General features: G+C 36.3%; 115 protein-coding genes (1 of these 115 running past the window's edge). 107 read left to right on the forward strand and 8 right to left on the reverse strand.

Annotation, left to right across the window (positions count from 1 at the left end; all coding sequences use genetic code 11):
- From HF990_RS00005 to HF990_RS00290, 58 genes are all read left to right on the forward strand, one after another.
- The coding region (locus HF990_RS00005) for a group II intron maturase-specific domain-containing protein (RefSeq protein ID WP_247595779.1) at nucleotides 1-670 on the forward strand (670 nt) is incomplete at its 5' end.
- A gap of 371 nt (nucleotides 671-1,041) precedes the next feature.
- Nucleotides 1,042-1,434: a flagellar basal body rod protein FlgB gene (flgB, locus tag HF990_RS00010; protein WP_026018944.1), complete on the forward strand. Its 393-nt coding sequence runs from the start codon at nucleotides 1,042-1,044 to the stop codon at nucleotides 1,432-1,434.
- A 2-nt stretch (nucleotides 1,435-1,436) separates the two neighbouring features.
- The gene (flgC, locus tag HF990_RS00015) at nucleotides 1,437-1,892 is read left to right on the forward strand and encodes a flagellar basal body rod protein FlgC (RefSeq protein ID WP_016836753.1); all 456 of its coding nucleotides are present in this window, start codon (nucleotides 1,437-1,439) and stop codon (nucleotides 1,890-1,892) included.
- A 70-nt stretch (nucleotides 1,893-1,962) separates the two neighbouring features.
- Nucleotides 1,963-2,232: a flagellar hook-basal body complex protein FliE gene (gene fliE / locus HF990_RS00020; protein WP_408056478.1), complete on the forward strand. Its 270-nt coding sequence runs from the start codon at nucleotides 1,963-1,965 to the stop codon at nucleotides 2,230-2,232.
- A gap of 60 nt (nucleotides 2,233-2,292) precedes the next feature.
- Nucleotides 2,293-3,891, forward strand: coding sequence for a flagellar basal-body MS-ring/collar protein FliF (gene fliF, locus HF990_RS00025; RefSeq protein WP_016836755.1), 1,599 nt, complete (start codon nucleotides 2,293-2,295; stop codon nucleotides 3,889-3,891).
- Between the two features lie 18 nt (nucleotides 3,892-3,909).
- On the forward strand, nucleotides 3,910-4,926 hold the full coding sequence (gene fliG / locus HF990_RS00030) for a flagellar motor switch protein FliG (RefSeq protein WP_096550657.1): 1,017 nt from the start codon (nucleotides 3,910-3,912) through the stop codon (nucleotides 4,924-4,926).
- Entirely contained in the window at nucleotides 4,910-5,707 is a 798-nt protein-coding gene (gene fliH, locus HF990_RS00035) for a flagellar assembly protein FliH (RefSeq protein ID WP_184656203.1), read from the forward strand. Before fliG ends, fliH begins: the two co-directional genes overlap by 17 nt.
- A 5-nt stretch (nucleotides 5,708-5,712) precedes the next feature.
- Nucleotides 5,713-7,035, forward strand: a complete 1,323-nt coding sequence (fliI, locus tag HF990_RS00040; protein ID WP_026018945.1) for a flagellar protein export ATPase FliI — start codon at nucleotides 5,713-5,715, stop codon at nucleotides 7,033-7,035.
- Nucleotides 7,035-7,484: a flagellar export protein FliJ gene (gene fliJ, locus HF990_RS00045; RefSeq protein WP_016836758.1), complete on the forward strand. Its 450-nt coding sequence runs from the start codon at nucleotides 7,035-7,037 to the stop codon at nucleotides 7,482-7,484. Before fliI ends, fliJ begins: the two co-directional genes overlap by 1 nt.
- Nucleotides 7,485-7,491: 7 nt before the next feature.
- Nucleotides 7,492-8,100 carry a MotE family protein gene (locus HF990_RS15270; RefSeq protein WP_016836759.1) on the forward strand — a complete coding sequence of 203 codons (609 nt, stop codon included), beginning with the start codon at nucleotides 7,492-7,494 and terminating at the stop codon, nucleotides 8,098-8,100.
- A 15-nt stretch (nucleotides 8,101-8,115) separates the two neighbouring features.
- Nucleotides 8,116-9,372 carry a flagellar hook-length control protein FliK gene (locus HF990_RS00055; RefSeq protein ID WP_016836760.1) on the forward strand — a complete coding sequence of 419 codons (1,257 nt, stop codon included), beginning with the start codon at nucleotides 8,116-8,118 and terminating at the stop codon, nucleotides 9,370-9,372.
- Nucleotides 9,373-9,375: 3 nt separating this feature from the next.
- The gene (flgD, locus tag HF990_RS00060; protein WP_016836761.1) at nucleotides 9,376-10,035 is read left to right on the forward strand and encodes a flagellar hook assembly protein FlgD; all 660 of its coding nucleotides are present in this window, start codon (nucleotides 9,376-9,378) and stop codon (nucleotides 10,033-10,035) included.
- Between the two features lie 13 nt (nucleotides 10,036-10,048).
- Nucleotides 10,049-10,420: a TIGR02530 family flagellar biosynthesis protein gene (locus HF990_RS00065; protein WP_026018946.1), complete on the forward strand. Its 372-nt coding sequence runs from the start codon at nucleotides 10,049-10,051 to the stop codon at nucleotides 10,418-10,420.
- Nucleotides 10,421-10,497: 77 nt separating this feature from the next.
- A complete protein-coding gene (locus tag HF990_RS00070; protein ID WP_016836763.1) occupies nucleotides 10,498-11,538 on the forward strand; it encodes a flagellar hook-basal body complex protein in 1,041 nt (346 codons plus the stop codon).
- Nucleotides 11,539-11,629: 91 nt separating this feature from the next.
- Entirely contained in the window at nucleotides 11,630-11,851 is a 222-nt protein-coding gene (locus tag HF990_RS00075) for a flagellar FlbD family protein (RefSeq protein ID WP_016836764.1), read from the forward strand.
- A complete protein-coding gene (gene fliL, locus HF990_RS00080; protein ID WP_016836765.1) occupies nucleotides 11,841-12,269 on the forward strand; it encodes a flagellar basal body-associated protein FliL in 429 nt (142 codons plus the stop codon). Before HF990_RS00075 ends, fliL begins: the two co-directional genes overlap by 11 nt.
- Before the next feature lie 28 nt (nucleotides 12,270-12,297).
- On the forward strand, nucleotides 12,298-13,293 hold the full coding sequence (fliM, locus tag HF990_RS00085) for a flagellar motor switch protein FliM (protein ID WP_016836766.1): 996 nt from the start codon (nucleotides 12,298-12,300) through the stop codon (nucleotides 13,291-13,293).
- Entirely contained in the window at nucleotides 13,286-14,518 is a 1,233-nt protein-coding gene (gene fliY, locus HF990_RS00090) for a flagellar motor switch phosphatase FliY (RefSeq protein WP_016836767.1), read from the forward strand. The genes fliM and fliY overlap by 8 nt, the downstream gene beginning before the upstream one ends.
- A gap of 24 nt (nucleotides 14,519-14,542) precedes the next feature.
- A complete protein-coding gene (locus tag HF990_RS00095; RefSeq protein WP_016836768.1) occupies nucleotides 14,543-14,905 on the forward strand; it encodes a response regulator in 363 nt (120 codons plus the stop codon).
- Nucleotides 14,906-14,913: 8 nt separating this feature from the next.
- Nucleotides 14,914-15,564, forward strand: a complete 651-nt coding sequence (locus tag HF990_RS00100) for a flagellar biosynthetic protein FliO (protein WP_168411708.1) — start codon at nucleotides 14,914-14,916, stop codon at nucleotides 15,562-15,564.
- Entirely contained in the window at nucleotides 15,564-16,229 is a 666-nt protein-coding gene (gene fliP, locus HF990_RS00105; protein WP_016836770.1) for a flagellar type III secretion system pore protein FliP, read from the forward strand. Before HF990_RS00100 ends, fliP begins: the two co-directional genes overlap by 1 nt.
- 13 nt (nucleotides 16,230-16,242) lie before the next feature.
- Nucleotides 16,243-16,512, forward strand: a complete 270-nt coding sequence (gene fliQ / locus HF990_RS00110; protein ID WP_016836771.1) for a flagellar biosynthesis protein FliQ — start codon at nucleotides 16,243-16,245, stop codon at nucleotides 16,510-16,512.
- Between the two features lie 5 nt (nucleotides 16,513-16,517).
- Nucleotides 16,518-17,291, forward strand: coding sequence for a flagellar biosynthetic protein FliR (fliR, locus tag HF990_RS00115; protein ID WP_016836772.1), 774 nt, complete (start codon nucleotides 16,518-16,520; stop codon nucleotides 17,289-17,291).
- Between the two features lies 1 nt (nucleotide 17,292).
- The gene (gene flhB / locus HF990_RS00120) at nucleotides 17,293-18,381 is read left to right on the forward strand and encodes a flagellar biosynthesis protein FlhB (protein WP_016836773.1); all 1,089 of its coding nucleotides are present in this window, start codon (nucleotides 17,293-17,295) and stop codon (nucleotides 18,379-18,381) included.
- Between the two features lie 18 nt (nucleotides 18,382-18,399).
- Nucleotides 18,400-20,433 carry a flagellar biosynthesis protein FlhA gene (gene flhA, locus HF990_RS00125; RefSeq protein ID WP_016836774.1) on the forward strand — a complete coding sequence of 678 codons (2,034 nt, stop codon included), beginning with the start codon at nucleotides 18,400-18,402 and terminating at the stop codon, nucleotides 20,431-20,433.
- Nucleotides 20,430-21,566 (forward strand): flagellar biosynthesis protein FlhF, encoded by a 1,137-nt coding sequence (flhF, locus tag HF990_RS00130; protein ID WP_016836775.1) that lies wholly within the window; start codon nucleotides 20,430-20,432, stop codon nucleotides 21,564-21,566. Before flhA ends, flhF begins: the two co-directional genes overlap by 4 nt.
- A complete protein-coding gene (locus HF990_RS00135; protein ID WP_016836776.1) occupies nucleotides 21,563-22,432 on the forward strand; it encodes a MinD/ParA family protein in 870 nt (289 codons plus the stop codon). Before flhF ends, HF990_RS00135 begins: the two co-directional genes overlap by 4 nt.
- A 51-nt stretch (nucleotides 22,433-22,483) precedes the next feature.
- Nucleotides 22,484-23,557, forward strand: coding sequence for a protein-glutamate methylesterase/protein-glutamine glutaminase (locus HF990_RS00140; RefSeq protein ID WP_050988821.1), 1,074 nt, complete (start codon nucleotides 22,484-22,486; stop codon nucleotides 23,555-23,557).
- A 15-nt stretch (nucleotides 23,558-23,572) separates the two neighbouring features.
- A complete protein-coding gene (locus HF990_RS00145) occupies nucleotides 23,573-25,645 on the forward strand; it encodes a chemotaxis protein CheA (RefSeq protein WP_016836778.1) in 2,073 nt (690 codons plus the stop codon).
- A 23-nt stretch (nucleotides 25,646-25,668) separates the two neighbouring features.
- Nucleotides 25,669-26,115 (forward strand): chemotaxis protein CheW, encoded by a 447-nt coding sequence (locus HF990_RS00150; protein ID WP_016836779.1) that lies wholly within the window; start codon nucleotides 25,669-25,671, stop codon nucleotides 26,113-26,115.
- A gap of 24 nt (nucleotides 26,116-26,139) precedes the next feature.
- On the forward strand, nucleotides 26,140-26,763 hold the full coding sequence (locus HF990_RS00155) for a chemotaxis protein CheC (RefSeq protein WP_016836780.1): 624 nt from the start codon (nucleotides 26,140-26,142) through the stop codon (nucleotides 26,761-26,763).
- A gap of 1 nt (nucleotide 26,764) precedes the next feature.
- Nucleotides 26,765-27,268 carry a chemotaxis protein CheD gene (locus HF990_RS00160; RefSeq protein WP_016836781.1) on the forward strand — a complete coding sequence of 168 codons (504 nt, stop codon included), beginning with the start codon at nucleotides 26,765-26,767 and terminating at the stop codon, nucleotides 27,266-27,268.
- Nucleotides 27,265-27,627 (forward strand): hypothetical protein, encoded by a 363-nt coding sequence (locus HF990_RS00165; RefSeq protein WP_016836782.1) that lies wholly within the window; start codon nucleotides 27,265-27,267, stop codon nucleotides 27,625-27,627. The genes HF990_RS00160 and HF990_RS00165 overlap by 4 nt, the downstream gene beginning before the upstream one ends.
- A gap of 172 nt (nucleotides 27,628-27,799) precedes the next feature.
- Nucleotides 27,800-28,564 carry a FliA/WhiG family RNA polymerase sigma factor gene (locus HF990_RS00170; protein ID WP_016836783.1) on the forward strand — a complete coding sequence of 255 codons (765 nt, stop codon included), beginning with the start codon at nucleotides 27,800-27,802 and terminating at the stop codon, nucleotides 28,562-28,564.
- A gap of 14 nt (nucleotides 28,565-28,578) precedes the next feature.
- Nucleotides 28,579-28,899: a hypothetical protein gene (locus HF990_RS00175; RefSeq protein WP_016836784.1), complete on the forward strand. Its 321-nt coding sequence runs from the start codon at nucleotides 28,579-28,581 to the stop codon at nucleotides 28,897-28,899.
- A gap of 8 nt (nucleotides 28,900-28,907) precedes the next feature.
- The gene (locus HF990_RS00180; RefSeq protein WP_168411707.1) at nucleotides 28,908-29,513 is read left to right on the forward strand and encodes a hypothetical protein; all 606 of its coding nucleotides are present in this window, start codon (nucleotides 28,908-28,910) and stop codon (nucleotides 29,511-29,513) included.
- 161 nt (nucleotides 29,514-29,674) lie between these two features.
- On the forward strand, nucleotides 29,675-30,394 hold the full coding sequence (gene rpsB / locus HF990_RS00185; protein WP_016836786.1) for a 30S ribosomal protein S2: 720 nt from the start codon (nucleotides 29,675-29,677) through the stop codon (nucleotides 30,392-30,394).
- A gap of 126 nt (nucleotides 30,395-30,520) precedes the next feature.
- The gene (gene tsf / locus HF990_RS00190; protein WP_016836787.1) at nucleotides 30,521-31,405 is read left to right on the forward strand and encodes a translation elongation factor Ts; all 885 of its coding nucleotides are present in this window, start codon (nucleotides 30,521-30,523) and stop codon (nucleotides 31,403-31,405) included.
- A gap of 95 nt (nucleotides 31,406-31,500) precedes the next feature.
- Entirely contained in the window at nucleotides 31,501-32,226 is a 726-nt protein-coding gene (gene pyrH, locus HF990_RS00195; protein WP_016836788.1) for a UMP kinase, read from the forward strand.
- On the forward strand, nucleotides 32,226-32,783 hold the full coding sequence (frr, locus tag HF990_RS00200) for a ribosome recycling factor (RefSeq protein ID WP_016836789.1): 558 nt from the start codon (nucleotides 32,226-32,228) through the stop codon (nucleotides 32,781-32,783). Before pyrH ends, frr begins: the two co-directional genes overlap by 1 nt.
- A 247-nt stretch (nucleotides 32,784-33,030) precedes the next feature.
- Nucleotides 33,031-33,816, forward strand: a complete 786-nt coding sequence (locus HF990_RS00205; RefSeq protein ID WP_016836790.1) for an isoprenyl transferase — start codon at nucleotides 33,031-33,033, stop codon at nucleotides 33,814-33,816.
- Nucleotides 33,813-34,607 carry a phosphatidate cytidylyltransferase gene (locus HF990_RS00210; RefSeq protein ID WP_168411709.1) on the forward strand — a complete coding sequence of 265 codons (795 nt, stop codon included), beginning with the start codon at nucleotides 33,813-33,815 and terminating at the stop codon, nucleotides 34,605-34,607. The genes HF990_RS00205 and HF990_RS00210 overlap by 4 nt, the downstream gene beginning before the upstream one ends.
- Before the next feature lie 18 nt (nucleotides 34,608-34,625).
- Nucleotides 34,626-35,771: a 1-deoxy-D-xylulose-5-phosphate reductoisomerase gene (locus HF990_RS00215; RefSeq protein WP_016836792.1), complete on the forward strand. Its 1,146-nt coding sequence runs from the start codon at nucleotides 34,626-34,628 to the stop codon at nucleotides 35,769-35,771.
- Nucleotides 35,772-35,801: 30 nt separating this feature from the next.
- Nucleotides 35,802-37,067 carry an RIP metalloprotease RseP gene (rseP, locus tag HF990_RS00220; RefSeq protein WP_016836793.1) on the forward strand — a complete coding sequence of 422 codons (1,266 nt, stop codon included), beginning with the start codon at nucleotides 35,802-35,804 and terminating at the stop codon, nucleotides 37,065-37,067.
- Between the two features lie 256 nt (nucleotides 37,068-37,323).
- Nucleotides 37,324-39,024 carry a proline--tRNA ligase gene (locus tag HF990_RS00225; protein ID WP_168411710.1) on the forward strand — a complete coding sequence of 567 codons (1,701 nt, stop codon included), beginning with the start codon at nucleotides 37,324-37,326 and terminating at the stop codon, nucleotides 39,022-39,024.
- Between the two features lie 170 nt (nucleotides 39,025-39,194).
- Nucleotides 39,195-43,511, forward strand: coding sequence for a PolC-type DNA polymerase III (locus HF990_RS00230; protein ID WP_168411711.1), 4,317 nt, complete (start codon nucleotides 39,195-39,197; stop codon nucleotides 43,509-43,511).
- Nucleotides 43,512-43,819: 308 nt separating this feature from the next.
- Entirely contained in the window at nucleotides 43,820-44,299 is a 480-nt protein-coding gene (rimP, locus tag HF990_RS00235; RefSeq protein ID WP_026018948.1) for a ribosome maturation factor RimP, read from the forward strand.
- A 19-nt stretch (nucleotides 44,300-44,318) separates the two neighbouring features.
- Complete coding sequence (gene nusA / locus HF990_RS00240) at nucleotides 44,319-45,524, forward strand: transcription termination factor NusA (protein ID WP_168411712.1); 1,206 nt, start codon at nucleotides 44,319-44,321, stop codon at nucleotides 45,522-45,524.
- Between the two features lie 53 nt (nucleotides 45,525-45,577).
- A complete protein-coding gene (gene rnpM / locus HF990_RS00245; RefSeq protein WP_016836798.1) occupies nucleotides 45,578-45,868 on the forward strand; it encodes an RNase P modulator RnpM in 291 nt (96 codons plus the stop codon).
- Nucleotides 45,858-46,166 (forward strand): YlxQ family RNA-binding protein, encoded by a 309-nt coding sequence (locus tag HF990_RS00250; RefSeq protein ID WP_016836799.1) that lies wholly within the window; start codon nucleotides 45,858-45,860, stop codon nucleotides 46,164-46,166. Before rnpM ends, HF990_RS00250 begins: the two co-directional genes overlap by 11 nt.
- Before the next feature lie 14 nt (nucleotides 46,167-46,180).
- The gene (gene infB, locus HF990_RS00255) at nucleotides 46,181-48,382 is read left to right on the forward strand and encodes a translation initiation factor IF-2 (RefSeq protein WP_168411713.1); all 2,202 of its coding nucleotides are present in this window, start codon (nucleotides 46,181-46,183) and stop codon (nucleotides 48,380-48,382) included.
- Nucleotides 48,379-48,657, forward strand: a complete 279-nt coding sequence (locus HF990_RS00260; RefSeq protein WP_016836801.1) for a DUF503 domain-containing protein — start codon at nucleotides 48,379-48,381, stop codon at nucleotides 48,655-48,657. Before infB ends, HF990_RS00260 begins: the two co-directional genes overlap by 4 nt.
- Before the next feature lie 113 nt (nucleotides 48,658-48,770).
- Nucleotides 48,771-49,121 carry a 30S ribosome-binding factor RbfA gene (gene rbfA / locus HF990_RS00265; protein WP_016836802.1) on the forward strand — a complete coding sequence of 117 codons (351 nt, stop codon included), beginning with the start codon at nucleotides 48,771-48,773 and terminating at the stop codon, nucleotides 49,119-49,121.
- A gap of 81 nt (nucleotides 49,122-49,202) precedes the next feature.
- Nucleotides 49,203-50,111 (forward strand): tRNA pseudouridine(55) synthase TruB, encoded by a 909-nt coding sequence (truB, locus tag HF990_RS00270; RefSeq protein ID WP_168411714.1) that lies wholly within the window; start codon nucleotides 49,203-49,205, stop codon nucleotides 50,109-50,111.
- Between the two features lie 12 nt (nucleotides 50,112-50,123).
- On the forward strand, nucleotides 50,124-51,071 hold the full coding sequence (locus tag HF990_RS00275; RefSeq protein WP_016836804.1) for a bifunctional riboflavin kinase/FAD synthetase: 948 nt from the start codon (nucleotides 50,124-50,126) through the stop codon (nucleotides 51,069-51,071).
- Nucleotides 51,072-51,199: 128 nt separating this feature from the next.
- A complete protein-coding gene (gene rpsO / locus HF990_RS00280; RefSeq protein WP_016836805.1) occupies nucleotides 51,200-51,469 on the forward strand; it encodes a 30S ribosomal protein S15 in 270 nt (89 codons plus the stop codon).
- 181 nt (nucleotides 51,470-51,650) lie between these two features.
- Nucleotides 51,651-53,771, forward strand: a complete 2,121-nt coding sequence (gene pnp, locus HF990_RS00285; protein ID WP_016836806.1) for a polyribonucleotide nucleotidyltransferase — start codon at nucleotides 51,651-51,653, stop codon at nucleotides 53,769-53,771.
- A gap of 170 nt (nucleotides 53,772-53,941) precedes the next feature.
- Complete coding sequence (locus HF990_RS00290; protein WP_168411715.1) at nucleotides 53,942-55,195, forward strand: M16 family metallopeptidase; 1,254 nt, start codon at nucleotides 53,942-53,944, stop codon at nucleotides 55,193-55,195.
- A gap of 217 nt (nucleotides 55,196-55,412) precedes the next feature.
- On the opposite strand, the gene HF990_RS00295 is transcribed toward HF990_RS00290, so the two are convergent.
- Genes HF990_RS00295 through HF990_RS00305 form a run of 3 tightly spaced genes read right to left on the reverse strand, consistent with a single transcriptional unit; the run spans nucleotide 55,413 to nucleotide 57,258 of the window.
- On the reverse strand, nucleotides 55,413-56,036 hold the full coding sequence (locus HF990_RS00295; RefSeq protein ID WP_016836808.1) for an ABC-2 transporter permease: 624 nt from the start codon (nucleotides 56,034-56,036) through the stop codon (nucleotides 55,413-55,415).
- The gene (locus HF990_RS00300; RefSeq protein ID WP_168411716.1) at nucleotides 56,033-56,881 is read right to left on the reverse strand and encodes an ABC transporter ATP-binding protein; all 849 of its coding nucleotides are present in this window, start codon (nucleotides 56,879-56,881) and stop codon (nucleotides 56,033-56,035) included. Before HF990_RS00300 ends, HF990_RS00295 begins: the two co-directional genes overlap by 4 nt.
- Nucleotides 56,878-57,258 (reverse strand): GntR family transcriptional regulator, encoded by a 381-nt coding sequence (locus HF990_RS00305; RefSeq protein ID WP_016836810.1) that lies wholly within the window; start codon nucleotides 57,256-57,258, stop codon nucleotides 56,878-56,880. The genes HF990_RS00300 and HF990_RS00305 overlap by 4 nt, the downstream gene beginning before the upstream one ends.
- Before the next feature lie 147 nt (nucleotides 57,259-57,405).
- On the opposite strand from HF990_RS00305, the gene HF990_RS00310 reads away from it, so the two are divergent.
- The 7 genes from HF990_RS00310 to HF990_RS00340 all read left to right on the forward strand — a co-directional run bounded on the left by HF990_RS00310 (nucleotide 57,406) and on the right by HF990_RS00340 (nucleotide 65,296).
- Entirely contained in the window at nucleotides 57,406-57,672 is a 267-nt protein-coding gene (locus HF990_RS00310; protein ID WP_016836811.1) for a YlmC/YmxH family sporulation protein, read from the forward strand.
- The gene (locus HF990_RS00315; RefSeq protein WP_016836812.1) at nucleotides 57,669-58,451 is read left to right on the forward strand and encodes a hypothetical protein; all 783 of its coding nucleotides are present in this window, start codon (nucleotides 57,669-57,671) and stop codon (nucleotides 58,449-58,451) included. Before HF990_RS00310 ends, HF990_RS00315 begins: the two co-directional genes overlap by 4 nt.
- Nucleotides 58,445-59,041, forward strand: coding sequence for a dipicolinate synthase subunit B (locus HF990_RS00320; RefSeq protein WP_016836813.1), 597 nt, complete (start codon nucleotides 58,445-58,447; stop codon nucleotides 59,039-59,041). The genes HF990_RS00315 and HF990_RS00320 overlap by 7 nt, the downstream gene beginning before the upstream one ends.
- Nucleotides 59,042-59,133: 92 nt before the next feature.
- Nucleotides 59,134-60,171 (forward strand): aspartate-semialdehyde dehydrogenase, encoded by a 1,038-nt coding sequence (locus HF990_RS00325; RefSeq protein ID WP_168411717.1) that lies wholly within the window; start codon nucleotides 59,134-59,136, stop codon nucleotides 60,169-60,171.
- A 12-nt stretch (nucleotides 60,172-60,183) separates the two neighbouring features.
- Entirely contained in the window at nucleotides 60,184-61,065 is an 882-nt protein-coding gene (dapA, locus tag HF990_RS00330) for a 4-hydroxy-tetrahydrodipicolinate synthase (protein WP_016836815.1), read from the forward strand.
- Nucleotides 61,066-61,232: 167 nt separating this feature from the next.
- Nucleotides 61,233-62,900, forward strand: a complete 1,668-nt coding sequence (locus HF990_RS00335; RefSeq protein WP_016836816.1) for a ribonuclease J — start codon at nucleotides 61,233-61,235, stop codon at nucleotides 62,898-62,900.
- Between the two features lie 98 nt (nucleotides 62,901-62,998).
- Nucleotides 62,999-65,296: an FtsK/SpoIIIE family DNA translocase gene (locus tag HF990_RS00340; protein WP_168411718.1), complete on the forward strand. Its 2,298-nt coding sequence runs from the start codon at nucleotides 62,999-63,001 to the stop codon at nucleotides 65,294-65,296.
- Nucleotides 65,297-65,400: 104 nt separating this feature from the next.
- Here HF990_RS00340 and HF990_RS00345 read toward each other — a convergent pair whose 3' ends face one another.
- Entirely contained in the window at nucleotides 65,401-65,979 is a 579-nt protein-coding gene (locus HF990_RS00345; protein WP_168411719.1) for a GNAT family N-acetyltransferase, read from the reverse strand.
- A 91-nt stretch (nucleotides 65,980-66,070) separates the two neighbouring features.
- Here HF990_RS00345 and pdxR point away from each other — a divergent pair, with 91 nt between their 5' ends.
- The 34 genes from pdxR (at nucleotide 66,071) to glnA (ending at nucleotide 102,719) form a co-directional block, all read left to right on the forward strand.
- Nucleotides 66,071-67,435 carry a MocR-like pyridoxine biosynthesis transcription factor PdxR gene (gene pdxR, locus HF990_RS00350; RefSeq protein ID WP_168411720.1) on the forward strand — a complete coding sequence of 455 codons (1,365 nt, stop codon included), beginning with the start codon at nucleotides 66,071-66,073 and terminating at the stop codon, nucleotides 67,433-67,435.
- 230 nt (nucleotides 67,436-67,665) lie between these two features.
- Nucleotides 67,666-68,928, forward strand: coding sequence for an EF-P 5-aminopentanol modification-associated protein YfmF (yfmF, locus tag HF990_RS00355; RefSeq protein ID WP_168411721.1), 1,263 nt, complete (start codon nucleotides 67,666-67,668; stop codon nucleotides 68,926-68,928).
- Nucleotides 68,928-70,220, forward strand: a complete 1,293-nt coding sequence (gene yfmH / locus HF990_RS00360) for an EF-P 5-aminopentanol modification-associated protein YfmH (RefSeq protein WP_168411722.1) — start codon at nucleotides 68,928-68,930, stop codon at nucleotides 70,218-70,220. The genes yfmF and yfmH overlap by 1 nt, the downstream gene beginning before the upstream one ends.
- Entirely contained in the window at nucleotides 70,217-70,945 is a 729-nt protein-coding gene (gene ymfI / locus HF990_RS00365; protein WP_016836822.1) for an elongation factor P 5-aminopentanone reductase, read from the forward strand. The genes yfmH and ymfI overlap by 4 nt, the downstream gene beginning before the upstream one ends.
- 44 nt (nucleotides 70,946-70,989) lie before the next feature.
- Complete coding sequence (locus tag HF990_RS00370) at nucleotides 70,990-71,247, forward strand: DUF3243 domain-containing protein (RefSeq protein WP_016836823.1); 258 nt, start codon at nucleotides 70,990-70,992, stop codon at nucleotides 71,245-71,247.
- Between the two features lie 285 nt (nucleotides 71,248-71,532).
- Nucleotides 71,533-72,312, forward strand: a complete 780-nt coding sequence (locus HF990_RS00375) for a DUF3388 domain-containing protein (protein ID WP_016836824.1) — start codon at nucleotides 71,533-71,535, stop codon at nucleotides 72,310-72,312.
- A gap of 18 nt (nucleotides 72,313-72,330) precedes the next feature.
- Nucleotides 72,331-73,227, forward strand: a complete 897-nt coding sequence (locus tag HF990_RS00380; protein ID WP_184656202.1) for a helix-turn-helix domain-containing protein — start codon at nucleotides 72,331-72,333, stop codon at nucleotides 73,225-73,227.
- 51 nt (nucleotides 73,228-73,278) lie between these two features.
- Nucleotides 73,279-73,857, forward strand: coding sequence for a CDP-diacylglycerol--glycerol-3-phosphate 3-phosphatidyltransferase (gene pgsA, locus HF990_RS00385; RefSeq protein ID WP_016836826.1), 579 nt, complete (start codon nucleotides 73,279-73,281; stop codon nucleotides 73,855-73,857).
- A 13-nt stretch (nucleotides 73,858-73,870) separates the two neighbouring features.
- The gene (locus HF990_RS00390; RefSeq protein WP_168411723.1) at nucleotides 73,871-75,124 is read left to right on the forward strand and encodes a competence/damage-inducible protein A; all 1,254 of its coding nucleotides are present in this window, start codon (nucleotides 73,871-73,873) and stop codon (nucleotides 75,122-75,124) included.
- 137 nt (nucleotides 75,125-75,261) lie between these two features.
- Nucleotides 75,262-76,323 (forward strand): recombinase RecA, encoded by a 1,062-nt coding sequence (gene recA / locus HF990_RS00395; RefSeq protein WP_016836828.1) that lies wholly within the window; start codon nucleotides 75,262-75,264, stop codon nucleotides 76,321-76,323.
- Between the two features lie 526 nt (nucleotides 76,324-76,849).
- Entirely contained in the window at nucleotides 76,850-78,403 is a 1,554-nt protein-coding gene (rny, locus tag HF990_RS00400) for a ribonuclease Y (RefSeq protein ID WP_016836829.1), read from the forward strand.
- Nucleotides 78,404-78,609: 206 nt separating this feature from the next.
- The gene (locus HF990_RS00405; protein WP_016836830.1) at nucleotides 78,610-79,407 is read left to right on the forward strand and encodes a TIGR00282 family metallophosphoesterase; all 798 of its coding nucleotides are present in this window, start codon (nucleotides 78,610-78,612) and stop codon (nucleotides 79,405-79,407) included.
- A gap of 158 nt (nucleotides 79,408-79,565) precedes the next feature.
- Nucleotides 79,566-79,832, forward strand: coding sequence for a stage V sporulation protein S (locus HF990_RS00410; RefSeq protein WP_016836831.1), 267 nt, complete (start codon nucleotides 79,566-79,568; stop codon nucleotides 79,830-79,832).
- Between the two features lie 328 nt (nucleotides 79,833-80,160).
- The gene (locus tag HF990_RS00415) at nucleotides 80,161-81,900 is read left to right on the forward strand and encodes a 2-oxoacid:acceptor oxidoreductase subunit alpha (protein ID WP_016836832.1); all 1,740 of its coding nucleotides are present in this window, start codon (nucleotides 80,161-80,163) and stop codon (nucleotides 81,898-81,900) included.
- On the forward strand, nucleotides 81,900-82,766 hold the full coding sequence (locus HF990_RS00420; protein WP_016836833.1) for a 2-oxoacid:ferredoxin oxidoreductase subunit beta: 867 nt from the start codon (nucleotides 81,900-81,902) through the stop codon (nucleotides 82,764-82,766). Before HF990_RS00415 ends, HF990_RS00420 begins: the two co-directional genes overlap by 1 nt.
- A 289-nt stretch (nucleotides 82,767-83,055) precedes the next feature.
- Complete coding sequence (locus tag HF990_RS00425) at nucleotides 83,056-83,412, forward strand: hypothetical protein (RefSeq protein WP_168411724.1); 357 nt, start codon at nucleotides 83,056-83,058, stop codon at nucleotides 83,410-83,412.
- 116 nt (nucleotides 83,413-83,528) lie between these two features.
- Nucleotides 83,529-85,070, forward strand: coding sequence for a tRNA (N6-isopentenyl adenosine(37)-C2)-methylthiotransferase MiaB (gene miaB / locus HF990_RS00430; RefSeq protein WP_016836835.1), 1,542 nt, complete (start codon nucleotides 83,529-83,531; stop codon nucleotides 85,068-85,070).
- On the forward strand, nucleotides 85,070-85,507 hold the full coding sequence (locus HF990_RS00435; RefSeq protein ID WP_016836836.1) for a RicAFT regulatory complex protein RicA family protein: 438 nt from the start codon (nucleotides 85,070-85,072) through the stop codon (nucleotides 85,505-85,507). The genes miaB and HF990_RS00435 overlap by 1 nt, the downstream gene beginning before the upstream one ends.
- 250 nt (nucleotides 85,508-85,757) lie before the next feature.
- A complete protein-coding gene (gene cotE, locus HF990_RS00440; RefSeq protein WP_016836837.1) occupies nucleotides 85,758-86,333 on the forward strand; it encodes an outer spore coat protein CotE in 576 nt (191 codons plus the stop codon).
- Between the two features lie 130 nt (nucleotides 86,334-86,463).
- Entirely contained in the window at nucleotides 86,464-89,043 is a 2,580-nt protein-coding gene (gene mutS, locus HF990_RS00445; RefSeq protein WP_168411725.1) for a DNA mismatch repair protein MutS, read from the forward strand.
- A 12-nt stretch (nucleotides 89,044-89,055) separates the two neighbouring features.
- Entirely contained in the window at nucleotides 89,056-90,930 is a 1,875-nt protein-coding gene (gene mutL / locus HF990_RS00450; RefSeq protein WP_016836839.1) for a DNA mismatch repair endonuclease MutL, read from the forward strand.
- A gap of 36 nt (nucleotides 90,931-90,966) precedes the next feature.
- Nucleotides 90,967-92,634 (forward strand): glycerol-3-phosphate dehydrogenase/oxidase, encoded by a 1,668-nt coding sequence (locus HF990_RS00455; protein WP_168411726.1) that lies wholly within the window; start codon nucleotides 90,967-90,969, stop codon nucleotides 92,632-92,634.
- Complete coding sequence (locus HF990_RS00460) at nucleotides 92,627-93,517, forward strand: alpha/beta fold hydrolase (protein ID WP_083839493.1); 891 nt, start codon at nucleotides 92,627-92,629, stop codon at nucleotides 93,515-93,517. The genes HF990_RS00455 and HF990_RS00460 overlap by 8 nt, the downstream gene beginning before the upstream one ends.
- Entirely contained in the window at nucleotides 93,501-94,427 is a 927-nt protein-coding gene (gene miaA / locus HF990_RS00465; RefSeq protein ID WP_016836842.1) for a tRNA (adenosine(37)-N6)-dimethylallyltransferase MiaA, read from the forward strand. Before HF990_RS00460 ends, miaA begins: the two co-directional genes overlap by 17 nt.
- 54 nt (nucleotides 94,428-94,481) lie before the next feature.
- The gene (gene hfq / locus HF990_RS00470) at nucleotides 94,482-94,706 is read left to right on the forward strand and encodes an RNA chaperone Hfq (RefSeq protein ID WP_016836843.1); all 225 of its coding nucleotides are present in this window, start codon (nucleotides 94,482-94,484) and stop codon (nucleotides 94,704-94,706) included.
- Between the two features lie 87 nt (nucleotides 94,707-94,793).
- Nucleotides 94,794-95,096, forward strand: a complete 303-nt coding sequence (locus HF990_RS00475; protein WP_016836844.1) for a rhodanese-like domain-containing protein — start codon at nucleotides 94,794-94,796, stop codon at nucleotides 95,094-95,096.
- A gap of 242 nt (nucleotides 95,097-95,338) precedes the next feature.
- Nucleotides 95,339-96,589, forward strand: coding sequence for a methionine gamma-lyase family protein (locus tag HF990_RS00480; RefSeq protein WP_016836845.1), 1,251 nt, complete (start codon nucleotides 95,339-95,341; stop codon nucleotides 96,587-96,589).
- Between the two features lie 188 nt (nucleotides 96,590-96,777).
- Nucleotides 96,778-97,458, forward strand: coding sequence for an adenosylcobinamide amidohydrolase (locus tag HF990_RS00485; protein ID WP_016836846.1), 681 nt, complete (start codon nucleotides 96,778-96,780; stop codon nucleotides 97,456-97,458).
- Nucleotides 97,455-98,408, forward strand: coding sequence for an adenosylcobinamide-phosphate synthase CbiB (cbiB, locus tag HF990_RS00490; protein ID WP_016836847.1), 954 nt, complete (start codon nucleotides 97,455-97,457; stop codon nucleotides 98,406-98,408). The genes HF990_RS00485 and cbiB overlap by 4 nt, the downstream gene beginning before the upstream one ends.
- On the forward strand, nucleotides 98,383-99,459 hold the full coding sequence (locus tag HF990_RS00495; RefSeq protein WP_016836848.1) for a pyridoxal phosphate-dependent aminotransferase: 1,077 nt from the start codon (nucleotides 98,383-98,385) through the stop codon (nucleotides 99,457-99,459). The genes cbiB and HF990_RS00495 overlap by 26 nt, the downstream gene beginning before the upstream one ends.
- Nucleotides 99,449-100,051, forward strand: a complete 603-nt coding sequence (locus HF990_RS00500; RefSeq protein WP_016836849.1) for a histidine phosphatase family protein — start codon at nucleotides 99,449-99,451, stop codon at nucleotides 100,049-100,051. Before HF990_RS00495 ends, HF990_RS00500 begins: the two co-directional genes overlap by 11 nt.
- 62 nt (nucleotides 100,052-100,113) lie before the next feature.
- Nucleotides 100,114-100,731 (forward strand): Bax inhibitor-1/YccA family protein, encoded by a 618-nt coding sequence (locus HF990_RS00505; RefSeq protein ID WP_016836850.1) that lies wholly within the window; start codon nucleotides 100,114-100,116, stop codon nucleotides 100,729-100,731.
- Nucleotides 100,732-100,936: 205 nt separating this feature from the next.
- On the forward strand, nucleotides 100,937-101,341 hold the full coding sequence (locus HF990_RS00510; protein ID WP_016836852.1) for a MerR family transcriptional regulator: 405 nt from the start codon (nucleotides 100,937-100,939) through the stop codon (nucleotides 101,339-101,341).
- A gap of 43 nt (nucleotides 101,342-101,384) precedes the next feature.
- A complete protein-coding gene (glnA, locus tag HF990_RS00515; protein WP_016836853.1) occupies nucleotides 101,385-102,719 on the forward strand; it encodes a type I glutamate--ammonia ligase in 1,335 nt (444 codons plus the stop codon).
- 60 nt (nucleotides 102,720-102,779) lie between these two features.
- Here glnA and HF990_RS00520 read toward each other — a convergent pair whose 3' ends face one another.
- The 4 genes from HF990_RS00520 to HF990_RS00535 form a co-directional block, all read right to left on the reverse strand.
- Nucleotides 102,780-104,684 carry a hypothetical protein gene (locus tag HF990_RS00520; protein WP_168411727.1) on the reverse strand — a complete coding sequence of 635 codons (1,905 nt, stop codon included), beginning with the start codon at nucleotides 104,682-104,684 and terminating at the stop codon, nucleotides 102,780-102,782.
- 1 nt (nucleotide 104,685) lies between these two features.
- Nucleotides 104,686-105,192, reverse strand: coding sequence for a PilW family protein (locus HF990_RS00525; RefSeq protein WP_168411728.1), 507 nt, complete (start codon nucleotides 105,190-105,192; stop codon nucleotides 104,686-104,688).
- Complete coding sequence (locus HF990_RS00530) at nucleotides 105,185-105,610, reverse strand: type IV pilus modification PilV family protein (RefSeq protein WP_168411729.1); 426 nt, start codon at nucleotides 105,608-105,610, stop codon at nucleotides 105,185-105,187. Before HF990_RS00530 ends, HF990_RS00525 begins: the two co-directional genes overlap by 8 nt.
- A gap of 828 nt (nucleotides 105,611-106,438) precedes the next feature.
- The gene (locus HF990_RS00535; protein WP_168411730.1) at nucleotides 106,439-106,897 is read right to left on the reverse strand and encodes a hypothetical protein; all 459 of its coding nucleotides are present in this window, start codon (nucleotides 106,895-106,897) and stop codon (nucleotides 106,439-106,441) included.
- 491 nt (nucleotides 106,898-107,388) lie between these two features.
- On the opposite strand from HF990_RS00535, the gene HF990_RS00540 reads away from it, so the two are divergent.
- The 8 genes from HF990_RS00540 to HF990_RS00575 all read left to right on the forward strand — a co-directional run.
- Entirely contained in the window at nucleotides 107,389-108,729 is a 1,341-nt protein-coding gene (locus HF990_RS00540) for a VanW family protein (protein ID WP_168411731.1), read from the forward strand.
- Nucleotides 108,730-108,744: 15 nt separating this feature from the next.
- Nucleotides 108,745-110,412 (forward strand): GspE/PulE family protein, encoded by a 1,668-nt coding sequence (locus tag HF990_RS00545; RefSeq protein WP_168411732.1) that lies wholly within the window; start codon nucleotides 108,745-108,747, stop codon nucleotides 110,410-110,412.
- 13 nt (nucleotides 110,413-110,425) lie between these two features.
- A complete protein-coding gene (locus tag HF990_RS00550) occupies nucleotides 110,426-111,469 on the forward strand; it encodes a type IV pilus twitching motility protein PilT (RefSeq protein WP_168411733.1) in 1,044 nt (347 codons plus the stop codon).
- Entirely contained in the window at nucleotides 111,466-112,674 is a 1,209-nt protein-coding gene (locus HF990_RS00555) for a type II secretion system F family protein (protein WP_168411734.1), read from the forward strand. Before HF990_RS00550 ends, HF990_RS00555 begins: the two co-directional genes overlap by 4 nt.
- Nucleotides 112,675-112,786: 112 nt before the next feature.
- The gene (locus tag HF990_RS00560) at nucleotides 112,787-113,242 is read left to right on the forward strand and encodes a type II secretion system protein (protein ID WP_184656201.1); all 456 of its coding nucleotides are present in this window, start codon (nucleotides 112,787-112,789) and stop codon (nucleotides 113,240-113,242) included.
- A 155-nt stretch (nucleotides 113,243-113,397) separates the two neighbouring features.
- Entirely contained in the window at nucleotides 113,398-114,375 is a 978-nt protein-coding gene (pilM, locus tag HF990_RS00565; protein ID WP_168411735.1) for a type IV pilus biogenesis protein PilM, read from the forward strand.
- Entirely contained in the window at nucleotides 114,372-114,956 is a 585-nt protein-coding gene (locus HF990_RS00570; protein ID WP_168411736.1) for a hypothetical protein, read from the forward strand. The genes pilM and HF990_RS00570 overlap by 4 nt, the downstream gene beginning before the upstream one ends.
- Nucleotides 114,953-115,343 carry the 5' portion of a potassium transporter gene (locus tag HF990_RS00575; protein WP_168411737.1) on the forward strand. The gene runs 302 nt beyond the window's last position, so only the first 391 of its 693 coding nucleotides appear in the window; the start codon lies at nucleotides 114,953-114,955; the stop codon falls past the right edge of the window. The genes HF990_RS00570 and HF990_RS00575 overlap by 4 nt, the downstream gene beginning before the upstream one ends.

A 115,343-nucleotide genomic window follows, 5' to 3' on the forward strand; every position in this document is an offset into this window, starting at 1 on the left:
ATCTAACATTGTACTAGATGAACTAGATAAAGAATTGGAAAGAAGAGGACACAAATTCGTTCGATATGCGGATGACTGTAACATTTACGTGAAAAGTAAACGAGCAGGACTTCGCACAATGGCAAGCATTCAACGATTCATTGAAGGAAAACTACGACTGAAAGTAAATGAAAAGAAATCAGCGGTCGACCGTCCATGGAAACGTAAGTTTCTAGGATTTAGCTATACCTATCATAAAGAGCCAAAGGTTCGTATCGCAAAAGAAAGCCTTAAACGAATGAAGAATAAAGTTCGTGAAATCACATCACGCAAGATGCCCTACCCGATGGAATACCGCATTCAGAAACTGAATCAATATCTAATGGGATGGTGTGGATATTTTGCGTTAGCAGACACCAAATCTATATTCCTTGAATTAGATAAATGGATTCGTAGAAGACTTCGAATGTGTCTATGGAAGAACTGGAAGAAACCGAAAACAAAGATACGCAACCTTATTCAACTTGGCGTACCACAATGGCAAGCGTATGAATGGGGAAATACTCGGAAGAGTTATTGGCGTATTTCAAATAGTCCAATATTACACAGAACCCTTGGTAACTCCTATTGGAGAAACCAAGGGCTGAAAAGTCTTGAAGCTCGTTATGAAAACTTGCGTCAATTATCTTAATTGAACCGCCGTATACGGAACCGTACGTACGGTGGTGTGAGAGGACGGGAGTTAATCGCTCCCTCCTACTCGATTCCTTTTAATAATTTCATTAAGGGAATAGTTTTATATAATTGTAGTACTTTTTTATCAATTAAGTGATAGCTGATAGTAACTTTTGGGAATTGCAAAGTCAAAAATTTTGTCGAATTGAAACTTTTGTTATCGAAATGTGAACTTTTTGAAAAACTTGGCATGAAAAATTGATTCAGATAGACTATGAAAAAGTGCCAAAAGACGATAGACACTGTGAATTATCTTATTTACAATAAATACTAGTGTTGAGTAAGAAATTTGTCATTTTTGTAATGAAATAGAACGAGGTGAACGGTTTGAACTTGTTTGGAGGAACAATAAGTAACTTAGAGCATGGTTTAAAATACGCATCGCTAAAAAATAAGACTATTGCACATAACATTGCAAATGTCGATACGCCTAATTACAAGGCAAAAGATGTCAAATTTAAAAAACTATTGAATGATGAAAATGAAAAACAACTTAGGGCGAACAAATCAGATAAGAGACATTATGATTTTAGTTTTGAACAATCTACCCATGTTGTTTATAGTTATGAAAACTTTCAATATCGCCATAACGGCAACGGTGTAGATATGGATAAAGAACAAGCAGAATTAGCGAAAAATACGATTTACTACAATGCTTTGATTGATCGCATTAACGGTAAATTCAATACATTAAATACAGTCATTAAAGGAGGGAAATAGTAATGTCAATCTTTTCTAGCATCAATACAACAACATCAGCTTTAACTGCTCAACGCTTACGAATGGATGTCATTTCCTCAAATATAGCGAATGTTGATACAACTCGTGCTAGACAAGTGAATGGTGAATGGGAGCCGTACCGTCGGAAAACGGTGACACTTACTGCAAATGAAGGTACATTTTCATCCTTTTTAAATAAAGCAGTAGGGAAGAGCAATGGCGTAGGCAATGGAGTAAAAGTAACAAAAATAAATGAGGATAATGAAACGCCGTTCAAACTCGTATATGATCCAAGCCATCCAGATGCAAACGAGGATGGATATGTACAAATGCCTAATGTCGATGTGTTAAAAGAAATGGTCGATTTGATCTCTGCTACTCGTTCATACGAAGCAAATATAACCGTTTTAAATGCAAGTAAAGCGATGTTAACAAAGGCTTTAGAAATAGGTAAATAAGGGTGAACAATGAGAGGGGTGAATTGATGTGGCAATAAACCAAGTAAACTTATCTATTCCACTTCAAAATGTGAATGGTAACAGAGTGATATCCAATCAACAAACGCCATTTGAAGCGCAAAAAAGTTTTGCTAATACATTAAAAGAAGCGATTGACAAAGTAAATGATTACCAAGTTCAATCAGATGAATTAACAAATAAGTTGATTCATGGAGAAAACGTTGAGTTGCATGATGTAATGATTGCAGCACAAAAGGCGAGCATTACATTAAATGCTACGGTTGAAATTCGCAATAAAGTAATTGAAGCTTATCAAGAAGTTATGCGAATGACTGTATAATCTACGGTTACGCACGGAATATAAAATGTTAGTGTATTCACTAGTACCGGAGGATTTGTAATGAATGATCGACTTAATAAATTAAAAACCGATTCCATTAATTTTTGGAAAAGTCGGACAAAGAAGCAGAAAGGTGCAATAATTGGAACCTTCGTAGGGGTTATAGCGATAGCGGCTATTATTACATATTTTACTACTCGAACAAACATGGTTCCCCTTTTCACAGAATTATCAGCAAAGGAAACTGGGGAGATTGCGGAAGTATTAAGCTCTCAAGGTGTTACATATGAAATTGCTCCAGGTGGAACGAACATTTTAGTTCCAGAAAAGCAAGTTGATTCCATAAAAGTTTCCTTAGCCGCACAAGGATACCCTGAAACTGGAGGAATTAGTACAACATTCTTCACAGAAAATGCTGGCTTTGGTATGACAGATAATGAATTTAACGTCATCAAGCATAAAGCCCTAGAAACAGAACTTGAAAACCTCATAAAGAAAATCGATGGGGTAAAAGATGCAAAAGTTATGATTTCTATGCCAGAAAAAGGTGTATTCATTAATCAGAATGCGGAGAATCAAAACGCTTCTGCTGCTGTCGTATTACATACTGAACCAGGTCATAAGTTCACTGATGACCAAATTAAAACATTATATAACCTTGTATCGAAAAGTGTTCCTAATTTAAGCACAGACAATATTACAATATCTAATCAGTATTCTGAATATTACGATTTAGAATCCGCTATAGCTGGAAGTGGTTCAATCGACTCTGTAGAAGGTCAAATGAATGTAAAGAAAACGATTGAACGTGACCTTGAACGTCAAGTTCAAAAAATGCTTGGAACATTAATGGGACAAAACAAAGTTGTTGTATCAGTCACTACAGATATCGATTTTAAGAAAGAAAATCGTGAGGAGAAATTAGTAAAACCTGTAGATGAGGAGAATATGGAAGGCATTGAAATCAGTGCCCAACGCATTACTGAAACATATACAGGTATGAATGGTGCAACAGGTCCAACGGAGATGGGCGATCCGACTGATAATGCAACCGGATATCAAGAAGTTTTAAACGGCAATGGTGATTACGAACGAATTGAAGAAACAATTAATAATGATGTAAATCGCATTAATCGTGTAATCCAAGAAAGCCCGTACAAAATTCGCGATATTGGTATTCAAGTCATGGTTGAGCCACCTGTTCCTGAAGATCCAACATCCCTTTCAGCTACAGTTGTGGAAGATATTGAACAAATTTTAGCAACTATTGTCCGAACTTCAATTGATAAAGAAGCTGCTGGAGAATTAACAGATGAAGAAATTGAAAACAAAATTGTTGTTTCTGTTCAACAATTCTATGGCAATGACGTAGAAAATATCGAAGAAACACCAGTGATTCCATGGTGGATTTGGGTTGTTGGTGGAATTTTAGTTGCTGCAATTCTTCTTCTTATTGTTTACATCTTGCGTTCGAAAAAGCGAAAAGCGGAAGAAGAAGCTATGGAAATTATTGAAGAACAAGAAGAGTTGCTTGTGGAAGATATTAATCAAGAAAAAGAAACAGAATCTACAGTTCGTCGCAAGCAATTAGAAAAAATGGCAAAAGAAAAACCGGAAGATTTTGCAAAATTATTGCGGAGCTGGATAGCTGAAGATTAATGGATAGGAGGTTCGACTGTGTCTAAAAAAGAAAAGAAATTTTTAACAGGAAAACAAAAAGCTGCACTGCTGTTAATTTCTTTAGGACCAGAAGTTTCCGCAAATGTTTATAAACATTTATCTGAAGAGGAAATTGAACGACTTACATTAGAAATTTCAGCAGTGAAAAAAGTTGAACCTGAAGTGAAAGAACAGATTATCGAAGAATTTCATAACATTGCTCTAGCTCAAGATTATATCTCGCAAGGTGGTATCGGCTACGCAAAAACAATATTAGAAAAGGCGTTAGGTCCTGAACAGGCACAAAATATTATCAATCGTTTAACATCTTCCTTGCAAGTTCGACCTTTCGACTTTGCTAGAAAAGCTGATCCATCACAAATCTTAAATTTTATACAAAATGAGCATCCGCAAACAATTGCGTTAATTTTGTCATATTTAGATCCGCAGCAAGCTGGTGTTATCTTATCTTCATTACCACAAGAAGTGCAAGCGGATATCGCAAGAAGAATTGCCACTATGGAATCGACTTCACCAGAAGTCATTAGTGAAATTGAATCGGTATTGGAAAGAAAATTGTCATCCACTTTTACGCAAGATTATACGGAAACTGGCGGCATCGATGCTGTAGTAGAAGTATTAAACGGTGTGGATCGCCAAACAGAAAAAACAATACTCGATGCGCTTGAAATTCAAGATCCAGAGTTGGCAGAAGAAATCAAAAAACGCATGTTTGTATTTGAAGATATTGTGACTCTCGATAATCGTTCAATTCAACGAGTTATTCGAGATTGTGAAAATGAAGACTTGTTGCTCGCAATGAAAGTATGTAGTGATGAGGTAAAAGAAATTATTTTCCGCAATATGTCACAACGAATGGCGGATACATTTAAAGAAGAGATGGAAATTATGGGACCTGTACGCCTACGTGATGTAGAAGAAGCACAAATGAGAATTGTTGCTATCATTCGTCGATTAGAAGAAGCTGGAGAAATTATTATAGCTCGAGGTGGAGGAGATGACGTCATTGTCTAAGCTAATCCGTTCGAGCGAGGCAATTAAAAAGCAAAATGGGCCGGTTCAAATTGAAATTCGAAATCTTTTTGCGAAACAGTTTGATTCTACCCAGGATATAGGCGAAGAGGAGCATTCAATCACATTAGACGAGGTGTACAAAGAGCGAGATCGCATTCTTGAAGAAGCGAATCTAGAAATCTCTTCAAAGCGGGAAGAATTTGAATTGTATTGCCAAGCGAAACTAGAAGAAATCGAGAAATTAAGACAGCAATGGCAAGAGGAAAAGCTCATTCTTCAAAAAGAAGCATATGATGAAGGCTTTCAACAAGGTTATGAAGAAGGAATTCAGAAAGCGACTGCAGATATGGAAAATGCGTTAAAACTAGCGAATGAAACTGTTGAGAATGCTCACATCAATGGAATGAAATATGTTGAGGAGCAGGAACATGTTATTTTAGATTTGGCGATTAAATCAGCGGAAAAGATTATTGGAGCATCGCTAGAAAAAGATGAAGCGTTATTTTTATCCATAGTTCGAAGAGGTTTAAAAGAAGCGCAAGAAAGCAAAGAAATTAAACTATATTTATCACCAGTATATTACAAGTTGGTAACTGAAAATCGAGATGAACTAGCAGCAATGTTCCCGCCGGATGTTCCGTTCTTAATCTTTGTAAATGAAGATTTGAACGATACAGATAGCTACATTGAAACAAATCATGGGCGCATCGTATTATCAATTGATGAACAATTGAAAGAATTGCGCTTAAAGCTTAGCGAAATTTTGGAGAGTAAGGATTGATTCCGATGAAAGCGGCTGACTTGGTCAACAATATACCTGCCATCGACACGTTCAAAAAATATGGAAAAGTTACGAGAGTTGTCGGACTATTGATAGAATCTCAAGGTCCAGAATGTTCCATCAATGACGTATGCAAAATTCATGTTCGTACGAAAAAAGGGCACGAAGTAATTTTAGCGGAAGTAGTAGGCTTTAAAGATGAGTATGTTATGTTAATGCCTTTTACTTCCGTACGAGAAATTTCCATTGGCTGTTTAGTGGAAGGAACAGGAAGTCCATTAGAAGTTAAAGTCGGTCCTGAATTAATTGGAAAAGTACTAGATTCGCTAGGCAACCCTTTTGATGGGACTTCTCTTCCGAGAGGATTAGTTTCGGTACCTACAGAAAACGAACCTCCAAATCCTTTGCATCGTCCGCCCATTGATCAGCAATTGGAAGTGGGAGTAAAAGCCATTGATGCGATGCTGACGGTAGGAAGCGGACAAAGGGTTGGTATTTTTGCAGGTTCTGGTGTGGGTAAAAGTACTCTTCTCGGCATGATTGCACGTAACACAAGAGCAGATTTAAATGTGATAGCTCTTATTGGTGAGCGCGGCAGAGAAGTGAGGGAGTTTATCGAACGTGATTTAGGTGAAGAAGGATTAAAACGATCCATCGTGATTGCAGCTACAGGTGATCAGCCTGCATTAATGAGGATAAAAGGTGCTTTTACTGCGACAGCCATTGCTGAGTATTTCCGAGAACGAGGTTTAAATGTCATGTTAATGATGGATTCTGTTACTCGTGTTGCAATGGCACAACGGGAGATTGGATTAGCAACAGGTGAACCGCCTGCTCAAAAAGGTTATACGCCATCAGTCTTTTCAATATTACCGAAATTGTTAGAAAGAACCGGGACAAGCATGAAAGGGAGTATAACGGCCTTTTATACGGTGCTTGTTGATGGGGATGATATGAATGAACCAATTGCAGATGCGGTTCGAGGTATTTTAGATGGACATATCGTATTAGACCGCACCTTAGCAAATAAGGGACAATATCCGGCTATTAACGTACTAAAAAGTGTCAGCCGTTTAATGAATCATATTTCTTCTGAAGAACATGTAAAAGCTGCTGAGAGAATTAGAGAATTGTATTATACATACGCAAAATCAGAAGATTTAATAAACATTGGGGCTTATAAAAAAGGAACGTCGAAAGAAATTGACGAAGCGATTTATTATGAACCCCTTATTACTCAATTTTTAAAACAAGGATTTAAAGAAAAAGTAACACTTGAAGAAAGTGTTAACGAACTAATTGCTTTAGCGAATGGCGGTGGCAAATAATGGTTCAATATACGTATCGATTTGAAAAACTATTAACAATTCGCGAACAAGAAAAACAGCAAACAGAAATGGCTTACAAAGAATCGGTTCGATCTTTTGAAAAAGTAGCGACACAATTATATGAATTGTTAAAGAAAAAAGAAAACTTAATTGAATATCAAAATGAGCGGTTAAAAAATGGACTAACGATTGATGAAATCCACCATTTTGCAAAGTTTATTGATAGTTTGGAACATACCATTGATGAAGTACAACAAAAAGTAAAACAAGCACGTGTAAAAATGCAATGGTATGAACAAAAATTAGTAGAAAAAAACTTGGAAGTACGTAAGTATGAAAAAATGCGAGAGAAGGATTATAGTGCATTTCAAGAGGAACAAAATCGCCTAGAGGCCCAACACTTGGACGAGATTTCCTCACTTATGTACAACAAGAAGATATTTAGGTGATTTTATGGTGAAAGTGAACAAAAAGCTGAAAAATGATTATACTGAAGATTTTATGGAAAAAAAATCACCAGGATTTTTTCAAAAATTCTTCGCTTGGGTGATTATTCCGCTACTATTCGTTATAGCCATTTTGCTCGTCGTTGCTCAATTTACAAATACGAACATCTTTGAAAAGGCTTCTGAAATGTTGCCTCGTACTGACGAAGAAACACCTGCCAGCGCTATTGATATGGACAATAAAATTGTTGAATTACAAGCGCAAATTCAAGAAAAAGATGCGCAAATTGAAAAATTACAAAGCGAATTGGATACTGCTTTAGCTGAGAACGAAAATCATATAGCAATACAGAAAGAATTGCGAAAAAGAATTGAAGAATTAGAATCTGGAAAACAAGAATCAAAAAAAGATTTGAAAGAAATTGTTAACACTTATGAAAAAATGTCGGCCAAAGCTGTTGCACCAATCATTGTAGAAATGAAAGATGAACAAGCGTTGGAAATATTATCGAATTTGAAGCCAGATACACTTTCTCAAGTTTTAGCGAAAATGGATCCGAAAGAGGCTGCAAGATATACAGAATTATTATCTAAAAACAAAGAATCAAATACCGACTAGAAAGGAGGTGAAAGAATGAGTATAGGAATGCCCTTTATTATATCTCAATCCCAATCGTTAGGATCCATAAAAGGACAGCAAAATGTTTTCAAAAACAAAGAAGGTTTTAGTAAGTTTGGTGATGTTTTTAATAAGGTTGTTCAAAGTGAAGAGAAAATGTCATCCGGAATTATGGAAACGGTAGAAAAAGAAATTCAACCACTATTAAAAGCTGATTCCGTAGAAGACATATTTGATTTACTCGAAATTCCTAACGATGAAGGATTGATTATACTCTCCCAAGGTGAAGAAGAGCAAGTAATTACAATAGAAGAATTAATGTCAAACATCGATGACATTTTAACACTATTAAATATGAATACTGAGCAACTAAATGAAATTGCTCAAGAGCTTTTGGGAGAAGAAGTTCGCATCGATAATATTTGGGATTTCATTCATCTCGTAAATCATGAACAGCAGTCTTTAAACGCCAACGTTGAGTCGCAATTGTTGGACAAAATGACTTCAATTTTATTTGGCGAAGAGAATGGATTACAAAGAGATGTAGTGAAATTTTTGCAAGTAATAAAATTAGCCCAATTAGTTGGCGAACAGTCTCAATTAAAATTAGAACAACAAGAACAGATTTCTAACTTAAAAACGTTCTTACTGAATATTGAAAAAACAATTATAAAGGAAATGACAACATCAACTGGCAAATTTTCATTAGAAAATTTCCAGCAAGTCGTAGTTAAACAGGTAAAAACAGAAGTTGATTCTAACGCTCATACAACTTCCAATATTTCTTTACATCAAAATTCGGAAACGAAAACAATTACGATTACTTTGCCAAATACAAATAATGGATCACAGGCTGAATCATTAGTAAAACAAATTGAATCGATATTACAACGTAGCCAAATATCCAATTCTCAAGGAACAACGAAATTATTATTAAAACTTTATCCTGAACATTTAGGATCTATTCGAATCGAATTAGTACAAAGAGACGGTGTGATTTCTGCTAGATTGCTTGCTTCAACTGCACTTGGAAAAGAATTACTGGATAGTCAAATTCATCAATTAAAGCAAGCGTTTGTTCAACAAAACATTCAACTTGATCGAATCGATATTCAACAAAGTTTACAAGAGACGGATTTACGCGACCAAAATTTATTTAACAATATGTTTAAAGGTCAGCAACAGTCTGAAGAAAATGATAAAGATTCAGAAGAGCAGCAAGATGATGAAAAACTGTCTTTTAAAGAATTTTTAGTAAATGAGGAAGTGTAGCATATGGCAGAAATGTCAAAAATCACAAATGATTACTATTTATCTAACAATAAAAAAGTAGAAAAACGTACAGGAAACTCTATCCTTGGTAAAGATGATTTTCTAAAAATTCTAATCACTCAGTTGCAGCATCAAGATCCAACTAATCCAGTAGAAGATAAAGAATTCATTGCTCAAATGGCTCAGTTTTCAACATTAGAACAAATGCAGAACATGACGAAAGCAATGGAGGATTTGCTCGAATCACAATTGCAAACGCAATTGATGGCATACACATCTTTCATAGGGCAAGAAGTAAAATGGCATGAAATTACCGATAAATTGGATGAAAAAGGAAAGCCGATTATTAACGAAGGCCAAGGGGTTATCGTTGAAATAAAATTTAAAAACGGCATGCCATTGTTTATATTAGATGATGGAAAAGAAATTACTGCAGGCAATATTTCTTCTATTTTAAAAAAGAATAGCGAAAAACCTGTAGTTGAAAATCCTCTAGTAGAGGCAAGTAAACTTATTGGAAAAACTGTCAAATACCAAAATGAAAACGGTGAGTTTGTTCAAGGAATCATCGAAGCTGTGACAACAAACAATCAAACAATTGAATATATTTTAGATAACCAAGTTCGGTTAAAGAAAGAGCAATTTGAAATTGTCAGTGAATAAGGTTGGTGAATCCATGCATCGAATACAATTTCAGCACGTACCATTACAACCGATTCATCTAAAACATAGCTCGAAACCAACAACAGAAAAAAAGACGACAAGCTTCATTGAGCATTTTGAACAAGCGAAAAATGAACTGAAAATAAGCAAACATGCTAATGAAAGAATTCGGGAACGAAATATTCAAATTTCAGAAGAAGAGTGGGAAAAAATTACGGACAAAGTAATTGAAGCTCGTTCGAAAGGGATTAAACAACCACTCGTATTAATGGATCAAGCTGCGTTAATCGTGAGCGCTAAAAATGGAACAGTCATTACAGCAATGGAGAGAGATGAAGCAAAAGAACAATTATTTACAAATATTGATGGCACTATTGTACTTTAAGGCAGGACCAATCTGGATGCCTTCGTTTGCGGACTGACAGAAGCAAACAATATACAATCGAAAGGAGAAGGAAAAACATGCTACGTTCAATGTACTCTGCTATTTCCGGAGTAAGAAACCATCAAACAAAATTAGATGTTATTGGGAACAACATTTCCAATGTTAACACATATGGATTCAAGAAAAGTAGAACAGTATTTAAAGAAATGATTTCTCAAAACATCGGTAGTGCTTCCGGTGCAACAGCAACACGTGGAGGTGTCAATCCAAAACAAGTAGGATTAGGTTCTACAATGGCAGCAATTGATGTCATTCATTCTACTGGAGCCCTTCAATCTACTTCTCGCACTCTTGACTTAGCGATTTCAGGTGACGGGTTCTTTATGGTGGCTGATACAGTAATTGATTTTAAACGATATAGCTCAGATGAACCAGATGTTGCTGAAGAGATTAGTGATGAGGGGGTAGGTGAAACTAACTTCACGAATATTTTATATACAAGAGCGGGGAATTTTTATTTGGATGATGAAGGATACCTTGTCAATGCTGAAGGGAAATATTTAGTTGGTGTAGCACCTGTAGTCGATGATGAAAATGGTGACGATGTTATTAACTCATTAGATTTCCCTACAATACCTGGGAAAAACACAGACATAGACGGTAATGAGGATTTATCACCATCTGACGATCCTGCATGGATTACACCAGTTGAAGATGAAATTGATGGTATGGATGTTATATATAAACCAATTCGAATTCCTACAGATGCAACAGAAATGAGTATCGGGCAAGATGGTACTGTGACATTTGTTGATGCAAATGGTGAATTAAAATGGGCAGGGCAAATTGTGTTGGCAAAATTCCCTAACGCAGGTGGTCTTCAAAAAGTTGGAAACAACTATTATCAAGAAACGAATAACTCAGGAGCTGCCTATACACAAGTTGCAACCGTAGCAGGTATAGGCTCTATCGAATCTGGGTTCCTTGAAATGTCAAATGTGGACCTATCAGAAGAGTTTACGGAAATGATTGTGGCACAACGCGGTTTCCAAGCAAATACTCGCGTAATTACAACTTCCGATCAAATTTTAGAAGAATTAGTGAACTTAAAACGATAATCAATCTAGTAATCTTTTAACTTACTAGTCTTTGGATTATTTTAAAGAAAAGGAGGGTCGGGCCGGCTCTATCCTTCCCGGCCCTATTTCAATGATTCAACTAACACGCCTTAATGGCAAAACATTTTCATTGAATGCTTTATACATAGAAACAGTCGAATCCTTTCCAGATACGACCATTACGCTAACGACTGGGCGGAAATATATTGTAAAGGAAACTGAAGAAGAAGTTAGAAAAAAAGTGACAAATTATTATCGCACGATTCAAGTGCTTTCTAACCCCCATCTACGAGGTGATGAAAATGAAGAATAATAAATTATTAACAGTAATGCTCATCATTTTAGTGTCGATTACGTTAATTGGGGTTGTACTTGTAGTTTTATTGACTCAATTCAATAAACAATCTACAACCCTCGAACCAACCATCGATAAAATTATCGAATCTAGCGTAGATGTACCTGAAATAACGACCAATTTAGCAGATGGAAATTATATTCGCATTGAATTGAAAATCCAAACAGATAGCCCTAAAGCAGCAAAGGAACTAGCTAAACGCGACTTCCAAACAAATAACATTATCATAGAGGAACTATCTGAATTAACGGAGGAAAACCTAAAAGGAAAAGAAGGAAAAATTCTATTAGAATCAACGATTAAAGCCCGATTAAATGAATTGATGCAAGAGGGTGAAGTGCAACAAGTATACATTACCTCCTACATCATTCAGTAAAGAAATCTGTTGAAATGGAGGTGGTCAAATGCCAGGTGATGTATTATCCCAATCGGAAATCGATGCGCTGCTTTCAGCAATCTCTACTGGGGAAATGTCAGCAGATGAAATGAAAAAAGAAGAAGAAAAGAAAAAAGTCAAAGTTTATGATTTCAAGCGTGCCCTTCGTTTTTCAAAGGATCAAATTCGAAGTCTGACGCGAATTCATGAAAACTTTGCAAGACTTTTAACTACATTCTTTTCTGCTCAACTTAGAACATATGTACAAATTTCTGTAGCATCTGTTGACCAAATTCCCTTTGAAGAATTTGTTCGCTCGATTCCAAATATGACATTAATAAATGTATTTGAAGTACCGCCTTTAGATGGTAATATTTTAATGGAGATCAATCCAAACATTGCTTACTCCATGTTAGATCGCCTCATGGGTGGTAGCGGTACAAGTTATTCAAATGTTGACAATTTAACTGAAATCGAACAAAAAATCATGACAAACTTATTTGAACGTTCCTTCGATAATTTGCGTGAAGCTTGGGAAAATATCGCTGAAATTGACCCAATGCTTGTTGAACTCGAAGTGAACCCACAATTTTTACAAATGATTTCACCAAATGAAACAGTAATCGTTATTTCAATGAATACCGTTATTGGTGAAACTTCTGGCATGATTAACATTTGTATTCCACATGTCGTATTGGAACCAATTATACATAATTTGTCTGTCCAATACTGGATGCAATCGAATACAAAAGAGCCAACAGAAGCACAAATCAAAGCGTTAGAAACAAAAGTAAAACAATCTGACTTACAGCTCGTAGCTGAACTCGGTACATCTACGATTTCAATCGAAGACTTTTTAACGATGAATATCGGTGATGTCATCCAGCTCGATCAGAAAATTTCTGATCCATTAATTCTTAGAATTGGAGATATTCCAAAATTTACTGTTCAGCCGGGTAAATTAAAGAAAAAAATGGCAGTTCAGATTATTGAGACTTTGAAAGGAGGAGAAGAAGATGAGTGATGATATGCTCTCCCAAGAAGAAATTGAAGCCCTACTTCGAGGTGAAACACTAGATGATAAAATCGAGGAAATGGCTTCAAATTCTAAAACAAATTCAAACGAAAAATTAGTTGTTGAAGATTATTTAACAGAAATGGAACGCGATGCGTTAGGTGAAATAGGAAATATTTCTTTCGGGAGCTCAGCAACTGCACTATCTTCATTGTTAGGGCAAAAAGTTGAAATAACAACTCCTGTAGTGTCACTAATTAATAGAAATAATTTGGAAGAAGAATTTCCACATCCATATGTTGCTGTATCAGTAGAATATACAACTGGTATAAGCGGTGTGAATTTATTAGTCATTAAACAATCAGACGCTGCAATCATTGCAGATTTAATGCTTGGAGGAGATGGACGCAATCCGAACCCAGATTTAGGAGAAATCCAATTAAGTGCTGTTCAAGAAGCGATGAATCAAATGATGGGTTCAGCTGCAACCTCCATGTCTACGATGTTTAACAAAAAAGTAGATATTTCACCACCTTCTCTAGCTTTACTAAATATTAAGGAAAATGAAGGTGAAGAGAATATTCCTGATGATGAAATATTGGTAAGAGTTTCCTTCCGTTTACTCATCGGGGATTTAGTAGATTCTACAATCATGGAATTACTACCATTAGATCTAAGTAAAAAGCTTGTAAAATCCTTATTCGGTGAAAATGCAGATGCGAATCAACCTGAGGCACAACCTCATGCACAAGCTGAGCCGAAACAATTAACTGCATCGCCAATGCAACAAAGCACAACATCGCAATTGGAACAACCAATACAACAGGCTAATCAACCAGTATATCAGCAGCAAGCTGCTACTACTCATGAAATACCAAGTTTTACAACTTATTCACAACCAAAACCTCAGCCGGTAAATGTTCAACAAGCACAATTTGCAACATTTGAACAACCGAAGATGACAGAGGCAGAAGCTCGAAATTTAAATATGTTACTTGATATTCCTTTACAAGTAACTGTTGAATTAGGACGGACGAAGCATTCAGTGAAAGAAATTTTACAATTAGCTTCAGGTTCCATTATAGAGCTAGATCGTCTTGCTGGTGAGCCAGTTGATATATTGGTAAATAATCGTCTAATTGCGAAGGGTGAAGTTGTAGTCATTGATGAAAACTTTGGTGTGAGAATTACAGATATTATCAGTCAGAAAGAACGCATCAATAATCTAAGATAGATGTAATAATGGAGGAATCTTACTATGTCTAAAAAAATCTTAATAGTTGACGATGCAGCATTTATGCGCATGATGATTAAAGATATTTTGACGAAGAATGGCTATGAAGTAGTTGGAGAGGCAGCAGATGGAATGCAGGCTGTAGAAAAATATAATGAATTGCGACCAGATTTAGTGACAATGGACATCACGATGCCAGAAATGGACGGCATAACAGCATTGAAACAAATTAAATCGATTGATCCAAACGCTGTTGTAATTATGTGTTCAGCTATGGGTCAACAAGCGATGGTCATTGATGCCATCCAAGCGGGTGCGAAAGACTTTATCGTAAAACCATTCCAAGCAGATCGTGTTATTGAAGCAATCCAAAAAGCAATAGGTTGATAGGAAAGATGAAAAACCTTTATAAAAAAATTAGCATTGTCCTTATGTTGTTCGCAGTTTTTATAATGACTGCTCCAGCACAGCTCACTTTTGCGAACCAAAAAAATAAAATGATTGACGAAGGCTATTTTGATAATCCTGAAACTTTCAATCAAGATTCTACAGCTGTCAAACAATCGGCAGCTGTAGGTCTTACAGCTTGGGATTATATCAAAATGCTACTCGCACTCATTTTTGTACTCTTATTATTAATTTGGGTGTTAAAGTTTATTAATAAAAAAAGCTATCATTTTCAACAAAATCAAATTGTTCGAAATATCGGTGGTATTTCAGTAGGTTCACAAAAGTCTGTTCAAATTTTGCAAATTGGAGATAAGCTGTACATCGTTGGTGTAGGTGAAAATGTAGAACTCATTAAGGAAATTTCAAATCGTGATGAAATTGACAAGTTGCTTAATCTTTACAATGAAAAACAAATGTTAACAACAAGTCCACCATTCATTGCAGAATTATTTAAAAAATTGAAAGGGCAGTCAAAAACGCGTGAAAATAGTAATCATTCAGATTTCGGGAATATGTTAAATCAGCGTTTATCTGAAATTCAAAAGATGCGTCGCGACGAGCTCGAAAAATGGAAGGAAAAGGAGCACGATAAATAATGGAACAATTTATCTCATTCTTTTCTGACTCTGATCCTACGAACGTCGCTACTTCTGTAAAATTACTATTATTATTGACAGTATTATCACTTGCACCAAGTATTTTAATTTTAATGACATCATTTACACGTATCGTCATAGTCCTTTCGTTTACTCGGACAGCTTTAGCGACGAATCAAACGCCTCCCAATCAAGTAATTATTGGGTTAGCATTATTTTTAACTTTCTTTATTATGGCTCCAACCTTCCAACAAGTAAATGATGAAGCATTGCAACCGCTCTTTAACGAAGAGATTGGCCTTGAAGAAGCATATTCTAGAGCAAGTCTTCCATTTAAGGAATTTATGGCAAAACATACAAGACAAGGAGATTTGGAACTGTTTTTACAATATAGTCAAGCAGAAAGACCACAATCCATTGAGGAGATTCCTTTAACCATATTGGTACCGGCTTATGCTTTGAGTGAATTGAAAACCGCTTTCCAAATGGGATTTATGATTTTCATTCCGTTTATTGTCATTGATATGGTTGTAGCAAGTGTACTCATGTCTATGGGGATGATGATGTTACCGCCTGTCATGATTTCGTTGCCATTTAAGATTTTATTATTTGTACTTGTCGATGGATGGTATTTAGTCATTAAATCTTTACTCCAAAGTTTCTAAGGGAGGAAACTCAATGTCACAATTAACAGTCATTCAAATAGCTGAACAAGCGGTATGGGTTGTCCTCTTAGTTGCAGGTCCACTAATGTTAGTCGCTTTAGTTACTGGTCTAATCATCAGCATTTTCCAAGCTACAACGTCTATTCAAGAACAAACATTGGCGTTTGCTCCGAAAATAATTGCGGTGTTAGTAGCCATCGTATTTTTTGGACCATGGATGGTGTCAAAAATGTCAGAATACTTTATTGACATCTTGAACAACTTAACGCGATACATAGGGTGACATAAATGTTAGAAATCATACCACAATTTTCTGTATTCCTATTAATGTTTGTAAGGATTTCTGCATTTTTTGTTACCGTCCCTTTTTTTTCATATCGTACGATACCACCCCAATTAAAAATTTTGTTAGCTTTAATGCTTGCTTGGATGATGTATTATACGATTCAAACAGAAGTGATTCCAATTGATGGGAATTACATATTGCTTATTATGAAAGAAGCGATGATTGGGCTTATTATTGGATTAGCTGCAACCATCATAATATCCATCGTACAAATAGCTGGTGGTTTTATCGATTTTGAAATGGGATTTGCCATGGCAAATATCGTTGATCCGCTTACCGGTGCACAAAGTCCAATGATGGGACAATTTTTTAACTTACTAATTTTATATTTATTAATTGCTACTAACGGTCACCACCTTATTTTAGATGGAATTTACTATAGTTATCAGTTTATTCCAATTAATCATTTTCCGAACTTTGGGGATGCTGGCATGGCGGAATTTACAGTAAAGTTGATTGCTGTAGTCTTTTCGGTTGCTTTTCAAATGTCAGCACCTTTAGTAGCAGCATTGTTTTTATTAACGCTTGCTATTGGTATTACCGGAAAAACGGTTCCTCAATTAAATATTTTTATTATCGGATTTCCATTAAAGATTATCGTAGGATTTCTTGTATTGTTCATTTCAATGGGGATTATGATTGAAGTGATGCAAAAGGTGATTGAATTAATGATTACCGTTATGCGTGAATTCATGCAGTTTTTAGGTGGTGCATAATTTGAAGTTACTGCTTCCTTTAGACTTACAATATTTTGCTGGTGAAAAAACAGAAAAAGCGACTCCAAAGAAACGGAAAGATGCTCGAAAAAAGGGACAAGTTGTAAAAAGCCAAGATTTTTCGTCAGCGATTTTGTTTTTAATCCTTTTTCTTTTTCTCACCTTTATGGCACCGTTTATGTTTAAAGGTCTCCTTTCTTTTTTTATACAAGCCTTTGAAAAATACATACTTTTTGAGACAGTGACAGTCGATACCATCATGAATATCTATGTTGATTCTATTTCAGAAATGGCTGTCATTTTATTACCGGTGATGGTAGTAGCAATGGTTGTGGCAATGTTCTCTAACTTTTTACAATTTGGTTTCTTGTTTACAACAGAAACAATGAAATTTGATTTGAAAAAGATTGATCCAATAAAAGGGATTAAGAAAATTATTTCATTAAGAGCTATTGTGAACTTAATTAAGTCTTTGTTAAAAGTAGCATTTATTGGGACAGTAACTGGATTTGTTATTTGGCTTAATTTTGACGATGTATTGTCTTTAGCATTTCATAGCCCTTGGGAAGCATTAATAATAGTTGCAAAACTAACGGCTATGATGGGCATCGCTAGTGCCATTGCCTTACTATTAGTCGCTATTCTTGATTACATATATGAAAAATTCGATTATGAAAAAAAATTAAGAATGTCGAAACAGGACATTAAAGATGAGTATAAAAATACGGAAGGGGACCCACTCATCAAATCGAAAATTAAGCAACGGCAGAGAGAAATGGCTATGCGACGCATGATGCAAGAAGTTCCGAAAGCGGATGTGGTTATTACAAACCCAACTCACTTTGCAGTTGCCTTAAGATATGATGATGAGTCCATGGAAGCTCCTAAAGTCGTTGCAAAAGGTGTCGACTTTGTAGCACAAAAAATCAAATTAATTGCAAAGGAAAATGATATCGTCATGGTAGAAAATCGACCATTAGCAAGGGCGCTATATGATCAAGTGGAAATTGGTGAAGAAGTGCCTGAAGAATTTTTCAAAGCAGTGGCAGAAATATTAGCTTATGTTTATCGAGTTAAACGTAAAATTTAGTTTGTAGGAGGGAAAAACATGAAATTTCGCGACTTAGGAGTATTAGCATTTATCATCGTAATAGTAGCGATGCTCGTAATCCCTCTACCAACATGGTTGCTAAGTTTTTTAATCATCATTAATATTACGCTTTCTTTACTTGTATTGCTCACTGCAATGAACATGAAAGAGGCGTTGCAATTTGCGATTTTCCCGTCAATTATATTGATTTTGACGTTGTTCCGACTTGGTGTGAGTATTTCAACTACTCGTGCCATTCTTTCCCAAGGAGATGCAGGTGACGTCGTTGAAACGTTCGGGGAATTCGTAACGGGCGGTAATATACTAGTTGGTTTAGTTATTTTCATGTTGCTTGTCATTGTGAACTTTATCGTTATTACGAAAGGTTCAGAACGGGTTGCGGAAGTAGCAGCACGCTTCACGTTAGATGCGATGCCTGGTAAGCAAATGAGTATTGATGCAGATTTGAATGCAGGATTAATTTCTGAAAAGGAAGCACGAGAACGTCGCGATAAAGTTGCGAAAGAAGCAGATTTCTATGGGGCGATGGATGGTGCTACGAAATTTGTAAAAGGTGACGCCATTGCTTCCATCATCATGGTATTTATAAACTTAATTTTTGGTTTGTTTATTGGGATGTTACAAATGGGATATTCTTTTTCTGAAGCGGCAGACCACTTCTCAAAATTAACAGTCGGTGATGGTCTCGTTGCTCAAATTCCAGCCTTACTTGTATCAACAGCAACAGGTCTCGTAGTAACTCGAGCAGCAAGCGATGGTAATCTCGGAGAAGATATAATAGGGCAATTATTCTCTCAAGCGAAATTGCTTTATGTAGCAGCGGGAACCATTTTCTTGCTTGGCCTCTTTACTCCGATTCCTGACTGGATTACAATTCCAATTGCTGCATTACTTGCCATTGGAGCCTTTTTAATGAGTCGCAAAAAAGAAGAGGACCCAGAAGAATTGTTGGAAATTGAGGAAGAACAAGTAACCGATACAATGAAGAGTCCAGAAAATGTTGTCAATTTATTAAATGTTGATCCAATTGAATTTGAATTTGGTTATGGTTTAATTCCTTTAGTTGATGCGCAGCAAGGCGGGGATTTGCTTGACCGAGTTGTGATGATTCGTCGTCAGCTTGCATTAGAACTAGGTCTTGTAATTCCTGTTGTACGCATTCGAGATAACATCCAATTACAGCCGAATGAGTATCGTATTAAAATTAAAGGAAATGAAATGGCAAGGGGAGAATTATTATTAGACCATTATTTAGCGATGAGCCCTGGTGATGACGATTCGATTGAAGGTATTGATACAATTGAACCATCTTTTGGTCTCCCTGCAAAATGGATTACTGAGGAAGTAAAAGAAGAGGCGGAGATGCGAGGATTTACTGTTGTTGACCCGCCAAGTGTTGTATCCACACATTTAACAGAAGTCATTCGTGCAAACGCTCATGAACTACTCGGTCGACAAGAAACAAAGCAACTGATCGATCATTTGAGAGAAACACATGCTATTTTAGTCGACGAACTAACACCAACCCCATTATCGATTGGTGAAATTCAAAAAGTACTCGCAAAATTATTAAAGGAACATGTTTCGATTCGCAACTTACCAGTTATTTTTGAAACTTTGGCAGATTATGCAAAATTGACAAGTGACACGGATGTACTAACAGAATACGTAAGACAAGCCCTTGCACGACAAATTACAAGGCAATATGTACAAGACGGATCGCAATTAAAAGTAATTACCGTTCCGGCAAAATTAGAAAAAATCATTGCAGATAGCGTTCAGCAAACAGAACATGGAAATTACTTGGCGATGGATCCGCAAGAATCTCAAAACGTTCTTGAGTCCATTGCAAAAGAAGTGGAAAGAGTTTCATACATGGAACAAACGCCAATTATTTTATGTTCACCAGGTATTCGAATGTATTTAAGACAATTAACGGAACGATATTTCCCACAAATTCCTATATTGTCTTATAACGAATTGGATGCCAACGTTGAAATCCAAAGTGTTGGGGTGGTGACCGTTGAATGAAAATGAAAAAATATATAGCACCTTCTATTGCTGAAGCGATGAAACAAGTGCGTTCAGAATTAGGTGAAGATGCTGTCATCATCAATTCTAAAGTAATTGTCAAAAAGAAATTTTTCGGTTTGATAAGACAGAAAAATTTTGAGGTTCTGGCTGGAATTGACGTAGTTGAACGTCCAAAATTTGATATGCCAGAACAAATGGATAGCCCTGTGAAAGTTCAGCCCATCGTTCCAAAAAAAGACGAACAACCTGTAGCAGGAAATGTTTCGGAGCTAAAAGAAGAGATTGCCAGCTTAAAAAAAATATTACAATCAATGAAACATGAATCAATTCAATCTTCATTGCCTGATGAACTTAAACCATTTGCTGAATATATGAAACGTCAAGAGCTTAATCAAGAGCTCATCACGGCCATTTGTGATGAGCTTTTTGTACATATGCAAACGACGAAGGAAATATCTAATCAAGAAATAAAAAACATTGCAAAAAAAGTTTTACAAGCGAAACTTTCTCCCCTCCCATTAGGAGGTTTATCCTATGAGAAAAAATACGTGTGTGTCTTAGGTCCGACAGGGGTAGGAAAAACAACGACGATTGCTAAAATGGCAGCTCGAAGTGTTTTGGAGAAGAAGAAAAAAATCGGATTTATAACAACCGATACATATCGAATTGCAGCAATCGAACAGTTAAAAACATACGCTAATCTTCTTCAAGCCCCCGTAGAGATTGTTTACAACTTCAATGATTATAAAGAAGCAATTAAAAAATTTGAACATTTAGATTTAGTGTTCATTGATACAGCTGGGCGCAACTATAAAGAAGCAAAATATGTGAATGAATTAAAGAAACTGATTTCTTTCGATGAAGAAGTTGAATCTTATCTTGTTCTATCTTTGACTGCTAAAGAGAAAGATATCGAAACGATTATCGAACAATTTAATGAATTACCTGTTGAGAAGTTTGTCTTCACTAAAATTGACGAAACAAATTCTATTGGCGCGATGTATAATTTAATGATTAAATATAATAAAGGACTTGCTTACTATACAACTGGGCAAGAAGTACCGGAAGATATTGAAGAAGCAACTGCAGACAAATTACTTGAATTGTTCTTTCAAGGAGAATTCAAATGAGAGATCAAGCAGAAAAATTGCGAATGAAAATGTTGGAGCGTCAAGGTGCATTAGGGAGATCCATCGCTGTTGTTAGCGGTAAAGGCGGAGTAGGAAAGAGTAATTTTACAACAAACTTTGCTATTAATCTAGCGAAACGTGGGAAAAAAGTTGTCATATTAGATATGGATCTCGGAATGGCAAATGTTCACATTTTAATAGGAAAACAGGCTCAATATAATTTGAAGGACTATTTAGAAGGACATGTTTCATTCGAAGAAATCATTTATGCAGGTCCACAAGACATTCATTACATTTCCGGAGGTTCCGGTTTTTCATCGGTCATTGAATGGTCAGAAGAGATGTTTGATGCCTTCATACATGCATTTGAAGAATTGCAGAAAAATTATGATTATATTTTATTCGATATGGGAGCAGGAGCAACAAATTGGGCGCTAGATGTGGTTACGTCCATTGAGGAAGTCATTGTAATCACAACTGCTGAGCCAACTTCGATTACAGATGCCTATTCAATGATGAAATTCATTTATTTAAAAGAACCGAGCAAAACATTTTATCTATTATGTAATCGAGCGTTTTCAAATGAAGAAGGAAGGGAAACGTTGCAGAGGCTAAAAAATGCAATGTTGAAATTTTTATCAAAAGAAGTTGTGATTCTTGGTTGGTTGCCAGAGGATAGTGCAGTCAGAAAAGCAGTGATTGAGCAAGTACCTTTTTCAATTTCATATCCAAATGCTCAAATTTCAAAATCATTACATGAAATTGTAAATCGTTTTATTCATAAAAAGTTAGGAGAAGAGATTCCTCTTCCATCCAATTCATTTATAACTAGACTAAAACGTATTTTCTCGAAAGGTCGTGATTAATTGGAACCTTCGAAAAAACATAAATTGCTAATAGTAGACGATTCCGCTTTCATGAGGAAAGTAATCAGTGATTTCTTTCATCAACATCCATCGATTGAAGTAATTGGTACAGCAAGGAATGGAAAGGATGCCATTCAAAAAATTCAACAACTAAACCCAGATGTTGTCACAATGGATGTTGAAATGCCGGAATTAAATGGTATTGAAACGTTAAAGCATATAATGGAAGTTTCCCCTGTTCCTGTCGTTATGATATCCAGTTTTACTGAAAAAGGTGCTCAGAAAACATTGCAGGCAATGGAATATGGGGCAGTTGATTTTGTGACAAAACCTGGGGGCACGATTTCTCTTGATTTACATAAAGTTAAGGACGAGCTTATTCGAAAAGTAGAGCTCGCTTCAAAAATTCCGATTGAAAAATTAAGAAAGCAAATTAATCCAAAAAAACATTATATAAACAATATTCAACAAGAAACAACCCTAAACACTAATGAAACGCATGTAGTAACAGAATTTTCATCTACTAGTAATAAAAATTGGACAAAAACTTCAGAGAAGATTGTATTAATAGGTACATCAACTGGTGGGCCACGAGCTTTGCAAGAAGTGATTACAAATTTGCCTGAATCCTTATCGGCACCCATATTAATTGTTCAACATATGCCACCAGGGTTTACAAAATCATTAGCAGACAGGTTAAACCATCTTAGTAAAATCCGAGTGAAGGAAGCTGAACAGGGTGAAATTGTTGAAAAAGGAACTGCTTATATTGCACCAGGTGGTTACCATTTAAAAATGAAAAAAAATGGCCAACATTATCAAATTGTTTTAGATAATCAGGAACCACCAAGAGCTGGCCACAGACCAAGCGTTGATGTTCTCTTTGAAAATATTAGCCAGTTTAATGAATTAGATAAAATTGCAATCATCATGACTGGGATGGGTAATGACGGTTCTAAAGGGTTAATGGCATTGAAGAAATCTGGAAATGTCATCGCGATTGCTGAATCAGCTGAAACTTGTATCGTTTATGGTATGCCAAAAGCTGCCGTTGAGACAAAGTTAGTTGATGAAGTAGTCAATTTAGATGAAATTTCAGAGACAATGATGAAATATTTGTCATAAAGGGAGTGTTTTCGAATGGAAATGAATCAGCAATATTTGGACATGTTTATAGAAGAAAGTAAAGAACATTTACAAGCTTGTAGTGATCAATTATTAGAACTTGAAAAGAATCCGAATGATTTATCCATCGTTAATGAGATTTTCCGCTCGGCTCATACATTAAAAGGAATGGCTGCTACGATGGGATTTGAAGACTTAGCGGATTTAACACATAAAATGGAAAACGTTCTAGATGCCATTCGAAATGAAAAAATCGTTGTTGATTCAAATCTATTAGATATTGTATTTGAATCGGTAGACCATTTAGAAGCGATGATAGTGGATATAGCAAATGGCGGTGATGGGAAACGGGATGTTTCCGATATAGTATCGAAATTAAAAGCGATTGAAGCAGGTCAACTGATTCCTACAAGCACTCCAACTGAACAAGAAATAGCAGCAGATGTATACACGGAAGAACCTACTACTGACCGATATTTAATTTATGATGAGTACGATGTTACGGTATTGCAACAATCGAAAGAACAAGGTTTTAATGTCTATGAAATTACTGTTTCCCTTCGACCTGACTGTCTATTAAAGGCAGCACGAGTATACATGGTTTTTGAGGTTTTAGAAAAAAATGGTGAAGTATTAAAATCTTTCCCAACGGTTGAAAAGCTTGAGGAAGAACAGTTCGATCAAACATTCCAAGTAACATTCATTACGAAAGATTCTGCGGAAGAAATTCAAAAGAAAATTAATAAAGTTTCTGAGATTGATAAAGTTGTAGTAATACCATTGACGAAAGAAATGATTAAAGAGGCCAGCAAAGAAGAATTGGTTTCAAAAGAACAACTTCAACAAGAATCAAAAAAATCTGAACAACAACCTTCAAAACAGCAGAAAAAGTCTGAACCGTTAAAGAAAGAATCGAATGCGACGAAACAAAGTGCACAGTCAAAAACGATTCGGGTAAGCATTGAGCGCCTTGATATTTTAATGAATCTATTTGAAGAATTAGTAATAGACCGTGGACGATTACAATCGATTGCGACAGATGTTAAACATTCAGAATTAACAGAAACAGTTGAGCGAATGAGCCGTACGATGGGAGATTTACAAAATATTGTCCTTACAATGCGGATGATTCCAATTGAAACTGTATTTAACCGCTTCCCTAAAATGGTTCGTTCTTTATCCAGAGATTTAAATAAAAAAATAAATCTGGAAATTATCGGTGCAGAAACGGAACTAGACCGTACAGTAATCGATGAAATTGGTGATCCGTTAGTTCACCTAATCCGTAATTCTGTAGACCATGGTATCGAAAGTCCGGAAGTGAGAAAAGCAAAAGGTAAACCAGAAGAAGGTACGGTCATCTTACGGGCATATCATAGCGGAAATTATGTATTTATTGAAATAGAAGATGACGGAGCTGGAATCAACAAAGATAAAGTATTAAAAAAGGCAATCGATCGAGGTATTGTGACGAAAGAATCGGCGTTAGTATTAACCGATAAGCAAATCAACGAACTCATATTTGAATCAGGTTTCTCAACAGCTGAAAAGATAACGGATGTTTCTGGGCGCGGTGTCGGCTTAGACGTAGTAAAAACAACGATTCAATCTCTTGGAGGCAGCATTTCTATTGAGTCAGAACAAGATGTTGGTTCGAAATTCTCCATTCAATTGCCATTAACTCTATCTATTATTTCTGTCATGCTCGTAGAAATTGAGAAAGAAATTTATGCGATTCCGTTATCATCAATTATCGAAACTTCAATTATTAAAAAATCTGAGATTTTAAATGCTCATAATCAAAAAGTAATTGATTTCCGAGGAAAAGTTGTTCCGTTAATTTTCTTAGATGAAGTATTTGAAGTACCGCGCAATGAAATTTATGATGATGAATATTTATCTGTTGTGATTGTTCGAAAAGGTGATAAATTAGCTGGTTTAGTCGTTGATTCATTCATTGGCCAACAAGAAATTGTTTTAAAATCATTAGGCAATTATTTAAAAAATATTTTTGCCATTTCAGGTGCAACAATTTTAGGTAATGGACAAGTAGCGTTAATTATTGATATTAATGCGTTAATGAAATAATTCCATGAAATGAGGTGTTGTAAATGGCAACTGTTGTGGAGCAAGAAAGTATAAAAGTAATAGTTTTCCAATTAATGGATAAGGAATATGCTATTCCTGTAAGCCAAGTTCAAGGTATTGAGAAAATGATGCATATTACTCGAGTACCAAGAACAGAAAAATTCGTAAAAGGTGTCATCAATTTGCGCGGAGTTGTAACACCTATTATCGATTTGCGTGAACGTTTTGGTCTTCCATCAGCTGAAAATACTGAATCTGTGAGAATTATTATTGTTCAGTTTGATGACATGGAAGTAGGATTTGTAGTAGATTCCGCGAACGATGTCATTGATCTTCCAGTGAATTCTATTGAACCTCAACCAGAAGTAGTAGGTGTGATAGAAGAAGCATTCATCTCAGGGGTTGCTAAAATTGATAATCGTTTATTAATATTGCTACATTTAGATAAAGTATTAAATATATCTGAATAGTATATTAAAAAAGTAGGGATTCATATGGGGCATCCTAAAATTAATTCTATGCATTTAGATATTCTGAAGGAGATTGGAAATATCGGTGCAGCTCATGCAGCGACTGCTTTATCGGATTTGCTAAAGAAAAAAATCGAAATGCGCGTCCCAAAAGTAGAAATGATTACATTTAATGAAATGATGGATTTAGCTGGCGGACCGGAAAAAGTCGTTGTTGGTATTTTCTTGCGAATCGAAGGCGATTTAGAAGGAAGCATGTTTTTCATATTACCGATTGAACAGGCCAATCGGTTCATTCAACATCTCATTCAAGATGACCAGTTCGATTTTCGATCCAATGGCTCTTTCATCGGAATGTCTGCAATGCAAGAAATGGGAAACATATTATCTGGATCTTATCTATCCGCCTTGTCTGATTTTTTGCAATTAAAAATGTATCCTACAGTACCTGGTTTAAGCATTGATATGTTTGGGGCAATCATTAGTATTGGCCTCATTGAAATTTCTCAAGTAAGCGACTATGTGATTGTCATCAATACATCCATTTCGGAAGAAGGGCTTGAAAATACAGAAATGAAAGGGCACTTTTTATTATTACCTGACCCTGAGTCTTTTAACGTAATATTTAAGGCGTTAGGGGTCGAATAGTATGTTTGCATCGAAGGAAGGAAAGGTAGTTAAAGTTGGAATTGCCCAAATGGATGTAGTCAAATCTCCGGATACGATTCGAACTTCGGGACTAGGCTCATGTGTGGGAGTCGTTTTATATGATGAAACGAAGAAGGTTGCAGGGCTTGTTCATATTATGTTACCGGATTCTTCATTAAGCCGTTCAGAAACAATCAATTGTGCAAAATTTGCCGATACTGGTATTCAAGGTCTACTAGAGATGTTATTAGTAGAAGGGGCTCAAAAGTATCGGTTAAAGGCCAAAATAGCTGGTGGAGCCCAAATGTTCCAATTTGCTTCAGATAAGAATATGATGAGAATAGGTCCTCGCAACGTTGAAGCTGTGAAAAAAGTATTAAAAGAATTGGGGATTCCTCTCATTGCGGAAGATACAGGTGGTAATAGCGGTAGGACGATTGAATTTGATCCTGATACTAGTAAATTAATGATTCGGACAGTCAATAAAGGAGTGAGTGAAATATGATGTATGGCTCTATATTTTATAATTGTTGGGGTAGTTTAATAGCATTTACCATTACCTTTGCGATTATGTATCAAATTTCTATATTTCCTTCGCAGATTTTGCTTGTTTCATTCATTGTTGCACTCGCTGCCTTTGTTGTAATGTTCGCTGTACGGTATTTAATAGGCTATATTTTGTATACACCTGATGACGCACTTTTTGCAGATTTTATTGAAGAAGTTGCATCTGAGAACAGTGAAAATATAATGGATGAGGAAATGGATAATAGCTTTAAAAGAGCTTCTAATGATTTTCAAGATGAAAATCCAGAAGAAATTGCAGATGTCGTGCGTAGATTGCTAGAAGAAAGAGATACCTAAGAACTATTTTATAAATTGTAGAGAGCCGAATTTAGGCTCTTTTTTCATATCTATTAAGAGGAATTTCCTAATGGTCAGTAAATGATTTAGTCCTATAGAATGCTGTGTTTTTTAGACCTATATTTGGTATAATAATGGAAAGAAAAGCGTTTGTTAAAGAAAGGTGGATTCGATGGTAAGTAAGCTAGATGAACAAAAATTATGGAATAGCTGGATAAAAGATCGAGATCCGCATGCAGGGAATTTACTAATAAAAAAATACATACCGCTTGTGTCCTATCATGTTCAACGTATAGGTACTGGATTGCCAAAAAATGTGTCTCGGGATGATTTGACTAGCTTAGGTATGATGGGACTATTTGATGCTTTAAATAAATTTGATATTAATAGAGATTTAAAATTTGATACATACGCATCTTTTCGTGTACGGGGAGCCATTATTGATGGCCTAAGAAAAGAGGATTGGCTACCGCGTACTGCAAGGGAAAAAGCGAAAAAAATGGAAGCTACAATTGAACAATTAGAACAAAAATTAATGCGCCATGCAACACCTGAAGAACTGGCAGAACATATGAATATGCCTGTCGAAGAAGTATATCAAACAGTACAAGAACATTTCTTTTCAAATATATTATCTCTAAACGAAACGCAGCAAGATTCTGAAGATGCTGATGGGAAAGCTTGTGTCATTCGAGATGAAAATACACGAACACCTGAACAAGAGGCGCTTCATAAAGAACTAGTGGACGAACTTGCTGAAAATATTAAAAAGTTAAGTGAGAAGGAACAACTCGTATTAAGTCTTTTTTATTCTGAAGAAATGACATTGACGGAAATTGGTGAAATGTTAGATTTATCCACTTCTCGTATTTCACAGATCCACTCAAAAGCGTTATTGAAATTAAGAAAACTGCTATCAAGCGAGGCTAATGCTTAAATTAGGAGGAGCTAATGAGTTTAAAAGGTGTTGAATTACAAATTGCTATTCCGAAAACTGTTGACGCTGGGAAAATGGTTGGGGAGCATCAACAGCACGTCGTTCAGCAACAATATAATGCTAACGAGGCGTTAAAAAGAGAGATTGAAAGAAAGCAGCTTACCGTGAATGACACCGAAAAAATCTCAGAAGTTTCTGAAGAAGAAAAGGAAAAAGAACGAAAAGGAAAACAATCATCCAACAATCACAATGGACAAAAGAAACAACAACAACAACAAGAACAGCAGAAAGCACAACATCCATATAAAGGAAAGTATATAGATTTTAGCGGATAGGAGATTTTATGACTACAATATTCATCATTCTATTGATTATTTCTCAATTGATTAGCTTTTTCCTCATTTTCATTCTAAATGCGAAAATCGCTAAATTTAAAGATTTGGAATTGCGGCAAGATAAATTAATGGAAGAAATGGAAAATGCAATTAGCGTCTATTTGTTGGAAATGAAGGAAGAAAATGAACGTTTTATTGATGAATTAACAAAGCTATCAAAACCTCAACCAAATGAAAGCTATAACATAGCAAATGAACAAATAAATAAACGAATTTCTGATCATATTAATAAAGACAGTGTTCAATTAAAAAATGAAGAAAACAATGGGAATCAAAAAATAGAAAAGTTGCAAGTGATTCCGAAAGCTGTTGCAAAAAATGCCTATATTCAACAACAAAAATCCCATACGTCAAATAGAGAGAAGTTGAATGAAGAGGCGGTAAATGAAGAAAAACAGCAAAAACTCACTGAAACTAATTTACAAATGACATTACCAACACTCAAAGAAAAAATCGTTGCTCTTCATCAAGAAGGTAAATCGATTGAGGAAATCGCAAAAATCACGCAAAAAGGAAAAACGGAAATTGAACTATTATTAAAGTTCAATGCATAAAATTTCTTGCACAGTAAAAGGGATTGTGTTATATTACCAAGTGGTGTGATTATTACACACGCATTTTCGATGAATAAGTGGTGCTTAAAGATTTTCTTTAAGTTGCTTATTCAGATGAGAAATGCGGAGGAACAAAACCAATATAATTAGGAGGAAAATTCATGTCAGTAATTTCAATGAAACAATTACTTGAAGCTGGTGTACATTTCGGACACCAAACTCGCCGTTGGAATCCAAAAATGAAAAAATACATTTTTGTTGAACGTAACGGCATTTACATTATCGACTTACAAAAAACTGTAAAAAAATTAGAAGAAGCTTACGAGTTCATGCGTGAAGTTGGCGCTAATGGCGGAAAAGTTCTTTTTGTTGGAACAAAAAAACAAGCACAAGACGCTATTAAAGAGGAAGCTGAACGTTCAGGAAACTTCTACATTAACCAACGCTGGTTAGGTGGAACGTTAACAAACTTCGACACAATTAAAAAACGTGTTGCTCGTATGAAAGAAATCGAGAAAATGGAAGAAGAAGGAATTTTTGACGTTCTTCCTAAAAAAGAAGTTACGAAATTGAAAAAAGAACATGAACGATTAGTGAAATTCCTTGGCGGTATTCGTGAAATGACTGAATTACCTGACGTAATGTTCGTAGTAGACCCACGTAAAGAACGTATCGCTGTAGCTGAAGCTCGTAAATTAAATATTCCGATTGTAGGAATTGTAGATACAAACTGCGATCCAGATGAAATTGACTACGTAATTCCTGCAAACGATGATGCGATTCGTGCTGTAAAATTATTAACTGCTAAAATGGCAGATGCTCTTATCGAGTCTAAACAAGGTGAATCAGAAGCTCCAGCTGAAGAAGTAGTTGCTGAGTAATTCACTACTACAAAGGTGATAAGTGGATGTTTCACTTATCACCTTTTTTTAAGAAACTACGGTTTCTTATTATATAAAAAGGCTAAAACTTATAGTAAACATAAATTATCCAAGGAGGAACTTTCAATGGCAATTACTGCTCAATTAGTAAAAGAACTTCGTGAAAAAACGGGCGCAGGTATGATGGATTGTAAAAAAGCCCTTGTAGAAACGAACGGTGATATCGATGCTGCAATCGATTACCTACGTGAAAAAGGTTTATCATCTGCAAGTAAAAAAGCTGATCGTATCGCTGCGGAAGGTACAACTTACATTTTAACAGAAGGTAACGATGCTGTAATTTTAGAAGTAAACGCTGAAACTGACTTCGTTGCGAAAAACAACCAATTCCAAGAATTAGTAAAAAGCTTAGCGGCACAATTATTAAAAGCTAAACCTGAATCTTTAGAAGCTGCTTTAGAAGTAAAAAATGAAGAAGGTGTTAGCATCGCAGAACAAATTTCTTCTGCTGTTGCAACAATTGGTGAAAAAATCACTCTTCGTCGTTTCGAAGTGAAAACTAAAACAGATGCTGATACATTCGGTTCTTACTTACACATGGGTGGACGTATCGGAGTTTTAGTTGTACTTGAAGGTTCAACAGACAGCGATGCTGCAAAAGATATCGCTATGCATATCGCTGCGATCAATCCAAAATACATTACTCGCGAAGAAGTACCTGCGGAAGAAGTTGAACGTGAACGCAAAGTGTTAACTGAACAAGCATTAAACGAAGGTAAACCAGAAAATATTGTTGCAAAAATGGTTGAAGGTCGTCTTGGAAAATTCTTCGAACAAGTTTGCTTACTTGATCAAGCATTTGTTAAAGATTCTGATAAAAAAGTACGCGATTTCGTGAAATCTACTGGCGGTAACGTAACTTCATTCGTGCGTTATGAAGTTGGAGAAGGTATTGAAAAACGTGCAGACAACTTTGCAGAAGAAGTTATGAGCCAAGTGAAAGGTAAATAATTGTAGGATAAATACACAAACTTTATGGGGAGCACTCTAAGTGTTCCCTATTTTTCAGAAATGAAAATTAATTATTCACATAACGGAGGTTTACTATGAGTGTGCCGCAGTATAAACGAGTTGTAATCAAAATTAGTGGTGAGGCATTGGCAGGAGAAGCAGGATTCGGTATCTCGCCAAAAATCATTAAGTCAGTTGCTGAAGATATTAAAGAAGTTGTAGATCTTGGTGTTGAAGTTGCAGTTGTAGTTGGCGGAGGAAACATCTGGCGTGGTAAAATAGGAAGTGAAATGGGAATGGATCGTGCTTCTGCCGACTATATGGGAATGCTTGCGACTGTGATGAACTCTCTTGCACTTCAAGATGCATTAGAAAAACTCAACGTGGAAACTCGAGTGCAATCTTCAATCGTAATGACCCAAGTGGCGGAACCTTACATACGTAGAAAAGCAGTGCGTCATCTTGAAAAAGGACGCGTAGTAATCTTCGCTGCTGGTACTGGAAATCCATTTTTCTCTACAGATACAACAGCTGCATTAAGAGCTGCAGAAATAGAAGCAGAAGCCATTTTAATGGCGAAAAATAATGTCGATGGTGTTTATTCTGCGGATCCAAAAACTCACGAAGATGCAGTGAAATATGATACACTCACTTATTTAGATGTAATTCAACAAGGTTTACAAGTGATGGATTCCACTGCTTCCACTTTATGTATGGACAACGACATCCCATTAATAGTATTCTCTATTATGGAAAAAGGTAACATTAAACGTGCCGTTTTAGGTGATAAAATTGGGACAGTTGTTAGGAGGAATGCATAATGTCAAATAATGTATATGAACAAGCGAAGGAAAAAATGAACAAATCCATTGCTGCCTTTACCCGCGAACTTGCTTCAATTCGTGCTGGTCGAGCAAACGCTTCATTACTCGATCGAATCACTGTTGATTATTATGGGGTACCAACACCGGTTAACCAACTTGCTGGTATTTCGGTTCCAGAAGCACGACTCCTTGTCATTACACCTTATGATAAATCAATTTTAAGTGAAATTGAAAAAGCGATTTTAAAATCTGATATTGGTATTACGCCTACAAACGATGGAAATGTAATCCGTTTAACAATTCCACCTTTAACAGAAGAACGTCGCAAAGAATTAGTGAAAATCGTGAAAAAAGAAGCGGAAGACGCAAAAGTTGCAATTCGTAACGTTCGTCGTGATGCGAATGATGATCTGAAGAAAATGGAGAAAAATGGTGAGATTACGGAAGACGAACTACGTGGTCAAGTAAATGATATTCAAAAATTAACAGATGATTTTATTGCAAAAGTAGAAAATTTGGCAAAAGAAAAAGAAGAAGAAATCCTTGCAATTTAATGCTTACTCAGTTATAACAGAACTTTCTGTAGGAATGTGACGTCCTTTCATCTAGGACGTCATTTTCATTTATCTCATCTATGTTTTATCCATCAATTAATATTGATATGATTGAACAAAAAAATACATATGATAGTAAAACATTACAAAAAATACGAATAATTATCAAGGAAATAAAAGACACGTATATTTGTTTTTGATATTATTAATAAGAATACGTCCAAAACGTTGTCAGGTGGGGGAATAAATGGTATTAAAAAATTTTTTTAATAAAACTAAATATGAGAAAAAAATAGCTGAAGAAAGCGTCAATCTTGAAGTAATCCCTTCCCATATTGCAATCATCATGGACGGTAATGGACGTTGGGCAAAAAAGCGGGCAATGCCACGAATCGCTGGACATCATGAGGGGATGAAAACTGTTAGAAAAATAGCACGTGTGGCAGATGATTTAGGTGTGAAAGTGTTAACACTATATGCCTTTTCAACAGAAAACTGGAAGCGTCCCAAATCTGAAGTAGAATTTTTAATGAGCTTACCAGAAAAATTTCTTAATGATTTTTTACCTGAAATCATGGAACGAAATATTCGCGTGCAAATGATTGGTGAAAAGGAAGGTTTACCAGAACATACAAAAAAAGCTTTAAATAAAGCGTTAGAAAAAACAAAAAATAATACAGGGCTTATTTTGAATTTTGCGATGAATTATGGCAGCCGTGCCGAAATTGTGAATGCTATAAAAAAGATGATGATAGATGTACAAGAAGGAACATTAAATTTTGATTCGATCACTGAAGAAACAATGAACCAATATCTAATGACATCACATCTACCGGAACCAGATTTATTAATTCGTACAAGCGGAGAAGTACGATTAAGCAATTTTATGCTTTGGCAATTAGCCTATACTGAGTTTTGGTTTACGGATACGCTATGGCCAGATTTTAATGAGGAAACTTTCTTAGAAGCAATTCAAGCCTATCAAAAAAGAAATCGTCGCTATGGTGGATTGAAAGGAGAAGAAATTAATTGAAGCAACGTATTATAACGGGTGTAGTAGCAGCAGCTTTTTTCATCCCGTTTGTATTATATGGTAATCTCCCGTTTACTCTATTAGTTTACGCAATGGCTACAGTTGGAATGTTCGAACTACTACGCATGAAAAAGATGGCTATTTTCTCAGTTCCAGGCTTAATTGGATTACTTACCGTATATATGCTATTAATGCCTGATAATTTTGCGGCAAAAGTCCAAAGTATCACATCTTATTCGAAATTAGAATTTCTTGTCATTGCTGCACTGTTATTATTAATTCATTCTGTCATTGTAAAAAATCATTTTACATTCGATGAAATTGGATTTGTCCTACTGTCAGCTTTGTATATAGGAATCGGATTTTATTATTTAATTGAAACGAGAGATGCAGGGTTACAATTTATTATTTTTGCTTTACTTGTAGTTTGGTCTACTGATTCAGGGGCATATTTTACTGGTAGAAAATTTGGGAAAAACAAGCTATGGCCAGAAATTTCACCTAATAAGACGGTTGAAGGATTTTTCGGAGGGATTTTGATAGCGGTTGTATCTGCCTGTGTTATGCAATTTATTTACCCCTTTGAAAAACCTTGGTTTATACTAATACTTGTAACGATTGTAAGCTCTATTTTTGGACAATTAGGTGATTTAGTAGAATCTGCTATTAAAAGACATTATGATGTAAAAGATTCAGGAAAACTTCTTCCTGGACATGGTGGAATACTAGATCGATTCGATAGTTTATTGTTTGTATTACCATTATTCAACTTGTTGCATTTTGTTAGTTAATGAAGGGAAGGACCCAAATTGAAAAAAATTAGTTTGTTAGGGGCAACAGGCTCAATTGGATGGCAAACTTATGATATATTAAAATCCCATCCTGAAGAGTTCCAACTTGTTGCTTTTTCTGCAGGAAAAAATATAGAAAAAACAAAAGAAATCATTAAAACATTACAACCTGAGTTAGTTTCTGTGCAAGAGGAAAAAGATGCACTTGCATTAAAAAAAGAGTTTCCTCATATACATTTTACATACGGCGAACAAGGTTTAGTAGAAGTTGCAACTCATCCTGAGACGAGCGTTTTATTGAATGCAGTTTTAGGAAGTGTTGGTTTGCCATCTACATTAGCTGCCATTCGTATGGGAAAAACGATTGCAATCGCTAATAAAGAGACCCTTGTTACTGCTGGTCATCTAGTAATGAAAGAAGCAAAAAAACACCACGCACCGATATTACCAGTTGACAGTGAGCATTCAGCGATATTCCAGTCGATGAATGGGGAAAATCCAAAACAAATTAAGCGGTTAATTTTGACAGCTTCTGGCGGTGCATTTCGCGATAAAACTCGCGATGAATTAAAAAATGTTACAGTCAAGGATGCCTTGAATCATCCGAACTGGTCAATGGGTGCAAAAATTACAATTGATTCTGCAACGTTGATGAACAAAGGATTAGAAGTGATTGAAGCCCATGTACTATTTGACATGCCTTTTGACCAAATTGATGTCTTGCTTCATAAAGAAAGCATTATCCACTCGATGGTGGAATACCATGATACAAGTGTCATCGCTCAATTAGGAACTCCAGATATGCGTGTACCAATTCAATATGCATTAAGTTACCCAGACCGATTGCCACTTGTTGGTGGAAAGTCATTAAATTTAGCTGAAATTGGACAACTACATTTTAAAGAAGTTGATTTTGAGCGATTCAGAGCATTAAAACTGGCTTATGAAGCAGGAAGAATTGGCGGAACCATTTTAACGGCCATGAATGCAGCTAATGAAGCAGCAGTACAGTTGTTTTTAGAAGAAAAAATTGCATTTTTACAGATTGAAGAGATTATCGAACGCATCATGAATGACCATCACAATGTACTGAATCCAGATTTGGAAACGATTTTGCATGTTGACAGTGAAACAAGAAAAAAAGTGCTTCATATGGTACAATAAACACGAGCTTGGCTCTAAAGGTGGTATTTTATGCAAACTATTTTAGCATTTATCCTCGTATTCGGATTAATCGTATTCTTTCATGAATTAGGACACTTTATTTTTGCAAAAAGAGCAGGTATTTTAGTGCGCGAATTTGCTATTGGTATGGGACCAAAAATTTTTGGTATGACGAAGGGGGAAACAATATATACCATTCGTCTATTACCTTTAGGCGGATATGTACGAATGGCCGGAGATGATTTTGATCGGATTGAACTTCAACCTGGCTATCGTGTTGGGCTCATATTGAATAACGAAGAAAAGGTCGAAAAGATTTATTTAAATCAAAATGTTCAAAATCCGAACGTATTATTTATGGAAGTGGAACGAGCGGATTTAACTAAAAAATTATGGATCGAAGGATACGATGAAGAAGAGCGTTTAGTTCGTTTTGATGTTTCTCGCAATGCAATAATTGTTGAAAATGGCGAAGAAACGTTAATTGCTCCTTATGACCGAACATTCGAAGCGAAATCGTTATGGAACCGAACTTTAACAATTTTTGCTGGTCCTTTATTTAACTTTCTTTTAGCCTTTGCAATCTTTTTACTTCTTGGTATTTTCCAAGGAGTACCAACAAATGAACCGATTGTTACGGAAGTAGTAGACAACAGTCCTGCAGCTGTAGCTGGTATGCAAGCCGGAGACTATGTGAAATCTATAAACGGAAAGCCTATTAATGAGTGGGCTGATTTAACAAGTTATGTTCAAAATAGTGCCGGCAAAGAGTTATCCGTCATTGTAGAGCGAAATGAAGAACTTGTCGAGTTAAATATTGTTCCAGATACAGTCAAGCTGGAAAATGGCGAAGAAGTTGGACAAATTGGCGTTATGTACAAAAGTCCATTTGTAAAAAATCCATTTAAAGCTGTTGTGTATGGCTTCCAACAAACTTGGGAATACACTATTTTAATTCTTCAGGCGTTAGTTCATTTAATCGCTGGACATTTCACTCTTGATGACTTGGCTGGTCCAGTTGGTATTTATCAAGTAACTGGAGAAGTAGCAAAACATGGTTTCTTTACGCTGATGTACTGGACAGCAGCATTAAGCATTAATTTAGGAATCATGAATTTACTTCCACTTCCAGCTTTAGACGGCGGCCGATTAATGTTCTTTGGTATTGAAGCACTTAGAGGAAAACCTGTCGATCGTCAAAAGGAAGGCATGGTTCATTTTGTAGGAATCGTGTTATTAATGATTTTAATGATTGCTGTAACATGGAACGATATACAGCGGTTGTTTTTCCAATAAATAATATGATACGACTTTAATAAATCGCCATCCGATTATTATATCGGAGGCGATTTTTATTTTGTGGAAAATGATGCAATTGTGACAGGATGTTGTATGTAGACATTGGAATAAGTGCTTTTCTTATCATTTATTACAAAAATGACAGAAAGCCTTTGATTTTAGTCATTATTTATAAAAAAATGTATATACTCAATCTCTTCAAGGATATGCTATTCTATTAAGAAAGATAGAAAATCATAAAGGTGGAGCACTGATGAGACAAAGTTTAACGTTTATACCAACAATGCGGGAAGTGCCTCAAACTGCCAATACAAAATCTTGTCAAATGTTGCTGCGTGCTGGATATATTCGTCAACATGCAAATGGAACATATACGTATTTACCTTTAGCGAAACGGGTATTACATAAAATTGAGCAAATCGTACGGGAGGAGCTTGAGGAACGTCAAGCCATTGAATTGGAATTGCCGTCGATTCAATCGATTGATTTATGGAAGCAGTCAGGTAGATTGCAGTTTTTCAACAAAGAATGGATTTATCTAAAAGATCGTAACCAACATGAATTAGTCATGGGACCAAGCATTGAATTGATTACTTCTATTGTTAGGGATGAAATCAAAACGTATAAAAAATTACCTTTAACGCTATTTCAAATTCAAAGGAGGTTCTGTGACGAAAAGGAATACCGCCATGATTTATTTCAAGCGCGGGAGTTTCTGATGAAAGATGCTTATTCATTTCACGAAAATGAAGAAAGTTTAAATGGAAGCTTTGAACATATGATTAGTGCTTATGAACGAATTTTTTCTCGTCTTGGATTAAACGTGCATATTGTGAAAGCGGATTCAGGAGCATTTGGTGATCAATCGTTTGAATTTGTCATTCTAAACAATAATGGACAAGAAATGATCGCTTTTTCAAATCAATCACATTATGTAGCAAATGCACAAATTGCAGAAGTGGCCATTGAATATGAACAACCCAATGAGGAATTGAAACCGATAGAAAAAGTTGCAACACCAAATGTTCAAACGATTCACGAATTATGTGATTTTTTACAAGTTGAATCGACGAAATGCATTAAATCCCTAGTTTTAAATGTTGATGGCGAAATCATCGTCGCATTAGTTCGCGGAGACCACCAGTTGAATATGATAAAAATCATGAAATTATTAAATGCATCAAATGTACAGTTTGCTAGTGAAGAGGAAATTGAAAAAACTCTCGGATGTTCTACTGGATCGATTGGTCCAATAAAACTGCCTCTTGATATAAAAGTGGTTGCTGACTATGGAATTAAGTCCATTGTAAACGGTGTGAGCGGGGCTAACGAAAACGGCTATCATTACATTAATGTGAATCCAAATCGAGATTTTGCTATCAATTTATATGGAGATATTCGGTATATTGAAGAAGGTGACCCTTCACCAGACGGAAAAGGCATTATTCGTTTAGAAAAGGGAATTGGAATTGGACGAGTAACAAAACTGAATACGCTATACGCAGAGAAAATGAAAGCATATGTTACAAATCAAGAAGGTAAAAAAATACCGATGCATTTAGCGAGTTACGAACTAGATTTGACTAGATTATTTGGCATATTAGCAGAACAATACTATGATGAAAAAGGATTTACTTGGCCAAAACATTTAGCTCCATACGATTTACATCTGATGGCAGTTAACGTAGCAGATGAAGCTCAACGAAATCTTGCAGATCAGCTTTACAATATCTTAACAACTTATCGCTATGATGTGTTATATGACGATCGGGATGATCGGGCAGGCATCAAATTTGCTGACAGCGATTTAATCGGTTTACCAATTCGCGTTACAATCGGTAATAAGGCGATGGAGGGAATCGTGGAAGTTAAAATTCGAAAAACAGGAGAGACTTTTGAATGCGCGAAGGAAGAGCTTATTGACCGATTAAATGAATTTTATCGAACTCAATAATTTCAAACAATCCGTTGAAAAATAGTGTATACTTAATAGTTGGATAGAAAATAGAATTCGCTCGTTCTATAGATGAGGCGTTTATTCGCCTTATCTACAGAGATATGCGAATTCTTTTCATTTTTTACTTTCCTTTTGAGGGCTTCTTAATATAGAAGGTGGTGAGTTGATTGGCAAACTTAGATGCAAGAGAGCGCTTTAATACGCTCCTTTCACAAATTAACTTAACAGATGATATTTACATGTCTTTTTTTGAACAAGGTGAACTCACTCGCTTAACAGTTCATAAGAAAAAACGGATTTGGAATTTCTCAGTAAAGCTTCAAAATATCTTGCCCTATCAAATCTATCAATTATTTTCTTCTCGATTAAAAGAAGAATTTCATCATATTGCCCAAACAACGTTAACAATTGAAGCAATCAATCCACAAATAACGGAAGAACTAATTACAGACTACTGGTTGTCTGTTGTAGAACGCATTGATGCATCTCCACCAGTAAAAAAACGACTCACTTGTCAGATGCCAACATGGGCAGGAAACAAATTAGTTCTTACATGTATATCAGAAATGGAACAATTGACATTAAAATCAAAATATGGCGCAATCATTTCAGAATCTTATGCTTGCTTTGGATTTCCACTGTTTCCTGTCGATTTCAAATTAGTTGAAGCATCAGAAGAGGAAAAGGCCGAGCAAGAAAGATTATTGGAACAGCGAATGCTAGAAGAAGCTGAACTGGCAAGACAAGCCATTCAAGACTTCCAAAAACGGGAAAAAGAGAAGAAGGAAACGCCGCAAGTTGAAAGTGGTCCTGTGCAACTCGGATCTATTATTAATGACACAGAAATTGTTGATATCAAATCGATTGTTGAGGAAGAGCGCCGCATCGTGATTGAAGGTTACATTTTCAATGTGGAAGTGAAAGAATTAAAAAGCGGACGTTCATTGTTGGAAATAAAATTGACGGACTATACAGATTCCATTCTTGTGAAAATGTTTTCTCGCAACAATGATGATGCTGAAACTATGTCCCGTATTAAAAAAGGGATGTGGGTAAAAGTTAGAGGATCCGTTCAAAACGATACGTTCGTTCGTGATTTAGTGGTAATGGCGAATGATATCAATGAAATTCATAAAGAGACAAGAAAAGATACAGCACCTGATGGCGAAAAACGAGTTGAATTGCATCTACATACGCCGATGAGTCAAATGGACGCTGTCACGCCAGTTGACCGAATTGTAGGACAAGCTGCAAAGTGGGGGCATCCAGCAGTAGCGATTACAGATCACGCTGTCGTCCAAGCATATCCGGAAGCTTACGCTGCGGGGAAAAAGCACGGTATTAAAATTATTTACGGTTTGGAAGCAAATTTGGTGGATGATGGTGTACCGATTGCTTACGAAGAACAGCATATTCTCTTAGATGATGCGACGTTCGTCGTGTTTGATGTGGAAACAACCGGGTTATCTACTGCTTACGATACGATTATTGAATTAGCAGCAGTTAAAATAAAGGAAGGCAAAGTCATTGATAAATTCGAACGATTTGCTAATCCACATAGACCGTTATCGGAAAAAATCATTGAATTGACTCATATTACCGATGATATGTTGAAAGATGCTCCAGAAGTTGACGATGTGATACGAGAGTTTCACGAATTTATTGGTGATGCAATTGTTGTTGCTCACAACGCTTCCTTTGATATGGGGTTCCTTTATGCAGCATATGAAAAAGCGGGAATTGAAGGAGTTAAACATCCGGTAATTGATACGTTAGAGTTATCAAGACTAATTAATCCAACTCTTAAAAATCACCGTTTAAACACGCTTTGTAAAAAATACGGTATTGAATTGACGCAACATCACCGAGCTATTTATGATACTGAAGCGACGGGTTATTTATTATTGCATCTATTAAAAGAGGCAAGAGAAAAAGGCATAAAATACCATGATGATTTTAATAAATTCATGGGTGGAGAAGAAGCATATAAACAATCTAGACCGTATCATTGCACAATTTTAGTAGTTAATAATAACGGTTTGAAAAATTTATTCAAATTAGTGTCCATTTCTCATACGCAAACATTTTATCGAGTGCCGCGCATTCGACGTTCAGATTTAATGAAACATCGGGAAGGATTAATCATTGGTTCTGGCTGTAGCAACGGCGAATTATTTGAAACAATGATGAATAAATCCCCTGAAGAAGCAGAAGAAGTAGCGGAATTTTATGATTATATTGAAGTGCATCCAAAATCAGTTTATTCTCAACTGCTTGACAGTGGCACGATTCATGATGAGTGGCATTTAGAGGATATCATTCGTAAATTAGTGAAACTTGGCAAGAAAATGGATAAACCGGTTGTTGCAACTGGTAACGTTCACTATTTAGACGAACATGATGCCATCTACCGTAAAATTTTAGTATCTTCTCAAGGTGGAGCGAATCCTTTAAATCGTTATCCTCTTCCAAAAGTGCATTTCCGCACAACAAATGAAATGCTTGAAGAATTTGCATTTCTAGGTCCAGAAACTGCAAAGGAAATCGTTGTCACAAACTCTCAAAAAATTGCAGACATGATTGGCGATGTGAAGCCGATTAAAGATAAACTTTATACACCTGTAATTGAAGGTTCAGATGAAGAAATTACACGAATGACGTATGAAATGGCTCATAAAATCTACGGTGAAAATCTTCCGGAAATCGTAGAGAAACGTCTTGAAAAAGAGTTGAACTCTATTTTAGGCCATGGTTTCGGGGTTGTTTATTTAATTTCTGCAAAACTCGTGAAGAAGTCTTTAGAAGATGGTTATTTAGTAGGTTCGCGTGGTTCTGTTGGATCTTCCCTAGTTGCAACAATGATGGAAATAACGGAAGTGAATCCGTTGCCACCTCATTATGTATGTCCGAACTGTTACTATTCTGAATTCTTTACAGATGGCTCCGTCGGTTCAGGATTTGATTTGCCAAATAAAGATTGTCCAAAATGCGGAACACCTTTAAATAAAGACGGACAAGATATTCCGTTTGAAACGTTCCTTGGATTTAATGGAGATAAAGTTCCAGATATCGACTTGAACTTCTCAGGGGAATATCAGCCTCGCGCCCATAACTATACGAAAGTATTGTTTGGGGAAGATAAAGTATATCGTGCAGGAACAATCGGCACCGTTGCTGAAAAAACAGCGTACGGCTTTGTAAAAGGATATGCAAATGATAATAATATAAATTTCCGAGCCGCAGAAATCGATCGTTTAGTACAAGGTTGTACGGGCGTTAAACGAACGACTGGACAACATCCAGGAGGGATTCTCGTTGTTCCTGATTATATGGATATTTACGATTTTACACCTGTGCAATATCCTGCAGATGCCCAAGATGCTGAATGGCGTACAACGCACTTTGATTTCCATTCGATTCACGATAACATTTTAAAACTTGATATACTTGGGCACGATGATCCGACAATGATTCGCATGTTGCAAGATTTAACAGGCATCGATCCTAAAACAATTCCACCCGATGATCCAGAAGTGATGGCGATTTTTACCGGAACAGAATCTTTAGGGGTAACTCCTGAGCAAATTTTTTGTAAAACAGGAACTCTTGGCATACCAGAATTCGGTACAAAATTTGTTCGTCAAATGTTGGAAGATACAAAGCCAAAAACGTTCTCAGAGTTATTAAAAATCTCTGGGCTTTCTCACGGGACAGATGTTTGGTTAGGAAATGCCAGCGAATTGATAGCAAACAACGTATGTTCTTTCTCAGAAGTTATCGGATGTCGTGACGATATCATGGTATATTTAATATACAAAGGGCTAGAACCTTCTCTCGCTTTCAAAACGATGGAATCTGTTCGTAAAGGAAAAGGATTGACAGAAGATATGGAGAAAGCGATGAGAGAAAACGGTGTGCCAGACTGGTATATTGAATCATGTAAAAAGATTAAATACATGTTCCCGAAAGCTCACGCTGCCGCTTATGTATTAATGGCTGTGCGGGTGGCATACTTTAAAGTACATTTTCCTCTAGCATACTATTGTGCCTATTTTTCAGTTCGTGCTGAAGATTTTGATTTACCAGCGATGATTAAAGGGGCAAGAGCCATTCGTACAAGAGTGGAAGAAATCAATGCAAAAGGATTAGATGCAACGAAAAAAGAAAAGGACTTGTTAACGGTTCTTGAAATTGCTCTTGAAATGTGCGAAAGAGGAATGAGCTTTAAAAATGTCGATTTATACAAATCAAAGGCAACAGAATTTGTCATCGAAGGGAATTCTCTTATTCCTCCGTTCAATGCTATTCCAGGATTAGGGGAAAGCGTTGCGAAACAAATTGTAGCAGCAAGAGAAGAACGACAATTTTTATCAAAAGAAGATTTACAAACTCGCGGTCGTGTATCAAAATCATTGATTGAATACATGGAACAATTAGGTGTGTTAGATGGCCTTCCAGATGAAGACCAATTATCACTATTCTAATTTTCGAAAAGATGTCGAGTTTGATTCTCTTCCAAAAGCCGTGCATTGCAAATTTGTCAATACGGTGGAATCGTTTTGTAAATTTGCATTTATTAAGAAATTGTGCTATTGTTATATCAATAATTTGTTGATAGTTTTTGCAGCAAAAGAGTGGGTTTTCCCGCTCTTTTCTATTGTTTACATTGTGTCTTGAGTTTTGCTCTCCACCAAGGAGGGGGGCGATTGAAAAAGTACACGGAATGCGAATTTCACCAATATTGGTGGAATTTCTGTTTTTAGTCAACGAAACAAGACGTTGGGAGGATATTATGAGCAAAATTACTACAATAGTAGAACAGCTAGTTACACCGATTTTACAGGATTTAAATCTTGAATTAGTGGATATTGAGTTTGTAAAAGAGGGACGCGCTTGGTTCCTCCGTGTATACATCGATACTCCTCAAGGTGGAATTGATATCGACCAATGTGCACTAGTTAGCGAGCGATTAAGTGCTGTGTTGGATGAAAAGGATCCGATTGAACAAAACTACTATCTAGAAGTTTCTTCTCCTGGTGCGGAACGTCCATTGAAGAAAGAATCGGATTTTGAGAAAGCCGTTGGAAAGTACGTTTACATAAAAACGTATGAACCAATAGATGGCATGAAAGAATTTTATGGATACTTAAAATCCAACAATGAAGAGAGCCTGGAAATTGAAATTCGTATAAAAACTCGTAATGCATTAATACAAATTGCAAAAGAGAAGATTGCAAAAGCTAGGCTAGCAATCGATTTTTCATCAAATTAATTAGGAGTGAATTTAAACAATGAGCAGTGAATTACTAGATGCTTTAATTGCTCTAGAAGAGCAGAAAGGCATTTCAAGGGAAATATTAGTGGAAGCGATCGAAGCCGCATTAGTGACTGCATATAAACGCAATTTTAATCAAGCACAAAATGTACGCGTTGATTTTAATCAAGAAACCGGAGAAATTAAAGTATTCTCACGAAAAGAAGTTGTGGAGGAAGTGGAAGATCCACGATTAGAAATTTCGCTAGAAGAAGCTAGAAAAATTAATAGCGTTTATGAACCAGGAGATATTGTTGAACAAGAAGTGACACCTCGCAACTTTGGTCGAATTGCTGCACAAACTGCAAAACAAGTTGTTACTCAACGCGTACGTGAAGCAGAAAGAAGCATTATATATGAAGAATTTGTTGATCGCACTGATGATATCGTGAATGGAATTATTGAACGAAGAGACGCTCGCAATATTTATATTAATCTTGGAAAAGTAGAAGCTGCATTACCATTAAATGAACAAATTCAAGGTGAAGAATATAAGCCTCAACAACGCATTCGAGTGTACATTACAAAAGTCGAAAAAACGACTCGCGGACCACAAATTATCGTTTCCCGTACACATCCAGGTTTACTACGTAGACTATTTGAAATGGAAGTACCAGAAATTTATGATGGTATCGTAGAAATTAAATCAATCGCTCGCGAAGCAGGAGATCGTTCAAAAATCTCCGTTTATGCTCACGATCCAGAAGTGGATGCAGTAGGTGCTTGTGTTGGTACGAAAGGAGCCCGTGTACAAGCAATCGTCAATGAGTTAAATGGCGAAAAAATTGACATTGTTGAATGGTCAGAAGATCCTGTTGTATTTGTTGCAAATGCTCTTAGCCCTTCAAAAGTGTTAGATGTCATTGTGAATGAAGAAGAAAAATCAACGACAGTCATCGTTCCAGATTATCAACTGTCATTAGCAATTGGTAAACGGGGACAAAATGCGAGACTTGCAGCAAAATTAACAGGTTGGAAAATTGATATAAAAAGCGAATCTGATGCTCGTGAATTAGGAATTTATCCTAATGAGAACAGTCCAATCATCGACATTCAAAATGATGAAGAGTCTTCCTTCGACGATTTTGAATATGACTTATATCAAGATATCAACGATGATGAACATCAAGAAGTTACAATCGATGAAGACACAATCTATGAAGAACAAGATGATGAAAAATAAATGACATCGAACAAGGAATGCGTATGATGAGCTTATAGGGAAGGTGATATTACGTGCCAACGAAAAGAAAAGTTCCATTACGCCGCTGTGTTGTAACAGGTGAGAGTTTCCCAAAAAAAGAGTTGCTTCGTGTTGTTCGCTCGAAAGATGGAGAAGTATCGGTAGATCCGACTGGAAAAAAGTCAGGTCGCGGTGCATATGTTTCTAAGTCGGAAGAGGTAGTTGAAAAAGCTCGTAACAAAAAGATTTTAGAACGCCATCTAGAAGTAAAAATACCAGATGAAATTTATGATGAATTAATTAGATTAATTCGCAGGGAGTCGCTATTTAAAAATGAATCATGAAAAGATATTTCAAATGCTAGGCTTGGCGACTCGAGCTCGAAAAATCATTACTGGTGAAGAATTAGTTGTCAAAGAAATTCAAAAAGGCAATGCGAAGTTAGTCATTCTTGCTTCGGATGCAGCCTACAATTCAAGAAAAAAAATTCAAGATAAATGTACGTTTTATAACGTTGAGTATCATATATTTGGCAATCGCTATGAACTAGGACATGCGATTGGGAAAGAAGCCCGGGTGGTTATTGCAATCACCGATCAAGGTTTCGCCAAAAAATTGTCTAGTCTACTCAACGAAAATTAATCGGGGGTGAGCAGATGACCAAAATCAGAGTTCATGAATATGCCAAAAAAGTTAATAGACCTAGTAAAGAAATCATTGAAGAATTGAAAAAATTAAATATAAATGTAACTAATCATATGTCTACGCTTAACGGAGAAGAGGTTGCTAAATTGGACGTAGTCTTTAACAAAAATACGAATGAAGCACCAGTTAAGCAAAAAAATGCAGAACAACAAAAGTCAAAGCCAGTGCAAAACAAAGAAGTAAAAAGACATGAGCAACAGCTAAAGAAAATCGATAATAATGATGATGAGTTAGACGTTGCTTTTGAAAAAATTAAAAGAAACAAATCTCCAAAAGATCAAGATGTTCTTCAACATCAACCAAAAAATAAAGGTAATCAACGTAAAAAGCCTGGTATTCATGGTGGTAAACGCCGTCAGCCAAAACAACAACCTCAACAGCAAGTTCAAAAGGAACTTCCTAAAAAAATTACTTTCTACGAATCGCTAACGGTAGCAGAACTTGCGAAGAAATTAAATCGCGAACCTTCTGAAATCATTAAAAAGCTCTTCATGCTAGGTGTAATGGCTACAATTAACCAAGATTTAGATAAAGATGCGATAGAATTAATTTGTGCGGACTATGGCGTAGAAGTGGAAGAAGAAGTTCGCATCGATAAAACGGACTTAGAAATTTACTTTGAACAAGCGGATGCAGAAGAGGATTTAGAAGAACGTCCACCTGTTGTAACAATTATGGGCCACGTTGACCATGGGAAAACTACAACTTTAGACTCCATCCGCAATTCGAGAGTAACAGAAGGAGAAGCTGGCGGTATTACGCAGCATATCGGTGCATATCAAGTGGATATTAACGGAAAGAAAATTACTTTCCTTGATACACCAGGGCACGAAGCCTTCACAACAATGCGTGCTAGAGGTGCACAGATTACCGATATTGTTGTTATCGTTGTTGCTGCTGATGACGGTGTCATGCCACAAACTGTGGAAGCCATTAACCACGCGAAAGCAGCTAACGTACCAATCATTGTTGCTGTAAACAAAATGGATAAACCAACAGCAAATCCTGATCGCGTTATGCAAGAATTAACTGAATATGGTCTTATTCCAGAAGACTGGGGTGGCGATACAATCTTCGTACCAATCTCAGCGTTAAAAGGTGAAGGAATTGACCAACTATTAGAAATGATCCTACTAGTTGCAGAAGTTTCTGAATTAAAGGCGAATCCAAACCGCAGAGCAATCGGTACAGTTATCGAAGCACAATTAGATAAAGGGCGCGGTTCTGTGGCCACATTATTAGTGCAAAATGGTACGTTGCGCGTTGGAGATCCAATCGTTGTAGGAAATACGTTCGGTCGTGTTCGTGCTATGGTCAATGACTTAGGACGTCGAGTTAAAGAAGCGTTGCCGGCAACACCTGTCGAAATTACTGGTTTACACGAAGTACCTCAAGCAGGTGACAGATTCGTAGTCTTTGAAGATGAAAAAACGGCTCGCGAAATTGGTGAAGCTCGTGCACAAATGGCAATACAAGCAAGCCGTGCACAAAAATCACGAGTTACGTTAGATAACTTGTTTGAACAAATGTCCCAAGGGGATATGAAAGAATTGAATTTAATCATCAAAGCAGACGTACAAGGTTCAGTAGAAGCTCTATCTTCCTCATTTATGAAAATTGATGTGGAAGGTGTAAATGTGAAAATTATCCACACAGGTGTAGGGGCAATTACTGAATCCGATATTAGTCTTGCAGCGGCTTCCAATGCCATTGTAATAGGATTTAACGTTCGTCCAGACGTCAATGCAAAGCGTGCAGCGGAACAAGAAGGCGTAGAAATTCGCCTACACCGTGTCATCTATAAAGCAATTGAAGAAATTGAAGCTGCAATGAAAGGAATGCTTGATCCGGAATATGAAGAGAAAATTATCGGGCAAGCGGAAGTACGTCAAACAATTAAAATTTCCAAAGTGGGTACAATTGCAGGTTCATATGTGACAGATGGTAAAGTAACTCGCGATGCAGGCGTACGCGTCATCCGTGATGGAATCGTTATTTATGAGGGAGAACTTGAGTCGCTAAAACGCTTTAAAGATGACGTAAAAGAAGTCGTTAAAGGCTTTGAGTGCGGTATGCAAATTAAAAACTTTAACGACATTAAAGAAGGCGACATCATCGAAGCCTTCATTATGGAAGAAATTGTGCGGAAATGATTGTCTATCTTGAAGCGGAATTTATGATTCCGGATGCCCATTCTTTAAAGGAAAAGCGTGCAGTTCTCCAACGGATGATTACACGTACAAAACAAAAATTTAATGTATCAGTTGCAGAAATCGATCATCAAAACGTGTGGCAGCGAACAAAGATAGCTGTTGTAACAGTTGCTTCATCGAGTGCTGCAGCTGACCGTGAAATCGATCATGTACTTCACTTTTTACAATCAAATCCATCATGGGAATTGCTAGAATTTTCTCGGGAATATTTATAAAAACAAGAGGATAATTTTCCGGTTTCCAATTAAACTAACAATAACACTATGAAGTAAAGTAGATAAAAGCCAGTTCGTTTCGCTTTTATCCTGCTTTTAAAAGAGGTGACAACATGTCTCTACGTGCAAATCGTGTTGCTGAACAAATGAAGAAAGAATTAGGTGACATCATTGGCCGAAAATTAAAAGATCCTCGCGTAGGATTTGTTACGGTAACGGCTGTCGAACTGACAGGCGACCTTCAACAAGCTACGATTTATATCACCACATTAGGCGATGAAGAAGAAAAGAATGAAACGTTAAAAGCCTTGGAAAAGGCGAAAGGTTTCATTCGCACAGAAATCGGCCAACGTATTCGTCTTCGAAGAACACCTGAACTTTTATTTAAGTTTGATTCATCGATTGAATACGGCAACAAAATCGAACAATTATTACGCTCTATTAAAGATCATGATGAGGCGTAATTCTAAATAGTTTAAAAAAGCCTGCGACTGCATCATAATGCAGGTAGGCTTTTTTTATTGAAATTTTTAGGGGGGGATAGAGTGAACGGGATTTTACCACTATGGAAAGAACGAGGTTTAACGAGTCACGACTGTGTATTTCAACTGAGAAAAATTTTAAAATACAAAAAAATAGGGCATACAGGAACGCTCGATCCAGCGGTTGAAGGAGTTTTACCGATTTGCATTGGACAAGCAACTAGAATTGCCGAGTATATAACGGATACGGGTAAAACTTATGAAGCCACTGTTGCTATTGGTCGCTCAACAACAACTGAAGATGCTGAAGGAGAAACGGTAGAAGAAGATCTATCTTATAAAGTTATTACCCGTGAGCAATTGCAAAAAGTGCTTTCACAACTTACTGGTGAAATTGAACAAATTCCCCCAATGTATTCAGCGGTAAAAGTAAATGGAATTAAACTTTATGAATATGCACGAAAAGGAATTGAAGTAGATCGACCTTCAAGAAAAGTAACGATTCATGAATTGCAACTGCTTGATGATCAAGCCATTTTTGAAGGCGAGGAAATTACCTTTCATATAAGAATTAAGTGCAGCAAAGGCACATATATACGAACTCTTGCTGTACAAATAGGACAATTATTAGGCTATCCTAGTCATATGGCTTCTCTTGTTAGAACTGCCTCAGGGAATTTTACGAAAGCGGATTGTTATACTCTTCGTGATATTGAAAAGGCTGTGGAGGAAGGAACATTTGAACAACTGCTGCTTCCCATTGAAGATGCGTTAACTTATCCATTTATCGAGGTCGATGAATCAAACGAAAAGAAAATTTGTAATGGACAAATTTTAAAAGTCCATTCATTATTAAAACAGGAAGAAAAAATCGTTTTTAGTCGAAATGGGAAGGCGATTGCAGTATATAAAAAACATCCAACGAAACCTGGACTCATGAAACCAGATAAGATGTTTCCAAATAATTTCTAGGAGGCCAATCGAATGAAGGTTATTCATTTAAAATATCCATATCAATTAAATAAAGTTGATCCTTCCACTTCCTATTCCCTAGCAGTTGGCTTTTTTGATGGAGTACATAGAGGACACCAAGCTGTTATCAGTGCAGCAATGGAAAAAGCAGAGGAATTGAATATTAAAAGTGCTGTTATGACTTTTGATCCCCATCCTTCTATTGTATTAGGTAAAAGCAATGAAAAAATTTTTTATATTACACCTCTTCCACAAAAATTAGAAATATTAGAAGAAATGGGTGTAGATACAACATTTGTCGTACAATTCACATCTGATTTTGCTAGGCTTTCACCAGAGGATTTTATTCAATATTTTATTCGAGATTTGAATGTTAAACATGTAACAGCCGGCTTTGATTTTTCTTTTGGTGCATTTGGGAAGGGAAATATGGATTTAATGAAGGAACTGTCCCTCGGTAATTTTGGTGTAACAGTAGTGGAAAAACAGGTGGACGATGGGGAAAAAATCTCATCAACTCGCATTCGAAAATGTTTACAAGATGGAGATATGGAAACCGTCCATCATTTATTAGGGCGCCCCTTCCAAGTTCCTGGAATTGTTGTTCAAGGAGATAAAAGAGGACGTACTATCGGATTTCCAACAGCCAATATTCAATCAATGGAAGGCTGTTTTATTCCAAAAAATGGCGTTTATGCAGTGAGGGTGTTCGTGCAAAATCGATTATATGATGGTGTTTGCAATGTCGGCTTTAAACCAACATTTAAAAACCCGGATGAAAAACAATTAACAATTGAGGTGCACATATTAGATTTTGAAAAAAATATTTACGGTGAAGAAGTAAAAGTCCTTTGGTATAAACGTTTACGTGACGAACAAAAATTTGACGGCATTGAATCATTAAAAGCTCAAATCTCTCGAGATAAGGAACGAACAATTGAGTATTTCGCCGATAAATAAGTTGCTTATCCATTTGAACTATGATATTATTTCCTAGTGTACTAATCGTACATTCCTTAGCTCGGCTTACCGATTCTCCAACGGTTGACTGTGCTAAAGGAGTAAATAAATATTAGGAGGAACTAAACATGGCAATTTCAAAAGAACGTAAAAACGAAATCATTAAAGAATTCCAAACTCATGAAGGAGATACTGGTTCTCCAGAAGTACAAATCGCTATTTTAACAGAAGAAATTAACGTATTAAACGATCACTTAGCTGTTCATAAGAAAGACTTCCACTCTCAACGCGGTCTTCTTAAAAAAGTAGGTCGTCGTCGTCATTTATTAAAATATTTACGTGAAAAAGACGTTCAACGTTACCGTACATTAATCGAAAAATTAGGCTTACGTCGTTAATTCAAAGCGGGATTTTCCCGCTTTTTATTTATTCAAAAAACAGTATATTGGGTAACAATAAAAGTAAAATTACCATATTTTAATTGAAAATGTTTAGCATAGAATATTCTTTTTTGATACACTTACTAATGGTATATAAATATTCCTGACGAGTGTTCTCAAAGAGAAAGGGGATTAATGAATGACCGAAAAAAAAGTCTATCGATATGATTGGGCTGGACGCCCATTAGTAATTGAAGTTGGCCAATTAGCAAAACAAGCTAATGGGGCTGTGCTTGTTCGCTACGGCGATTCGGCAGTACTTTCCACTGCAACGATGTCTAAAGATGCAAAAGCATTAGATTTCTTCCCTCTTACTGTAAACTACGAAGAGCGTTTATATGCAGCAGGAAAAATACCTGGAGGGTTCATCAAACGAGAAGGCCGTCCATCTGAACATGCAATTTTGGTTTCGCGCTTAATTGACCGTCCGATTCGTCCGATGTTCCCAGAAGGATTTCGAAACGAAGTACAAGTCGTTTCAATTGTCATGTCTTCAGACCCGGATTGTCCAACAGATGTGGCTGCAATGCTTGGTTCATCGTTAGCTCTTTCCATCTCAGATATTCCATTTAACGGTCCAATCGCAGGTGTGCATGTAGGTTATGTAGATGGAAAATTTGTTATTAATCCAGATATAGAGCAATCAGAGAAAAGTACTATCCACTTATCTGTAGCAGGAAATAAAGACGCTATCAACATGGTTGAAGCAGGTGCTTTAGAAGTTCCGGAAGAAATCATGCTTGAAGCCATTATGTTTGGGCATGAAGAAATTAAAAAATTAATTGAATTCCAGGAACAAATAGTTGCAGAAGTCGGCAAAGAAAAAATTGAAGTAGAATTGTTTGAAATTGATGAAGAAATTGAAAATGCAGTTAGAGCAATGTGCGAGCAAGATATGATTGCTGCCATTCAAACTGTGGAAAAATTAGCTCGGGAAGAAGCAATTGCAGCTGTTAAAGAGCGAGTAATTACTTATTATGAAGAACAAGAAGCTGAAGAAGAAACGTTGAAACAAGTAAACACTGTTTTAGATAAAATGGTGAAAGAGGAAGTTCGACGTTTAATTACAGAAGAAAAAGTACGCCCAGACGGACGAAAAGTAGATGAAATTCGCCCGCTATCATCTGAAGTCGGCTTATTGCAACGCGCCCATGGTTCAGGTCTTTTCACTCGCGGTCAAACACAAGCCCTTTCCATCTGTACTTTAGGTCCATTAGGAGACGTGCAAATCATTGATGGATTAGGTTTAGAAGAATCAAAACGTTTCATGCATCATTACAACTTCCCTCCATTCTCAGTAGGGGAAACAGGTCCTATGCGGGGTCCTGGTCGACGTGAAATCGGACACGGTGCATTAGGTGAACGTGCATTGCTTGCAGTCATTCCGGATGAAAAAGAGTTCCCATATGCGATTCGTTGTGTATCAGAAGTATTAGAGTCCAACGGTTCAACTTCTCAAGCGTCAATTTGTGCTAGTACACTCGCTATGATGGATGCAGGTGTTCCAATCAAAGCGCCTGTTGCAGGAATTGCGATGGGATTAGTGAAAAAAGGCGAACACTATACAATTTTAACAGATATTCAAGGAATGGAAGACCATCTTGGAGATATGGACTTTAAAGTAGCTGGAACAGAAAAAGGTGTTACAGCGCTTCAAATGGATATTAAAATTGACGGATTATCACGTGAAATTTTAGAAGAAGCGTTAATGCAAGCAAGAGAAGGTCGTTTGAAAATCTTAGAACATATGAAACAAACGATTGCAAAACCGCGTGAACAACTTTCAAAATATGCTCCAAAAATTATTTCCATTAAAATTAACCCTGAAAAAATTCGTGATGTTATTGGGTCAGGTGGAAAAACAATCAACAAAATTATCGATGAAACAGGTGTAAAAATCGATACTGAACAAGACGGTACAATTTATATTTCTTCTGTGAATGAAGAAATGAACTTACGCGCGAAAGAAATTATCGAAGAAATTGTTCGCGAAGCAAAAGTGGGAGAATACTATTTAGCAACTGTAAAACGCATTGAAAAATTCGGTGCATTCTGTGAAATTTTCCCTGGCAAAGATGGATTACTCCACATTTCTGAAATTCAAGAAGAACGTACAAATAAAGTAGAAGATGTGCTCAAAATTGGCGATAAAGTACTGGTGAAAGTAATCGATATTGACGATCAAGGTCGCATTAATTTATCGCGAAAAGTAGTCATTAAAGAAGATAAAGAGCGAGCAAAACAAAATTTAAAACAATAATATGTTGAGAGGTTGTAGGAAAGGAGAACAACCTCTTTTTATTTGTTTGAAATGAAAGTACATAGGATATCAAAAAACTTTTATTCCAATAAAATATTTTGTAAAGTAAGAAGTAGTTTCGATTATAAAGATCGAACAGATAGGAAATGTCAGTAGAAAGAGGTTGTAAATTGGTTAACGTTTATACTTGTCAAAATGGCGTAAGGATTGTATATGAACATATTCCATACGTGCGTTCAATTTCTGTAGGAATATGGGTTGGAGCAGGATCTCGATTTGAACTGCCAGAAGAAAACGGAATTACCCATTTTATTGAACATATGCTCTTTAAAGGAACAAATACTCGAACTGCTAGACAAATTGCAGAAGAGTTTGATCGCATTGGCGGAGAACTAAATGCTTTTACATCAAAGGAAAACACTTGCTACTATGCAAAGGTGTTGGAGCATCATGGAAAGTTGGCAATCAGTATATTAGCTGATATGTTTTTCCATTCAGTGTTTGAAAAAAATGAATTGGAGAAAGAACGGCAAGTTGTATTAGAGGAAATCTTAATGAGCGAAGATGCTCCTGATGATGATGTACACGAACGTTTATGGAGAGTGATGTATCCAAACGATTCATTAGGTCTTCCGATTTTAGGAACGAATGAAACCCTTCAAAAATTTGATCGTGATTTTATTTTGAACTATATGGATAAACATTATTATCCAAAGAATGTTGTTATTTCTTTGGCAGGGAATATATCAAAAGATTTGCTTTTACATATTGAATCGTTGTTCGGGAACTTCGAACCATCGGAAAAAGCTGTCCCACTAAACTTATCAAATCCAACATTTCATTCAGGACGTTTCGTAAAGGAACGGGATGTAGAACAGTCCCATTTGGCGATGAGTTATCCCGCCATCAGTGTAAAAGATACAAATTACTATAGCTTTATCACTTTAAATAATATTATAGGTGGTAATATGTCTTCTCGCCTCTTCCAAGAAGTAAGGGAAGAAAAGGGATTAGCTTACACAATTTTCTCCTATCCATCCTGTTATATGGATGTCGGTGCATTAACCATTTACGGAAGTACGAACAATCAACAATTGCCTTTACTACATGAGACAATTATTAAATCCATTGAAAAAATAAAAAAAGATGGCGTGACGCTACAAGAGCTTTATAACGGAAAAGAACAGTTAAAAGCAAGTTTTCTACTGAATAATGAGAGCATGACGAATCGCATGAGCCGTAACGGGAAAAACGAATTGATTTTTGGACGCCACAAGTCGATTGATGAAATCATTCAACAGATCAACGCTATTTCAATGGATTCAATTCATGAGCTAGTGAAAAAGATTTTTTCAGTTGAGCCTGCAGTGGCGATCATTGGTCAAGGCGTTCAACATTATGCAGCGAAAATAGCAAATTTATGAAAAAACGAGCAAAGGGAAATCCTTTGCTCGTTTTTTCATCGATGGAACCACCCACACTGTGAATAAAGTTTGTATGTTGATTCCTGCTACTCTACTCATCATTCGAGATTGTGATGAAAAGTGTAATAAAAAATGTTCATTGCCAACTATGAATGATATGGAGCATAAGTTGCAATATATTCAAACATTAATTAATTTGCTCTACTTAAAAACAATGCTAATATTCTTTTTTCTCGAAAAACATAACGGATAGTTTAAAAGATAAATAAAACATAACAACAGCTAAAATGAAAGAAATGATACTAATTAGATTCACAAGTTCAAGTAAATTAGAAAATAATGAATTATTGAACAGTATATTGATTGCAATGATAGGTATAAATACTATTGCGATTATGAAAATGCGAGCTTTTTGGGCACCAAATTTGATGGACACTGGTATCACGAATGACAACATCATGAGGATTCCTGATATGATGATGGATAAAATTGAAATAAAATTAACCATTGTAAATGTTTTCGTAATCATATTTGTTAATAAAAATATTGGAAAAACAATGATAACCATAAAAAGTATTAAGATCAGACTTAAGATATACTTACTTTTTACGATATCTGCTTTATTAATTGGCAGTGTATTGACAAATCGATTCCAATGACTTGTTTCGTCGTTGGAAAGGGTGATATTGATTAAAGTCATGGATAAAACCGTAAGAAAAATAAGTAACATTCCCGTATCACCCAAAAAGAAAGAAGCGATGACAAAAAGCGTTATGAGCATTAACAAAGAGTTTTTTTGGTTAAGTATGACGTACAAATCTTTTAAAATCAGTGCTTTCATACATAAGCTCCTTTCACAAAAAATAACATGATGTCTTCTATAGACGGTTTATCGAGATGGAAAGCTTTGTTCACTTCTTTTCGATTCACTAAAATTTCTATTCCGAATGCATTTTTTCTCATGCGCACTTTTGCATGTTCAGGCAATTCCTTCGATTGCTCCACCGTTCCTTTCCATATTCCGTAGTCATACAACAGTTCATCTTTATTTTTGCTAAAGACGATTTCCCCTTCATGAATAAACGTAATATAGTCAGCAATCTTTTCTAAGTCAGATGTAATGTGGGTGGAGAATAAAATGCTGTTGTCCTCGTCCTGCATAAATTCCATAAAAAGATCGAGAATTTCATCCCGCACAATCGGATCTAATCCGCTCGTCGGTTCATCTAAAATTAATAATTTTGGATGATGGGCAAGAGCCATAGCAATGGACAGTTTCATCCGCATCCCACGGGAAAGCTGTTTAATTGGCTTTTTAATAGGTATTTTGAAGCGCTTTAATAGTTCTACGTAGTAAGCTTCATCCCAATTAGCATAAATTTTTTCTAATATGTGATTGATTTGAGTTGCATTTAATGTTTCAGGTACATATAAATCATCAAAAACGACGCCAATTTGCTCCTTGATGGCTATATCATGTTCAACATGATCAAGTCCAAATAGTTTAACTTCACCACTATCCTTTTGAAGCAGGTTTAAAAGGTATTTTATGGTTGATGTTTTTCCGGCACCATTTTCTCCAACAAATCCCATAATTGTACCAGTTGGTAACTGGAAAGAAACATCGACTAATTGAAATTGAGGAAACTTTTTTCTTAAATTTGCGACTTCAATTGCATACGTCATTCCAATTCCTCCTCTATTAACAATGAAAGTAAATCCAATAATTCTTTTCCATGTATTCCTGAAATCTTCGCAATTTGAACGGCTTTATTTAAGTGATCTTCCACTTGCCGAAGCAATTCTTCCCGCAAAAACTCCTGATTTCGTTCCGCAACAAAACTTCCCTTCCCAGCAAAAGTAACGATAAATCCATCCCGTTCTAAATCGGAATACGCTCTCTTTGTCGTCATAACGCTAATTTTTAATTCTCTCGCTAGATTGCGAATAGAAGGCAATGGATCACCAGGTGTTAATTTTCCCGTAATAATTGCTTGTTTAATTTGTTCTGTAATTTGTTCATAAATTGGTTTATCGCTTGCATTACTAAGTTTAATATCCACGGAGTCACCACCATTCTGATTTACAACTGTATATATACAGTATATACAGTTATAACGGATTGTCAACAATAAAACTTTTAAACTTGATGGGCACCTAACGGATTTTTCATGCATATAGTACTAATAAGCTCATGGAGGAGGGAAATGATGCTATTATCAGAGCTTGCTGAAAAGGAATTAATCGAAATGGAAAATGGAGTTCGTTACGGCTATCTATCTGAGACGGAATGCATCTTTGATCCTAAAACAGGAAAAATTTTAGGGTTTGAATTAATAGAACCTTCCCGTTTACCGTTCCAGAAAAAAAAATCAACGACGGCATTATTTATTCCTTGGGAAGAAATACATCTCATTGGGGAAGACCGTATTTTATTTCGAAAAACAACGAGTACAAGAAGGCATTATGACCAATGACGAACGAAAAATGGCTTGTAATTGGAACGGATGAGCGATTGAAAATTCTTGCAAAAATGTTATCAAATCCAGAGAGGACTGTTTACTACAAAAGCAAAACAAATTGGGATCATGAACTAAACCATCTTTCGTTATCTATACAACCGGACTATGTCGTATTACCAATCCAGCCACTAAAAGTGGAAGTACCTGCTGTTTTAGGTATAACGAATGCGACTATTTTTAGTGGGAAGACAAATGAAGAATGGAAAGAAATTTTAAATGAAAATCAAATTTACTATTATTTAGAGGATGAAGAGTTTATTTGGCAAAATGCTCTTCTTACAGCAGAAGCTTTTGTAGCAACTTTCTATAATACGAAACATGCGATTTCTGGAAAAAGATTTATTATTACTGGATTTGGTCGTGTAGCAAAAACGCTTGGACATTTATTGAGAAGTATTGGGGCTGAAGTGGTTATTGCTGTAAGGTCGGATGTTCAATTGAATGAAGCGAAAGCTTTCCGTTTCGAATCTGTATATTTAGCTGATGTGGGAGAAATAGAAGCGGATTATTTTATTAATACAATTCCTGCTAGATGGCTAGATGCAAGTGTGAAAGAAAAAATTAACATGCCGATTTATGATTTAGCTTCCTACCCAGGTTGCTTAAAAGATGATGTAGAACGTGATCATTATGAATTATTACCAGCATTACCTGGGAAATATTTCCCGCATGATGCGGCGAAAATTTTGTATAATTCGATTGTTGGCCAATTAAGGAGGAGAAAATCTTGCTGAAAGGTAAAAGAATTGGGCTTGGCATTACCGCTTCCCATTGCACATATGAGGATGTCGTACCAAAAATAAAAGATCTTCGCGATGCAGGTGCGACAGTCATTCCGATTGTAACCCATTCGGTATTAACAGCTGTCACACGCTTCGGAACAGGAGAGGAATGGGTGAAAAAAATTGAGGAACTATCTGGTGAAAAGGTAGTTTCCACTATTGTAGAAGCAGAACCGTTTGGACCAAAAAATCCTCTGGATTGTATGGTCATTGCGCCAATGACAGGAAATTCCATCAGTAAATTCGCCAATGCTGCGACTGACAGCCCTGTGCTAATGGCTGCAAAAGCAACTTTAAGAAACGGAAATCCTGTAGTATTAGGAATTTCTACAAATGATGCGCTAGGTTTAAATGGTGTCAACATTATGAAACTATTAAACTCAAAAAACATTTACTTTATTCCTTTCGGGCAAGATGATCCATTTAATAAACCAACTTCATTAATTGCAGATTTCACAAAAATGGTAGATACTGTCGTGCATGCAATTTACTACAAAAAGCAGCTTCAACCGTTATTTATTCAGTACCATAAAGAAAATTAATTTTTATCACACAATTCAGTAAAATTGTGATAAAATTTTCATCATTATATAAGGATTATATGGTTTAAATGTATTAGGAGGAGATTTATAGAATGTCGAAGCTATTAACAGTAGCGATTGTAGGTGCAACAGGTGCAGTCGGTACAAAAATGAAAGAACAATTACTAAAAAGAAATTTTCCAATTAAAGATATAAAGTTTTTAGCCTCTGCCAAATCTGCAGGAAAAGAAATAGAATTTGGCGGAAAAATGTACAAAATTGAGGAAGCTACTCCTGAAGCTTTCGAAGGGGTAGATGTGGCGCTATTTTCTGCAGGAGGGTCTGTTTCCGCAAAACTTGCTCCTGAGGCGGTAAAACGTGGAGCGGTTGTAATTGATAATACAAGTCATTTCCGTATGGATCCGGATGTGCCTTTAGTGGTGCCGGAAGTCAATCGCGAAGACTTAAAGAAACATAATGGAATCATCGCTAATCCAAACTGTTCAACAATTCAAATGGTTGTAGCATTGCAACCTATTCGACAAAAATTAGGTTTAAAGAGAATTATCGTTTCCACTTATCAAGCAGTTTCTGGTTCAGGGATGTCTGCCATCGAAGAACTTCGCGAACAAAGCAAGTATTGGGATGACAGAAAAGATATAGAAGCGAAGGTATTACCAGTAAAATCTGAAACTAAACATTATCCAATTGCTTATAATGTTCTCCCTCAAATCGATGTGTTCACAGAAAATGGATTTACTAAAGAAGAAATGAAAATGATTAACGAAACAAAAAAGATTATGCATTTACCAAATTTACATGTGGCAGCAACATGTGTACGTGTACCGGTTGTGAACGGTCACTCTGAATCTGTGTATATCGAAGTTGAAAAAGAGGCAAGTGTACAAGATATCTATAATATTTTAAAAGGCGCACCTGGCGTTGTGTTGCAAGACGATTTAAATAATCAAGTTTATCCAATGCCTCTTTATACTGAAGGGGAAGACCCAGTGTATGTAGGAAGAATTCGAAAAGATTTATATCATCCAAACGGTTTCCACCTATGGGTTGTCGCAGATAACCTGTTGAAAGGAGCTGCCTTAAACTCAATCCAAATCGCTGAAGCAATGCTAGAGGATAACTTACTATAAGGGGTGTTAGATTTGGATTTAGGTAGAATCGCTACTGCCATGGTTACACCGTTTCAAGAAAATGGTGATATTGACTTTGAGGCGGTGGAGAGACTCATTGAATATCTTCTTGCGAATGGAACCGATTCGATTGTCGTTTGTGGAACAACTGGAGAATCACCTACTCTATCAACTGAAGAAAAACTTCAGTTGATTCGGTTTACGGTTGAAAAGGTGAACAAACGGGTGCCTGTCATTGCAGGAACAGGCTCCAATAATACGAAACAAACAATTGAGCTAACTAAAAAAATAGAGAGCCTCGGAGTTGACGGGGTTATGTTGGTGGCTCCCTACTACAATAAACCTAATCAAAAAGGACTTTATGCACATTTTGAGGCAGTAGCAGAAGAAACAACATTACCAATTGTTGTGTATAATGTGCCAGGGCGCACGAGTTCGAATATTGAAGCAGCCACAACAATTGCATTAAGTAAAATACCTAATATCCAAGTCGTAAAAGAAGCGAGCGGTAATTTAGATCAAATATCTGAAATACTAGCAAATACTCATGATAAATTTCTCGTTTATAGCGGAGACGATGCGTTAACACTACCGCTGTTGGCAATTGGAGGTCGAGGTGTCATATCCGTTGCTTCGCATATCGTTGGAAACGAAATGCAGGCGATGATTCAAGCTTTTGAAGAAGGAAGACACGCATTTGCAGCGAAAATGCATCAAACGCTATTACCTTTGTTTAAGCAACTCTTTAAAAACCCAAATCCGGTTCCGATAAAATACGCAATGAGTAAAGTTGGTTTCCATATTGAAAAAGTTCGATTGCCTTTAGTCGAGATGACTGATGAAGAAAAACAAGAATTTGATCATGTTTGGGAACAAGTGAAGCAAAATATTTGAAGCCTGCTCTCCAAACAATTCTTTTTGAGTTGTTTGGGTGATAGGCTTTTTTTATTTTTAAAATTTACAATATCGAAATACCATTTTTTATTTGTACTTCCTCCCCTCTCACCGTATAATGATAAATAAGTGGTTGTGCGTTCGGGATAATATTAGGAGGAAAGATTGTGATAAAAACAAAAAATGAAGTAATCCGAATCATCCCACTTGGAGGCGTGGGAGAAATCGGGAAATCCATGTACGTTATTGAAATCGATGACGAAGTCTTTATTGTCGATAGCGGTTTAATGTTTCCAGAAGATGAAATGCTTGGTATTGACATCGTCATCCCTGACTTTACTTATTTGGAAGAAAACAAAGATCGGATTAAAGGAATATTTCTTACTCATGGTCATGAAGATGCAATTGGTTCTATTGCCTATGTATTGCAAAAAATTAATGCACCTGTGTACGGATCGAAATTAACAATTGCTCTTGCTAAGGAACATTTGAAAGAATTACCTGCTCCACATCAAGTGAAATTCTTCGAAGTAACAAACAAAAGTCGCATGAACTTTCAATCGACTTATGTAACCTTCTTCCATACAACACATAGCATTCCTGACTCTTTAGGAATTGTGTTCCATACTTCTGAAGGGGCAATTGTGCACACAGGAGAATTTAAATTTGACCAATCTGCAAAAGGAAAATTTAAACCAGATCTTGCCAAAATGGCTCAATTAGGTGAAGAAGGAGTATTTATTTTACTTTCAGAATCAACAGAAGCAGAGCGACCAGGGTATACGACGAGTGAAACGGTAATTGAGGAAAGGTTAGCGAAATTCTTCCATTCTGCACCTGCTCGTATCATTGTTGCAGTATATGCTTCAAATTTTATCCGCATTCAACAAGTATTTAACCAGGCACAAAAATCAAATCGTAAAGTAGCTATCGTTGGGAAAAGCCTCGAAAAAGTCATCGATATTGGAGTAAAACTTGGATATTTATCCATAGACGAAAACACATTAATTCCTGTTTCAGAAATTAATCAATATGAAGATGATGAATTAATTATTATTGTGACAAGCAATCAAGGAGAACCTTTAGATGCCCTTGATAAAATTGTACGAAAACAACATCGCGATATTCGAATAAAAGAAACAGATACTGTATTAATTACTTTCACGCCGTCACCAGGAATGGAAGTGCAGATGTCAAATGCCATGAACAATCTTGCGAAAGCTGGTGCAACGGTATTGGCAGCCGATAAAAAAGTCCATGTATCTGGGCACGGTAGCCAAGAAGATTTAAAACTAATGTTAAACTTAATGAAACCAAAATATTTTATCCCGATCCAAGGCGAATACCGAATGTTAATTGCACATTCCAAATTAGCACAGCAAGTTGGAATTGATAAATCGCGCATTTTTATTGCGGATAAAGGCGATGTTGTGGAATATCGAAATGGTAAAATGCGCATAAGCGGCCGCGTACAAGCAGGAAATGTCCTTATTGACGGAAGCGGTATCGGTGACGTTGGAAATATCGTTTTGCGTGACAGAAAACTGCTCTCCCAAGACGGTATATTCATCGTTGTCGTAACCTTAAACCGTGCCCAAAAGCGAATTGCTTCAGGACCAGAAATTATTTCTCGCGGATTTGTTTACGTTCGTGAATCTGAAGAACTAATTTCAGAAGCGACGGAAATTGCCCGTGAATGTATTGAAAAATATGTAAGCAAAGACACGTTCGAATGGACAAATATTAAACAAGAAATCCGAGAAACGCTAAATGCTTATTTATTCCAAAAAACAAAACGACGACCAATGATTATCCCGATTATCATGGAATATTAAGCTAGACTAGATAAGACAGGATTTTCTTCACCGTACAGCGGTTAAGGAAATCCTGTTTCTCATACTGATGATTGTTTCTTGTAGAGTAGGTGAACAATATGGCGAGGAAGAAAACGAAAGCGAAAACAAAAGCAAAGGCTGGCATTTCTCCCCTTTATTTTGAAATCATCGGATTAATTTTAATTGGCTTTGCCATCATCATCTTTTTTGAATATGGTTTTGTAGGTCGAATGGTGCAAAGTATTTCGATGTTTTTTTTCGGTAATCTTTACTTCGCAGTGCCAACATTCCTCTTTTTATTCGCAATATTATTGATGATTAAGCGAGAAAAAATCCCATTTACCGATCGCGTTTTACTCGGTGCGATGATGATGATTTTCAGTTTATCCATTTTTAGTCATAGTGTTTTGTTTGATGAATTATATAAGCGGGATGCGTTGGAATCTCAATCAGTATTGAAAGAAACTTGGCGAATAATGATTAGTGATGAGGGCATTCAAAATAGAAGCAATGCGCTTGGCGGTGGAATGATTGGTGCGTTTTTGTTTAGTATGTTTCACATTTTATTCGGTGCAACTGGAGCGAAAGTGGTAGCAATTCTATTATTTTTCATTGGAATTGTTTTAGTCACAGGAAAAGCTTTTGTACCGATGATTGCTGAAAAAATTCCAAACTTCAAATTAAAATTACCGAAAAAGAAAAAACGTAAACGCCGTTCATTAAATAAAGACGAGAATAAGCGTAAACGAGAGAAATCTGAAGAACAAACAGCATTAAAAGAGATGGCGGCAACAAGTGAAGAATCGGTTCCATTATTGTTAGTGGAAGATGATGAAGATGATGAACCAATCATTTCTGATTTTACTCAAAATATTCAAAAAGAGCAGAAACTAGCGCAAGAAGTACAAGAAGACGATATACAGGATACAATTGAAGATACAATTCAACAATCCGTTGAAAACAACGTGGAAAATCAAGATTACCGGTTGCCGCCTATGACTTTATTAAATGTCCCTCCAGAGCATGATCAAAGCGGCGAATATTCTATCATTCAAGCGAACGCAAAAAAACTTGAGCAAACGCTTTTAAGTTTTGGCGTAAAGGCAAAAGTAGTGCAAGTTCATTTAGGTCCAGCCGTAACAAAATATGAAGTGATGCCAGACGTTGGAGTAAAAGTTAGTCGAATTGTCAATTTACAAGATGACTTAGCTCTTGCACTTGCAGCAAAAGATATTCGAATGGAAGCGCCGATTCCAGGAAAATCAGCCATCGGTATCGAAGTGCCAAATAGTGAAGTGGCAGTTGTAACGCTGAGAGAAGTTTTAGAGTCAAAAGAAAATAACAAACCGGATGCTAAACTGTTGATTGGATTTGGTCGAGATATTGCTGGACAAGCAATCTTAGCTGAATTAAATAAAATGCCTCACTTGCTTGTTGCAGGTTCAACCGGAAGTGGGAAAAGTGTATGTATTAACGGCATCATCATCTCGATTTTAATGCGAGCAAAACCACATGAAGTGAAAATGATGTTAATTGACCCGAAAATGGTTGAGCTCAATGTTTATAATGGAATTCCACATTTGTTAGCGCCTGTTGTTACGAACCCGAAAAAAGCCTCACAAGCCTTGCAAAAGGTTGTGAGTGAAATGGAAAGACGTTACGATTTATTCTCTCATACTGGAACGAGAAATATAAAAGGGTACAACAGCTACGTAGAGCGCTACAACAAAGAGCATGAAGAGCAATTATCAAAATTACCTTATATCGTTGTCATTATTGACGAGTTAGCAGATTTAATGATGGTAGCTTCCCACGATGTGGAAGATGCCATTACGAGACTTGCACAAATGGCTCGTGCAGCAGGAATTCACTTAATTATCGCAACTCAACGGCCATCTGTTGATGTCATTACTGGAGTCATCAAAGCAAATATCCCATCTCGAATTGCCTTCGCTGTATCAAGTACTGTCGATTCAAGAACTATTCTTGATACAGGCGGAGCAGAGCGCCTCTTAGGTCGAGGGGATATGTTGTTTATGCCAGCAGGTACTTCCAAACCAATACGTGTTCAAGGGGCATTTGTTTCTGATGAGGAAGTACAAGCGGTAGTAGATTATGTCATTGCTCAACAAAAAGCCCAATATGATGAAACGATGATTCCAACTGATGAACCAGATGATCAATCTTTTGAAGAAGAAACAGACGAGCTTTATGATGAAGCGGTGAAATTAGTGGTGGAAATGCAATCTGCATCCATTTCTATGCTGCAACGTCGTTTTCGAATTGGTTATTCCCGCGCAGCAAGAATTGTTGACCAAATGGAAGCTCGCGGTGTAGTTGGCCCACCTGATGGCAGCCGTCCAAGACAAGTATTAATCTCGAGTATACAGGAATAATAAGCGATTCATTCAATGCTCTCTATTAGGATGACGGATTCAATCGTTGACCTAATCGAGAGCATTTTTATTTTATTCTTCATTGTGAAAACTAGTAGGATACATTACGACAACAAATGCTGAAGAAATTGTTCTTTTACGTTTAACCATTCTTCATTTGTAATACTATACATGACCGTATGTCGAATGCTTCCATCTCTTCGAATCATATGATTTCGAAAAACTCCTTCTTTTACTGCTCCAATTCGTTCAATTGCTTTTTGGGATCGTATATTTTGATGACCTGTCTTTAGTTGAACCCGATTTAACTTTAATTGTTCAAAGCAATACGTAAGTAACAAAAACTTGCAATTTGTATTAATCGGCGTATGCCATACAGAAGGATTGATCCATGTGTTACCAATTTCTAATCTTTTATGCTCCAGCGATATATCTAAAAAGGAAGTGCAACCCACAATTTTGTTTGTTTTTTTATCGATGATGACAAACATATAGGAAACTTTTAAATTGCGTTCAGCAATTGCGTTTTTAACATATTGTTCAACTGCTTTTTTCGTCGTTAAAGATACTTGCATATGTTCCCAAATACGCTCATCTCTTCCAGCTTCCGCAATAGATTCAATATCGGTTAATTCAATTGGACGAAGTAAGACAATATCGTTTTCTAGTATTATATTTTTCATTTGAACAACCTCCTTTATTGCTATTAAAAGCTTCATTTGATACTTTTGAAATAACCAAATACTGAATTTTTTATCATACCAGGAGGTTGAAATGGAGTTACAATTTCAGTTTCCCGAGACGACGCCAAAATATATTGCGATATATGAACAGCTAAAAGAAAAAATCATTACGAAACAACTTAGGGCTAATGAAAAATTACCTTCAAAAAGAAAGCTTGCAGAGCAATTGAACATTAGCATTCAAACTGTACAAAACGCGTATGAACAATTGCTAAGTGAAGGATACATTTATAGTGTAGAACGCTCAGGCTATTTTATTTCAGAATATAATGGTGATTGGTGTCACATAGTTGTAAAAGATAAACCTTCGATTGAATTGATTGAGGAGAACTCAATCTATAATTTAAAAAATGGGCAAGTAGATGCAGAGGCTTTTCCATACAAGGTATGGCAAAAACTATATAAAACTCAATTACAAAAATTCCCTGCACACGCTAGTCCTTGGCAAGGTGAAAGAACGTTGCGTAAAAATATTGCAAATTATTTACACATCGCTAGAGGAATTGAATGTGAACCTGAACAAATCTTTGTTTTTAGTGGTACACAGCAACAGTTACAAGCATTATGCATCTTTTTTGGCAACATTCCAGTTGCAATTGAAGAGCCTGGATTTTATAGAGCAAATATTATTTTTCAACAAATGAAATATAACATTGAATATGTAAGAACTGATCATTACGGTGCCACCATCCCAACGAACAGAGTAAAATTATACTATGTGACTCCTGCTCATCAGTTTCCGTTAGGGGCCGTTATGCCAATTGAGCGAAAAGCTCAATTACTTCAATGGGCACAGGCAACAAATGCCTATATTATTGAGGATGATTACGATGCAGAATTTCGTTATAAAGGGTTGCCCATTCCTCCACTAGCTAATATGGATCAGCTACAGCGCGTCATTTATTTCGGTACTTTTTCAAAAACCCTTTTACCATCGATTCGCATGAGCTATATGGTGCTGCCAATTTCCCTTGCTGTTGATTTCCAAAACTTTTATCAGCATCAAAAATCAACTGTGTCGAGAATTGATCAACTTGTTGTGGCTGAATTTATGGAATCTGGTTATTTTGTAAAACATATTGAAAAAATGCGCACACTGTATAGAAAAAAATGGAAAACATTAATAGAAGCATTACAAGTTTATTTAACGGATGAATATAAAATTTTCGGCGATACAGCAGGACTGCATATCGTCATACAATTACCTCCATGGTTATCTGAGAAACGTGCTGTACAAATTGCTCTTGAAAAAGGAATTGATATTGATCCGGTCTCAAAATATTATCAAACAACTACACCTCAAAACCTAGTCATGATAGGATTTGGTGCCATCCCTTTAGAAAAGATTCATCCTGTCATACAAACATTAGCTGATGGTTGGTTACAATCGCGGTAATGGAAGAATCTACTATACTACAATCTTCAAAAAATTCTTCATTAAGCCATATGTAATGCTAAAAGGAAAATTTTCTATTAAAATGAAAATGTTGTACATAAACTGTTCCTTTGCATGTATAGTAGTAATAGTAGTTAATTGGGTATATTTCTGAATAATAAACGAGCCTCTTGAGAAAATTATTTTTATGAGGCATATACACAATATATGGGAAGTCAGGAGGAATTTTTTTGTTTCAAACGACGAAATTAGCGGAGGGCGTTTCGCTACATATAAGAAAAACGACACAATTTAAGACGGTGAATTTCTCTTTTAAGTTTAGGACACCTTTAACGACAAAAGTGGCAGCTGAGCGAGCTGTTCTTTCAAACGTATTACAACATAGCAATGAGCGGTATAAAAAATCAGCAGAGTTTCGCAGTTATTTAGATGATTTATATGGTACGATGCTTTATTTCGACGTATCGAAACGCGGTGCGGAACATACTGTAGTGTTGAACGTAGAAACGGTAAATGATCAATATTTATCGAATCATCCTGTTTTAAATGATGTGATTGGCTTATTACAAACAGTTATTTTCCATCCAAATATGGAAAACGGACAATTTGTTCCATCGATCGTCGAACGGGAGAAACAAATTGTTATCCAACGAATTGAATCAATTTTTGACGATAAAACTCGCTATGCTCAACAACGGTTAACACAAATTTTACGTCCGAATCATCCTGCATCTATTCCAGCAAGCGGCTCAATTGAAGCGGTAAAGGAAGTAACTCCGGAGTCGCTGACAGAGGCTTATTATTCCATGATTCATAACGACAAAATTGACATATACGTAGCAGGAGATATCGACACGGAAGAAATTCAAGAAAAAATGAAAAAAGCTTTCCAGTTTAAAGATCGAACTCCTCAACAACTAAATTACAATGAGGAATCAAAACCTGAGAAAGATTATGTAAAAGAGTTTCAAGATATGAAGCAAGGGAAGCTGCATATTGGCTTTAGCACACCGGTGAAATTTGGCGATCCAGATTTTCCTAAAATGCAAATTTTCAACGGTGTATTTGGCGGATATGCCCACTCGAAACTATTTATGAATGTCCGTGAGCGTGAAAGTTTAGCATATTACGCTTCCAGTTCCTATTCGCCTCATTACGGTCTACTTTTCGTTGTTTCAGGAATTGAACCAAGCAACGAGAAAAAGGCAATTGATATTATTTTTGAACAGTTAGAAGACATGAAAAAAGGAAATATTTCCGATTTAGAATTGAATCAAACGCGGGCGATGTTGACAAATCAATTGAGAGAAGCGTTGGATTTAGCTCGTGGTCAAATTGATATATTTGATCAATATAAAGATTTAGATGAAGAATTTTCTGTAGAATTGTGGAAGGAACGTTGGAATAAAGTGACAAAAGATGATTTAAAACAAATGGCATCTCAAATTCAACATGAAGCAACATATTTCTTATGCGGAAAGGAGGCGAAATAATGGAAACGATTGAATTTCAACAATTAGATGAAACGTTATATTATAAAAAATTATCCAATGGACTTGATGTATATATATTGCCAAAAAAGGGATTCTCTAAAACTTTCGTAACTTTTACTACAAAATATGGATCCATTGATCGTACCTTTACGCCAATCGGAGAATCGGAGCGTATCACAGTTCCAGATGGCATCGCCCATTTTCTTGAACATAAAATGTTTGAAAAAGAAGAAGGCGATGTATTCCAAAAGTTCAGTGAAAGAGGAGCGTCTGCAAACGCATTTACTTCTTTTACAAGAACAGCTTATTTATTTTCTGCAACGGTTAATATTTTCGAAAATACGGAAACATTGTTAGACTTCGTGCAACAACCGTATTTTACTGAAAAAACGGTAGAAAAAGAAAAAGGAATTATTGGGCAAGAAATCACAATGTATGATGACCAACCGGATTGGCGACTGTATTTTGGTGCAATTGAAAATATGTATCACAATCATCCTGTAAAAATTGATATCGCTGGAACGATTGAATCCATTGATCAAATTACAGCTGAACATTTATATACTTGCTATAATACGTTTTATCATCCTTCCAACATGTTGTTATTTATTGTTGGAAATGTGGATCCAAAAGAAATGATGAATTTTATTGAAGAAAACCAAAATAAAAAGTCCTTTAAAGAAGCACCTGAAATTGATCGCTATTTTGAAGAAGAACCACTTGATGTTGCAGTAAAAGAGCGAGAAATCAAAATGGATGTTCAACAGCCGAAAGTGTATGTCGGACTGAAAGCGAAGGAGACAAATTTGAGTGGGGAAGAAATGCTCAAACATGAACTCGCTGTACAAATTGGTTTAGAATGTTTATTTGGTCGAGCATCCGAATTTTATACAGATGTTTACGAAAACGGATTAATTGATGAGTCCTTTGCTTACGATTTTACTTTAGAGAAGGGATTTGGATTCGCTTTAGTCGGCTCAGATTCACCGGATCCTGATGCACTCGTCGAAAAAATATTGCATACCGTTAATCATGCAAACAAAATTTTCAATGAAGAGGCGATTGAACGCATAAAACGAAAAAAAATCGGCTTCTTCTTAAGAGCGTTAAATTCTTTAGAATATATTGCAAACCAATTTACAAGATATAAATTTAATGATATGAATTTGTTTGATGCAGTTCCTGTAATTGAAAAAATCACATTGGAAGATGTGAAAGAAGCTTTTCAATCCATTCAAGGCGAATCTCAACAAACGACATTCAAAATTTTACCGACAAGGAGCCCGCAATGAAAAAATTTGCACTTGTAATTGGAGCTTCCGGTGCAATCGGTAGTGCGATTGTAAAGCGTCTAGCTAAAGATGGCTGGTCGCTTTATTTGCATTATTTTAAAAATCGTGAAAAAGTGGAGCATTTAGTAGATGATTTGAATACTGCTTATCCTCACTTGGAATTCATCCCGGTACAAGCGGATTTCTCCGTTGATGATGGGGCAGAACAATTGGTCAATCAAATTTATTCTATTCAAGCGGTCATTTTTGCCGGTGGTACCGCATATTATGGTCTACTTGAAGATACCCCTTCAAGCGTTATCGATCAACTATGGAAAGAGCATGTACAAAACCCCATTCGACTTGTTGCACTTTTATCAAAAAAATTGCGTCAACATGATATTAGTTATATTATGTTTATCGGTTCTATTTGGGGAGAAGCTGGAGCTGCTTATGAAACTGTGTATGCCACAGTAAAAGGTGCTCAACATGCTTTCGTGAAAGCATATGCAAAAGAAGCAGCCTATCAAGGGATTTTAGTAAATGCGATTGCACCTGGTATCATCAATACGGAAATGAATTATCATTTGTCGGAAGAAGAAAAACAGGAAATTTATAATGAGATTCCACTTCATCGCATGGGGGAACCTGAGGAAGTTGCGAATATGGTCTCCTTTTACATTAGTGGACAGGCAGATTATGTCACAGGCCAAATTATACGTTTAAATGGTGGTTGGTACATATAATGAACGTTGCTTGTCCATACTAATGATGAAAAGGAGGAGATAATATGGAAATATTACAAAACTGGGAACGATGGAAATCATTTCTTGGACAACAAGTAGAAAATGCAAAAAATATGGGCTTGTCTGATAACACAATTGAAAAAACAGCGGTCCAAATCGGCGAATATTTAGCGAAAAATGTTGACCCAAAAAATGAACAAGAGAGAGTACTCGCCGATCTATGGTCAGTAGCTAGTGAAAAAGAAAAACATGCACTAGCAAGCTGTGTTATGAAATTAGTCCAAAACAGAAACATTAACTAATGATGGAAACTTTTTTGGTTGTTACTTTTTAACTAAACTATTCATATCATCATCTTGAATAGTATTTTGTTTCCTTTCCGTATGTGTATTTAAAAGGAAAAAGGGGGAAATTTCCTCCTTTTTCTTCATTCCAATTCATCAAAAATTAATGAGTCGTAAAAAGATGAATAATTTTGTCCAATTTAGCATAATTTTGTCGCATTCTAACTTTTCAATACATATAAAATCAGATATGATGAAACTTGTAGGTCATTATTTTCGTTAGAAATAAGGGGACGGTTGTAAATGGGTGAATGGTATTTTGAATATGAAATTCAAGTAAATCGTCCAGGATTGTTAGGTGATATTGCCTCTCTACTTGGTATGCTTAAAGTGAACATTGTAACTATTAATGGTGTAGACGAAGGCCGTCGAGGTTTGTTGTTAAAATCCGAAAATGAGGAATCCATTAGACGTTTTCAATCGATTGTCAACACAATTGATGATATCCGCGTCACAAAATTGCGTGAGCCAAAAGTTCGAGATCGTTTAGCTGTTCGCCATGGTCAATATATTGAAAGAGACGCAGATGAAAAAAATACTTTTCGATTTGTTCGAGATGAACTAGGAATTTTAGTTGACTTCATGGCTGAATTATTTAAAACCGAGGGACATAAGTTAATCGGAATTCGTGGAATGCCTCGAGTAGGCAAGACAGAATCAATTGTTGCAGCGAGTGTCTGTGCTAATAAAAAATGGATATTTTTATCCTCTACTATGATTAAACAAACGATTCGAAAACAATTAATGGGAGATGAATTTAATACAAATAATATTTTTATTCTCGATGGAGTCGTTTCTAGAATGACGACAGATGAAAGGCATTTGCAACTTGTGCGTGAAGTAATGAAAATGCCTAGTGTAAAAGTAATAGAACATCCAGATATCTTTGTAAAACACTCCGAATATAACATTGAAGATTTTGATTATATTATCGAATTACGCCATCATCCAGATGAAGAAATCGTTTATGATGCCATTGAGAAGAATGATACTTTTGCCAATGGGGACTTTTTCTCATTTTAATAATATTAAATAAAGTAGGTGTTATGGTTGACAGAGCTCGGTACTCGCCTAAAAGAAGCAAGATTGTCTAAAGGATATAGTTTAGATGATTTACAAGAGATTACGAAAATACAAAAAAGGTATTTAGTCGGCATTGAAGAAGGAAATTATTCTATTATGCCGGGTACCTTTTACGTACGAGCATTTATCAAGCAATATGCTGAAGCAGTTGGACTCGATCCAGATGAAATTTTTGAGGAATTTAAAAACGAAATTCCTAGTCATCAAACGGAGGAAGTAGCACAATCATTCTCCCAAAGTCCAACTCGTAAAAAATTAAAAACAACATCCACAAATAAATTAATGGAATCTTTGCCTAAATATGTTGTTGCCTTATTTATTATCATCATCATTGCTGTCCTTTGGTTCTTTTTCTCTCAAAGGCCATCAGCTCCAGAAGAACAAGTAACAGAAAATAATACTGAGCCAATTGAATATGAGCAAACAAATGTTGATAATCCTCCAGCAAAGGACGAAAATAAGGCTGGAAATGAGGAAGAGCCTAATAATCAACCAATTGTAGATGAGCAAGAAGATGATGAACAACAAACGCAAGTCATTTCAGAGGGACAAGTGCAACCGGATGGGGTTTCGACTGTTTACGAATTATCAGGAACAGACAAAATGCAAATCCGGGTTGAAGTTTCTGGTGATACTTGGGTAAGCATTCGCGATGCAAATGGTAATGAACAAGTGGATGATCGTGTCTATAAACAAGGAGAAGTAGTAGAACACGATTCATCTGCGAACGGATATGCCCGCATAAGACTTGGTTTCTCTGAAAATGCAAAAGTGTTTGTGAACGATGAAGAAATTCAATACGTTCAAAACTTGAGCGCTCAAAATATCATTATTAAATTTAGCGAGGAACAGTAGTCATCTATTATAGATGACTATTTTCTTTCGCATGAAAGGTTGTAGTAGATAATGAATTTACCGAATAAAATTACTGTTTCCCGCATTTTACTAATTCCTATTTTTGTCATTGTGATGATGTATGATTTTAATTGGGGAACAATGGAATTGTTCGGCGCTGAAATGCCTGTCCATCATTTTGTAGGTGCATTGATATTTATTGTTGCATCGTGTACTGACTGGATCGATGGGTATTTTGCCCGCAAATATAATCTAGTAACAAACTTAGGAAAATTTTTAGATCCCCTTGCTGATAAATTATTAGTCACTTCTGCATTTTTACTGTTAGTGGAATTAGGGCTTGCTCCTGCGTGGGTCATTATCATCATATTAAGCCGTGAATTTGCTGTTACTGGTTTGCGTTCCATTTTGGCCGGTGAAGGAAAAATTGTTGCTGCCAGCAACTTAGGAAAAATAAAAACATGGACGCAAATTGTTGCCATTACTGCACTGTTATTGCACAATACTATTTTTATTATGTTCGGCATACCATTTGATAAGTTGATGCTTTACGTTGCATTATTCTTTACAATTTGGTCCGGTTGGGATTATTTTTATTTAAACCGACAAGTTTTTGTCAATTCCAAATAAGTGAGGGGAAAAGATGAATGCCGAAATTATTGCAGTTGGCTCTGAGTTGCTATTAGGTCAAATTGCCAATACGAATGCAAAATTTATTTCCAGCCAATTATCAGAACTTGGTATTAACGTATATTATCATTCGGTGATTGGCGACAACGGAGGTAGGCTCAAAAAAGCTATTGAAATTGCTGAATCCCGTGCAGATTTAATCATTTTTTCCGGCGGATTAGGACCAACGAAGGACGATTTAACAAAAGAAACGATTGCAGAGCATTTAAATGTGCCTCTCGTTTTCGATGAAAAAGCACTAGAAACAATTGAAAAATTTTTCACTAACCAAGGTAGACCGCTTACAGAAAATAATCGAAAACAAGCTCTAGTTTTACAGGGTAGTGAGGTATTAGTTAATCATCACGGTTTAGCTCCAGGCATGCTGCTTCAAAAGGGAGGACGGACATACATATTATTGCCAGGTCCGCCAAAAGAATTAGAGCCGATGTTTCAATTTGAAGTCAAACCAAAGTTAGCTTCTCTTATCAGCAAAGGAGGAATCATTCTATCTCACGTTCTTCGCTTTTATGGCATAGGAGAAGCAGAATTGGAAACGAAGATTCAACATATTTTAGATGCCCAATCAAATCCAACGATTGCCCCACTAGCTTCTGATGGTGAAGTGACGTTGCGCATTACAGCGAAAGCGGATTCGAAAGCAGAAGCTTGGGAATTAATAAATGAAAAGAAAAGGGAAATTTTATCGATTGTTGGCAAATATAACTATGGTGTTGACGATGATACGCTCGCATCAAAAGCGGTTGAAATGCTGCTTCAAAATAAGTTAACGATTTCAGCTGCTGAAAGTTTAACAGCGGGATTATTTCAATCAGAACTAGCGGAAATCCCTGGCGTTAGCGGCACGCTCGTTGGTGGAATGGTGACTTATACAGAAGAGGCAAAAATCCAACAGCTGGGAATTCCAAAAGAATTGCTCAATCAATATGGTATCGTGAGTAGCGAGTGTGCTGCGAGTATGGCAAGAAATGTTCGTAAAAAGTTTGGTACGGACATTGGCATTGGTTTGACAGGAGCAGCTGGCCCAGAACCACATGACGGAGAGCCGGCAGGAACAATTTGGATTGGCATCGCGATTGGCGAGGATGTAGTGACGAGGAAACTTCAATTGTCTGGACTTCGAAATACCAACCGTTTACGTACCGTCAAATATACGTTGAGTTATTTAATCCGATTGCTTGAGGAAAAAGGATATCAAAAGGTCTAAAAATAAAATTTGAGCCAAAAAAATGGCTCAAATTTTATTTTTGCGAAAATATGTTCGGTTTTTTATTGATTATTTCTCAAAAAAGAAGTATAGTAGAAACAGAACAATACAGATTCGCTTTTTAAGGAGGAAACATTTTGAGTGATCGTAAAGCTGCCTTAGATATGGCGTTAAAACAAATTGAAAAGCAATTCGGTAAAGGCTCCATTATGAAACTCGGTGAAAAAACGGATTTGCAAATTTCGACTGTGCCAAGTGGTTCACTAGCTCTTGATGCAGCCCTTGGTGTAGGGGGATATCCGAGAGGACGTATTATTGAAATTTATGGTCCAGAGTCATCCGGTAAAACTACAGTGGCATTACATGCAATTGCGGAAGTTCAGGCACAAGGTGGACAAGCGGCATTTATTGATGCAGAACACGCATTAGACCCAATTTACGCTCAAAAATTAGGCGTTAATATCGATGAATTAATTCTTTCCCAACCTGATACTGGAGAGCAAGCGTTGGAAATTGCTGAGGCATTAGTGCGAAGCGGTGCAATTGATATTATTGTCATCGATTCTGTAGCGGCATTAGTGCCAAAAGCGGAGATTGAAGGAGAAATGGGCGACTCACACATGGGGTTACAAGCTCGCCTAATGTCTCAAGCTTTACGAAAATTATCTGGGGTCATCAATAAATCAAATACAATCTGCATTTTCATTAACCAAGTTCGTGATAAAATCGGCGTAATGTTTGGCAATCCAGAAACGACACCTGGTGGCCGTGCTTTAAAATTCTATTCTTCCATCCGTTTAGAAGTTCGCCGTGCGGAAACAATTAAACAAGGTAGCGAAATGGTTGGAAGTAAAACAAAAATTAAAGTAGTGAAAAATAAAGTAGCTCCACCATTCCGCACTGCAGAAGTGGATATTATGTTCGGTGAAGGAATTTCGAAAGAAGGCGAAATTGTCGATATTGGTGCAGAGCTAGACATTATTCAGAAGAGCGGTTCCTGGTATTCATACAACGATGAGAGAATTGGACAAGGTCGAGAAAACGTGAAACAATTCTTGAAAGCAAATCCAGAAATTCGCGATGAAATTGCACAAAAAATTCGTGAATCCTTTGGCATGACATCGAATTCCTACATGATTGCAGCTCATGACGATGACGAAGAGCTCGCAGAAGAATTACCGTTATTTGATGAAGAATAATAAACGGTGACGTTCTAAATAGCAGTCTAAAAAAGTAAATAGAAGGTTTGCCCAAAGACTTCATTAAAAGAGCGAATGAGAATTTTTTGATTCTCGTTTGCTCTTTTTCTTTCTCTAGAAAGAGCAGTAATTATTCTTGGTGGAGTTTTGGTTATATTTACATCTTTGAAAATACAAAATTTCATTTATAGATGAATAAAATCAAATGAAAATTGGCAAAATAAGTGAAGGAAATATTTTTTGAAAATAGAAACTTAATATTTCCTATAATTAATATATTTTCCACCAATTTATATCAAAAAAACAGAAAAATTTCCTTAAAATTATCATCAAATAACGAAGTATTGAGAAGCAAAATCAGCCGTCATTAGTGGTGGCAATCCTTGACAGAGCCAATTGTGAACTATACAATTAGACTGTATAATTTTTTTTAATGATAAAATGAAATAGGCAGTATGTTGAGAAAAATTGTCAATATATGAGCCGACTGAAAATGCATGTGATTATAGCAAGAGGAGGTGTTCGTATGGAATACATGATCTCCGCTTTGCTTGGACTCATCGTCGGTGCCGCTGTTATCTATTTCTATATGAAAAAAGTGAATGAATCGAAAGTGAATGGTGCGAAACAACAGAGCTTGCTCATCATAGATGAAGCTAAGCGAGAAGCGGAAGCGCTAAAGAAGGAAGCACTATTGGAAGCGAAAGATGAAACTCACAAACTTCGAACTGAGGCTGAGAAAGAAATCCGCGAACGACGCGCTGAGCTTCAGAGACAAGAAAACCGGTTATTGCAAAAAGAAGAAAATCTCGATCGTAAGGATGATGCTCTAAATAAGAGAGAAGCAAGTCTAGAGAGAAAAGAAGAGGCTCTAGCCGAAAGACAACAGCATATTGAACAGATGGAAAGTAAAGTGGAAGAGCTAGTAGAACAACAACAGTCAGAATTAGAACGCATTGCTTCTTTAACGAAAGAAGAAGCGAGAGATATCATTTTAAAACAAGTTGAACAAGAACTTTCAACGGATATCGCTATGATGATTAAAGAAGCTGAAACGCGTGCTAAAGAAGAGTCTGACAAAAAAGCAAAAGAAATTTTATCGTTGGCTCTGCAACGATATGCTGCTGACCATGTGGCAGAAACAACAGTGTCGGTTGTAAACTTGCCGAATGACGAAATGAAAGGCCGAATTATTGGTCGTGAAGGACGAAATATTCGTACCCTTGAAACGCTTACTGGTATCGATTTAATTATTGATGATACTCCAGAAGCGGTTATTTTATCTGGTTTTGACCCAATCCGTCGTGAAACTGCTCGTCTTGCATTAGAGAAACTCGTGCAAGATGGACGAATTCATCCAGCTCGAATTGAAGAAATGGTTGAAAAATCACGCCGAGAAATGGACGAACATATTCGTGAAACGGGAGAACATACTACGTTTGAAGTCGGCGTTCATAATTTACATCCAGACTTAATTAAAATTTTAGGCCGCATGAAATATCGGACAAGCTATGGCCAAAATGTATTAAAACATTCCATTGAGGTAGCTCATTTAGCCGGATTAATGGCTGCTGAATTAGGTGAAGACGTAGCGCTCGCGAAACGGGCAGGTTTATTACATGATATTGGTAAAGCAATTGACCATGAAGTAGAAGGAAGCCATGTTGAAATCGGTGTTGAACTTGCTACGAAGTATAAGGAACACCCTGTTGTCATCAACAGTATTGCTTCTCACCATGGCGATGTGGAACCTACAAGCGTTATTGCAGTGATTGTAGCTGCAGCAGATGCTCTATCAGCTGCTCGTCCTGGTGCTCGTAGTGAAACATTAGAAAACTATATTCGTCGTTTAGAAAAACTTGAGGAAATTTCAGAATCCTATGAAGGGGTAGAAAAATCTTACGCTATTCAGGCAGGCCGTGAAATCCGAATCATTGTTCAACCTGAAAAAATTGATGACTTACAAGCACATCGACTTGCGCGGGATATTCGAAAACAAATTGAGGAAGAACTCAATTATCCTGGTCACATCAAAGTGACAGTCATCCGTGAAACGCGTGCAGTTGAATATGCAAAATAATAAAATATTTTAATAGCCTCTTTTGATTTTTTAATCAAAAGGGGTTTTCTTATGATTATGAAGAATAATTTCTTGGCAATGTTTCATTTTAAAAACATAAAATGTGAAGATTATTTTCATGGCACAAGTTATAAATAAAATAGCATTCATACTTGTAAGATGATAAAATTGAGTAGGTTTGATTTATAGAAAGTGGGTTATTCAGATTGAAAGTACTATTTATAGGTGATATCGTCGGATCAATCGGTCGAGAGGCGGTCGAAAAATATTTACCACGATTAAAGAAAAAATATGAACCCGATGTAGTTATTGCAAATGGAGAAAATGCAGCGGCGGGTCGAGGAATCACGCAAAAGATTTATCAACAATTGTTGCAAATGGGCATTGATGTGATTACGATGGGTAATCACACTTGGGACAATAAAGAAATTTTTGAGTTTATTGACGAGGCTCAATATTTAATTCGACCTGCAAACTTTTCTAAAGAGGCACCTGGTAAAGGTGTTGTCCAAATCTCGAAAAATGGACATATTTTAACGGTCATCAATTTACATGGCCGCGTATTTTTACCTCCCCATGAAGATCCGTTTCGTATGGCGGATGAATTAGTTGAAGAAGCAAGAAAAATTTCTCCATTAGTATTTGTTGATTTCCATGGTGAAGCAACGAGTGAAAAAATTGCATTTGGTTGGCATTTGGATGGACGGGTTTCTGCAGTCGTTGGAACACATACACATGTTCAAACAGCAGATGCAAGAATATTTCCAGGTGGTACAGCATATATAACTGATGTAGGGATGACTGGACCATACGATGAAATTTTAGGCATGAAAAAAGAAAGCGTCATTTACAAATTCCAAACGAATATGCCTTCTCGATTTGAAGTGCCAAAATCGGGAAGAGACGTATTCAGCGGCTTTTTCGTTGATATTGATAACGAAACGGGCAAAGCCACTTTTTGTGAAAGAATTTACATTAATGACGATTATCCTTTCCAAGGATAATTCCCAAGATTTTGCATGATTCCCTTCCAAAATGATTCTATTTTTCTAATTTGCTGCATAAAATGTGCTACGGACATAAGTTCAAGTCCTTTGAATGAATGCCAACAAAAAAGCTTCATTCAAAATCAATAAAAAAGCAAATATGGGGAGGAATAAATGTGGATTCATTGAAAGTATCGTCTCGCTCAAATCCTAATTCTGTAGCAGGTGCGCTCGTTGCGGTAATTCGAGAGCAAGGATATGCAGAAATGCAAGCTGTAGGTGCGGGTGCTCTGAACCAAGCGGTAAAAGCAGTAGCCATTGCCCGTGGTTTTGTAGCACCAAGCGGGACAGATTTAATCTGTTCTCCAGCATTTGCAGACATTCAAATTGGTGGAGAAGATCGTACTGCACTAAAACTTGTAGTTGAGAAACGCCAGCGATAAATCATTCAAAGTGGCGAATGGAAGTACTTCTTCCAAAACTTACGGAGGGTGGAGAGTAAATTCTCCACCATTTTTTTGTGGAATTATCTTGAAATGGCCAATAATGATCGAATTAACAAGATTCTCCTATGTAAGAAAAGTTCTTTTAGAAAATACATAGCAGGGAAAAATAAGTGTTGTAACCTTTACAAAGTTTTGAACGAACTTTTCCGTCTAAGGTCTGAAATTGAAATATTTAACCGTTTTTCGTATTTCAAGAAAATCGATTCATGTTATATTTAAATAAGAAAAAAGTATGTAATTAAAAGTTTTTTAAGGAGATGTTAGAATGTTACATCAGCTTTCATGGAAAGTCGGTGGGCAACAAGGTGAAGGTATTGAGAGTACTGGTGAAATTTTCTCAATGGCAATGAATCGTTTAGGCTATCATCTATATGGCTACCGTCATTTCTCCTCTCGCATTAAGGGAGGTCATACAAATAATAAAATTACTGTTCGCCCAACACCAGTTCGTGCAATTGCGGACGATTTAGATATTTTAGTGGCATTTGACCAAGAAACTATAGAGGTCAATTATAAAGAATTAACAGAAAACGGCATCATTTTGGCTGATAGTAAATTTGAGCCGGTAAATCCTGAAGACTCAAAAGCGCCACTCTTTTCTGTTCCGTTTACAGAAATTGCTACTGAGCTTGGCACATCGTTAATGAAGAACATGGTAGCAATTGGCTCAACTGCGGCTTTATTAAACTTGCCAATTGAAAGCTTCCAAGCAGTTGTAGATGAAATTTTTGGCCGCAAAGGTGAAGAAGTAGTAAAAAAGAATATGGAAGCCATTCAACGAGGTTATGATGCAACTTGCGAACTCATTGGCGATAAAGTTGGTAAATGGGAATTAGAACCAGCAGATGGCAAACGACGCATGTTCATGATTGGTAATGATGCGGTTGCGCTAGGTGCGATTGCTGCTGGTTCTCGATTTATGGCTGCATATCCAATCACGCCGGCCTCTGAAATCATGGAATATTTAATTAAAAAACTTCCTAAATTTGGTGGTACGGTTATTCAAACAGAAGATGAAATTGCCGCTTGTACGATGGCAATCGGTGCGAACTTTGGCGGAGTACGTGCCTTTACTGCATCAGCAGGTCCTGGTTTATCCTTAATGATGGAATCCATCGGTTTATCTGGTATGACTGAACAGCCGCTTGTAATCATCGACACACAGCGGGGCGGTCCATCAACAGGGCTTCCAACAAAACAAGAACAATCTGATTTAATGGCGATGCTTTACGGTACACACGGAGAAATTCCAAAAGTAGTAATTGCTCCTTCAACACTAGAAGAAGCCTTTTACGATACAATCCAAGCATTTAACATTGCTGAAGAATTGCAACTACCAGTCATTGTGATGACGGATTTACAATTGGCTCTTGGTAAACAAACTGCTGATCCATTTGATTATTCAAAAATTGAAATTCGCCGTGGTAAATTGAACCTTGGTGAATTGCCAGAAAAAGATCCGAAAGAAGATTTCAAACGTTATGAAGTAACGGAAGACGGAATTTCAACTCGTGTTCTTCCAGGCCAACTACACGGCATTCACAAAGTAACAGGAAACGAGCACGATGAAACTGGTAAACCGGCAGAAGCTCCAGGAAACCGTAGAAATCAAATGGACAAGCGTTTACGTAAATTAAATTATTTAAACTTCAAAGATCCAATTTATGTCGATGCGCCTCATGAGGAAGCTGATGTTTTAATCGTTGGTTTTAACTCAACTCGAGGTGCGATTGAAGAAATTCGCCCATTATTGGAGCAAGAAGGCATTAAAGCGAACCACGTTCATGTCCGCTTAATTCATCCATTCCCAGCCAATGAATTAAGACCTTATGCAGACCGTGCGAAAAAAATTATTGTGGTGGAAAATAATGCGACAGGTCAATTGGCCAATATTATGAAAATGAATATTGGTGGACATAACAAAACATTTAGTATCACGAAATATGACGGCACTCCATTCTTGCCTCGTGAATTAAAAACTCGTGTAAAGGAGTTGCTTGACTAATGGCAACATTTAAAGATTTTCGTAACAACGTAAAACCTAACTGGTGTCCTGGATGCGGAGATTTTTCTGTGCAAGCAGCGATTCAACGGGCAGCTGCCAATGTCGGTATCGAACCACATGAACTTGCAATCATTTCCGGTATCGGCTGTTCAGGACGCATTAGTGGATATATCAATTCCTATGGTTTTCACGGTACACATGGCCGTGCATTGCCAATCGCTCAAGGTCTAAAAATTGCCAATCGTAATTTACATGTCATTGCTACTGGCGGAGATGGTGACGGTTATGCGATTGGGATGGCTCATACGGTTCATGCCATTCGTCGTAACATCGATATTACTTACATCGTAATGGATAACCAAATTTACGGTTTAACAAAAGGTCAAACTTCTCCACGTTCTGCTTACGGATTCGTAACAAAATCAACACCAAATGGTTCAATTGAGCCATCGATTAAGCCATTGGAACTTGCTCTATCAGCAGGTGCAACATTTGTTGCTCAAGGATTTTCATCTGATATTAAAGAACTAACTGCTTTAATTGAAGCAGGTATTCAACATAAAGGGTTTTCCTTCATTAATGTATTTAGCCCATGTGTGACTTACAATAAAGTGAACACGTATGAATGGTTTAAAGAACATCTAACGAAATTAAGCGATATTGAACATTACGACCCTCAAAATCGTGAAATGGCGATGCAAACAGTAATGGAAAAAGATGGCCTTGTTACAGGTATCGTTTATCAAGATACTAAATCCGTACCTTATGAACAACAATTAGAAGGTTTTGCAGAAAAGCCGCTAGTGGATGTGGATTTAAAAATTGATGAAGATCAATTTAACGAATTAGTAAAAGAATTTATGTAAAATGCTCTTTGTGTCAAATCGAATATCAATGTAGTGAAACCAACTTAAGTGAATTGAATTCTGTCCTTTGACAGTTAGATTCTCTTAAGTTGGTATTTTTTTGAGTATGTTGGCTTATCTTAATATTTATTTAAAAATTGCAATTATTTAAGTTAAAAGTACTTTCTTTCTTTTTCTATATTTTTCATTCGAAATTATTCTCCAAAGAGGGTAATATGGGAGATAAGCGCGCAATTTCATTAATGGGTATAGGAAAATATTTAGATAGATAGAAATCGAGGTCTTACCATTGAGCAATGTAATTGATTTCATCTCCATGAAAAAGAGAAAACATGAGGAACAATTATTTAATTTGTTTCGTAAAGCAAATTCGTTTCAAAATCGAGAACAAATTGATAAGCTTGTAGATGAAAAAAAACTAACAGTTGAAGATCATAAAAGGTTCCTTGCTTTTTTAGCGCATTTACAAGCGAAGAATATTGAACCAACAGAGCTTTTTCAATCCGTATTGATCTTGTCGAAATATCAATTTGAACAACGATATCCATTCAATTGGTTTACTGTTGTTCAAAATTGCCTAACCTTTTTGACCATTATAAAAGAGAAGAATCACAAGCAATATGAGCGATTTCTCTCAGTACGGTAAATATGTCAAAAGTAGCATAATTGTATCATAAATATTGTTCTTTTAATGAACTATTCGTTATAATTAAAAAATGGGATTCCTCTATGAATCCAATAGAAAGGAGTCATTCATAATCAATGAACGAAGAACAACGTTTAGCAAATAGTCAGGCAGCACAGCCAAAACCTCAAAAAACAGAAAAAGATTATAGCAAATATTTTGAACGAGTAATCACTGCTCCTTCTTTAAAAGAAGCGAAAAAACGCGGAAAAGAAGAAGTGAAATATCATAAAGATTTTAAAATTCCTGAAGAGTTTCGAGGAATGGGAGACGGCCGTAAATTCTATATTCGCACATACGGTTGTCAAATGAATGAACACGATTCAGAAGTAATGGCCGGCATTTTCATGCAACTAGGATATGAACCTACTGATTCAGTAGAAGATGCAAATGTCGTACTTTTAAATACATGTGCCATCCGTGAAAATGCAGAGAATAAAGTATTTGGTGAACTAGGCCTTCTTGCAAAATACAAACGAGAAAATCCTGATATGTTGCTTGGGGTGTGCGGATGTATGTCCCAAGAAGAATCGGTTGTAAATAAAATTTTAACGAAATACCAACATGTTGACATGGTATTTGGTACGCATAACATACACCGTTTACCATATATCTTAAAAGAAGCGTACATGTCTAAAGAAATGGTCGTTGAAGTTTGGTCAAAAGAAGGGGACGTAATCGAAAACCTTCCAAAAGCTCGACAAGGCTCTATTAAAGCTTGGGTAAACATCATGTACGGATGTGATAAATTCTGCACATACTGTATCGTTCCTTATACTCGAGGAAAAGAGCGCAGCCGCAGACCGGAAGAAATCATTCAAGAAGTAAGAGAACTTGCAGCTCAAGGATACAAAGAAATTATGCTTCTTGGACAAAACGTAAATGCTTACGGTAAAGATTTCACAGATATCAACTATCGACTTGGCGATTTAATGGATGAGCTGCGTAAAATTGATATTCCACGCATTCGTTTCACAACGAGCCACCCTCGCGATTTTGACGATCACTTGATTGAAGTGTTAGCAAAAGGTGGAAACTTAGTTGAACACATTCACTTGCCAGTTCAATCTGGTTCAAATGAAATCTTAAAAATTATGGCTCGTAAATATACGAGAGAACAATTCTTAGAACTTGTTCGAAAAATTAAAGCAGCTATTCCGAATGTGGCGTTGACAACTGACATCATCGTTGGATATCCGAACGAAACGGAAGAACAATTCCAAGAAACGCTTGATTTATATCGTGAAGTTGGATTTGAATCAGCATTTACTTACATTTATTCTCCACGTGAAGGTACGCCAGCTGCAAAAATGAAAGACAACGTTCCAATGGAAGTGAAAAAAGATCGCTTATACCGCCTCAATGCCGTTGTAGAAGAATTCTCAAAAGCTGCATTGAAAAAATATGAAAATCAAATTGTTGAAGTGTTAGTTGAAGGCGAAAGTAAAAAACGCAGTGATGTATTAGCTGGTTATACAAGAAGAAATAAATTAGTAAACTTTGTTGGCCCGAAAGAATTAATTGGTCAGTTAGTAAAAGTGAAAATCACGAAAGCAAGTTCTTACTCTCTTCGCGGTGAATTTGTAGAAGTGGTAAAACGACAAGAGGTGGAAATCTAATGGCGACTAAATTATATACAAAAGATGAAATTGTTGAAAAAGCGAAAGAAATCGCTCACATGATTGCCCAAACTGAAGAAGTAGAATTTTTCAAAAAAGCAGAAGCTCAAATTAATGAAAATCAATTTGTGCGTGAAAAAATTGCAAGTTTAAAATCCCTTCAAAAACAAGCTGTAAACTTCCAACATTTAGGGAAAGAAAAAGCGCTGAAACTTGTTGAGAAAAAAATCGAGGAAATAGAAAAAGAAATCGATGAATTACCAGTTGTTCAGCAGTTTAAACAATCTCAAATGGAAGTTAATATACTATTGCAATTAGTTTCCAACGCGATTGCGACAACTGTTACAAACGATATTATTGAATCAACTGGCGGCAATTTACTTACTGGTGAAACGGGATCAAAAGTGCAAAATACGAGTCCTGGAAGTTGCTCTTAATAAAAGGCTACAAGGAAAATCGAATGTTTGATTTTCCAGTAGCCTTTTTTCTTTTGAATTTTTTACGCAAACTGGAACACTTCTTAACCTCCCTTAATACTATATGTTTGTTAGGCAAATGCACTAGTTCAACTCATTATTGCTTTAATCGACAGGATTTAACAAATTTCTTTAAAAACAAAGATCATATTTCACCAATTAGGCATTCGCCGCATACAATAGTTCGACTAGATGAAAAGGAGGAAATTGTTTGAAACGTTTGCGTCAAATCGTGACAAAAGCGGTTGTGGCGAAAGGGAAAAAACGTACGGAATCCAGTGAAGTGATGCGTCCACCTAACACGCCAACAAGCATATTAGGTTGTTGGGTAATCAACCACCACTATTCTGCGAAAAAAGTGGGTAAATATGTAGAAGTTTCTGGTAAATTTGATGTGAATGTGTGGTATGCATATCATAACCATTCAAAAACTGCTGTTTATACAGAAACAATTCCTTATAAAGACAGAATAAAATTACATTATCGCGATGAAGAAATCATCGATTCAAATGAAGTCCATGTAAAAGTATTACAACAACCAAACTGCATTGAAGCAGTGATCAACCAACAAGGCGATAGCTTCAACATTGTGATTGAACGCGAATTCTTAGTGGAAGTAATCGGTGAAACAAAAGTGGTAGTATCAGTTCATCCAATTGAATTTGAAGAAGAATGGAATTTTGATGACGATGATGATGAATCATCAAGCTCCTCTTCCTCTTCAAGTTCTTCAGATTTCGATTATAAAAAATCAAGCAGCAGTGAAGACTCCTCTTCATTTCAATAATCTCCATTGAGAGCACCATCAATAGAATAATAAGATGGTGCTCCTAATATTAAAAAGCATGTTTTCTTGGTTATCGCTATAATTTTCGTCATGTTATAATAGCTTAGAGAATTTTAAGTGAGGTAATAACATGACTACATATACACCAATGATGCAACAATATTTATCCATTAAAGCAGATTACGAAGATGCTTTTCTCTTTTTTAGATTAGGTGACTTTTACGAATTGTTTTTTGAAGATGCATTGAAAGCGTCTCAAATACTTGAAATCACTTTAACAGGACGTGATGCGGGTGGAGATGAACGAGTACCGATGTGCGGTGTACCATATCACTCCGCCCAAAGCTATATTGAAACATTAGTATCAAAGGGTTATAAAGTAGCCATTTGCGAACAAGTGGAAGACCCAAAACAAGCAAAAGGTGTAGTGAAGCGTGAAGTCATTCAACTCATTACACCAGGTACGATGATTGAAGGAAAAACAATTGACAATAAATCAAACATTTTCATCGGATGTGCTGAGCGAATTAGTGATCATGAATTTGCATTTGCCTATTTGGATGTTTCCACTGGGGAAGCGAAGTCTTTCATCATTGAAGGCGGCGTAAAGGGGCTTTTTCAACAATTACAAGCCTATAATATTCGAGAACTTGTAGTGACAGATGAATTAAAAATTCTCTTACAAGAACAAGCGGCAAATCTCGGCATTGTTTTATCTATTGAAAATGAAGAGATGCACGATGAAAAAGCTAACAACTATTTACTCCATCTCCCGAAAAAGTGTTTCGGTGTGGCTAAATATTTACTTCAATATATTGAACGTACTCAAATGCGCTCCTTATCTCACATTCAACCTTTTACATATACCGAAACGAAACAATATTTACAAATCGATGCCAATTCAAAACGCAACTTAGAACTCCTGCAATCCATTCGTGGAAAGGATCAAAAGGGAACTTTGCTTTGGCTTTTAGACGAGACGGTAACGGCAATGGGCGGAAGAAAGTTAAAACAATGGCTCCACCAACCTCTCGCGAACCGAGCACAAATAGAAGAAAGACTAAACACCGTGACCGATTTACTGGATGAATTTTTCTTGCGTGATGAATTAAGGGAACTGCTAAAAAGCGTCTATGATTTGGAGCGCCTTTCAGGACGAGTTGCATTTGGCAATGTAGGTGGTCGAGATTTAGCGCAACTTCGTGAATCATTAAGACAAGTCCCAACCATTAAAGAAAAACTTCTCGAAAGCAATAAAGAAACGTTAATAAACCTTGCGAGTAAAATGGACGCTTGTGAGGATATTGAGCAATTACTTTCAAGAGCTATTACGGATCATCCGCCAGTTGCCATTAAAGAGGGGGATGTGATCCGAGAAGGCTACAATCAAAAACTAGATGAATTGCGCTATATTGCCCGAAACGGGAAGGATTGGATTGCTCAGCTTGAGCAAAAAGAACGGGAGCTAACAGGCATCAAAAATTTAAAAATTGGCTTTAACCGAATTTTTGGTTACTACATTGAAGTAACAAAATCGAACTTATCGAATGTAGATTTATCTCGCTATCATCGAAAACAAACACTAGCCAATGCAGAGCGCTTTATTACGGAAGAATTAAAAGAAAAAGAGACACAAATCTTGAATGCAGAAGAACAAAGCTTAGCTCTTGAGTACGAACTATTCGTTGAATTAAGAGAACAGTTAAAAGCATATATTCCCCGTGTACAACAACTCGCTTCAATTATTAGCGAATTGGATGTGTACTTAAGCTTTGCAGTTGTATCAGAAAAATATCAATTTACTAAGCCGACTTTCCATGAAGGAAAAGGTTTAAAAATCATTGGCGGAAGACACCCAGTTGTTGAAAAAATGTTAAATAAACAAGGCTATGTACCAAATGATTGTGTGTTAACAGAAGAAAAAAATATGATGCTGATTACCGGACCGAATATGTCTGGGAAAAGTACATATATGCGTCAAGTAGCGTTGATTGTCATAATGGCGCAAATGGGGTGTTATGTACCATGTGATGAAGCTGAATTACCGATTACCGATCAAATTTTTACCCGCATAGGAGCCGCTGACGACTTAGCTTCTGGCCAATCCACTTTCATGGTGGAAATGCTGGAAAGTCAGCATGCCATTACGAATGCAACGGAAAAAAGTTTGTTATTATTTGATGAAATTGGACGAGGTACATCAACATATGATGGGATGGCCCTTGCTCAAGCCATGATGGAATATATCCACGATCACATCGGTGCAAATACGCTATTTTCCACACATTATCATGAACTAACTGCTTTAGAAGAGGTACTTGAACGACTTCAAAATGTTCATGTGAGTGCGGTTGAGAAAAATGGCAATGTGGTGTTCTTGCATAAAGTGAAAAAAGGAGCAGCAGATAAAAGTTACGGTGTTCATGTGGCGAAACTAGCAAATATGCCGGAGAAGATTATTGAAAGGGCAAGAATTTTGCTTGAGGAATTTGAATCACAACAAATAGACAACTCAGCCCCTCAAATTGAGGAAGAGGTTCATCAACTATCATTGTTTGAAGAAGATGTAGAGCCTAAACAAGAAAAGAAATCGCTGAAATCTCATGAGCAAGAAGTTTTAAAACGATTAGAAAAAGTAAATATCGTATCGATGACACCGATGGAAGCAATGAATCTTTTGTACGAATTGCAACAATCACTAAAACAATAAGGAGGGATACGCATGGGTAAGATTCAATTGATGGATGAATGGCTGTCCAACAAAATAGCAGCGGGGGAAGTTGTTGAAAGACCTTCATCGGTTGTGAAAGAACTTGTTGAAAATGCCATTGATGCAGGAAGTTCATCCATTGAAGTTTTTCTTGAGGAAGCGGGTTTAACCTCTATTCAAGTCATTGATAATGGAAGCGGCATGGATGAGACTGATGCGATGTTATGTTTTTATCGCCATGCGACATCCAAAATCTCGAAAGAGCAAGATTTATTTCGCATCCGCACCCTTGGATTCCGGGGGGAAGCTCTTGCATCTATCGCTGCTGTTTCGAAACTTCAATTAAAAACTTCTGACGGGGAATCGGGAATTGAATTAGAACTTGAAGGTGGAAATATTGTATCGAAAAAGCCGGGGCCACTAAGAAAAGGGACAGAAATTACCGTGTCCCAACTATTTTTTAATACTCCAGCTCGGCTAAAGTATTTAAAAACGATTCAAACAGAACTCGGGCACTCCATCGATCTAATGAATCGTTTAGCCCTTGCGTATCCAAATATCGCATTTAAGCTTGTTCATAATGGAGGAACACTCCTTCAAACAAATGGTCGTGGAAATGTGCAACAAGTACTTGCAGCGATTTACGGAATGCAAAATGCAAAAAAGATGATAGCTTTCAGTGGAGAAAATAGAGACTATTCCATTCACGGATATGCTTCTTTGCCTGAAATTACACGCGCGTCTAAAAACTATATCTCCATTTTCGTCAATGGACGATGGGTGAAACATTACTTAGTCCAAAAATCAATCGTTGATGCTTATCACACTTTTTTGCCGATCGAACGCTTTCCAATCGTTGCATTGTACATCGAAGGCGATCCATATTTGACTGATGTCAATGTGCATCCTACGAAATTACAAATTCGTTTAAGTAAAGAAGAAGAGTTGCTGCCGTTGATTGAACAAACGATTCGCCATGCGATTCGTGAACGTATGAATGTCCCATTAGCTCAAAAAAAAGAGAAAATCACTCGACCAATTTCTGAGCAAATGAATATTTGGAAACAACCTACGATTAATGAATCAAAAATCAAGACAATTGTCGAACGTCTAGCCGATGAATCGGCTGTTATAAATGAAAGTCCTGCAATGGATGAAATAGAAATAGAGTCACCCCCAACAGAATTAGTGAACCAATGGGAGAATACAACTAGCCATCAGGAAACAGATGAGGGTGATGAAACAACTATGGAAAAGGCTGAGGCAGTTGTTGAAGAGCCCATCGTCGCTAAACATACAGAACCATTTCCGGAGCTAGAAGTGGTTGGGCAAATTCACGGAACTTATATCGTTGCACAAATGGAAGATGGCTTTTATTTAATCGATCAACACGCTGCACAAGAACGAATAAAATATGAATATTTTAAAGAAAAGGTGGGGGAAGTGGATCCGAATGAGCGGCAAGCATTATTGCTTCCGTTAACGTTCCACTACAGCCAGGATGAGGCATTTATCTTAAAAGAAAATCGACAAGCGTTAGAAGAAGTAGGGGTATTTCTCGAAGAGTTTGGTTCATCTTCTTTTGTTGTTCGTGAACATCCAACTTGGTTCCCAAAAGGTTTTGAACAAGAAATCATCGAAGAATTAATTGAACAAGTATTAAAAACTCGAAAAACGGATGTAAAAAAACTAAGAGAAGAAGCAGCCATCATGATGAGCTGTAAACGTTCCATTAAAGCGAACTATTATTTAACGAAAGAACAAATGGTGGCGCTTATTAACGACCTGCGTAAAGCGGAAAATCCGTTTACTTGCCCTCATGGACGTCCGGTGATGATTCATTTCTCCACTTATGAAATTGAAAAAATGTTTAAACGGGTTATGTAAAAGGAAGTAGCAAAAGCTTAATAAAGGAGTGTGCGGATGTTTTCATTTCAAAATCGTTCCAACATGTTGCAACTGTTAAATAACTATTCGTTTGATGTGTTGGTTATTGGCGGTGGAATTACTGGTGCAGGTATTGCGTTGGATGCTGCATCAAGAGGTCTTTCCGTGGCGTTAGTGGATATGCAAGATTTTGCAGCAGGCACTTCCAGCCGTTCAACGAAGCTGATTCACGGAGGACTTCGCTATTTAAAACAATTGGAGTTTGCTCTTGTAGCGGAAGTAGGGAGAGAAAGAGAAATTGTTTATAGAAATAGCATCCATGTTACAACTCCTGAAAAAATGCTACTTCCTATTTACAAAAATGGTTCTTTAGGGAAACTATCCACATCCATTGGCTTAAAAATCTATGATTCATTAGCACAAGTACGCAAATCAGAACGACGAAAAATGCTTTCAAAGAAAGAGACACTTCAACTCATACCGTTTTTGAAGAAGGACGGCTTGCGCGGAGCTGGTTATTACGTGGAGTATAAAACAGACGATGCAAGACTGACCATCGAGGCAATTAAGAAAGCGGTAGAATATAAAACGATTTGCTTAAATTACGCAAGAGTAACGGAATTTGTTTATGAGAAAAATCGAATTGTTGCAGCAAAAGTACGTGATGAAATAACTGGGAAAAGAATAACAATCCATGCCACCCAAATTGTCAATGCTACAGGGCCTTGGGTAGATGAACTTTTATCTAAAGATGTTCAACATAATAAAAAAGGAAAGGTATTAAAATTAACAAAGGGAATTCATATTGTAATAGACAAGTCCGCACTTCCTTTAGAGCAGGCGATATATTTCGATACAGAAGATGGTCGAATGGTGTTTGCCATCCCGAGAAATCAAAAAATATACGTCGGAACAACAGATACGTTTTATCATGAAGACCTTGTTCATCCGGTTGCAACAAAAGAAGAAGTGGAATATTTGTTGAATGCTCTGCGTTCCGTATTTCCATCCCTATCTTTAGATAAAAAAGATGTAGAGTCTACCTGGGCTGGTATTCGGCCTCTCATTTTTGAAAAAGAAGAGAATCCGTCTGAGATTTCAAGAAAAGATGAAATTTGGACTTCAAAAAGCGGATTAATGACTATCGCAGGGGGAAAGCTCACTGGGTATCGTCTAATGGCGGAACAAATTGTTGATAAAATCGTGAAGAAACATCGTTTTCGTCATGCGACAAAATGCAAAACAAAAACTTTATCGCTTTCTGGTGCTGAGGGTCTTCACTCTAACAATTTTGAGGCATTTGTAAATCACAAGGCAATGGAAGGGGCAAAGGTTGGACTCCCTTTCGAAGAAGCAAAGATGCTTGTCCGCATGTATGGAAGGAATGTCGAACGGGTATTTGCTTTACTAGAATCACAAGAACCGACTGATAAACTTCCAAAAACGTTGTTTGCTCAGTTGCTTTATAGCATTTATTATGAAATGGCATACACACCAGCTGATTTTTTCATCCGCAGAACAGGCCTCATGTATTTTGATCTTGCACTCGTGGAACGAACAAAAGATGTGGTCATTGAAATAATGAGTAAAAGGCTTGGCTATTCTGAAAATGAAAAGTTATTTTATTCCATGCAGTTAAATCAATTTATTCAAGATGCGAAGGGTGATGGCGGTGAAAAATGCACGATGGATCACTATGAGTGACGGAGTACAAATCTACACAAGAATTTATGAACAAGAACAGCCAATCGGAAACTTTTATATTCTTCACGGCATGGGAGAACATGGAGATCGCTACGATGAATTTGCCCGTATACTGTGTCAGAATGGATATCGAGTGGTTGTACATGACCACCGAGGGCACGGGAAAACGGGTGAAGCGAGCGGAAAGTTTGGCTATTTTTGTGACGAAGATGGTTTTGAGCGAGTTGTGCAAGATGTGTATGAAGTCATGAATGAAACGATGAATGATGAGCTTGAGTGTATTTTATTTGGCCACAGCATGGGTTCCTTTATTGCCCGCCGATTTATTCAACTTCATTCAAGTCTCATCCATCAAAGTATTTTATGTGGAACGGGCTCAACAACAGCTTTACATTATGTTGGGAATGTCCTTGCCAAATTTCTTGCTCGTTATCAAGGAAAAGAGATGGAAAGTAAATGGATGAATGAATTAACTTTCACAAGCTTCAACAAACAATTTGAAAACGCTAAAACCCCATTTGATTGGTTAAGCAGTAATATAAAAGAAGTGGAAAATTATTTGGAAGATCCTTATTGCGGATTCATCCCAACCCATCAATTTTTTAAAGATTTAACAGAAGGGCTGCTGTTAATTCATCAAAAAGATGAAAATAAAAAAATACGAAAAGACTTGCCTGTTCTTTTAGTTAGCGGCAGTGTAGATCCGGTTGGGAACAATGGTAAAGGGGTGTTTAAAGTCGCAAAAGAATTAACAGATGCAGGCCTTCAGCATGTTGCGGTTTATTTGTTTGAAGGCATGCGACATGAAATATTAAATGAACAAAATAAAGAAGTAGTATATCAAGTCCTATTACGGTGGTTAAAAAATGGAAAAACAAATTGATGTAGTAGCAATCGTTGGCCCTACCGCTTCTGGAAAAACGGCATTGAGCATCAAAATGGCGAAAGCTTTTGAAGGTGAAATCATTAACGGCGATTCAATGCAAGTTTATAAAGGTCTTGATATTGGGACTGCAAAAATCCGAGAAGAAGAAATGGAAGGCATCCCTCATTATCTATTAAGCTTTAAAGAACCGACTGAAAGCTTTTCCGTAGCGGAATACCAACGATTAGTAAGAGAAAAAATAGAGGAAATTCAAAGTAGGAGAAAACTGCCAATTATCGTTGGCGGAACAGGTTTATATATTCAGGCTGTATTATACGATTTTCAATTTACTGAAGAAAAAGTGGACGAAGAAGCGCGCAAGAAATATTACGAGGAACTCGCATTAGTGGGGCCAAAAGCAATGCATGAGAAACTTGCAGCACTAGATCCGGAAACGGCCAAAACAATTCATCCGAACAACACACGCCGCGTCATTCGGGCATTGGAATTAATTGAACTGCACGGAGTTTCTAAACAATCGGAGGAACTGAATCGAGGTAATGTTCCATTGTACAACCATTTAATTATTGGTATGAATATCGACCGGGAAGAATTGTATAGAAGAATTAACAAACGGGTCGATTTAATGATGGAACAAGGGTTGCTTGAGGAAGTCAAACGCTTATGGGAGAAAAATATTCGAGACGTACAATCCATTAAGGCAATTGGTTATAAAGAGTTATATGACTATTTTGATGGCCATATTTCCTTGGAAGAAGCGGTGGAACAAATTAAGCAAAATTCCCGTCGATATGCAAAAAGGCAGCTAACGTATTTTCGAAACAAAATGGATGTGCAATGGATAGGAAATGATTGGGAAAACATAATAAAAATGTCTAAATTTTTTTATAATAAAGAAGGAAAATAATCCATTTGCATCGAATAATTTACACTAGAGAAAAAAATAGATGAGGTGTGCGGTGTGAAATCAATGAATTTACAAGATGCTTTCTTAAACAATTTGCGTAAAAGCAATACATTTGTAACTGTCTTTTTATTAAATGGTTTCCAATTAAAAGGAACTGTTAAGTCTTATGATAACTTTACGGTGTTAATTGAATCGGAAGGTAAACAACATTTAATTTATAAACATGCCATTTCAACATTTTCACCATCTAAATCAATTTCTCTTCAGTCAGAGGAGTAATCCTGGGAAAATCGGCAGTATTCTACTCGCCGATTTTTATTTTGTGGATTATAATATTTGGCAGATGAAAGTTTGGAGGTTTAAAGTATGAAAACAATGACAACGGAAGAATTAATTAATTTATTAGATGCCAATGAGGATTTAAATATTATTGATGTACGCGAAGATTTTGAAGTGGCAAACGGAATGATTCCAGGTGCTGTTCATATTCCTTTAGGATCTATCCCTGAACGCATGAAGGAATTAGATCCTACAAAAGAATATATTATTGTATGCCGTTCGGGTGTTCGCAGTGCTAATGCTTGCCAATTTTTAGAATCAAATGGGTATAATGTGACAAATTTAGAAGGCGGCATGGAAGCCTACGATGGAGAATTAGAGTTTAAATAATGAATTATTCGGTGGAGTTCTTGAGAGGACTCCCCTTTTTTATTGAGCGAGTTGATAACTCCAGGAATTTTGTCCAGTGCAGCATGTATTTGAGGAAAAGGCGAAAGTATTTAAATAAATTCAAGTGTTTAGGTTGTCTATTTCCAGCAATACAGTTGACTCCTTTCAACGAACTGATAAGATGGTAAAGGATAAAAATAAAAGAAATTCCTTCAAAAGCAAAAAAGACAGGAGTATCACAAATGTTCGTATCTAACTTAAAACCTGAAATTGTAGAACTTGCAAAAAAAATCGAAGTAAAAGTAAAGCCTTACCATGAAAGAGTGGATGAAACAGCTTTTTTCAATCAACAAAAGGTATTAGCTGCTTTTCGTAAACATCAAGTAAGCGATTTTCATCTTAATCCATCAACAGGGTATGGATATGATGATGAGGGACGAGATAATTTAGAACGAGTTTATGCGGAAGTGTTCGGTGCAGAAAGTGCCCTTGTTCGAAGTCAAATTATCTCTGGAACTCATGCGATTACGTTAAGTTTATTTGGTGTGCTACGACCTGGAGATGAATTAATCTATATCACAGGGAAACCTTACGATACCCTCCAATCGATTGTTGATGGTGGTGAAAAAGATACAGGTTCTTTAAAAGATTTCGATATTCAGTATCGACATATTGATTTAATTAATGATCGTGAAATTGATTGGGAAGGTGTTCGACAAGCCATCAATGAAAAGACGAAAATGGTTGCAATCCAGCGCTCAAAAGGTTATGCAATCAGACCTTCCTTTACAATTGATCAAATACGTGAAATGTGTGAAAAAATAAGAGAAATCAAACAAGACGTCGTAATCTTTGTTGACAATTGCTACGGTGAGTTTGTAGAAAGATTAGAGCCGACAGAAGTTGGGGCTGATTTAATGGCAGGTTCACTTATCAAAAATCCAGGAGGAGGACTTGCCAAAACAGGTGGATACATTGCTGGTAGAGCTGATTTAGTTGAGAAATGCGCTTATCGTATGACGAGCCCTGGCATTGGTGGAGAAGCTGGCGCATCTTTAAATACACTAATCGATTTTTATCAAGGCTTTTTCTTAGCACCTCATATTGTGGCGCAAAGTTTGAAAGGAGCAATCTTTACATCTGCCATATTAGAGGAAGTTGGAATGAAGACAACTCCTCATTATACGGAATACCGCACGGATTTAATACAATCCGTATCGTTCCAAACTTCGGAGCAGATGATTGCCTTTTGTCAAGAAATCCAAGCAGCCTCTCCAATTAATGCCCATTATGCACCTGTTCCGTCATACATGCCTGGATACGAAGATGATGTCATCATGGCGGCAGGCACTTTCGTTCAAGGTTCAAGTATTGAACTAACAGCAGATGGTCCAATACGACCGCCGTATACTGCATATGTACAGGGTGGCTTAACATACGAGCATGTAAAATATGCGGTTTGCAGCGCAGTTCAAAAATTAAAGTCTATTTAAAGCAGTTCATTAAGAGCTGCTTTTTTTCGTTTTATTGAAAAATCTACTACGTTAGCAGGTTACTTGCAATTAGTAGGAAACACCTGAACAATCAGTCATAAGTTTTCTTAACCTGCTGTATTGTTTGTTCACTTAAACTTCGATTTGTGTTAACTTACTTAATAGAGTAGTCAAAAAGAGGGAATAGAATGATAACACTTGAATGTATCAAAAATTATGGAGAATTTATTGCAATTGAAGCGAATGAACCCATGCGCACGTTTAGTTCAGCTATGCACAATCCTGGTTATGGTCATTATCAATATTTTATTAATCGTACTGTTGATAAATCCTACTTTCCTCAGGATGCCCATGAGGAAATGAAACAATTTCTTCTATCCAAAGGCTTTCCACTTGATAAAACCGTAGCGATGATGACGGCTGTCGATATGAAATTTGCATTTTCACGTTTTTACGAGGAGGGTGAAACTTCCATCGTTTTACTTGTTACTGCTGGATTGAGTAATGCGGTGGATGTTACAAAATCTCATGCATATTCTTATAAACCAGCAAATGGCACAATCAATATCTTTATTTTCATAAACGGTTATTTAACGGATGAGGCATTAATTCAAGCATTATGTTGCGCTATTGAAGTGAAAACAAAAGTGCTCGCGGAACGAAACATTATCGATTCCAATTCCGGCACGATTGCGACAGGTACTTCTACTGATAGCGTTTGCATTGCCTCCACTCAAAAAGGGGAATTTCATGAATATGGAGGGTCCATTACAAAACTTGGTTCGTTTGTTGGAAAAGCCTTATATGAAACGTTAACAATGGCCGTTGATGAATATATTGCTTATACGAAAGGAATATCGAAAACATGACGATTGTTGCAGTGATTGTTGGACAATTGCTAGATGCTTTTATCGGTGACCCTCCAAAATTTCCACACCCTGTTCGGTGGATCGGTTCATTCATCAGATTCCTTACCTATCGTTTCAATAAAGGATCTTACCGCTTTCTTAAAGGAATGATTACCGGTATTCTCGTTGTATCTGTTGTAGCTATTACAACTTTTCTTATAGTGTATTTAGCTTATAAAATTCATGTAATAGTAGGCATACTCATTGAAGGGGTATTGATTGGGATTGGACTAGCCCAAAAAAGTTTAAAAGAAGCAGCAATGGAAGTATATAATGCGTTAATTGCAGGAGATTTAAATGAAGCTAGAAAAAAACTATCGTGGATTGTGGGGCGCGATACCGAACATTTAGAGGAATCGGAAATTGTGCGCGGTGTTGTAGAAACAGTCTCTGAAAATACAAGTGATGGGGTAACAGCACCACTATTTTACGCTTGTCTTTTTGGAGCAACTGGATTATGGGCTTATAAAGCAATTAACACGTTAGATTCCATGATTGGTTATAAAAATGAAAAATATATTGAGTTTGGAAAATTTAGTGCAAAGTTGGATGACGTGGCTAACTTTATTCCAAGTCGATTAACAGGTTTGATTATTTTATTGTTCACGAAAAATAAAACCCATCGCTCGTTAACTGAACGGATTCGTTTATGGAGGATAGATGCAAAAAAACATCCTAGTCCTAATAGCGGTTATTTAGAAGCTGCTACCAGCTATCAACTTGGAATTAGACTAGGAGGCTACAACTCTTACCAAGGTGTACAATCCTTTAGAGCTTATATGGGAAAAGCGGATGTGCCGTTAGAGGTAAACCATATTAAAGAAGCAATTCGCCATATGTTTATCGTTTCAGCACTATTTACGATTATCATGGGAGGTGGCGTCGTTGCAATTACCGTCGCATGGGGCTAATTACAAAACACTTTATCAACGTTTTCAGATTCCAATTCCTGAAAAAGTATATGATTTAAGTGAAAATGTGAATGCATTTGGCTTTCCTCAGAAAGTGAAAGATGCTTGGCCCCAATTCATTCACCATATTTCCACCTATCCGCATCCAGAAGCAGAACCGTTAAGAACAATGCTAGCAAAGAAACTAAATGTTCAACGAGAAAACCTTATCATTGGAAACGGCGCGGCAGAATTATTAACCTTTTTTGCTGGAAGATTTACTAATCGACAAGTAATCATCGTTCATCCAACCTTTTCTGAATATAAATCGACGTTGGAAGCGCAAGGAGCCAAAATCATTGAATATGTGGCTCATGAAATTACGACATACAAACTTCCAATGAATCAAATCAAAAAGAGCATGCATGATGCTTCTTGCCTCTACTTATGTAATCCGAATAATCCAACGGGTTCCCTTATTTCAAAGGATATAATTGAAGAACTCTTGATTTACGGAAGAGAAGTAGGTTGTGAGCTGTTAGTTGATGAGGCCTTTATGGATTGGACCGATGAATCTGAATCTGTTATCTCCCTAATAAAACAATATTCTAATCTTTCGGTTATGAGATCGATGACGAAAATGTACGGTATTGCTGGCATTCGATTAGGATATTTAGTTTCAAGCGAAAATGTTATCAATCAGTTGAGAGAAAAGCTTCCTCATTGGCACGTAAATGCTTTGGCAATCGAAATCGGCAGATTGTGTTTAGAAGATGATAAATTTCGAAAAGAAAGCATTGAAAATCACCAATCATTAAAAAGAAATCTAGAAAACTATTTGCACAAACAACAATGCATCATAACGAAAAGCGTTGCGAACTTTTTATGCTTTCAATTGAAAGAATCGCAAAAAACAAGAGATTTTTATTTTTATTGCCTTCGTAATGGAGTTGTCTTAAGACATACAGAAAATTTTGTTGGTATGGATGGCAAATGGCTTCGAATTGGAATTAAAAGCGAAAAAGCAATCGAAAAATTTCAGCAAGTTATGGATGAATGGTATGGAAAATAAATTAGAACTTTATATCGTGCGCCATGGAGAAACAGAATGGAATAAAGAAGGGCGGCTGCAAGGGTGGCTCGATTCAAATTTAACGAAAATGGGCATTGAGCAAGTCATGCGTTTAAAAGGGCAACTTCAAGACATTTCATTTGATGCGGCTTTTTCTAGTCCTTCAAAAAGAGCCTATGACACTGCCGAAATATTAGTAGGTCATTATTTAACGATTGAAAAAGATGCTAGATTGCAAGAAATTCATTTAGGTAGTTGGCAAGGAAAGCGGATTGCAGAAATTCAAAATGATGATGCAGAAAGATACGAGGAATATTGCTGTTATCCAGAACGATACACCCCTGATACCGGGGAAAGTTTCCAACAAGTTATTCAACGAATGGACGAGTTTGTTCAATTTTGTGCAAGAAAATTGAGCTCGGGGAAAATTCTTGTTGTATCCCATGGTGTAGCCATTCGCGCCCTAATATTATCGATTTTACGATTACCAATTCAACATATATGGGACTTTGAAATTGAAGGAGCAAGTGTCACAAAAATTATCGTGACAAAGGAAAATCGAATGATTGAATATACCGGAAAGGTCTTTTAGTTTGAATATACAACTCCAATGAAAAATATATTGAACTAAATAAGATAAACGGAGTTGTTTACATGTACGCCCATCATTTAAGACTTGTATTACAACATTTTGCTTTAATGTGGGGTTTAACGGCCATTGGTTTATTGATTGGAATGTTATTGCCATCTTCAATTGTTTTGCCCATTGCAATTATGAATATTATCTTGTTAATTGTCGTCGTTTTTGTACGCAATGTATATTTAGCGGGTGGAATTTTATATACTGTTCCATTTTTAACAGGTATTATGTTCTTTTGGTTAGGTCAGTTTTTTATAGAGGCACTAGGAGCAGCATTTTTGCTTTCCGTATTTTTCGGAACGGTAATTCTATTTATTATACTTGCGTTAGTGGGATTAAATATACCACGGGATCTTTCTAGCTGGGGAATGTATTTAGTGGCAATTTTACTTATTGTTATTATATTTTCCCTTATTTATTTCTTTATCTCAGTTAGCAGTGCAGTACATATATTTATTGCAGCTTTAATCGTATTGGTATTTGCTCTTTTCACTGTGTATGATTTTAATTTAATTCGGAATCATTATGTAAAAGAAGATGAAGTTGTAAAGATGGCTTTGAGTTTATATTTAGTTTTTATCAATTTATTTATCCATTTATTAGAATTGATTTACCGATTGAAAAAAGGATAATGATAAAGGAAAAAACTGTGGAAAATGACAATCAATTTTCCCACAGTTTTTTTGTTTTGCGTCAAAATAAAAAATAAACAATTTTTCTTAGGATAAATGGCAATTTATCTCGAATATACAATAAATTACTGATGTTAGGTTTTCTAACATGACATTGACAAATAAAATGACAGGTAGTAAAATTTCCTCATTGGGGAGGAGTGACATGTCAAATCAAAAGAAACGGACGAGTGAAATTCGAAAATCTATGCCTTTATTGCCAATTGGTACGGTAATTCAATTAACGGATCTTACGGCGCGCCAAATTCGTTATTATGAAGAACATGATTTAATTCGTCCACATCGTACAGAAGGCAATCAACGAATGTTTTCATTAAATGATGTTGATCAACTGCTAGAAATTAAAGATTTACTTGAACAAGGTTTAAACATTGCGGGAATCAAAAAAGTCTTTGAAATGAAAAAAGAGGAAAATGAGCATAATAAAATCGGAAAAGAACTATCAGAAGATAAAATCCGCAGCATTTTGCGGGAAGAAATGAAGATTGCTCAATCCCGTTTGCAAAAACCTTCCTTGCGTTATGGAGACGTTAATAGGCTCTATCAATAACAATCCTCAAAGCAAAGTTAACATAATTAGGAGAGTGGATTTTTTGAGTCGTTATACAAAAGAAGATATCTATCGTTTAGTAGAAGAAAAGGAAGTAAAATTCATCCGATTACAATTTACTGATATTTTAGGAACAATCAAAAACGTGGAAATTCCTGTAAGCCAATTGGATAAGGCATTGAACAATAAAATGATGTTCGACGGATCTTCCATTGAAGGATTTGTGCGAATTGAAGAATCTGATATGTATTTATATCCGGATTTAGATACATTCATGGTATTCCCTTGGACAACTGGGAAAGGGAAGGTAGCTCGTTTTATTTGTGATATTTACACTGCTGATGGCGAACCATTCTTAGGTGACCCTCGCACAAACTTAAAACGAATTATTAAAGAAATGAAAGAAATGGGCTTTACCGATTTCAATCTAGGGCCTGAACCAGAGTTCTTCTTATTTAAATTGGATGAAAACGGCGAACCTACTTTAGAAGTTAACGACCATGGTGGATATTTTGATTTAGCTCCAACTGACCTTGGAGAAAACTGCCGCCGCGATATTGTATTAGAGTTAGAAGAGATGGGCTTCGAAGTGGAAGCGTCTCACCATGAAGTGGCGCCAGGACAACATGAAATCGACTTTAAATATGCAGACGCAATTACTGCTTGTGATAATATTCAAACATTTAAATTAGTAGTTAAAACGATTGCAAGAAAACATGGATTACATGCAACGTTTATGCCGAAGCCATTATTCGGTGAAGCAGGGTCAGGTATGCACTGCAATGTTTCTTTATTCAAAGGAAATGAGAATGCATTCTATGATCCATCAACAGAACTTGGATTATCCGAAACGGCGATGCAATTTATGGCTGGTGTATTAAAACACGTACAAAGCTTTACGGCCATTACAAATCCAACAGTGAACTCTTACAAGCGTTTAGTACCTGGGTTTGAAGCCCCTGTATATGTCGCTTGGTCTGCACAAAATCGCTCTCCATTAATTCGTGTACCAGCTTCTCGCGGAGTGTCAACACGTATTGAAGTGCGTTCTGTTGATCCATCAGCGAATCCATATTTAGCAATGGCAGTTATTTTAGCGGCTGGTCTTGACGGAATTAAAAATAAATTAACGCCGCCAGCACCAATTAACCGAAACATCTATATCATGACAGAAGAAGAGCGTCGTGAAAATGGAATTGAAAACTTACCAGCACAATTAGATGATGCCCTTCGTTTATTAGAGCAGGATGAAGTGGTGAAAAACGCACTTGGACCACATATTTACCAAAACTTTAAAGAAGCGAAGGAAATCGAATTCGAAATGTACCGCTCCACAGTTCACCCGTGGGAGAGAGAGCATTATTTGAAAATGTATTAATTAGTTAAGTATACAAACACAGCAGCCTCAGAATTATCTATTGGCTGCTGTTTTACATTTTTACATTTGTTTATCTATATATCTCGGTATGTCAACATTGTAGATTAGTTCTTCTGTTCGATTTAATTGAAGATATGTGGCAACTACATCTTCGTTATAATGAACTTGCAAACGTGAGTGGTATTTATAGCATTTTTGTTGGTTATTTTTATTCGGATAACTACAGCGAGAATCATTCGGATATTGATACGAATTGTAAGTATCATAATCATCTTGTTTTTCACTTATTAAGAAATAATCGCTTCCATATTTTTTACTATTCGAAAACGAACTTTCACTAGATTTTCCCCTGATAGCATGTAAAGTAATTCTATTCCCATAAATACCGCCATGGATTTTCATATTGGATCCTACACCGTATATTTCAAGTTCTTGATCTGAATAAAGATAACCATAAATTTCACTCGGATTATCATGATCAGACCATAATGAATTATTAGCTAATTTTACTTTTCCTTTTGAGAAAATAACTAACGTACCATTTGAATTTTCGCCATTATCATTTTTGTAAGTAAGGCTGTTTATTTTCGAATATTGAATATCAACTCCTGATTGACCATTTACATAAATTAATGCATTAGCTGATAAGTCAGAATTATTAATAATGAGTTTTCCATTCACAAAGATACTACCTTGCAGTTCAACTTTACCTGTAATCGTTAAATCACCATTTACATACAAAGTATCGTTTATATTGACTTTTGTAGAAGTTTTATCTCCACCTTTAATTCTTAAATTCGCATTAGTAGCAAGGCGATCAAACTCAAAATTACCGTTTAATTCAAAGGTTTTTGTATTATTTGGTTCATAGTATCTTGTTTTTGTACAAAGGAATAATCCACACCAATCTAAATAAGTTTCTGTATAAACTAAGTATCTATTACCTTTATAAGTACCACTTGATATGTTGTAACTATCTGAAATTGATTGTAAATCTGTTGTATTAGGTGAATTTCTTTCGTATTTATAAGCAGATTTTTTACTCTCTATATCCACTGGTTTTATTTCTGAATCGGTAGTTATAATCGAAGGAGCAGTATCAAATACGCTAGTATCAAATAAATCGCTTATTTTATCTTTTTCGATGTTACTTAATACGCTATTATTCAATAAGTGAATCCCATCGTAACGTTGACTATTAGTTAGTTTGTCTACCACTTGATAAAATTTACTATTATTACCTACTACAATTTTTGGGCTACTACGTTTACTTGTTGATTTCATACTTGGCTTTAAGCTTTCAACCCAATAGTGACTAGAATTATTTATTATATGAGCTTTTTCGTAAGTGGTTAAGCTTCCGTTAAACCTTAGATCGCCAGTTATTTGTACCGCACCGTTTAAATGAATATTTCCTTGTGAAGTGAGTGCATATTTTAACTGTTCAGGAACTTTATCTGCTCCAATTTCTACAAATGTTGTTAATTGTTTTCTTTTCCCATTAACATTACCAATACTTACTATTTCTAATTTTCTTTTTAATACATTTAATTCCCCGTCTTCATCATAAACTGGATGTACATCTTTAATACAAGCGATAGATTGATCGGAAGCCTTACTTGTTGTAACGACTAATCCGCTAATAAGATTCCCATTAGAGTCGAATGTACATCGATATTTCGGATGATTTTTGTCATATTTTTCTAACTCATCAATAAAATCATCTTTTGATTTTCCGCTTTTTGTAAAATCGGCAAGGCTAGTATTGATATCATTTACAATATAATCTAAACCCTTTTCTGCTAAATTTAATGATTGAACACTTTCTTCGCGAGTAGTGTTTCTTACGGTCCCGTTCATTGATAATGTAACTAATGAAAAAGCTATTACTGAAAATAATATGATAATCGCAAAGGTAAGGAATAGGGTGTATCCTTGTGAATTGTTAATATATTTTTTTAACATACTAACCCTCCTCTTCTTCTTTTTTAAGATCATTGATTGATCGAACTTCAGTTTTAAAGGTTTTTTCAAAATTGTTTTTGGTAGATTGTAAAGTCAACATGATAGTATATGTACGATTAAGATTGGTATCCTCAGTGTACTCAATATCGCTTTTTTCCCATACAACTTCAACGATTACATCATTGTATTGAAGTGTTGAACCATTTAAATAAATTTGCCCATTTTTAAATCCAGTAATAGTTGAAGAATCATCAATTTTTTCAAGATAATAATTATTGTGACCAGGATCTTCTATAAATTTAAATTCTGAATTTTTTGAGGTATATATTTCTTTTATTAGACTCGACATAATAAAATCCGCTGCGTCCCTTATAGCAATTTCGGAGGTTACCTTTTCTTGTGTTTTAAAAGAATTTATTAAAAGGGTAGTAGAAAAAAGAAGTACAAAGCTGGAAATTATGATTGCTGCAAGTAGCTCAACCAAAGTGAGACCTCTTTGATTATTCATATATTACGTACCCCTCTACAGTACTTTTTTTACCGTTATATTCGACAGTAACAATAACGTTAATTAATTTGTTGTTTTTTTCTTTGTTATTTTGTGTTGCAATAATTTCGAGGTCGTAAGTATCGCCGCCCGAATATATTTCTTTTGTTTTTCGAATAGTTTGATTATAATTTACTGAATGATCTACTGGGGGTAAATTACCGGTTTCAAAAGGAGATAACTTTATTCTTTCAAGTTCTGCTTCAGCTAAATTGATAGCAATTAACTTGTCATTATTGTAATTAGCAGTATTAAACGAAGAAATGAATAATGAATAAAAGCTAAGTAAAGCGATTGTAATTAAAACAATTGATGCGACAGCTTCAACTAACGAAAAACCTTGATTATTCTTAATAATATTAAAAATTTTTAAATACAATTTCTTCACCTACCTGTCATAACAACAAAAAATGTCTTTGATGAATAGAGATTGATCAATGAAAAACGAATGCATAAAGTATGGATTTGAGTAGCAGTGATATTATTTATTGAATGAATGATGCCAAATATTGAAGAAATCTTTTTCAGTGTATTTTATGAGTAAACTTTCAGATTTGATGAAATAGTAGTAATAAAGACATATTTTAAATAGAAAAGTTTTAAGATTAATTATTAATATAATACAAATGTAATAGGTGGTTGAAAATGGGTATAAAGTTATAAAAATGTTATGAACTCACATTTATGACTTAGAAATTAGTAATAATTTCTTTTGGAGTGTAGGTCGTTCCACTTCTTTTTTTTTCACATTTTTAATATCCAGTTTGTTTGCAACAATAAATGTCATTGTGTGTAATAAAACAATATATTTTCACGTTAAGGGATGAGTAGTAAAATTTTCTTATTCAATATCATTATATGTGAAGGATAAATGAAGAAAATTACATTTCTATTGAAATATTGACAATAAAGTGATTTTTTCTGCTCACTCATTAGAGATCCTTAAAATGTTTATATTAATATTGAATCAATCCAATAAAAAAGGGGGCGTCTGAAAAGTCATTTCAAGACGCCCCCTTTGCGGCTGTCGCACAAGCTTTCGCCGCAGATAAATTGCGGCTGTCGCACAAGCTTTCGCCGCAGATAAATTGCGACGAGGAGGCGTGTTTGATGTGACCACTGCAGGAACAAAGTTTTTAAGAGAAGATTACTATAAGAAGTAAGGCTGTTCAGAAAGTGTTCGACTTTCTGGACAGCCCCCTTTTTTTTATTCCTTTCCTTCCGCTTCCCATTTCAAAACATTTTCTTTTTCAACAATAAGTGCTCCGTTTTCTTTATCAAAAACTGAAACATAAACTCTTGTAAGATTTTCATATTCAGCATGTGGTTTCATTTTTAAAATAACGTAAAATTCATCTTCTTCTTTATATTCTTTTTCAAAGGTGAAGATGGCATATTCTCCTTCCTTTGGTTCGCGATAGCCGATTGATTGGATTGCTTCGAATCGCTTTTCAAATGGATATTGTTCCGCAACAGCATAGGCTTTATTAAGTTCCGCTTCTGCCACCCTTGTAGCCTCAGCTATCACTTCTTCAGAAAATTCGATATTTCGATCTTTAATTGTAAAATAAATCATTGCACCGCCTGAAATAAGAAAAAGTACACAAATCGTGATTACTGTAACAACTAGCGATTTGCCGCCTCTTTGATTGAATAGATATTTCACTATAAGCACCTACTTATCATGTAGAATGAATTCTAATTTCAATGTAATGAAAAACGTTGAAAAATGCCATAGAAGTCAGTGAATTGTGCTTTCATTGTCACAATATGTTGATGTTTTGATTTATCTTGCTTACAAAACATTATGGAATCATAACATATTGTTTTTGTAACAAAAATGAAACATTTTTTACAAATCTTATATACATATAACAAAGGTAATCAAAAATATAATTATAGTAGAAGGGAACTATTATTTATCTGGAATGGATATATATTATAAAATAAAAAATTTCCAGTAAAATGGATGATTTTTGGTCTATAAATTTATTGTACAAAAAAATTTAAGGAAAATAGGTATAAAGAATCATACTAAAAATTGTAAATTAATGTATCCTATTTTGTGTGAATTTGATTAGGGGATTATTTACTATGAGATATAGTAAATTATGATTAATATTGGTACAAAAAGTGTTGTGTAATGAGGTGGATACGTTGAAATATTTACAATCTCACAAAGCATTCACCTTCATCCTAGTGATTATTGCAATGATTTGCATATTGATTCTGATGCAAACTTCACTAAAAGCTTTTGCAGATGGAAAACAAACGAACGGTTCTACAATTGGTGGAGTTAGCGTTTCTGGATTAAAAGAAGATGAAATTAAAGAAATACTAGAAAGTGCAATTGTTGAATGGAAATCACAACCAATTATCATCAAGGGTGGCGGTGCGGAACTTTCAATTGATCCGCAAGAAATACAATTTGACATTGAAAGTTCGATAGCAAACTATCAAAATTTAATAGTCAAGCCATTATTCTTATTTTGGACATCGGATAAAGTCGTTCATCTACCTCTTTACATTTCTGACAGTGAAGTTATAAAAAATCGACTTTCCAATATTTCGATTTGGGACATAGAAGCAACATACAATCAAGTTATTATGCGAGCTTCTTATTTAAAATCTCATGAAGTAGAGGCTACTGTTATCGATACGACTCTACTTGAAAATGAAAGAATCGCATTGTCCATTGAACAAATTCCAACTGAAGCAAGAGGCGTACTAGCATTAGCAGAATCGTTAAACGATTATATATTAAAACCAAACGAACCATTCTCTCTATTAACCTATTTCGAGAGTTTAAATCTAACAGATGAGGCAAATTTGGAAGGATTCAATTTCTTTAGCTCGTTAATTTACAATACCGTATTGCAAGGAGAAGTTGATATTTTAGAGAGACATTCTCAAAAAGAAATTCCTACTTATTTGCAACCAGGAATGGATGTATATGTAGATGCATTTTCCGAAAAAGATTTGCAATTTGTCAATGTTTCTGAACATCCTTATCTACTTAAATCAACAGTCGAAGATGACCAATTAAAAGTAGCGTTACATTCTGCTGTAAAAGATTCAACTATTCACATTTCTGTTCACCAACAATCTATTAATCCTCGAATTATTAACCGCTATTCAAACGATTTACCAATGGGAACAACAAAGCTTATTCAGGAAGGAGAACAAGGGCTTCGAGTAACGGTTTCGAGAAAAATTTCCAAAAATGGGGACGAAAGAATACAAGAGATTAGTAGAGATTATTATCCTCCAAAAAATCGTATTGTTTTGATTTCAGCAAAAAAACCAGTTTTTGAAAACAGCGATGTGATGGAAGAACAAGGTAATTTATCAAGCTTTAATTTCGTGGAGAATGTGGATTTAAATGGTGATGGATTACCGGATTATGACGACCGTTACGAAGTTGAAAATCATAATTTCGAGGATAGGTTGCCTCCTGGAAGTTACTATGATAAAGGCGGAAATTTAGTAACTCCATAGAAAGGAGAGGGCAAAATGATTACAAAAAATCGGAAGCGATTAGGGGATTTGCTCGTAGAAGCAGGGGTTATATCACCTGAGCAGCTTGAATACGCACTAAAAAATAAATCAAGCAACGAAAAATTAGGGGATTTCTTAATTCGAGAAAATTTTTTAACAGAGCAACAATTAATTGAAGTGCTTGAGTTTCAATTAGGTGTTCCTCATGTAAACTTAAGCCAATATCGAATCGATCCAGAAGTACTTCAGTTAGTGCCTGCAGAGTTGGCAAAACGAGCTCAAATTATGCCTATTCGCCGAGATAAAAATCGATTGTTTATCGCAATGGCTGACCCGATGGATTACTTTGCTATAGAAGAAGTTCGAATGGCAACCGGATGTCACATCGAGACGGGGATAGCTGCGAAAGATGATTTATACAGAACAATTGCTAAATATTATGATTTACAAGAATCGATGGATGCGGCGATGGCCGATTTAAACATTGCTGCATCGGAAACGGTAGATCAGCAAATTACCGATGACGATTCACCGATTGTTCGATTAGTAAACCAATTAATTTCCAATGCGGTATTGCAAAAGGCGAGTGATATACACTTTGATCCGCAAGAGACGGAATTTCGCGTAAGATACCGGGTAGATGGTGTGCTTCGAACAGAGCGTTCACTTCCAAAACATATGCAAAACATGGTGACAGCCCGCATTAAAATTATGGGGAATTTAAATATTACTGAGAATCGTATACCACAAGACGGCCGCATTAAAACGACCATTAATTTCCGGCCGGTGGATATTCGCTTATCGACATTGCCGACGATTTACGGTGAAAAAATCGTTATGCGTATTCTCGATTTAAGCAATGCGGCTACAAATATCGATAAATTAGGATTTAGTAAACAAAACGAACAATTATTCCGTAACATGATTTCAAGACCAAATGGCATCGTGTTAATCACCGGTCCAACCGGTTCAGGTAAATCGACGACATTGTATGCCGCTTTATCTGAACTTAATCAAGAAGGGGTAAACATTATTACCGTTGAAGATCCAGTGGAATATCGACTCGAGGGAATCAATCAAATTCAAGTAAAAGAAGAGGTTGGTTTAACATTTGCGGCAGGGTTGCGATCCATCCTCCGTCAAGACCCAGATATTGTAATGATTGGGGAGATAAGGGATACCGAAACAGCAGAAATTGCAACTCGAGCGTCCCTTACTGGTCACTTAGTTTTAAGCACCCTTCATACTAATAGTGCCGTTGAATCGATTTCTCGACTTGAGGACATGGGAATTGAACCGTTTTTAATCGCTTCTTCCGTCGTAGGAGTTATTGCACAACGATTAGTAAGAAGGGTATGTCGCGACTGCGCTGAAACAGTATCTGCAACCCTTCGAGAAAAGGAAATCTTTTCTAGGGAAGGATTGCAAATTGATAAGGTGCTTCGAGGTCGAGGATGTCCCGCATGTAACCACACGGGATATAAAGGCCGAATTGCAATTCATGAAATCTTACCAATTAATCGTACGGTGAGAGATTACATTTTACAACGAAAAGGAATTCCAACCATCATGGACTACATGAAGCGGGAAGGCTATCGAACTTTACTTGGAGACGGATTTTTAAAGGTATTAAATGGCTTGACAACTACAGAAGAAGTACTACGCGTAGCAACGGTCGAATAGAAAGGGATATGCCATGGGGTATTCAATCCAAGATTTACTACAAAAAACTTATGAATACAATGCTTCAGATTTACACATTACGGTTGGAACTCCACCAGTGTACCGAATTCACGGTCAATTAGAAAGGTTTGGAGATTCCGAGTTGACTGCTGAAGAGATTATTGACATGGTGAACGCTATTATTCCGGATAACAAATTAGAAGAATATCGTTCAAAAGGAGATGCAGATTTTAATTACGCTTTTAACGAAAATTTTCGATTCCGTGTCAATGCTTATCATCAACGAAATGCACCAGCATTAGCTTTTCGATTAATTCCAACGAAAATCCCGACCATTGAATCGCTCGGAATGCCGAAAGTGTTATATGATTTGGCGGATAAACCACAAGGACTTGTGCTCGTAACGGGGCCTACAGGTTCTGGTAAATCTTCTACGTTGGCAGCAATGATTCACCATATCAACGAAACGAAGGCAAAACACATCATTACGCTAGAAGATCCGATTGAATTTATTCATCAACATAATCAATCCATTGTCAATCAACGGGAAATTGGAATTGATGCAAAAGATTTTGCAACAGGACTAAGAGCTGCTCTTCGTCAAGACCCAGATGTCATTCTCGTTGGAGAAATGCGGGATTTAGAAACGATATCAACTGCAATTACTGCTGCAGAAACAGGGCATTTAGTGTTTGGTACACTTCATACATCCAGTGCACCGACAACGATTGATCGTATTATCGATGTTTTTCCACCACATCAGCAAAATCAAATTCGCAATCAACTTGCTAATGTGTTGCAAGGAGTAATTTCCCAACGACTTTTCGTTCGAAAAGATAGAAGCGGCCGTGTAGCAGCAACCGAAATTCTTGTGGCTGTGCCGTCAGTGACAAATTTAATTCGCAACGAAAAGATTCACCAAATTCAAAATATCATGCAAACGAGCCATGCACTAGGCATGCATACGTTGCAACATTCAATTCAAGAGTTGCTTTCAAGAGGCATCGTGTCGTTTGAGGAAGTGAAACCTTACATGAACGTTGGTGATTACCATTGACCATTTACAGGTATGTAGGAAGGACGAAAACAGGTCAAGTAATAAAAGGCAAAATCGATGCAACAAGTAAAAAAGCTGCGATTGCAAAACTTCGGGAGAAAGGCATCAACCCTCGGGAAGTCAATCAATCGTCGAGCATCCTTGACAAAGAGCTGAATTTCGGTGGGGGAAAAGTAAAAAACCAGGAATTCGTCATCTATTGCCGACAATTTGCTACGCTGATTCGCGCAGGTGTATCGATTGTTGATTCTACAAATATATTATCTCGCCAAACAAAGAGCAAGCCATTAAAAAAAGCCTTGGAGATGGTGGAGGAGGATATTCGAACGGGGATTTCCTTCTCCGATGCGACAAAAAAACATCCGAAAGTGTTTCCCGAATTGTTTACTAACATGATCGCTTCCGCAGAAGTATCGGGGAATATGGATATTACTTTGGATAAATTGGCTACAACCTTCGAAAAGCAATACAACTTAAAGAAAAAGATTCAATCGACGATGACTTATCCGTTAATATTGCTTGTTTTAACTATTGCAGTAGCCATATTTATGATGGTCTTTATTGTTCCTTCATTTACTGAATCCTTTGAAAGCATGGGGGCAGAGTTGCCAACAGTTACCATCATCACCATCAAAATTAGCGATTGGTTACGAAATTTTTGGTGGGTAGTACTTGGTATTCTTGTAATCGCAATTGTGCTGTTTTATTTCCTTTATAAAAACAATAAAGAGTTTCACTATACGATGAATTATTTATTGTTGAAATTTCCAATATTTGGTCCGCTATTGCAAAAATCTGTTATTGCACGGATGGTATCCACTTTGTCTTCATTGTTTAGTAGTGCAGTACCGATTTTGCAAAGTCTAACGATTGTAGAAAAAGTGGTCGGGAATCCGGTGATTTCACAAGTTGTAAGAGAAGCAAGAGATAGTCTTGAAAAAGGGAGTCCACTATCAGAACCTTTAGCGAAAAGTTGGTTATTTCCACCGCTTGTCACATCGATGATATCGATTGGAGAATCTACGGGTTCCCTCGATTATATGCTAGAAAAAGTTGCGGAATTTTATGAGGCAGAAGTGGAACGCAATGTGGATACGTTAAAGTCGTTAATTGAACCTATCATGATTCTATTTCTGGCAGTAATTGTAGGTGGAATCGTTGCAGCAATCTTCTTGCCGATGTTTAGCTTGTATGAACAAATGTAGGAAAATAGATTAATAGTTTCGGACTATTTTAAGGGGGTGAGGTTAACGGGTAAAAGTGTAGTCCGAACTAAGTCATAACGAGTTACATACTAATCCTAAAGGAGGTTTTTATATGTTAAAATTATTGAAAAAACGTTTGAAAAATGAAAAAGGTTTAACATTAGTAGAATTATTAGCGGTAATTGTTATTTTGGCCATTGTTGCGATGATTGCGGTTCCGGCAATTGGAAATATCATTGATAATTCAAGATATAAAGCAGCAAAAGCGGATGCCATTATGATTCTGGAAGCAGCAAATATATATTTTACAGATAATCCTTCTAAAACGGAAGTTGCAATTAAAGAGTTAAATGAATCAGGTTATGTAGAAAATTTAGGAACATTTAAAAGGGAGTCAGGTGGTAAGGTTAACAATGGCAAGCCATTAACATTAAATGGAACGGCAACAATCTCAGGTGAAAAAACAGTTAAATTCACCAATGCAACGATTGAAAAAATAAGTGAAGATGAGAGAAGCGCAAAAGAAGCATTTAATGGTGGAACTAGTGCTGAAATTTCTGGTAGTTAAGTTCAATCTGGTGGTAACAGTGGTCAATCTGGTGGTAATGAATAAATTTTTTTAATTGCCTATAAGACAACTAACCTGCACTTGGTTAGTTGTCTCAATAGGTAATTAAATATCTGTCTAATAGTATTTGAAAATAATTCAAAGGAGCCCTGCGTATGTTTAGAAGAAAGAAAAAATCTCATGTATCCATTGAAATCAATGATTACGTACTTCGCTCCCTTGTGATGAAGGGATCAGATCTATCGCAGGCGAAAGTAATGGAGATTGCCATTCCAGAAGGGGTAATTGAAGAATCTGACGTAAAAGATGAGTTGACTCTGTATGAACTCTTAAAAAAATACGCTCCCAAATGGGGTGGGAAAAACCAACATGTTCGTTTTCTCGTTCCGGATTCTTTCATTCTATTAAAATCGTTTGAACATCCGAATGATATTGAAGCAACTAAATTAAGAGAATATGCGGAAATGGAAATCGGTTACTCCATTCATCTCCCATTTGAAGAGCCCCTTATTGATGTGTTTGACCCGGAAGAAGGGGACGGCAAGGCGATGCTGTTTGCCGCAAGCTCTGAACAAGTGAATAAATACATACATTTATTTTTAGATATTTCGATGCATCCGGAAGCGGCGGATGTTCGGGCACTCTGTAATTTACGATTGCTTGAATCGTTGAATCTATTAAATGAACAAAAAACCTATTTGCTGACAAATTGGTTACTTAATGAATTATCCATTACGATTTATTCTAAAGGGAATGTCGAATTCCAACGTTTTCAACCCATTGATACGGATTTGAGCCGATGGAAGGCGGAAGAAGTGGGTGAGCATCAACTAGACTTCTCCTATTATGGAGAGTTTGAAGATTATCGCATGCTCATTTCAGACCAGGTGTTAGAGCTCGATCGCATCATGAATTTCTTCCGTTTCTCTTTAAATAAAGGAGAAAAGGGAGTCGATGAAATCATCGTCATGGGGGATAACCCCTATCTTGATGAAATTCATTCTTTTCTGCAACAAAGTTTTGATTTACCTATGCAATTAATTAATGATTCGTTTATTCAACAATATTATCCCGAATTGAAGGCAAAACATGCATCGTTAATGGGACTGGCCTTAAAGGAGGTTAAATCATGATTCCAGATATTAACCTGTTGCCGAGAGTCGATAAAAGGCAGTCCGCATCGAAAAATCTCTATATTCTCTTAACAATTGTTGTTTTACTTCTCGTTGCTTTTTTTGCGTTCCAATATTTTAAAATTCGAGGCGAAATTGCGCATTTGCGAAGCGAAGAACAACAAGTGATTGCAGAGCGGAATCAATTGCAAGAAGAACTCGACAGCATGACCGTTAACACAGGTTCGTTAAAGCAATCCATTGAATTTGTTGAGACAATTTCGTATCCAGTTTCACCCATAATCGATGAAACGATTCGTTTGCAGACGGGACATTCTTATTTAAGGGAATATACATTTGACGCAAAGACAGCAGAGGTAACAATGGACTTTGAAACATTAAGCGACATAGCGAACTATTTGTCTCGACTAACAGGAAGTGCATATTTCCAAGATGTGCAAGTGTCTTCCATTGAACATTTTGATCCTAGTGATCGTGAGGAAGAGAAAGACACGACGAACTTCAACGAAATCCCCCGATATGAAGTAGTATTTACACTCTTTATTAATCAACAATATTTAGCTGCTGGAGGTGTTGAATGATGAAATTAACTAGTGGCAAAAATTCATCCACCTTGTTGATTATTGCCCTCGTAGCAGCACTGTTATTTGCTGTATATTATTATGTTATTTTACCAAAAAAAGAGGAAGTCGCCTCACTCGAATCGTCCATTACTTCGACTCGCTCTGAAATTACCACAATTCAACAACAAATCGAGGAAGTTAATGCTAGTAAAAGCATTGACGAAGCAACGCTTTTTGAAATGCGTCAGAAAGTTCCTGCTACAAGAAATTTAGATGATCTCATATTAAATATAGAAGAAACTCAATATGTATCGGGCACAAAAATTTTATCGGTTGATTTTAACAACTACGATACGCTTGTTTCTAATTCCGAGTTGGAAGACCCTAACGCTCCAACAGAAGACA

The sequence above is a fragment of the Ureibacillus thermosphaericus genome, assembly GCF_012396605.1.
GTDB lineage: Bacteria > Bacillota > Bacilli > Bacillales_A > Planococcaceae > Ureibacillus > Ureibacillus thermosphaericus.

Excerpts from the sequence above, each read along its gene's own strand:
- cbiB (WP_016836847.1), top strand. The coding sequence starts at position 97,455 with ATGACGATTGTTGCAGTGATTGTTGGACAATTGCTAGATGCTTTTATC.
- HF990_RS00165 (WP_016836782.1), top strand. The coding sequence starts at position 27,265 with ATGATGTATGGCTCTATATTTTATAATTGTTGGGGTAGTTTAATAGCA.
- HF990_RS00145 (WP_016836778.1), top strand. The coding sequence starts at position 23,573 with ATGGAAATGAATCAGCAATATTTGGACATGTTTATAGAAGAAAGTAAA.
- HF990_RS00300 (WP_168411716.1), bottom strand. The coding sequence starts at position 56,881 with ATGACGTATGCAATTGAAGTCGCAAATTTAAGAAAAAAGTTTCCTCAA.
- HF990_RS00275 (WP_016836804.1), top strand. The coding sequence starts at position 50,124 with ATGAAGGTTATTCATTTAAAATATCCATATCAATTAAATAAAGTTGAT.
- HF990_RS00295 (WP_016836808.1), bottom strand. The coding sequence starts at position 56,036 with ATGAAAGCACTGATTTTAAAAGATTTGTACGTCATACTTAACCAAAAA.
- rimP (WP_026018948.1), top strand. The coding sequence starts at position 43,820 with ATGAGCAAAATTACTACAATAGTAGAACAGCTAGTTACACCGATTTTA.
- fliY (WP_016836767.1), top strand. The coding sequence starts at position 13,286 with ATGAGTGATGATATGCTCTCCCAAGAAGAAATTGAAGCCCTACTTCGA.
- HF990_RS00250 (WP_016836799.1), top strand. The coding sequence starts at position 45,858 with ATGAATCATGAAAAGATATTTCAAATGCTAGGCTTGGCGACTCGAGCT.
- mutL (WP_016836839.1), top strand. The coding sequence starts at position 89,056 with ATGGGTAAGATTCAATTGATGGATGAATGGCTGTCCAACAAAATAGCA.
- HF990_RS00390 (WP_168411723.1), top strand. The coding sequence starts at position 73,871 with ATGAATGCCGAAATTATTGCAGTTGGCTCTGAGTTGCTATTAGGTCAA.
- yfmH (WP_168411722.1), top strand. The coding sequence starts at position 68,928 with ATGGAAACGATTGAATTTCAACAATTAGATGAAACGTTATATTATAAA.
- miaB (WP_016836835.1), top strand. The coding sequence starts at position 83,529 with ATGAACGAAGAACAACGTTTAGCAAATAGTCAGGCAGCACAGCCAAAA.
- HF990_RS00260 (WP_016836801.1), top strand. The coding sequence starts at position 48,379 with ATGATTGTCTATCTTGAAGCGGAATTTATGATTCCGGATGCCCATTCT.
- rpsO (WP_016836805.1), top strand. The coding sequence starts at position 51,200 with ATGGCAATTTCAAAAGAACGTAAAAACGAAATCATTAAAGAATTCCAA.
- HF990_RS00075 (WP_016836764.1), top strand. The coding sequence starts at position 11,630 with ATGATTCAACTAACACGCCTTAATGGCAAAACATTTTCATTGAATGCT.
- HF990_RS00480 (WP_016836845.1), top strand. The coding sequence starts at position 95,339 with ATGTTCGTATCTAACTTAAAACCTGAAATTGTAGAACTTGCAAAAAAA.
- HF990_RS00420 (WP_016836833.1), top strand. The coding sequence starts at position 81,900 with ATGGCAACATTTAAAGATTTTCGTAACAACGTAAAACCTAACTGGTGT.
- HF990_RS00455 (WP_168411726.1), top strand. The coding sequence starts at position 90,967 with ATGTTTTCATTTCAAAATCGTTCCAACATGTTGCAACTGTTAAATAAC.
- rpsB (WP_016836786.1), top strand. The coding sequence starts at position 29,675 with ATGTCAGTAATTTCAATGAAACAATTACTTGAAGCTGGTGTACATTTC.
- HF990_RS00170 (WP_016836783.1), top strand. The coding sequence starts at position 27,800 with ATGGTAAGTAAGCTAGATGAACAAAAATTATGGAATAGCTGGATAAAA.
- rseP (WP_016836793.1), top strand. The coding sequence starts at position 35,802 with ATGCAAACTATTTTAGCATTTATCCTCGTATTCGGATTAATCGTATTC.
- pyrH (WP_016836788.1), top strand. The coding sequence starts at position 31,501 with ATGAGTGTGCCGCAGTATAAACGAGTTGTAATCAAAATTAGTGGTGAG.
- rny (WP_016836829.1), top strand. The coding sequence starts at position 76,850 with ATGGAATACATGATCTCCGCTTTGCTTGGACTCATCGTCGGTGCCGCT.
- fliP (WP_016836770.1), top strand. The coding sequence starts at position 15,564 with ATGGAACAATTTATCTCATTCTTTTCTGACTCTGATCCTACGAACGTC.
- HF990_RS00315 (WP_016836812.1), top strand. The coding sequence starts at position 57,669 with ATGACGAACGAAAAATGGCTTGTAATTGGAACGGATGAGCGATTGAAA.
- HF990_RS00055 (WP_016836760.1), top strand. The coding sequence starts at position 8,116 with ATGAGTATAGGAATGCCCTTTATTATATCTCAATCCCAATCGTTAGGA.
- flgD (WP_016836761.1), top strand. The coding sequence starts at position 9,376 with ATGGCAGAAATGTCAAAAATCACAAATGATTACTATTTATCTAACAAT.
- miaA (WP_016836842.1), top strand. The coding sequence starts at position 93,501 with ATGGAAAAACAAATTGATGTAGTAGCAATCGTTGGCCCTACCGCTTCT.
- HF990_RS00310 (WP_016836811.1), top strand. The coding sequence starts at position 57,406 with ATGCTATTATCAGAGCTTGCTGAAAAGGAATTAATCGAAATGGAAAAT.
- HF990_RS00070 (WP_016836763.1), top strand. The coding sequence starts at position 10,498 with ATGCTACGTTCAATGTACTCTGCTATTTCCGGAGTAAGAAACCATCAA.
- tsf (WP_016836787.1), top strand. The coding sequence starts at position 30,521 with ATGGCAATTACTGCTCAATTAGTAAAAGAACTTCGTGAAAAAACGGGC.
- fliQ (WP_016836771.1), top strand. The coding sequence starts at position 16,243 with ATGTCACAATTAACAGTCATTCAAATAGCTGAACAAGCGGTATGGGTT.
- HF990_RS00175 (WP_016836784.1), top strand. The coding sequence starts at position 28,579 with ATGAGTTTAAAAGGTGTTGAATTACAAATTGCTATTCCGAAAACTGTT.
- HF990_RS00375 (WP_016836824.1), top strand. The coding sequence starts at position 71,533 with ATGGGTGAATGGTATTTTGAATATGAAATTCAAGTAAATCGTCCAGGA.
- pdxR (WP_168411720.1), top strand. The coding sequence starts at position 66,071 with ATGGAGTTACAATTTCAGTTTCCCGAGACGACGCCAAAATATATTGCG.
- pgsA (WP_016836826.1), top strand. The coding sequence starts at position 73,279 with ATGAATTTACCGAATAAAATTACTGTTTCCCGCATTTTACTAATTCCT.
- ymfI (WP_016836822.1), top strand. The coding sequence starts at position 70,217 with ATGAAAAAATTTGCACTTGTAATTGGAGCTTCCGGTGCAATCGGTAGT.
- HF990_RS00205 (WP_016836790.1), top strand. The coding sequence starts at position 33,031 with ATGGTATTAAAAAATTTTTTTAATAAAACTAAATATGAGAAAAAAATA.
- HF990_RS00370 (WP_016836823.1), top strand. The coding sequence starts at position 70,990 with ATGGAAATATTACAAAACTGGGAACGATGGAAATCATTTCTTGGACAA.
- infB (WP_168411713.1), top strand. The coding sequence starts at position 46,181 with ATGACCAAAATCAGAGTTCATGAATATGCCAAAAAAGTTAATAGACCT.
- HF990_RS00415 (WP_016836832.1), top strand. The coding sequence starts at position 80,161 with ATGTTACATCAGCTTTCATGGAAAGTCGGTGGGCAACAAGGTGAAGGT.
- HF990_RS00500 (WP_016836849.1), top strand. The coding sequence starts at position 99,449 with ATGGAAAATAAATTAGAACTTTATATCGTGCGCCATGGAGAAACAGAA.
- pnp (WP_016836806.1), top strand. The coding sequence starts at position 51,651 with ATGACCGAAAAAAAAGTCTATCGATATGATTGGGCTGGACGCCCATTA.
- HF990_RS00550 (WP_168411733.1), top strand. The coding sequence starts at position 110,426 with ATGGGGTATTCAATCCAAGATTTACTACAAAAAACTTATGAATACAAT.
- rbfA (WP_016836802.1), top strand. The coding sequence starts at position 48,771 with ATGTCTCTACGTGCAAATCGTGTTGCTGAACAAATGAAGAAAGAATTA.
- flhA (WP_016836774.1), top strand. The coding sequence starts at position 18,400 with ATGAAATTTCGCGACTTAGGAGTATTAGCATTTATCATCGTAATAGTA.
- HF990_RS00140 (WP_050988821.1), top strand. The coding sequence starts at position 22,484 with ATGAGGAAAGTAATCAGTGATTTCTTTCATCAACATCCATCGATTGAA.
- frr (WP_016836789.1), top strand. The coding sequence starts at position 32,226 with ATGTCAAATAATGTATATGAACAAGCGAAGGAAAAAATGAACAAATCC.
- HF990_RS00560 (WP_184656201.1), top strand. The coding sequence starts at position 112,787 with ATGTTAAAATTATTGAAAAAACGTTTGAAAAATGAAAAAGGTTTAACA.
- HF990_RS00475 (WP_016836844.1), top strand. The coding sequence starts at position 94,794 with ATGAAAACAATGACAACGGAAGAATTAATTAATTTATTAGATGCCAAT.
- flhF (WP_016836775.1), top strand. The coding sequence starts at position 20,430 with ATGAAAATGAAAAAATATATAGCACCTTCTATTGCTGAAGCGATGAAA.
- HF990_RS00485 (WP_016836846.1), top strand. The coding sequence starts at position 96,778 with ATGATAACACTTGAATGTATCAAAAATTATGGAGAATTTATTGCAATT.
- fliR (WP_016836772.1), top strand. The coding sequence starts at position 16,518 with ATGTTAGAAATCATACCACAATTTTCTGTATTCCTATTAATGTTTGTA.
- HF990_RS00435 (WP_016836836.1), top strand. The coding sequence starts at position 85,070 with ATGGCGACTAAATTATATACAAAAGATGAAATTGTTGAAAAAGCGAAA.
- HF990_RS00345 (WP_168411719.1), bottom strand. The coding sequence starts at position 65,979 with ATGAAAAATATAATACTAGAAAACGATATTGTCTTACTTCGTCCAATT.
- HF990_RS00180 (WP_168411707.1), top strand. The coding sequence starts at position 28,908 with ATGACTACAATATTCATCATTCTATTGATTATTTCTCAATTGATTAGC.
- HF990_RS00135 (WP_016836776.1), top strand. The coding sequence starts at position 21,563 with ATGAGAGATCAAGCAGAAAAATTGCGAATGAAAATGTTGGAGCGTCAA.
- HF990_RS00160 (WP_016836781.1), top strand. The coding sequence starts at position 26,765 with ATGTTTGCATCGAAGGAAGGAAAGGTAGTTAAAGTTGGAATTGCCCAA.
- pilM (WP_168411735.1), top strand. The coding sequence starts at position 113,398 with ATGTTTAGAAGAAAGAAAAAATCTCATGTATCCATTGAAATCAATGAT.
- HF990_RS00340 (WP_168411718.1), top strand. The coding sequence starts at position 62,999 with ATGGCGAGGAAGAAAACGAAAGCGAAAACAAAAGCAAAGGCTGGCATT.
- fliM (WP_016836766.1), top strand. The coding sequence starts at position 12,298 with ATGCCAGGTGATGTATTATCCCAATCGGAAATCGATGCGCTGCTTTCA.
- mutS (WP_168411725.1), top strand. The coding sequence starts at position 86,464 with ATGACTACATATACACCAATGATGCAACAATATTTATCCATTAAAGCA.
- HF990_RS00325 (WP_168411717.1), top strand. The coding sequence starts at position 59,134 with ATGTCGAAGCTATTAACAGTAGCGATTGTAGGTGCAACAGGTGCAGTC.
- nusA (WP_168411712.1), top strand. The coding sequence starts at position 44,319 with ATGAGCAGTGAATTACTAGATGCTTTAATTGCTCTAGAAGAGCAGAAA.
- HF990_RS00065 (WP_026018946.1), top strand. The coding sequence starts at position 10,049 with ATGCATCGAATACAATTTCAGCACGTACCATTACAACCGATTCATCTA.
- fliJ (WP_016836758.1), top strand. The coding sequence starts at position 7,035 with ATGGTTCAATATACGTATCGATTTGAAAAACTATTAACAATTCGCGAA.
- fliI (WP_026018945.1), top strand. The coding sequence starts at position 5,713 with ATGAAAGCGGCTGACTTGGTCAACAATATACCTGCCATCGACACGTTC.
- fliF (WP_016836755.1), top strand. The coding sequence starts at position 2,293 with ATGAATGATCGACTTAATAAATTAAAAACCGATTCCATTAATTTTTGG.
- fliH (WP_184656203.1), top strand. The coding sequence starts at position 4,910 with ATGACGTCATTGTCTAAGCTAATCCGTTCGAGCGAGGCAATTAAAAAG.
- HF990_RS00545 (WP_168411732.1), top strand. The coding sequence starts at position 108,745 with ATGATTACAAAAAATCGGAAGCGATTAGGGGATTTGCTCGTAGAAGCA.
- HF990_RS00510 (WP_016836852.1), top strand. The coding sequence starts at position 100,937 with ATGTCAAATCAAAAGAAACGGACGAGTGAAATTCGAAAATCTATGCCT.
- HF990_RS00095 (WP_016836768.1), top strand. The coding sequence starts at position 14,543 with ATGTCTAAAAAAATCTTAATAGTTGACGATGCAGCATTTATGCGCATG.
- HF990_RS00460 (WP_083839493.1), top strand. The coding sequence starts at position 92,627 with ATGAGTGACGGAGTACAAATCTACACAAGAATTTATGAACAAGAACAG.
- flgC (WP_016836753.1), top strand. The coding sequence starts at position 1,437 with ATGTCAATCTTTTCTAGCATCAATACAACAACATCAGCTTTAACTGCT.
- fliL (WP_016836765.1), top strand. The coding sequence starts at position 11,841 with ATGAAGAATAATAAATTATTAACAGTAATGCTCATCATTTTAGTGTCG.
- HF990_RS00570 (WP_168411736.1), top strand. The coding sequence starts at position 114,372 with ATGATTCCAGATATTAACCTGTTGCCGAGAGTCGATAAAAGGCAGTCC.
- HF990_RS00520 (WP_168411727.1), bottom strand. The coding sequence starts at position 104,684 with ATGTTAAAAAAATATATTAACAATTCACAAGGATACACCCTATTCCTT.
- HF990_RS00150 (WP_016836779.1), top strand. The coding sequence starts at position 25,669 with ATGGCAACTGTTGTGGAGCAAGAAAGTATAAAAGTAATAGTTTTCCAA.
- HF990_RS00100 (WP_168411708.1), top strand. The coding sequence starts at position 14,914 with ATGAAAAACCTTTATAAAAAAATTAGCATTGTCCTTATGTTGTTCGCA.
- HF990_RS00155 (WP_016836780.1), top strand. The coding sequence starts at position 26,140 with ATGGGGCATCCTAAAATTAATTCTATGCATTTAGATATTCTGAAGGAG.
- HF990_RS00505 (WP_016836850.1), top strand. The coding sequence starts at position 100,114 with ATGTACGCCCATCATTTAAGACTTGTATTACAACATTTTGCTTTAATG.
- HF990_RS00525 (WP_168411728.1), bottom strand. The coding sequence starts at position 105,192 with ATGAATAATCAAAGAGGTCTCACTTTGGTTGAGCTACTTGCAGCAATC.
- HF990_RS00225 (WP_168411710.1), top strand. The coding sequence starts at position 37,324 with ATGAGACAAAGTTTAACGTTTATACCAACAATGCGGGAAGTGCCTCAA.